The sequence below is a fragment of the Pluralibacter gergoviae ATCC 33028 = NBRC 105706 genome (assembly GCF_001598855.1).
Taxonomy (GTDB): domain Bacteria; phylum Pseudomonadota; class Gammaproteobacteria; order Enterobacterales; family Enterobacteriaceae; genus Pluralibacter; species Pluralibacter gergoviae.
On sequence record NZ_BCZS01000001.1, the window covers coordinates 112226 to 227568 of the forward strand.

Here is a 115343-nt window from a genome sequence, read left to right on the forward strand (position 1 = left end):
CGGGCTCGATTACTTCACCACCGTTCCGGCCAGCTTTGAGGCGCAGGACGGCCAGTGGCGGATCGCGCCGTACTACCACCTGTTCGGCTCGGACGAAATGTCGCAGCGCTCGCCGGTGTTCCAGAGCCGGATGCCGCAGCCTTACATCAAGCTCAACGCGGCCGATGCCGCGAAGCTTGGCGTTAACGCCGGGGCGAAAATCGCGTTCAGCTATGAAGGACAAACGATCAGTCTGCCGCTGATCATCTCCGACGCGCTGGCGGCGGGGCAGGTCGGTCTGCCGATGGGGATGCCGGGCATCGCTCCGGTGCTGGCGGGTGCGCGCATTGACAGTCTGCAGGAGGCGCAAGCATGAGTTGGTTAACTCCGGAGCTGATCGACATTCTGATTAGCATACTCAAAGCGGTGGTGATTCTGCTGGTGGTGGTCACCTGCGGCGCGTTCATGAGCTTCGGCGAACGCCGCCTGCTGGGCCTGTTCCAGAACCGCTATGGACCGAACCGCGTCGGCTGGGGCGGCTCGCTCCAGCTGGTGGCGGACATGATCAAGATGTTCTTTAAAGAGGACTGGGTGCCGCGCTTCTCCGATCGCGTGATCTTCACCCTGGCCCCGATGATCGCCTTCACCTCGCTGCTGCTGGCCTTTGCCATTGTGCCGGTCAGCCCGAGCTGGGTGGTGGCCGATCTGAACATCGGCATCCTGTTCTTCCTGATGCTGGCCGGTCTTGCGGTCTACGCCGTGCTGTTCGCCGGCTGGTCGAGCAATAACAAATACTCTCTGCTCGGCGCGATGCGCGCCTCGGCGCAGACCCTGAGCTACGAAGTGTTCCTCGGTCTTTCGCTGATGGGCGTGGTGGCGCAGGCCGGTTCATTCAATATGACCGATATCGTCAATAACCAGGCGCATCTGTGGAACGTTATCCCGCAGTTCTTCGGCTTTGTCACTTTCGCGATCGCGGGCGTGGCGGTATGTCACCGCCATCCGTTTGACCAGCCGGAAGCGGAGCAGGAGCTGGCGGACGGTTACCACATCGAATACTCCGGTATGAAGTTCGGCCTGTTCTTCGTCGGTGAGTACATCGGTATCGTTACCGTCTCGGCGCTGATCGTCACGCTGTTCTTCGGCGGCTGGCAGGGTCCGTTCTTACCGCCGTTCATCTGGTTCGCCATCAAAACGGCGTTCTTCATGATGATGTTCATTTTGATCCGCGCATCACTGCCGCGTCCGCGCTATGACCAGGTGATGTCCTTCGGCTGGAAAGTGTGCCTGCCGCTGACGCTGATCAATCTGCTGGTAACGGCGGCTGTCATTCTCTGGCAGCAGCCATAAGGGACGAGAGAGACCATGACCTTAAAAGAATTATTGGTAGGCTTCGGCACTCAGGTACGCAGTATCTGGATGATCGGCCTGCACGCGTTCGCCAAGCGCGAAACGCGTATGTATCCGGAAGAACCGGTTTACCTGCCGCCGCGCTACCGCGGCCGCATCGTGCTGACGCGCGATCCGGACGGCGAAGAGCGCTGCGTTGCCTGCAACCTGTGCGCCGTTGCCTGCCCGGTTGGCTGCATCTCGCTGCAGAAAGCCGAAACCAAAGACGGCCGCTGGTATCCGGAGTTTTTCCGCATCAACTTCTCGCGCTGCATCTTCTGCGGGCTGTGCGAGGAGGCGTGCCCGACCACGGCGATCCAGCTCACCCCGGACTTCGAGCTGGGCGAGTACAAGCGTCAGGATCTGGTGTACGAAAAACAGGATCTGCTGATCTCCGGTCCGGGCAAATACCCGGAATATAACTTCTACCGGATGGCGGGTATGGCAATCGACGGTAAAGAGAAGGGCGAAGCGGAGAACGAAGCCAAGCCTATCGACGTCAAGAGCCTGTTACCGTAAGGAGAGGGGCAATGGAATTCGCATTTTATATTTGTGGCCTCATCGCCATCCTCGCCACGCTGCGGGTGATCACGCACACCAACCCGGTGCACGCGCTGCTGTATCTGATCATTTCGCTGCTGGCTATCTCCGGCGTCTTCTTCTCGCTCGGAGCCTACTTCGCCGGTGCGCTGGAGATCATCGTCTACGCGGGCGCCATCATGGTGCTGTTCGTGTTTGTGGTGATGATGCTCAACCTCGGCGGTTCGGAAATCGAGCAGGAGCGCCAGTGGCTGAAGCCGCAGGTGTGGATTGGACCCGGCGTCCTGTCGCTTATCCTGCTGGCGGTTATCGTCTACGGCATCCTCGGCGTTAATGACCAGGGCATCGACGGCAACGCCATCGGCGCTAAAGAAGTCGGCATCGCGCTGTTCGGCCCGTACGTTCTGGCCGTTGAGCTGGCGTCCATGCTGCTGCTGGCCGGTCTGGTGGTCGCATTCCACCTCGGCCGTGAAGATCGTCAGGGCGACCTGCTGAGCAACCGCCCCGACGACAGCGCGAAAAGAAAAACGGAGGAACGCGCATGATCCCCTTAACACACGGACTGATCCTCGCCGCGATACTCTTTGTTCTCGGGCTGACCTGTCTGGTTATCCGCCGCAATCTGCTGTTTATGCTGATCGGTCTGGAAATCATGATTAACGCCGCCGCGCTGGCCTTTATTGTCGCCGGCAGCTACTGGGGCCAGGCCGACGGCCAGGTGATGTATATCCTCGCTATCAGCCTCGCGGCTGCGGAGGCGAGTATTGGCCTGGCGCTGCTGCTGCAGCTCCACCGCCGTCGCCAGAACCTGAACATCGATTCAGTAAGTGAGTTGCGTGGATGAACATGCTTGCCTTAACCATTATTTTGCCATTGATTGGCTATGTGCTGCTGGCCTTCTCCCGGGGCCGCTGGTCGGAGAATCTCTCCGCCACCATCGGTATGGGCTCCGTGGGCCTGGCCGCGCTGGTGACCGCTTACGTTGGCGTTGACTTCTTCGCCAACGGTAAGCAGGCGGTCAGCGTACCGCTGTGGACCTGGATGTCGGTCGGTGATTTCAACATCGGCTTCAACCTGGTGCTGGACGGCCTGTCGTTCACCATGCTCTCGGTGGTCACCGGCGTCGGCTTCCTGATCCACATGTTCGCCTCCTGGTACATGCGCGGGGAAGAGGGCTACTCCCGCTTCTTTGCCTACACCAACCTGTTTATCGCCAGCATGGTGGTTCTGGTGCTGGCGGATAACCTGCTGCTGATGTACCTGGGCTGGGAAGGCGTGGGCCTCTGCTCCTATCTGCTGATTGGCTTCTACTACACCGATCCGAAGAACGGCGCCGCGGCGATGAAGGCGTTCGTGGTGACCCGCGTCGGCGACGTGTTCCTCGCCTTCGCGCTGTTTATCCTCTATCAGGAGCTGGGTACGCTCAACTTCCGCGAGATGGTCGAGCTGGCGCCGCAGCACTTTGAAGCCGGCAACAACATGCTCACCTGGGCGACGCTGATGCTGCTGGGCGGTGCGGTCGGTAAGTCCGCGCAGCTGCCGCTGCAGACGTGGCTTGCGGACGCGATGGCCGGTCCGACGCCGGTCTCCGCGCTGATCCACGCCGCAACCATGGTGACCGCAGGCGTGTACCTGATCGCCCGCACCCACGGCCTGTTCCTGATGACCCCGGAAGTGCTGCACCTGGTCGGCATCGTTGGCGCGGTCACGCTGCTGATGGCGGGCTTCTGCGCCCTGGCGCAGACCGACATCAAGCGCGTGCTGGCCTACTCGACCATGAGCCAGATCGGCTATATGTTCCTGGCGCTCGGCGTTCAGGCCTGGGACGCGGCGATTTTCCACCTGATGACCCACGCCTTCTTCAAGGCGCTGCTGTTCCTCTCGTCCGGCTCGGTCATTCTGGCCTGCCACCACGAGCAGAACATCTTCAAAATGGGCGGCCTGCGTAAGTCGATTCCGCTGGTGTACGTCTGCTTCCTCGTCGGCGGCGCCGCGCTCTCCGCGCTGCCGCTGGTGACCGCAGGCTTCTTCAGTAAGGATGAGATCCTGGCGGGCGCCTGGGCCAACGGCCACATCAACCTGATGGTTGCCGGCCTGGTGGGCGCGTTCATGACGTCGCTGTATACCTTCCGCATGATCTTCATTGCCTTCCACGGCAAAGAGCAGATCCACGCGCACGCAGGGAAGGGCATCACCCATCACCTGCCATTGATCGTGCTGATGGTGCTGTCGACCTTCATCGGCGCGATGATTGTCCTGCCGCTGGACGGCGTGCTGCCGGCAATGCCTGAGCTTGATCACGGTCGCGTCCTGACCCTGGAGATCACCTCCGGCGTCGTGGCGATTGTCGGTATCCTGCTGGCCGCCTGGCTGTGGCTCGGCAAGCGCACGCTGGTGACCGCTGTCGCGACCAGCGGCCCGGGCCGTCTGCTGAATACGCTGTTTTTCAACGCGTTCGGCTTCGACTGGCTGTATGACAAGATCTTCATCAAGCCGTATCTGGGCATTGCCTGGCTGCTGAAGAGCGATCCGCTCAACGGCCTGATGAACATCCCGGCGCTGCTGTCGCGCGTGGCGGGTAAAGGTCTGCTGGTCAGCGAGAACGGTTATCTGCGCTGGTATGTGGCATCCATGAGCATCGGCGCGGTGGTTGTTCTCGCGCTGCTGATGGTTTTGCGTTGAGTTGACAGAAAAGGAATATAAATCGCCATGTTATTACCCTGGCTAATACTCATCCCGTTTATCGGCGGCTTCCTCTGCTGGCAGACTGAACGCTTCGGCGTGAAGGTGCCGCGCTGGATTGCGCTGATCACCATGGGACTGACCCTGGCGCTCTCCCTGCAGCTGTGGCTGCAGGGGGGCTACTCTCTGACGCAGGCTACCGGCGTTCCGCAGTGGCAGTCTGAATACCAGCACGACTGGATCCCGCGCTTCGGGATCTCTATCCACCTCGCCATCGACGGCCTGTCGCTGCTGATGGTGGTGCTGACCGGCCTGCTCGGCGTGCTGGCGGTGCTCTGCTCCTGGCGCGAAATCGAAAAATACCAGGGCTTCTTCCACCTCAACCTGATGTGGATCCTGGGCGGCGTTATCGGCGTCTTCCTCGCCATCGACATGTTCCTGTTCTTCTTCTTCTGGGAGATGATGCTGGTGCCGATGTACTTCCTGATCGCGCTGTGGGGCCACAAGGCCTCCGACGGTAAAACGCGCATCACGGCGGCCACCAAGTTCTTCATCTATACCCAGGCGAGCGGGCTGGTGATGCTGATTGCCATCCTGGCGCTGGCGTTTGTTCACTACAGCGCCACCGGCGTATGGAGCTTCGACTACGAGCAACTGCTGAAAACGCCGATGTCCCACAATGTGGAATATCTGCTGATGCTCGGCTTCTTCATCGCCTTCGCGGTGAAAATGCCGGTGGTGCCGCTGCACGGCTGGCTGCCAGATGCCCACTCCCAGGCGCCGACCGCCGGTTCCGTTGACCTGGCCGGTATTCTGCTGAAAACCGCCGCCTACGGTCTGCTGCGCTTCTCGCTGCCGCTGTTCCCCAACGCCTCGGCGGAGTTTGCGCCGATTGCCATGTGGCTTGGCGTGATCGGTATCTTCTACGGCGCGTGGATGGCCTTCACCCAGTACGACATCAAGCGCCTGATCGCCTACACCTCGGTGTCGCACATGGGCTTCGTGCTGATCGCCATCTACACCGGCAGCCAGCTGGCCTATCAGGGCGCTGTCATCCAGATGATTGCCCACGGTCTCTCTGCGGCCGGCCTGTTTATCCTCTGCGGCCAGCTCTACGAGCGCCTGCACACTCGCGATATGCGCCAGATGGGCGGCCTGTGGGGCAAGATCAAATGGCTGCCGGCGCTGTCGATGTTCTTCGCCGTGGCGACGCTTGGCATGCCGGGTACCGGTAACTTCGTCGGTGAATTCATGATCCTGTTCGGCAGCTTTAAAGTGGTGCCGACCATTACCGTGATCTCCACCTTCGGCCTGGTTTTTGCCTCGGTTTACTCGCTGGCGATGCTGCACCGCGCCTACTTCGGTAAGGCGAAAAGCGACGTTGCCGCGAAGGAACTGCCGGGGCTGTCGCTGCGCGAGCTGTTTATCATTCTGCTGCTGGTGGTGCTGCTGGTTCTGCTCGGGTTCTACCCGCAGCCGATTCTGGACACCTCCCACGCGTCGATGAGCAATATTCAGCAGTGGTTTATTAATTCCGTTTCTACTACAAGGCCGTAAATCGCCATGACAATAACTCCACAACAACTGATCGCACTGCTACCGCTGCTGATCGTCGGCTTGACGGTGGTGGTTGTGATGCTCTCCATTGCGTGGCGACGCAATCACTTTCTCAATGCCACGCTGTCGGTTATCGGGCTTAACGCCGCATTGGTATCGCTCTGGTTTGTTGGCCAGGCGGGCGCGATGGACATCACGCCGCTGGTGCGGGTCGACGGCTACGCCATGCTCTACAGCGGCCTGGTGCTGCTGGCGAGCCTCGCCACCTGTACCTTTGCCTACCCGTGGCTTGAGGGCTATCACGACAATAAAGATGAGTTCTACCTGCTGGTGCTGATTGCCGCCCTCGGCGGCATCCTGCTGGCGGATGCCAACCATATGGCTTCGCTGTTCCTCGGCATCGAACTTATCTCCCTGCCGCTGTTTGGCCTGGTTGGCTACGCCTTCCGTCAGAAGCGCTCTCTGGAAGCGAGCATCAAGTACACCATCCTGTCCGCCGCGGCCTCCTCGTTCCTGCTGTTCGGCATCGCGCTGCTGTATGCCAACACCGGCAGCCTGTCGTTCGGGGCGCTGGGTAAAGCGCTGTCGGACAACATGCTGCACGAACCGCTGCTGCTGGCGGGTCTGGGCCTGATGATCGTCGGCCTCGGCTTTAAGCTGTCGCTGGTGCCGTTCCACCTGTGGACGCCGGACGTATACCAGGGCGCGCCAGCCCCGGTATCGACCTTCCTGGCGACCGCCAGCAAGATCGCCATCTTCGGCGTGGTGATGCGCCTGTTCCTCTATGCGCCGATGGGCGACAGCGAGGCGGTGCGCACGGTGCTGGGCGTGATTGCCTTCGCCTCCATCATCTTTGGTAACCTGATGGCCCTGAGCCAGACCAACATCAAGCGTCTGCTCGGCTACTCCTCGGTATCGCACCTCGGCTACCTGCTGGTGGCGCTGATTGCCCTGCACAGCGGCGAGATGTCGATGGAAACGGTGGGCGTGTACCTGGCTGGCTATCTGTTCAGCAGCCTCGGCGCCTTCGGCGTGGTGAGCCTGATGTCCAGCCCGTACCGCGGCCCGGACGCCGACTCGCTGTTCTCCTACCGCGGCCTGTTCTGGCACCGGCCGATCCTCGCGGCGGTGATGACGGTGATGATGCTCTCCCTGGCGGGTATTCCGATGACGCTCGGCTTTATCGGCAAGTTCTACGTGCTGGCGGTGGGCGTCCACGCCAACCTGTGGTGGCTGACCGGCGCCGTGGTAGTGGGTTCGGCCATTGGTCTCTACTACTACCTGCGCGTCGCGGTAAGCCTTTACCTGAGCGCGCCGCAGCAGCTCAACCGCGATGCGCCGTCCGACTGGCAGTACAGCGCGGGCGGTATCGTGGTGCTGATTTCCGCCCTGCTGGTGCTGGTGCTCGGTATCTGGCCGCAGCCGCTTATCGATATCGTGCAGCGGGCGCTGCCGGTGATGTAAGGTAAGTTGCTGAAAGAAAAAACCGCCGATTCGTTCGTAATGCCGATCAGTTAAGGATCGGTTGAACGATCCAATGATTGTGCAAAAATCCGTAATCTCGCAAGGATTACGGATTTTTTTATGCTACTTAGCCAGGCTCTCGACACCGTCCATAAATTCACACCTAAAGAGTTTTCTGCTCTGTCTGATCTCTTGTCACCAGAACTCATCAATGAATGTCTTGTGGACACCGGAGTGGCCACTATACGTAAGCGCCGACTGCCGATGGAAATGATGGTATGGGCCGTCACCGGAATGACTCTGTTCCGCTCACTTTCCATGAATCAGCTGGTTTCACATCTTGATATTCTTCTCCCGGGTAAGCGTCCCTTTGTTGCTCCCAGTGCGGTTGTACAGGCCCGTCAGCGGCTGGGGGCCGATGTCATCAGGAGCGTATTCGAAAAAACAAGCCAGCTCTGGTTCGAAAAAACGCCGCTGTCGCACTGGAACGGGCTGACGCTCATGGCAGTAGATGGAACCCTGTGGCGAACGCCGGATACACCGGAAATGATGCTGCATTCGGAAGAACGGCTAACGGTCATAACCGCTCCGAATGGCCTCAACTGCGTATGGTTTGCCAGATGGAAGTGACAAGCCACCTGTTGACGGGAACGGCATTCGGCAGCGTATCAGCCATCAGTGAGGTTGACCTCGCAGCTCAGTTGGCCGAACAGACGCCGGAGCACTCGCTGACGCTCATGGATAAGGGTTTTTATGCCCTGGGGCTACTGCATCACTGGCAGACATCAGGCCAGGAGAAGCACTGGCTAATCCCGCTGAAAAAAGATGCACAGTATAAGGTGGTGCAAAAACTGGGTAAGGGAGATGAGTTGGTTGAACTGAAAGTCTCACCACAGGCCAGGCGTAAGTGGGATAGTGTGCCGGAAATACTGACAGCACGACTGGTCAGCAAAGAAGTTAACGAGAAAACAGTCTGTATACTGACCTCAATGAGCGACCCGCTCAGATATCCAAAAGCAGACATCGTTGACCTGTACAGCCATCGCTGGGAAATAGAGCATGGGTTCAGGGAAATGAAGCAGCACCTTCTGAACAATGAGCTGACGCTAAGGAGCCGAAAGCCGGAGCTGGTAGAGCAGGAACTATGGGGAGTGGTACTGGCTTATAACCTACTGCGCTTTATGATGACACAGATGGCCTACAGCCTGAAAGGCGTGGAGCCGTATCAGATAGGTTTTAAGCAGGCAAGCCTCTATCTGACGGCACAGTTAAGCATCCTGCCAGCAGTAGCTCCCGGTAAGCTCCCTAAAATACTCACTGAAATCATTCATATGGCAGAGAGTTTCGTTCTTCCTGGCCGAAGAAAGAGGCATTATCCTCGGGCAGTAAAAAAGAAGCCGCAACGTTACGCGTTACGGCTACCTTCAAAAGCTTAACTGACAAGCATTACCGATTCGTTCGGCGGTTTTTTTGTCCTGCGGAGGCGAAAGTGACGCTGGCGCGTGATCGCCATCACCTCCGGCGTCAATCGTTAGCCGGCGGTTGCAGGCGCGGGCTCAAGCTTCGCCTCCAGCTCCCTCACCAGCGGGATCACCTCCCGGCCGAAAAACTCCACCTCTTCCTGGAAGTGCAGGAACCCCAGCAGCAGCAGATCCACGCCCGCGCGCTTGATCTCAACGATCCGCCCGGCAATCTGCCGCGGGGTGCCGATAAGGCCGGTTTTAAAGCCGTCGTTGTACTGCACCAGATCCTCAAAAGTTGATTTCGCCCAGTTGCCTTCGCCCTCCGGCGAGGCGCTGCCGGCGTTTTTCACTTCATGCTGGAAGCCCTTCACCGCCTCGGGATTGGCGTTATCAATAATCTCCTGCAGCACCGCCTGCGCTTCTTCTTCGCTGTCGCGGGCGATGACGAAGCCGTTAACGCCAATCTTGACCTGATGCTGATTTTGCGCCGCCTTACGGCGGATATCGTCCACCTGGGCCCTGATGCCCTCCACGCCGTTGCCGTTAGTGAAGTACCAGTCGGAAACGCGGGAAGCCATGTCGCGCGCGGCGCGGGAGCTGCCGCCCTGGAAGATCTCCGGGCGCGGCGACAGCGGCTTGGGCTTGAGGACATAGTCGCGAAAGCGGTAGAAGTCGCCGGCGAAGGTGAAGCTCTCCTCCTGCCAGATGCCCTTCAGGCAGCGGATAAACTCCTCCGAGCGCAGGTAGCGCTCCTCGTGATCGAGCCACGGTTCGCCGATGGCCTTAAACTCGCCCCGGAACCAGCCGCTGACGATATTGACCGCAATGCGCGGGCCGTGCAGGTGGCTGATGGTGGCAATCTGCTTGGCCGCAAGCGTCGGGTTCCACGGGCCGGGAAGCAGGGCGGCAATGACCTTCAGTTTTTCCGTCGAGGCAAGCAGCGCCTGGGAGAAGGAGACCGACTCGTGCTGGTTGTCGGCGCCGTAGCCCGCGGTAAAGCGGATCTGCGTCAGGGCGTAGTCAAAGCCCGCGCGCTCGGCTATCTGCGCCAGCCGGCGGTTGTAATCGATGTCCCAGCCGGTGCGCTGGGGAATGTTGCTGATAACCAGCCCGCCCGAGACGTTGGGCACCCAGTAGGCAAACTGGATTGGCGCGTGCGCTGAATCTGAACTGGACATAGGGGCTCCCGTTTTTGGCTGAAGAGTGGCGGTTATCCCCTTTTCATATAACTAATTTCTAATTATAAATAACGGTGAATAACCAAAAGATATATGACTGTTAGCAGAATGCGTGCCAACGGGGCTTGGGCGGAGAGATAAGCAAAATGAAGAGGTTAGCGCCAGGATGAGGTGAGCAGTGTGCTGCATTTGCAACAGCCGGGTGGCCCGGCTGTGACAAATGACGCTGTCGGCGCGGGCTATTTTACCGCGTGCAGTCGGCAGACCAGCGGCCCGCGCTCGCCGCGGCTGGCGCGGGCGAGCACTTCCTCAATCACTGAGGAGAGCTCGTTAATCTCAAACTTGGCCACGTAGCCGTCGGCGTTAACCTTGCGGATATGATCGACATTGGCGCTGCCGGAGAGCGAGGAGTGGATCACCACCGGGATGCCGCTGAGGCGCGGATCGCTTTTAATTTTACGCGTCAGAGTGAAGCCGTCCATCTCCGGCATCTCAAGGTCGGTCAGCACCAGGGCTATCTTATCGCTCACCGGTACGCCCTCGTCCTGCGCCTCTTTGAGCAGTTTTTCGATGCTCTCCCACGCCTGCTGGCCGGTAACGTGCATACGGGCGGGGATCGCCATCGCCGCCATCGCCTTCTCCAGCATCACCCGCGCGACTCTGGAGTCCTCGGCAACGATGGCGGTCGCCCCGGCTTTGATCTGCTGCGCCTGTGCGCTGATTTTGCCGGCGTGAAGCTGGTGATCGGCGGGCGCAATGTCGTAGAGGATCTGCTCCACGTCGATGACCATCGCCAGCTCGCTGCTCTGCGCGTCGTCGTTCAGGCTGGCGATGCTGGTGATGTACTGGCCGTTAACCGCTTTCTCGGCGGTGTGGACCTGGCTCCAGTCAAGGCGAACGATATTGTCCACCGACTCAACGGCAAAGGCCTGCACGCTGCGGGCGTACTCGGTGATCAGCAGAATATTGAGGCCGCTTTCGGCCCGGCAGCCGAGCAGCGACGGCAGGTCGATAACCGGGATAATCTGATCGCGAATATTGACCACGCCCATCACCGGAGGCCGGATGCCCGCCGGTTTGGTGTAGGCGGGCATGGGTACAATTTCACGCAGCTTAAAAACGTTAATGCCGAACAGTTCCGCCTTACTCCCGTGCGCGGGAGTGCCGAGGCGGAAAAGCAGCAGCTCGAAGCGGTTAGACTGCGTTAAGTGAACCCTGTCGTCGATATCTTTCTGGAAACTGTCCATTTTGCCCTCAGAGTGAAAATGCCGGTGCATTTACTCCTTTATCGGCATTTACGGGCAAAAGTTAAATCAGGCTGAACGTACTGAAATCCTCCGCCAGTTCGCAGGCGGGAAAAACCGCCCGGCACTCGGCCAGCAGCCGCTGGCAGCCGTGCCAGTCGTAGCGCGAGCTGACGTGGGTAATAATCAGCCTGCCGACGCCCGCCTCCTGCGCCAGCCTTGCCGCCTGCACGGAGGTCGAGTGCCCCCGGCCGTTGGCTTTTTCGGCCATCGCATGTTCAAGCGTGGTTTCGTGCACCATCAGATCGACGCCGCGCGCCAGCGCCAGGGCGGCGGGGCAGGGGGCGGTATCGCCGAATATCGCCAGCTTAACGCCCGGCGTCGAGGGGCCGAGGTAATCCCGGCCGTTGACGACCTGGCCGTCGGGCATCGTCACCGTCAGCCCCTGCTTGAGCTGATTAAACAGCGGCCCGGCCTTTACGCCGTCGGCCCGCAGCCGGGCGGCATCCAGCGGCCCCGGTTTGTCGTGCTGCTCAATGCGGTAGCCGTAGCACTCGACCGGATGCTCAAGCGGCCAGGCGCTGACCCGGAACAGCCCGTCGTCAAACACCTCGCCGGCGCTAATCTCTTCAACGGTCAGCGGATAGTCGGTCCACGATCCGCTAAGGCGCAGAGACATCTCAACGAATTCGCGGATGCCCTTAGGGCCGTAGATCGTCAGCGGCGCCGGATTGCCCTGCATCGAGCGGCTGCACAGCAGGCCCGGCAGGCCAAAAAGATGATCGCCGTGCAGGTGGGTAATAAAGATTTTGTTCAGCTTGCCGGGGTGGTATGCGGTACGCAGAAACTGGTGCTGGGTGCCCTCTCCGCAGTCAAATAGCCACATCTGCGCGCTGTTTGGCTGTTGCAAATTGAGCACTATCGACGTCATATTACGGTGACGCGTCGGCACGCCCGCCGATGTTCCGAGAAAAATCAATTCCATAATCCATTAGCCTCGCCCTTGTAAAACAGACCCAGTATAACGGAGCCCAGCATGATCCAGTGGAACGATCTTCATCACAGCCAGCTCACCGTGGCGCAGCTTTACGCCCTGCTGCAGCTCAGAAGCGCGGTTTTTGTCGTTGAGCAGACCTGCATCTACCAGGATATCGACGGCGAAGACCTTATCGGCGACAACCGCCATCTTCTCGGCTGGCGCGACGGAGAGCTGGTGGCGTATGCGAGGATTCTGAAAAGTGCCAATCCGCTTGAGCCTGTGGTCATCGGCCGGGTGATCGTCAGCCCGGCGGCGCGGGGAGAAAAACTGGGCTATCTGCTGATGGAGCAGGCGCTCGCCAGCTGCCGCCAGCACTGGCCGGAGCAGGGCATCTACCTCGGCGCCCAGGCGCATCTTCAGCACTTCTATCGCCACTTCGGTTTTGCGCCGGTCACGGAGGTGTATGATGAAGACGGCATCCCTCACGTTGGCATGGCGCGCGAAGCAACATCGTGAAGGATTGTCTATAGTTAGCCAACAGGTTTAACCAAGGAGACATACTATGGCCTACCGCAACTTCGATCCGCATTTCGATGATGACCTGACCCTGCTGAGCGATACTCTTGAGGAGATCCTCGCTTCGTCCGGCGATCCGGCCGATCAAAAATACATCGAGCTGAAGATGCGCGCCGAGCAGGCGCTGGACGACGTAAGAGCGCGGGTTAGCCGCGCCTCGGACAACTATTACTACCGCGCTAAACAGGCGGTTTACCGCGCCGACGACTACGTGCACGAAAAACCGTGGCAGGGTATCGGCATTGGCGCTGCGGCGGGGCTGGTCATCGGCCTGCTGCTGCGCCGCTAATCACAGAATCGCACTCTCCCCCGTCGTGGGTACTGCCCTTTATTAACGCCACCCTTTATAATGTGTGGTTTTTGTCGGGGGAGCTTTGCGTGTATTCACTCTCTGCAGCGCTGGATAATCTGCGGGTCTTACTGAACGATGAACTACCCGATGCCCCCGGCCTGCGCGTCTTTGACCTGGCCGTCACCCTTAAGGACGCCTGCGATCCCCTGAGCTGGCTCTGCGTCCAGCCCCTCTATCCGCAGTTCTACTGGCAGCACCGCGACGATAACGAAGAGGTCGCCGCGATAGGCGCCGCGTGCCGCTTTACCGCGCTCGCCGAAGCCCGCGATTTTTTGCAGCGCCAGGCCCGCCCGGATTTACGCATCTGGGGCCTCAACGCCTTCGCGCAGGAGCAGGGGCAGCTCTTTCTGCCGCGCCTGGAATGGCGGCGAGACGCCGGCCGCACCGCGCTGCGCCTGACGCTGTACAGCGCGTCTTCTTTGCGCGACGACGCCCGCAGCGCCCTTGCACTGCTCGACGCTCTGCGCCCCGAACGTCCCCTGCCGGCGCTGGCGCTGGACCTGACCCGCGAAAGGCACTTGCCGGAGCGCGCGGGCTGGCAACGGCTGATAGAGCAGGCCACCGGCGCGATCGCCGACGGCGCGCTGCAGAAAGTGGTGCTGGCGAGGGCCAGCGATCTTTCCTTCACCGCGCCGCCCGGCGCCGGGCCGCTGATGGCCGCCAGCCGCCGCCGCAATCTGAACTGCTACCACTTTATGATGGCCTTCGGGCCGCAGCAGGCGTTTTTTGGCTCCTCGCCGGAGCGGCTGTGGCGCCGGGAGGAGAGCCTGCTGTGGACCGAAGCGCTGGCCGGCACGGCGGCCAGCCACCCGGATCCTCGCCGGGCGCAGGGGCTGGCCGACTGGCTGATGAGCGACGAAAAAAATCAGCGCGAGAACCTGCTGGTGGTGGAGGATATCTGCCAGCGGCTGGGGGATGAGGTCAGCGAGCTTGAAGTTGCGCCGCCGGAAGTGATCCGCCTGCGCAAGGTTCAGCACCTGCGCCGCAGGGTGCAGGGGCGGCTCAGGCGACCGGACGACCTGCTCTGCCTCCGCCAGCTCCAGCCTACCGCCGCCGTCGCCGGTCTGCCGCGCCGTGCCGCAAGGGAGTTTATCGCCCGCCACGAGCCCTTCGAGCGCGAGTGGTACGCCGGTTCCGCGGGCTATCTTAGCCTGCGGGGCAGCGAGTTCTGCGTCGCGCTGCGCTCGGCCAGGCTTTCCGATAATGTGCTGCGCCTGTACGCCGGGGCCGGAATTATCGCCGGCTCCGATCCGCAGCAGGAGTGGCAGGAGATAGAAAATAAGGCGGCGGGGCTGCGAACGCTGCTGTTTGAGCAGTAACTAAACGTTTCCCGATGTATATCAAAAATCCGCTCCTGGTCGTTGATTATACTCTTTGGCAAAATTGATTTCGGACCCACTCATGTCAGTAAGCGCATTCAACCGACGCTGGGCGGCGGTAATAGTTGAAGCTTTAACCCGTCACGGCGTGCAGCATATCTGTATTGCCCCCGGCTCGCGCTCGACGCCGCTCACCCTTGCGGCGGCGGAAAATCGCGCTTTTATTCACCATACCCATTTCGACGAGCGCGGCCTCGGCCATCTGGCCCTGGGGCTGGCGAAGGCCAGCGGGCAGCCGGTGGCGGTCATCGTCACCTCCGGTACCGCCGCCGCTAACCTCTATCCGGCCCTGATTGAGGCCGGACTCACCGGCGAGAGGATTATCCTGCTGACCGCCGACCGTCCGCCGGAGCTGATTGACTGCGGCGCTAATCAGGCGATACGCCAGACGGGGATGTTCGCCTCTCATCCGGCGCAGACGCTCTCCCTGCCGCGCCCGGGGGAAGAGATCCCGGCCCGCTGGCTGGTCTCCGCCGTCGATAACGCGATGGCCCAGGCCCGGACCGGCGGCGTGCACATCAACTGCCCCTTCGCCGAGCCGCTGTACGGCGATATGGACGATACCGGCCTTGCCTGGCAGCAGGCGCTGGGCGACTGGTGGCAGGACGACCAGCCCTGGCTTCGCGAAGCGCTGTGCGCGCAGAGCGAAAAGCAGCGGGACTGGTTCTTCTGGCGGCAGAAGCGCGGCGTGGTGGTGGCGGGACGCATGGGCGCGGCGGCGGGGAAAAAGGTCGCCGAATGGGCGCAGACCCTGGGCTGGCCGCTGATTGGCGATGTGTTGTCGCAAACCGGCCAGCCGCTGCCCTGCGCCGATCTGTGGCTCGGCAACGGTGATGCCGTCAGCGAGCTGGCGCAGGCGCAGATTGTGGTGCAGTTCGGCAGCAGCCTGACCGGCAAGCGGCTGCTGCAGTGGCAGGCGGCCTGCAATCCCGACGAATACTGGCTGGTGGACAGCCTGCCGGGGCGCCTGGATCCGGCCCACCACCGCGGCCGGCGGCTGATGAGCGATATTGAACACTGGCTGAATCTACATCCGGCGGAGACGCGCCAGCCGTGGGCGCAGGTCATTCCGGCGCTTTCCGCCCGGGCGTGGCGGGCCGTGGAGGCCCGGCGCGAGGCTTTCGGCGAGGCGCAGCTGGCGCACCGCATTAGCGACTACCTGCCGGACCAGGGGCAGCTGTTTGTCGGCAACAGCATGGTGGTGCGGCTAATTGATGCCCTCGGCCAGCTGCCGGCGGGCTATCCGGTTTACAGCAATCGCGGGGCCAGCGGTATTGACGGCCTGATCTCTACCGCAGCGGGCGTGCAGCGCGGCAGCGCCAGGCCGACGCTGGCCATTATCGGCGATCTCTCCGCGCTGTACGATCTCAACGGCCTGGCGCTGCTGCGCCAGGTCTCCGCTCCGCTGGTGCTGGTGGTGGTCAACAACAACGGCGGGCAGATTTTCTCCCTGCTGCCGACGCCCGCCGAGCGGCGCGAAGCCTTCTATACTCTGCCGCAGAACGTCAATTTTGCCCACGCGGCGCAGATGTTTGGTCTCGGCTACGCCCGCCCCGAAAGCTGGCAGCAGCTTGATGAGGTGATGAGCGCGGCGTGGCGCAGGCCGGCGACGACCGTCGTGGAGCTGGTGGTGAACGATACCGACGGCGCGCAGATGCTTCAGCAGCTGCTGGCGCAGGTGAGCCAGCTGTGAGTCTGCGGGCGGCGGTGCGCGCAGGCGATAGCGCCCGGCCGTGGCTGGTCTTCCTGCACGGCTTTTCCGGCGACTGCCGGGAGTGGCAGGCGGTCGGCGAGCGGCTGGTGGACTGGCCCCGGCTCTATATTGATTTGCCGGGCCACGGCGCGTCGGCGGCGATCCCCGGCGTGGATTTTGCCGCCGTCTCCGCCCGACTGCAGGATCTGCTTGTTAGTTACAACATACTCAACTACTGGCTGATCGGCTACTCCCTCGGCGGCCGCGTGGCGATGTATTTCGCCTGTCAGCAGGCGAGGGCGGGGCTGCGGGGGCTGATCGTTGAGGGCAGCCATCCCGGTCTGATAAGCGATGCCGAACGCCGCCAGCGCCGGGAGGGCGATCTGCACTGGGCACGGCGCTTCGCCCGCGAACCGCTCGGTGAGGTTTTTGCCGACTGGTATCGCCAGCCGGTATTCGCCTCCCTGAACGAGAGCCAGCGCGCGGCGCTGGCGGCGCAGAAGGTGCACAACAGCGGCGTTGCCCTGTCGGAGATGCTGATGGCTACCTCCCTCTCGGCGCAGCCTGATTTACGCCCGGCGCTGGCCGGACGCGACTATCCTTTCTACTACCTGTGCGGCGAGCGCGACGAGAAGTTCCGCGCGCTGGCCCGGGCGCTCGATGCGCCCTGCACCCTTATTCCCCTGGCCGGGCACAACGCGCACCGGGAAAACCCCGATGCCGTCGCGCTGCGCCTGGCTGAGATACTGCAACCCTGACCCCAGGAATCGTTATGATTTACCCAGATGAAGAGATGCTCTACGCCCCGGTTGAGTGGCAGGACTGCTCCGCAGGCTTTGAAGACATTCGCTACCAGAAGTCCGCCGACGGCATTGCTAAAATCACCATCAACCGCCCGCAGGTGCGCAATGCCTTCCGCCCGCTGACCGTCAAAGAGATGATCCAGGCCCTGGCCGACGCCCGCTACGACGATAGCGTCGGGGTGATTATCCTCACCGGCGAAGGCGAGAAGGCCTTCTGCTCCGGCGGCGACCAGAAGGTGCGCGGCGATTACGGCGGCTACCAGGACGATGCCGGGACTCACCACCTCAATGTGCTGGACTTCCAGCGCCAGATCCGCACCTGTCCGAAACCGGTGGTGGCGGCGGTAGCCGGATACTCCATCGGCGGCGGCCACGTGCTGCACATGATGTGCGATCTCACCATTGCGGCCGATAACGCCATTTTTGGTCAGACCGGGCCGAAAGTTGGCTCTTTCGACGGCGGCTGGGGCGCGTCCTACATGGCGCGCATCGTCGGCCAGAAGAAAGCCCGCGAAATCTGGTTCCTCTGCCGCCAGTACAACGCCCAGGAAGCGCTGGATATGGGGCTGGTGAACACCGTGGTGCCGCTGGCGGATCTGGAGAAAGAGACCGTGCGCTGGTGCCGCGAAATGCTGCAGAACAGCCCGATGGCGCTGCGCTGCCTGAAGGCAGCCCTCAACGCCGACTGCGACGGCCAGGCCGGTCTGCAGGAGCTGGCGGGCAATGCCACCATGCTGTTCTACATGACCGAAGAGGGCCAGGAGGGGCGCAACGCCTTCAACCAGAAGCGCCAGCCGGACTTCAGCAAATTTAAGCGGAATCCGTAATGCGATCGGCTCAGGTATACCGCTGGCAGGTGCCGATGGACGCGGGTGTCGTGCTGCGCGACCGGCGGCTCAAGGCCCGGGACGGCCTGCTGATCCGCCTCGGCGACGGAGTGGGCGAGGGCTGGGGCGAGATCTCGCCGCTGCCGGGCTTCAGCGCCGAGTCGCTTGACGATGCGCAGGACGCGGCGGTGGCCTGGGCGCAGGCGTGGCGGACCGGCGGCGAGCCGCCGCTGCCGCCTCAGCCTTCGTGCGCGTTCGGCATCAGCTGCGCGCTGGCGGAGCTGGCGGGCGAACTGCCCTCAGAGGCCGACTACCGCGCCGCGCCGCTGTGCACCGGCGATCCCGATGCGCTGCTGCCGCTGCTGCAAAGCATGGACGGCGAGAAGGTGGCGAAAGTGAAGGTCGGCCTGTGGGAAGCGGTGCGTGACGGCATGGTGGTGAACCTGCTGCTGGAGGCGATCCCCGATCTGCGCCTGCGCCTGGACGCCAACCGGGCGTGGACGCCGCTGAAGGCGCAGCAGTTTGCGAAGTACGTCAATCCGCACTACCGCTCGCGCATTGCCTTCATCGAGGAGCCGTGCAAAACCCGCGACGACTCCCGCGCCTTTGCCCGCGAGACCGGGATCGCTATCGCCTGGGACGAAAGCCTGCGCGAGGCTGACTTCCGCTTCAGCGCCGAGCCGGGCGTTACTGCGGTGGTGATCAAGCCGACCCTGACCGGCAGCCTGCAAAAGGTGCGCGCGCAGGTGGCGGAGGCCCACGCGCAGGGGCTGACGGCGGTGATCAGCTCCTCGATCGAGTCCAGCTTCGGCCTGACGCAGCTGGCGCGCATTGCCGCCTGGCTGACCCCCGGCACGCTGCCGGGACTCGATACCCTTGGCCTGATGCAGACCCAGCTGGTGCGCTGCTGGCCGGGCAGCGCGCTGCCGTGCATGACTCTCGATAATCTGGAGCCGCTGCTATGATTTTCGGCGACTGGCCGTGGCGGCACTGGCGCAGCCTGCGTCCCGATGCCCGGGCCCTGCGCCTCGGCGACGAGTGCCTGACCTGGCGGCAGCTCTGCCGCCGGATAGATGCCCTCGCCGCCGGGTTTATCGCCCAGGGCGTGCGCCCGGAGCAGGGCGTGATGCTGCGGGCTTATAACCATCCGCAAACCCTGCTGGCGTGGCTGGCCCTGCTGCAGTGCGGGGCACGTATTTTACCGGTCAATCCGCAGATCCCGCGGGCGCTTCTGGCGGCGCTGCTGCCGCATTTTTCCGTGAGCCACGCGCTGCTGCTTGCTGACGACGCCCCGTTTGACGCGCTGGCGACGCTCTGCCTGCGCGAGGCGCAGGGCGCCTGTGATGCCGGCTGGCAACCCGAACGGCTGGCGACCCTCACCCTGACCTCCGGTTCAAGCGGTCTGCCGAAAGCCGCGGCGCATACGCCGGCGGGCCATCTCGCCAGCGCCGCCGGCGTGCTGGCGCTGCTGCCCTTTAACGAGGGCGATGACTGGCAGCTGTCGCTGCCGCTGTATCACGTCTCCGGCCAGGGCATTCTCTGGCGCTGGCTGCTGAAGGGGGCGGGGCTGACGGTCCGCGAGCGGCTGCCGCTGGCGCAGGCGCTGGCGGGCTGCACCCACGCCTCGCTGGTGCCGACCCAGCTGTGGCGGCTGCTCAACGACGACGCCCCGCTGTCGCTGACCTGCGTCCTGCTCGGCGGCGCGGCGATCCCGGTGGCGCTGGCAGAGGCAAGCCGGGCGCGGGGCATTCAGACCTTCTGCGGCTACGGGCTGACCGAGTTTGCCTCCACGGTCTGCGCCAAGGAGACCGACGGCGAGGCGGACGTCGGCCGCCCGCTGCCGGGGCGCGAGGTGCGGATTGTTGATGGCGAGATCTGGCTGCGCGCCGCCAGCATGGCGGCGGGCTACTGGCGCGACGGCGCGCTGCTGCCGCTGGTAAACGCCGAGGGCTGGTTTGCCACCCGCGATCGCGGCGAGCTGCGCGACGGTCGCCTGACGGTGCTCGGGCGGATGGACAATCTCTTCTTCTGCGGCGGGGAAGGGATCCAGCCGGAGGAGGTCGAGCGGATCATCGGCCGCCATCCTCAGCTGGAGCAGGTCTTTATTGTGCCGCTGGATGACGCTGAATTCGGCCAGCGCCCGGTGGCGGTCGTGGAGGGCAGCGCGGAGCTGGATATCGAACAGCTGCCCGGCTGGGCAAAAGCGCGGCTGGCCTGCTTCCAGCAGCCGGTTTGCTGGCTGCGGTTGCCCGCGAGCCTGAAAACCGGCGGGATTAAGATCTCCCGCCGGGCGCTGCGCGAGTGGGTTAACGCTACGCTGCGGGGCTAGCTGGCTTCGAGCGGACGTTTGCTCCGGCGACGGATCAGGCGCAGCGCCAGCGGAATAACCAGAACGCCTACCGCCATCACCAGCAGGGTTTTCGCCACGCCGCTCTCCCACAGAATATTGATGCTGCCGTTGCTGATGGAGAGCGCCCGGCGCAGATTCTGCTCCAGCATCTCTCCCAGCACGAAACCGAGAATAAGCGGCGACATCGGGAAATTCATCTTGCGCAGCAGGTAGCCGAACACCCCGAGGCCGACCATCAGCATCAGGTCGAAGGTGGTGCTGTGTACCGCGTATACGCCTACCGCCGAGACTGCCGCAATTGCCGGGACCAGGAACCACAGCGGAATGGTCAGCATGCGGGTAAACAGCCCGATCAGCGGTATGTTCATGACCAGCAGCATGACGTTGGCGATAAGCAGGGCGGCGATCAGCCCCCAGACGATATCCGGCTGTTCGGTGAACATCGCCGGGCCGGGCGTAATGTTGTAAAGGGTCAGCGCCCCCATCATCACCGCCGTGGTGCCCGAGCCGGGCACGCCGAGGGTCAGCATCGGAATAAACGATCCGCAGGCGGAGGCGTTATTCGCCGCCTCCGGCGCCGCGACGCCGCGAATATCGCCCTTGCCGAAGCTGTCGCTGTTGCCGCTGATTTTCTTCTCGGTCATGTAGGTTATGGCGCTGGCAATCGTCGCCCCGGCCCCCGGCAGAATACCGACAAAAAAGCCGATAACCGACGAGCGCAGGGTGGCGCCGGCGCAAAGAGAGGCCTCTTTGGCGTTAAACAGCAGGCGTCCGGTTTTGCGCACCAGGGTCTGGCCGCTGCTGGTGCTCTCCAGCATCAGCAGGATCTCAGAAACCGAGAACAGGCCGATGACTACTACGATAAACTGCACGCCGTCTGAGAGGTGGACGCTGTCGAAGGTGAAGCGATATACCCCGGTGTTGGCATCGACGCCCACCGTCGCCAGCCCCAGCCCAATCAGCGCCGCCAGAAAAGACTTCAGCGGATTCTGCGCCATCATGCTGCCGAGGCAGGCGATGGCGAAAACCATCAGCGCAAAGTACTCCGCCGGCCCGAAGGCCAGCGACCACTCCGCCAGCGCCGGGGCGAAGAGGATAATGCCGAAGATGGCAACCATCGAACCGACGAACGAGCTGACCGCAGAGACAGAGAGCGCCACGCCGCCGCGTCCCTGCTGCGCCATCGGGTAGCCGTCAAGCGCCGTCATAATGGCCCCCGCATCGCCGGGAACGTTGAGCAGAATCGACGAGATGCGCCCGCCGTACTCACAGCCGATATAGACCGTCGCCAGCAGGATCAGCGCCGATTCCGCGGGCAGATGCAGGGCAAACGCCAGCGGCAGCAGTATCGCCACGCCGTTGATTGGCCCCAGCCCCGGCAGCAGACCGACGATGGTGCCGATAAAGCAGCCGATCAGGGCAATGCACAGATTGCCCGGCGTCATGGCCACGGCAAAACCCTGAGAAAGATAGATCCAGGTATCCATAGGTGCCTCCGTCAGTTAAGCCATGCGCCGAGGGGCAGGGTGACGTCCAGCAGGCGGTCGAAGGCAAACCACAGCAGAACGCCGAGGAGTCCGCCCGATACCGCCGCGGCGGGGAGGGTGGCGCCGAACAGGATGCCGATGATGGCAGTCAGCAGCGCGGTGGCCAGCGGGAAGCCGAGCCACTCAAAGCCCCAGGCGTACACCAGCAGAACGATAACCATCACCAGCAGGCGCTGCAGCACGCGGCGCGGCGGCCAGCTGATGGTATCCGGGCGGCGCAGCAGCATCGCCACCGCGCAGAGCAGCATCAGGCCCAGAATGCCGAGCGGAAACGGGCGCGGCCCCACCGGCTCGTAGCTGTACTCGCTGTGGATCTGCCAGCCGATGAGGAGTCCCCCAAGGCACAGCAGGATCCAGATGGCGGCAAAAATTCGATCGCTCATCGCGGCCTCCGCTGCTATTTCGCCAGGCCGAAGGCTTTCGCCTGCTCGCGGTATTCCGCCACCTGTTTTTTCACATAGGCGTCAAGCTCCGCGCCATTCTTGTTAAATTCAAACAGGCCGCGCATCTCGCGCTGCTTTTTAAACTCGTCCGTTTGCTGCAGCTTGCTGAAGACGTTGAGCCACCAGTTGTACTCCGCATCGCTGACCTTCGGGCCGACGTAGAAGCCGCGAATAATCGGCCATACCAGATCGTAGCCCTGCTCTTTGGCGGTAGGCACCTCCGCCAGCTGTCCCGGCAGGCGGTTGTCCGAGAAGACCGCCAGCACGCGGATTTTATCGCCCTGCAGATAGGGCACCATTTCGCTGAGATCGCCTGAGATCGCCTGCACGTGGTTGCCCAGCAGGGCGGTAACCGGCTCGCCGCCTCCTTCAAAGGCAACGTAGCGCATTTTGTGGGGATCGACGCCCGCTTTCTGCGCCAGGGTTGCCGCCTTCATCCAGTCCTGGCTGCCGATAGAGGCGCCCGCGCCGATCACTACCTGGGAAGGATTTTTTTCCATCGCCTTGAGCAGATCTTGCAAATTTTTATACGGCGAGTCCTTACGCACGGCGATCATGCCGTAGTCGGTGCCGATGCTGGCGAGCCAGCGCACGTCGTCAACGTTATAGCGGCCAAATTTTCCCTGCGACAGATTCAGCAGCGAGCCGCCGGAGAAGGCCACCAGCGTACCGGCTTCCGCAGGGCGCTGGGCAATAATGGCGTTATAGGCCACCGCGCCGACGCCGCCGGGCATATAGGTGACGCGCATCGGTTTTTCGATAGCGCCGGTTTCCAGCAGGCTGACCTGAATCAGCTTACAGGTGAGATCGAAGCCGCCGCCGGGCTTGGCCGGGGCGATGCATTCGGTGCGCGACGGCGCGTCAGCGGCAAACGCGCTGGCGCCGGCGAGCAGCAGGGCAGAGGCGGTAAGGGTACGTAAAAGCGCTGTTTTCATGTTTTCCTCACTCCGGAGCAACCGGGCCGGTGTTTTTTTCTGATTATGTGAACAGCGGCGTGGCTGTTCGGTTGCTTGATTGTTAAAACAATAACCTTTCATTTACCTTTCAATGGCCCGATAACCCTTCAGGATGTGATATGCGTCTTCTATTGGCGGAAGATAACCGTGAGCTGGCTCACTGGCTGGAAAAGGCGCTGGTGCAGGCGGGCTTTGCCGTCGACGCGGTGTTTGACGGGCGCGCCGCGGACCAGCTTCTGCAAAGCGAGCAGTACGCGCTGGCGGTGCTCGATATTGGTATGCCGGGTCTGGACGGGCTTGAGGTGGTGCAGCGGCTGCGCAAAAGGAAGCAGACCCTGCCGGTGCTGTTACTGACCGCGCGCAGCGCCGTGGCGGAGCGCGTCGCCGGACTCAACGCCGGCGCCGACGACTATCTGCCCAAGCCGTTTGAGCTGGAGGAGCTGGACGCGCGCCTGCGCGCCCTGCTGCGGCGCAGCGAAGGGCGGGTGCAGGAGGTGCAGCAGTTGGGGGAGCTTGCGTATCACGATGAAGGCTATTTCCTGCTGCGCGGGCAGCGGCTGGCGCTGACCCCCCGCGAGCACGCGCTGCTGACGGTGCTGATGTACCGCCGCCAGCGGCCGGTATCGCGCCAGCAGCTGTTCGAGCAGGTGTTCAGCCTCAGCGACGACGTCAGCCCGGAGAGCATCGAACTGTACGTGCACCGGCTGCGCAAAAAGCTGCACGACAGCGATGTGCGCATCGCCACCCTGCGCGGGCTGGGGTATGTGCTGGAGCATCGCGATGCGGTGGCGTAAGCCGCAGTCGCTCTACGCCCGGCTGCTGCTGTTTCTCGGTTTGCCGCTGCTGCTGCTGTGGGGCCTGTCGGCGTTTAACAGCTACGTCAGCGCCCTGCAGGCGGCAACCCAGGCCTACGACCGCACGCTGCTCTCGTCGGCCCGCACCATATCCGAACGGCTGGAGGTGCGCGACGGGAAGCTGGCGGTGGATGTCCCGTGGGTGGTGCTCGATAGCTTCGAGCTCAACATGAATGACCGCCTGTACTATAAGGTGCTCGATCCCGCCGGTCAGGTTATCTCAGGCTACGACGGGCTGCCCGCCATGCCGCCGTCGACCTCCCGCACCTCGCTCTATCCGGCGCTGGCGTGGTTCTATCACAGCAGTTTTCGCGGCGAAGCCATTCGCGTGGCCCGCCTGCTGCAGCCGGTGAACGAGGGCGGCGTCAGCGGCATGGCCGAGATTTACGTTGCCGAAACCCTGCAGTCCCGACGCTGGCTCGCCGGACAGCTGCTGTTCTCGTCGCTGGTGACCCAGGGCATGCTGGTGCTGCTGACGCTGTTGCTGGCCGGATGGCTGCTGCGGCGGGTGCTGCGCCCGATGCGCCAGCTCTCTGAGATCATGATTCGCCGCGAGCCTGAGCTGCTGACGCCGCTGCCCGAGCTGCTGCCCTGGTCGGAGACGCGGCTGCTGATCGTCGCCTTCAACCGCTATCTGGCGCGGCTGCGCGATCTTATCGCCCGCCAGGAGCGGTTCAGCGCCGATGCCTCCCACCAGTTGAAAACGCCGCTGGCTATTCTGAAAACGCAGGCGGCGGTGGCGCTGGCGAGCCCCGAGCCGCAGGCGTGGCGCGAGAGCCTGCGGGCGATGAGCGTCACCCTGGACACCACCAGCCAGCTCACCGAGCGGCTGCTGCAGCTTGCGGCGGTGAAGGGGCGGGAGCAGGGCGAACGAAACTTTACGCCGGTCAATCTGCTGGAGGTGGTGCAGCAGAGCTGCTTCTCGCGTCTGGCGCAGGCCAGAAGTAAGGCGATCGACCTCGGCTACGAGGGACTTCAGGCGCCGGTCAGCGTGATGGGCGATGCGGTCCTGCTCGGCGAGCTGTGCGCCAATCTGCTGGATAATGCGCTGAAATATACGCCGCGCGGCGGCGCGGTGACGGTCAGCCTGCGCCGCGACGGCGGGGTGATGGTGCTGGACGTTGAGGATAGCGGGCCCGGCATAGAGGACGCGCAGATAAGCCAGGCCCTGCAGCCGTTTCAGCGGCTCGATAACGCCGGCGACGTTGCCGGGGCGGGCATCGGCCTGGCGCTGGTTAACGATATCGCCCGGCTCCATCGCGCGCAGCCGCATTTTGGCCGCAGCGAGGCCCTTGGCGGGCTGCGGGTCAGAATGCGGCTGGCGGCGGTGGAGTAGCGTTTTCCCTTTCCCGTCGCCTCCGCTATAGTAAATCCTCCTCTTGGTGTGGAGATAATAATGATTAACGTGGAGATGCTGTCCACCGGTGATGAAGTCCTGCACGGACAGATTGTGGATACCAACGCGGCGTGGCTTGCCGATCTCTTTTTCAGCCAGGGCGTGCCGCTGAACCGCCGCAATACCGTCGGCGACAGCCTGGCGTCGCTGGTAGATGTCCTGCGCGAGCGCAGCCACCTGGCCGACGTGCTGATTGTTAACGGCGGCCTCGGGCCGACCAGCGATGATCTGAGCGCGCTGGCGGCGGCAACGGCGAAGGGCGAAGGGCTGGTGCTGCACGAGGCGTGGCTCAGCCAGATGGCGCGCTACTTTGCCGAGCGCGGCCGGGTGATGGCGCCCAGCAACCGCAAGCAGGCGGAGATCCCCGCCAGCGCCGAGCTGATTGATAACCCGGTCGGCACCGCCTGCGGCTTCGCTCTCCAGCTCAACCGCTGCCTGATGTTCTTCACGCCGGGCGTGCCGTCCGAATTTAAGGTGATGGTGGAGCAGCAGATCCTGCCGCGCATTCGCCAGCGCTTTACTCTGCCCGAACCGCCGCTCTGCCTGCGCCTGACCACCTTTGGCCGCTCGGAAAGCGATCTGGCCCAGAGCCTCGACGGGCTGACGCTGCCCGCCGGGGTGACTATGGGCTACCGCTCCTCCATGCCGATCATTGAGCTGAAGCTGACCGGTCCGGCCAGCGAGCGCGAGGCGATGCTCGCCCTGTGGCCGGAGGTGAAAAAGGTGGCCGGCGAAAACCTGATCTTCGAAGGCACCGAAGGCCTGCCGGCGCAGATCGCCGCCGCGCTGCAGGCGCGAAGCCTCAGCCTGACTCTCAGCGAGCAGTTCACCTCCGGGCTGATCGCCCTGCAGCTTGGCCGCGCAGGTGCGCCGCTGCTGGCGGGCGAAGTGGTGCCCTCGCAGGAGGAGACGCTGGCGCAGACCGCCCACTGGACGGCGGACAGACGGGTTAACCACTTTGCCGGGCTGTCGCTGGCGGTCAGCGGTCTGGAGCAGGATCATCTCAACTTTGCGCTGGCAACGGCGGAAGGGACCCACGCCCTGCGGGTCAAGTTCAACGCCACGCGCTACAGTCTCGCGGTGCGCCAGGAGATCTGCGCCATGATGGCGCTGAATATGCTGCGCCGCTGGCTTAACGGCTGGCCGGTTGCTGCCGGGCACGGCTGGATCGAGGTGGTTGAGGATCTGTTCATCCCCTGAGGGTAAATGTCGTTCTCCGGAACGATAGCCGGGACGTACCGCGCCTTTTTATAGTGCCTTCAGCAGACTAAAAAAGGAGCGCATTATGACCTATGCAGCCGACGCCTTCCGCGGCCGGGTGGTGCTGGTGACCGGCGGCGCCCAGGGCATTGGCCTGGCGATTGCCGCCGCCTTCGCCCGCCTCGGCGCCGCGGTGGTGATTGCCGACCAGCAGGAGCAAAAATCGCGGGACAGCGCCGCGCGGCTGCGCGGGGAGGGGCTGCGGGTTGACGCAGTTGCCTGCGATCTGGCCGAGCCGGAGAGCGCCGCGGCGCTGGTTGACGCGACGACTCAGCTTCACGGCAGACTGGACGTACTGGTCCATAACGCCGCTTACTTTCCCCTGACGCCCTTTTCAGAGATAGACGCCCCGCTGCTGCAGCGCACCCTCGGCGTCAATCTGATGGCGCCTTTTTTCCTTGCCCGGGCGGCGCGGCCGTGGATGCGCGGCGGCGGGCGCATTCTGGTCACCTCCTCGGTGACCGGCCCGCGGGTCGCTTATCCCGGACTGGCGCACTATGCCGCCTCAAAGGCGGGCGTCAACGGTTTTATTCGCGCCGCCGCCCTTGAGCTGGCCGCGGACGGGATCACCGTCAACGGCGTGGAGCCGGGGATGATCCGCACGCCCGCCATGAATAACCTGGGTGATAAAGAGGTGAGTCAAGCGATAGCCGCCGCCGTGCCGCTGGGGCGGCTCGGTGAGCCGGAAGAGATTGCCGGCGCAATGCTCTTTCTGGCTTCACCGGCGGCGGCCTATATTACCGGACAAACGCTGGTGGTGGACGGCGGCGCGCTGCTGCCGGAAGCTACTCTGCGCTGAGCGCCTGCGCCAGCAGCGAAATGGGATGCTCGCAGCGCTTGCTGGTGGACATCTCAATCTGCCACTTGCAGGTTTCGCAGTCGGTGATAACCAGGTCTGCGCCGCTCTCCTCAATCTGGCGGAACAGCGGGGCGCCGATGGCCTGCGAGGTCAGGTAGTTCTCTGCCTTAAAGCCATAAGTGCCTGCAATACCGCAGCACTGCGAGTCCAGCACCTGAACCTCCAGCTCGGGGATTTTCCGCAGCAGGTCGAGGGTGTAAATCGCCCAGCCCATCTTTTCCATGTGGCAGGCGGTGTGGTAGACCACCTTCAGCGGCAGGCGGCGCAGCGGCAGGGTTTTACCGCCGTCCAGTTGCTTCCAGATCCAGCGGGTCGCCAGCTCAATGTTGTCGCGCAGATCGGCATTCTCCACGTCCAGCAGGTGCGGATATTCGTCGCGCAGGGTAAAGGTGCAGGTGGACGATGTCGCCACGACCGGCAGGCGCTTGTCGACGATTGCCCGCCGCAGGGCGTCGGTATTGCTGCTGGCCTGCTTGCGCGCCTTTGCCATAAAGCCGTTGGCAATCAGCGGTACGCCGCAGCACTTCTCTTTATCCAGCAGCTGCACGCCGGTGCCGAGCGCGTTCAGCACCCGCACCAGATCTTTCCCCAGCTGCGGGTGGTTGTAGTTGACGTAGCAGCCGTGAAAAAAGGCGGCCTGCTCGGGATACTGCGCCTGCGCGTCGGCGACGCTGCGGTACCAGCGGCGAAAGGTGCTGTTGCCGTATTTCGGCAGCGTGCGGCGGTGATCGATTTTCAGCGTTTTATCCAGCAGCCTGCGTACCGGCTTCAGTCCGGTCGTGGCGTTGACCAGCGGCGAGAAGGGCACCGAAAGCGATCCCATTAGGTCGGTGTGGCTGAGAATAGCGTCGCGCAGGGTTGGCTTTTTCTGGCTGTACTGCGCCCGCGCCCGCTGGATAATATCGCCAATTTTGACATCGGACGGGCAGGCGACCTCACAGCGCTTGCAGTTGATGCAGTCCTTCAGCGCCTCGTCGTACAGCGCGCCGTTCTTCAGGCGCAGGCGCTCGCCGTCGGGGCCGGCCTGCTTGGGGCCCGGATAGTGTGGGTTGACGCGCACCACCGGACAGGCGGTGGTGCAGACCGTGCACTTGATGCAGTTTTCGAAGCGGGTATTGCTCATGCGTCACCTCCTGCGAGCGCACTGATTTGTCGGGCAGCGTGCAGCGCCGTAATGGCGCTGACGCCGCCGCCGCAGCCCTGGGCGATGGCGTCGAAGCCGCCGAGTACGCCGCCGATGGCGTACAGGTTGTCAATCTGCTGGCCTTCGCGCTGTCCGCGCAGCGAGGCATCGGTCCTGACGCCGCAGCGCTGCCACGGCTGCGAATCAAAAAAGTCATTGTTATACCACGCGTTACGCGACAGCAACGGCGTAATGTCCAGATTGAAGACCGGCTCGCAGATTTTATCCCGGCGGGCGACGAGGCCGCTGCTGAAGAAGCCGCCGCTGGCGAGCACCGCAAAGCGGGTCTGTAGCGGAACATCGCCGTGATTGCGGGTGGAGACAGAGGACACCCGCGCGCCGTCAAAGGCAACGGCCGCCACCTCATCGCCGGCAAGCCATGTCCCGCCCAGTCGGACAAAGTGGCGCTGGAGCGCGGTGTGCATGCGGATACCCGGCACCGAGGGCGGCAGCGTGGGCAGCAGCGCGAGCGGACAGGGAAGCTGTTCGCTGAGCCAGCGCCAGAGCTGGGAATTTTGCAGCCCGAAGCAGGCCGGAAACAGCAGGCGATCGTAGCGTTCGGCGATGGGACGCAGGGCACCCAGCAGCGCCGCCCACTGGCTCTTCTCATCCAGCAGGCGGGCGATATTGACGGAGCGGAACTCCGAGGCGTTTTCGCGCAGGTCGTCCAGCTGGGGCAGTTCGATATCAATCGCGTCGGCGAGGGCGCCGGCCTTGCACAGGGCCGGGGCGGCCAGGTGGGCCTGAAAGTCGGGAAAGCCGCTGATGCCCACCACGGCAATGCGTTCGCCGCTGACCGGCCCGATCGGCGCCTCTTCCGGGCTCAGCCAGGCGCGCTTCAGGCCGCCGAGCGGCGTGATGCGCTGGTGCTGGTTATTGAGCCCGCCCTGCAGGGCGACGCCGCAGCCGGCCAGCAGCTTCTCGGCCTGGCAGGCATAATCGATAACCTGCCCGGCACCGATCAGGCTGTAGGGGTGTTCCGGGTGACTCACCGCCAGCGCGGCGAGGCTTTGTTCAAGCGTCTCGCCCGCCGGCGCGTCGAGCAGATCGAGAGAGCCGGAGGAAAAATGCAGCCCGTTCTGGCCGCGGCTGATGATCGCGCAGCGCAGGCCCCGCTGGCTGAGAGTGATGCCGCACAGCAGGCCCGCCAGCCCGCCGCCGATGATAAGGGTGTCAAACTTCATCCCGGTTCTCCTTTTCAAGTCCGCAAAGCCCCAGCCATACCCAGCGGGTAAAGTCGCTCTCGCGCAGCGCGTCGCCCCAGGCGATAGGCTGCACGCCTTTCCATCGCTCGTTGAGGAAATCGGAGAGCTGGTTGAGGGACTGGGCGGGCGTGGTAACCTCAAAGCGGTTAAGCAGCGCGGCGGCGCGGCAGGCGCACAGCTCGCCCTGGCAGGTGCCCATCCCTACGCGGGTGCGGCGGCGCAGGTCGAGCAGGTTTTTCACCGCCAGATTGTCCACCGCGTACTGGACCTCGCCGGCGGTGACCGCCTCACATTCGCACACCAGGCTGCGGTGCAGGCGCGAATCGCCGAGCCACGCCGGGGTGCGGTCGCCGTGGCGGTAGACCGCGGAGCCGCGCAGCGGCGCCGGCAGCGAGATGATTTTTTGCAGCGTCTTTTCTGCCGGCTCCTGCGAGCCGGGCAGCGGTTCGTTAGCGGTGGTACAGCGGACCTCAATCCCCAGCTTGCGGCATACTGCATCGGTGGCCATTTCGGCCATCAGCCGGTAGGTCATCAGCTTGCCGCCGGTGATGGTAATAAACCCCTCCAGGCCGTCGCGGGCGGCGTGGTCGAGCAGGACAATGCCGCGGCTGACGCTGCGGCCGCTCGGGTCGTCATCGCTGGCGACCAGCGGGCGCACGCCGCTGTAGGCGCGCAGAATGCGGGTGCGGGCCATTACCGGCGAGAGTTTTTCACCTTCGCGCAGCAGGATATCCACCTCTTCGGCGGTAACGCGGTTGCTGTCGATATCGTTGTAGTCGATGTGCGTGGAGGTGGTGCCAATCAGCGAAATGGTGTCGCCGGGCACGAGGATGTCGGCATCCGCCGGCTTGCGGCAGCGGTTGATCACGTGCTGATTAATGCGGTGGTCAAAGATCAGCAGAGAGCCCTTCGCCGGGAACATGCGCACCGAGAGATCGGCATATTCAGCGATTCGCTGCCCCCAGATACCGCCCGCGTTAACCACTACCGGCGCATGGAGCGTTTCGCGCACGCCGTGGGTTTTGTCGTAAATCATGACGCCCGCGATCCTGTCGCCCTGGCGGAGCAGGCCGGTCACCTCGCAGCCGGTGCGCACCACGGCCCCGCGCTCGCGGGCGTCAAGCATATTGGCGGCGGTGAGGCGAAACGGATCGACCGTGCCGTCCGGCACCTTTACCGCCCCGATGAGCGCCGGATTCACCGACGGTTCCATCTGCAGCGCCTGCTCCGGGGTGAGCTGTAGGGTATCAATTCCGGCTGCGCGGCAGGCGTCGATAAATGTCTGCTGATAGTCCAGGCAGTCCTCCGGGAGCGTAATGAATAGGCCGCCGGTAGGCTCCACGCAGTGGCGGGCAACCCTTTTCAGGATAGCGTTCTCGGCGATGCACTCCCGGGCGGATTCCGGATCGGTAACGGCATAGCGCGCGCCGCTGTGCAGCAGGCCGTGATTGCGGCCGGTTGCGCCGGTGGCGATATCATCGCGCTCCACGAGGGTGACGCGCAGTCCGCGCCGGGCGCAGTCGCGCGCGATACCGGCGCCGGTCGCGCCGCCGCCAATAATAATGACATCGCTTTCGTTTGCAGATGGGATAATCATGCAACATCCTCTGTGTTCGTTTTAATCCATTTAGCCACAATTATGTTGTGGATTGTTTGATATCGAGCATATTCGAGCAATAAAAGAAAATACAACGTGACAATGTGCGCATATTGGAGCAAATTGTCATAAAAATGTAACAATCTGTGCGATGTTTCACAGTCCGGCTACGTCGCTTCTCTTACTATGCGGCCGCTCTGGCGACCTCACAGATGTTCGTTTTTGTTCGGTCGCGTTTATTTTGTTCTTAATGGCCACGGAGGCTGTTCATGTTAAGTATTTTTAAACCTGCGCCGCATAAGGCACGGGTAGCCGATGCGGAGGTCGATCCGCTCTATCGCCGCCTGCGCTGGCAAATATTCCTCGGGATCTTCTTTGGTTACGCCGCCTATTACCTGGTGCGAAAAAACTTTGCCCTGGCGATGCCCTACCTGGTCGAGCAGGGCTTCTCGCGCGGCGATCTGGGGTTTGCCCTGTCGGGTATCTCCATCGCCTACGGCTTTTCTAAGTTCATTATGGGCTCGGTGTCGGACCGCTCGAATCCGCGCGTCTTCCTGCCGGCAGGTCTGATTCTGGCCGCGGCGGTGATGCTGTTTATGGGCTTCGTGCCGTGGGCGACTTCCAGCATTATGGTGATGTTCGTACTGCTGTTCCTCTGCGGCTGGTTCCAGGGAATGGGTTGGCCGCCGTGCGGGCGCACCATGGTGCACTGGTGGTCGCAGAAGGAGCGCGGTGGGATTGTGTCGGTCTGGAACTGCGCCCACAACGTCGGCGGCGGTATTCCGCCGCTGCTGTTTCTGCTGGGGATGGCGTGGTTTAACGACTGGCACGCGGCGCTCTATATGCCCGCTTTCGGCGCAATCCTGGTGGCTATTTTCGCCTTTGCCATGATGCGCGATACGCCGCAGTCCTGCGGCCTGCCGCCGATCGAAGAGTACAAAAACGACTATCCGGACAACTATACCGAGAAAGACGAGCAGGAGCTGACGGCGAAACAGATCTTCATGCAGTACATCCTGCCTAACCGGCTGCTGTGGTATATCGCCGTCGCCAACGTGTTCGTTTATCTGCTGCGCTACGGCATTCTCGACTGGTCGCCGACCTATCTCAAAGAGGTGAAGCACTTCGCGCTGGATAAGTCCTCCTGGGCCTATTTCTTCTACGAGTACGCGGGCATTCCCGGTACGCTGCTGTGCGGCTGGATGTCGGATAAGGTGTTCCGCGGCAACCGCGGCGCGACCGGCGTCTTCTTTATGACCCTGGTGACCATTGCGACCATCGTTTACTGGCTTAACCCGCCGGGTAATCCGGGCGTGGATATGATCTGCATGATCGTCATCGGCTTCCTGATTTACGGTCCGGTAATGCTTATCGGCCTGCACGCTCTGGAGCTGGCGCCGAAGAAAGCGGCGGGTACCGCCGCGGGCTTTACCGGCCTGTTTGGCTACCTCGGCGGATCGGTGGCGGCGAGCGCGATTGTCGGCTACACCGTCGACTTCTTCGGCTGGGACGGCGGCTTTATGGTGATGATCGGCGGCAGCGTGCTGGCGGTGCTTCTGCTGGCCATCGTCATGGTCGGCGAGCGCAGGCAGCATCGTGAAAATCAGGCAAAACTGGGATAAGGAACGCTGAAGATGAAGCACGCATTAAGCGCGCTGATGGCAGGGATCGTGCTGGCGGGCTGTGCCGCCAGCGGGATTGCCGCAGCGAATGAGAAGATTGTTATCGCCCACCGGGGCGCCAGCGGCTACCTGCCGGAACATACGCTGCCTGCCAAGGCAATGGCCTACGCGCAGGGAGCGGACTATCTGGAGCAGGATCTGGTCATGACCAAAGATGACCAACTGGTAGTGCTGCACGACCACTACCTTGACCGGGTAACGGACGTTGCCGACCGCTTTCCGGACCGCGCCCGTAAGGATGGCCGCTTCTACGCCATCGACTTTACGCTGGCGGAAATCAAGTCCCTGAAGTTCAGCGAAGGCTTTGAGATCAAGGACGGCAAGAAGGTGCAGACCTTCCCGGGCCGCTTCCCGATGGGTAAATCTGACTTCCGGGTGCACACCTTCGAAGAGGAGATCGAGTTCATCCAGGGGCTGAATCACTCCACCGGTAAGAACATCGGTATCTACCCTGAGATCAAGTCGCCGTGGTTCCACCACCAGGAGGGCAAGGATATCGCCGCCCGCACCCTGGAGGTGCTGAAGAAGTACGGCTACACCAGCAAGCAGGACAAGGTCTACCTTCAGTGCTTTGACGCCGATGAGCTCAAGCGCATCAAGAACGCGCTTGAGCCGAAGATGGGGATGGATCTCAAGCTGGTGCAGCTTATCGCCGAGACCGACTGGAACGAGACGCAGCAGAAGCAGGCCGACGGCACCTGGGTTAACTACAGCTATGACTGGATGTTTAAGCCCGGCGCGATGCAGCAGATAGCGAAATACGCCGACGGCATCGGCCCTGACTATCATATGCTGATTGCCGACAGCTCAACGCCGGGGCACATCAGGGCGACGGCGATGGTCAAAGAGGCACACGCCAGCCATCTTCAGGTGCATCCGTATACGGTGCGAGCCGACCAGCTGCCGCCGTATGCCAGCAACGTGAACCAGCTGTATGATGCGCTGTACAAGCAGGTGGGCGTTGACGGGCTGTTTACCGATTTTCCGGATAAGGCCGTGAAGTATCTGGAGACGAATCAGTAATTCTGTTGTGGAAAGTACGATCCCATACCTTTTGGTATGGGATCGTAGCAAATCTGGAAAGCGTTACGCAGTTTACTTAACCTCCCTTTGTCTCCTCTTTAACCCTCTGATTGAATGACGTGAGTTACCATTTTCGCAGGAGCGAATGTGAATACGCATCTTCAATGGACGCCGTCATTTAACAATCAGTTCGGGGACAGGACAATCTACCGACTTTTTGTTCTCGGCGATAAAATCTTCGCGGTGGGTTTTGAATTTGTGGCAACGCTGGACGAGCTTTCAGGAAAAGGTATTAACATTCGTTCAGTGAACTCTACCTTTCATTATCCCGCAAGCGGCGTTTGGGGGGTTATCTTTGATGAAATTGATCCCGTTTTGTTGAGTTTTAAGGGATTCCAGCATATAGCTCATTCGGGGCTGGGAAGCGGGCGGGTCTTACTCAATGTTGCAAGTACAATTCTTGAGCACTACAATGCTTGCGGTGCCGGCGCCTATGTTTTCTCTGCTGCAGTAGACGCGGCCCATTTGCGCCGCTCAGATCTGGTCATACTCTACGACAGGCTGTTGGGGCTTAATGGCTATGTGAAAGGGAAGTTGTTTCGCGAGCAGTTTGCCGGCTGGAAAGCCAGTAGCGACACATTAACAGGAGGTAGAGGTTATGTCATCACAACAACAAGTTACTCATGACGATGTATCGGCGGCCGAACGCGCTAAATTTGAGATGGGGCAGCGGTTACATACAGCCGCTGGCATTATACTGCGCAGTAAGCTGGCCTCAGGTGAAATCAAGGTGGTTAACGGACGCTATGTCGGACGCTGCCTGCAGGTAACGCCCCTGCGTAAATTGCGCGCTAAATCGTCAGCAGAATAGAGTACTTATTCAGTAAAAAGGCCGCATTGCGCGGCCTTTTTCACATCTCAATCTCAATATCGCCCTTCGCCCGGCAGCAGCAGGGCAGGATCTCGCCCTGGCTGATAAAGGCCAGCGGCTCGGTCAGCCAGTCCACCTGGCCGGAGACCAGCCGGCAGCGGCAGGAGCCGCAGTAGCCGGAGCGGCACTGGTACTCAACCTGAACCTGATGCGACTCCAGCGCCGCCAGCAGGGAAGGGTGCTCTTCCCGGCACAGCACTTCGGTGCCGGAAAGGCGCAGGGTTACGCGGCTCATCAGAGCTGGAAGCTGCTTAAGTCGTCGGCGTCGATTTCAGAATCGATCTGGCCGACCAGATAGGAGCTGACTTCCACTTCCTGCGGCGCGACCTGGACGTTATCGGAGACCAGCCAGGTGTTGATCCACGGGATCGGATTGGAGCGGGTCTCAAACGGCAGATCCAGCCCCACCGCCTGCATACGGATGTTGGTGATGTACTCCACGTACTGGCAGAGAATGCCTTTATTAAGACCGATCATCGAGCCGTCGCGGAACAGGTAGTCTGCCCACTCTTTCTCCTGCTGGGCCGCCAGCACGAACAGGTCGTAGCACTCCTGTTTGCACTCTTCGGCAATCTCCGCCATCTCCGGATCGTCCTGGCCGCTGCGCAGCAGGTTGAGCATGTGCTGGGTGCCGGTCAGGTGCAGGGCCTCATCGCGGGCGATCAGGCGGATGATTTTGGCGTTACCCTCCATCAGCTTGCGCTCGGCAAAGGCAAAGGAGCAGGCGAAGCTAACGTAGAAGCGAATCGCCTCCAGCGCGTTAACGCTCATCAGGCAGAGATAGAGCTTCTTCTTCAGCTCGCGCAGGTTAACCGTGATGGTTTTACCGTTAACGCTGTGGGTGCCTTCACCCAGCAGGTGCCAGTAGCTGGTCAGCGCGATCAGGTCGTCATAGTAGTGGGAGATCCCCTCGGCGCGCTTCTGGATCTGCTCATTGGTGACGATATCGTCAAACACCGTCGCCGGATCGTTGACGATGTTGCGGATGATGTGGGTATAGGAGCGGGAGTGGATGGTCTCTGAGAAGGCCCAGGTCTCTACCCAGGTTTCCAGCTCCGGAATCGAGATCAGCGGCAGCAGGGCGACGTTCGGGCTGCGGCCCTGAATGGAGTCCAGCAGGGTCTGATACTTGAGGTTGCTGATAAAAATGTGCTTCTCGTGCTCCGGCAGGGCCTGATAGTCGATGCGATCGCGGGAAACGTCCACCTCTTCCGGGCGCCAGAAAAAGGAGAGCTGCTTTTCAATAAGCTTTTCAAAGATATCGTATTTCTGCTGGTCGAAGCGCGCCACGTTGACCGGCTGGCCGAAGAACATCGGCTCTTTCAGCTGATCGTTTTTCGTCTGTGAAAAAGTGGTGTATGCCATGGGTGTGTGTCCTGTGGTTATTTTCCCCGCACCCCGGCCCTCTCCCAGGGGGGGAGAGGGTTAGGGTGAGGGGGAATATCAAATCTTACATGCGCCGCTTTCGCAGCCGTCATCCTGGATGGACGGGGCCAGGTCGTCCTGCGCGTCCTCTGCGCCATCACGGGTGTTGTGATAGTACAGGGTTTTCACGCCAAACTTATAGGCGTTGAGCAGGTCTTTGAGCAGCTGCTGCATCGGCACTTTGCCCGACGGGAAGCGCGTCGGATCGTAGTTGGTATTCGCCGAAATCGCCTGATCGATAAATTTCTGCATGATGCCCACCAGCTGCAGATAGCCGTCGTTGTTCGGCATTTCCCACAGCAGCTCGTAGCTGCCCTGCAGATTTTCGTAGTCCGGCACCACCTGGCGCAGAATGCCATCTTTCGACGCCTTGATGCTCACGTGGCCGCGCGGCGGCTCAATGCCGTTGGTGGCATTGGAGATCTGCGACGAGGTTTCTGACGGCATCAGGGCTGAGAGCGTGGAGTTGCGTAGGCCGTGCGCCTTGACGGACTCGCGGAGCGCATCCCAGTCATAGTGCAGTTCTTCGCTGACGATGGCATCCAGATCTTTCTTGTAAGTGTCGATCGGCATAATGCCCTGAGCGTAGGTGGTTTCATTAAACCACGGGCAGGCTCCCTGCTCCTTCGCCAGTTCGTTAGACGCCTTCAGCAGGTAGTACTGAATCGCTTCGAAGGTTTTGTGCGTCAGGTTATTGGCGCTGCCGTCAGAGTAGCGCTTGCCGTGCTTCGCCAGGTAGTAGGCGAAGTTAATCACGCCGATACCCAGGGTGCGGCGGCCCATTGCGCCGCGCTTCGCCGCCGGGATTGGGTAATCCTGATAGTCGAGCAGGGCGTCAAGGGCGCGCACTGCCAGAATCGCCAGCTCTTCCAGGTCGTCGAGGCTGTCGATAGCGCCGAGGTTGAAGGCAGAGAGCGTGCAGAGCGCGATCTCGCCGTTTTCGTCGTTAACGTCTTCCAGCGGCTTGGTCGGCAGGGCGATTTCCAGGCACAGGTTAGACTGGCGCACCGGGGCAACCGCCGGATCGAACGGACTGTGGGTATTGCAGTGGTCGACGTGCTGGATGTAGATGCGGCCGGTGGAGGCGCGCTCCTGCATCATCAGCGAGAACAGGTCCGCGGCCTTGATGCGCTGCTTGCGGATGCTGTCGTCTTTCTCATATTTAGTGTACAGGCGCTCAAACTCATCCTGATCGACAAAGAAAGCGTCGTACAGGCCCGGCACGTCAGAGGGGCTGAAGAGGGTTATCTCTTCCCCCTTCAGCAGGCGGGTGTACATCAGCTTGTTGATCTGCACGCCGTAGTCCATGTGGCGCACGCGGTTGGCGTCGGTACCGCGGTTGTTTTTCAGCACCAGCAGGCTTTCCACTTCCAGATGCCACATCGGATAGAAGAGCGTGGCCGCACCGCCGCGCACGCCGCCCTGCGAGCAGGACTTCACTGCCGTCTGGAAGTGCTTGTAGAACGGAATACAGCCGGTGTGGAACGCCTCGCCGCCGCGGATCGGGCTGCCCAGCGCGCGAATGCGCCCGGCGTTGATGCCGATACCGGCGCGCTGGGAAACATACTTCACAATCGCGCTGGAGGTGGCGTTAATAGAGTCGAGGCTGTCGCCGCACTCGATCAGCACGCAGGAGCTGAACTGGCGCGTCGGGGTGCGCACGCCGGACATGATCGGCGTCGGCAGCGAAATCTTGAACGTGGATACCGCATCGTAGAAGCGCTTCACGTAGTCCAGCCGGGTTTCGCGCGGGTAGCCGGAGAACAGGCAGGCGGCAACCAGCATATAGAGGAACTGCGCGCTTTCGTAGATCTCGCCGGTGACGCGGTTCTGCACCAGGTATTTGCCTTCCAGCTGCTTGACGGCCGCATAGGAGAAGTTCATGTCGCGCCAGTGATCGATAAAGCCGTTCATCTGCTCGAACTCTTCTTCCGTGTAGTCTTCCAGCAGATGCCTGTCGTATTTACCCAGCTCGACCATCTTCACTACGTGGTCATACAGCGCCGGCGGCTCAAACTGGCCGTAGGCTTTTTTGCGCAGGTGGAAAATGGCCAGCCGCGCCGCCAGATACTGGTAGTCCGGCGCGTCGCGGGAGATCAGGTCCGCCGCCGCTTTGATGATAGTCTCATGGATATCGGCGGTTTTGATGCCGTCGTAGAACTGGATGTGAGAGCGCAGCTCAACCTGAGACACAGAAACGTTGTTCAGACCTTCTGCCGCCCAATCCAGCACCCGATGAATTTTGTCGAGATTAATGCGCTCGGTTCGGCCGTCTCGCTTCGTCACCAGCAGACTCTGATTCATTTGCTATACCTGTCCGTGAAATATCCGTGGAAAAAAATATCCCCCGCTTATCCACAAAGCGCCGCTGTGACTAACTCTGTGGATAAATACTATATATAGGGGTTATGTGATAAGTGGAACGCTATATGGTGAGTATTTTAGTAAGGATTCTTTTTAGTACAAGGGTTGATTTTGACGTTAATTTGAGGTTGCGCAGAGGTAATGATCGCTAAGTCCACGGTCCATAAGGCCTGCAGTTAAAGTCAATAATTGCAGAAAAAAAATGAAAATTTGATCGAGTGCTGATTTCTTCATCTTCGTGGTGAATTGCGCAGCTGATGCTGCGCAATTTGTCATAAGAAAAGTCGATATCGTTAGGCGATTTTTGCCGCTGTATGCAACATGTAGTTAACATCGACGCCCGGGCCGAGCTTAAAGCTGTTGGTCAGCGGATTGTAGTGCAGCCCGGTGATGTGCTTCTCCTGGAGCGCCGTCTCATCAATCCAGCCCAGCAGCTCCGACGGTTTGATAAATTTCTTCACGTCGTGGGTGCCCTTCGGCACCATTTTCATCACGTACTCGGCGCCGAACACCACCATCAGCCAGGCCTTAGGATTGCGGTTAATGGTGGAGAAAAAGACGTGGCCGCCGGGTTTGACCAGCCTGGCACAGGCTCTGACTACCGAGGCGGGGTCCGGCACGTGCTCAAGCATCTCCATGCAGGTGACGACATCGTACTCGCCAGCGTGCTGGTCGGCGTGGTCTTCAACCGTCTCCTGCACGTAGTCGACCTGAATTCCGCTCTCGAGGGCGTGCAGGCGCGCCACCTGCAGCGGCTCGGCGCCCATATCCAGTCCGGTTACCCGCGCGCCTTCCCGCGCCATGCTCTCGGCGAGGATCCCGCCGCCGCAGCCGACGTCCAGCACCTTTTTATCAAACAGGCCGCCGGAGCGCCCGGCAATATAGCCCAGTCGCAGCGGATTGATGCGGTGCAGGGGCTTAAACTCTCCTTCCAGATCCCACCAGCGGGAGGCGACGGCCTCAAATTTGGCGATTTCGGCGCTGTCGACGTTAGCCACCGGCGGTTTTTCGGCATTCATGGGCGCATTAACTCCTTTTTTCATTAAGCTGTTGAGTATATCAGCCCGGCTGTACGAATAAAGCGCCGGGCGGATGCTATAGGTTTACCTCAATCACGGCGGCTGTGTTATAATTTGCGACCTTTGAATCCGGGAAACAAGTAGAGGGATAGCGGTTAGATGAGCGACCTTGCGAGAGAAATTACACCGGTCAACATTGAGGAAGAGTTAAAGAACTCTTATCTGGACTATGCGATGTCGGTCATTGTTGGCCGTGCGCTGCCGGATGTCCGAGATGGCCTGAAACCGGTACACCGTCGCGTGCTTTACGCCATGAACGTTTTGGGCAATGACTGGAACAAAGCCTATAAAAAATCCGCCCGCGTGGTCGGTGACGTCATCGGTAAATACCACCCTCATGGTGATACTGCCGTTTACGACACCATCGTGCGCATGGCGCAGCCATTCTCCTTACGTTACATGCTGGTCGACGGGCAGGGTAACTTTGGTTCCGTTGACGGCGACTCCGCGGCGGCGATGCGTTATACGGAAATCCGTATGTCGAAGATCGCCCACGAGCTGATGGCCGACCTGGAAAAAGAGACGGTCGATTTCGTCGATAACTACGACGGCACCGAGCGCATTCCGGACGTCATGCCGACGAAAATCCCTAACCTGCTGGTCAACGGTGCTTCCGGTATCGCGGTCGGTATGGCGACCAACATTCCTCCGCATAACCTGACGGAAGTGATCAACGGCTGCCTCGCCTACATCGACGATGAGAACATCACCGTTGAAGGGCTGATGGAGCACATTCCGGGGCCAGACTTCCCGACGGCCGCCATCATCAACGGTCGCCGCGGTATCGAAGAAGCGTACCGCACCGGCCGCGGTAAAATCTATATTCGCGCTCGCGCGGAAGTTGAAGCCGATGCGAAAACCGGCCGCGAAACCATCATCGTCCACGAGATCCCTTATCAGGTGAACAAAGCCCGCCTGATTGAGAAAATCGCCGAGCTGGTGAAGGACAAGCGCGTTGAGGGCATCAGCGCCCTGCGCGATGAGTCTGACAAAGACGGTATGCGCATCGTTATCGAAGTGAAGCGCGATGCGGTCGGCGAAGTGGTACTCAATAATCTCTACTCCCAGACTCAGCTGCAGGTCTCCTTCGGCATCAACATGGTTGCGCTGCACCACGGTCAGCCGAAGATCATGACCCTGAAAGAGATTCTGGAAGCGTTCGTGCGCCACCGCCGCGAAGTGGTCACCCGCCGCACCATTTTCGAACTGCGCAAGGCCCGCGACCGCGCCCATATCCTCGAAGCGCTGGCCGTGGCGCTGGCCAATATCGATCCGATTATCGAGCTGATCCGCCGCGCGCCGACGCCGGCAGAAGCGAAGGCCGGCCTTATCGCCCGCGCCTGGGATCTTGGCAACGTCTCCGCGATGCTGGAGCGCGCCGGTGACGACGCCGCCCGTCCGGAGTGGCTGGAGCCGCAGTTCGGCATTCACGACGGCAAATACTGGCTTACCGAGCAGCAGGCCCAGGCGATCCTCGATCTGCGCCTGCAGAAGCTGACCGGCCTCGAGCATGAAAAGCTGCTCGACGAGTACAAAGAGCTGCTGGAGCAGATCGCCGAGCTGCTGCACATTCTCGGCAGTGCCGATCGTCTGATGGAAGTGATCCGCGAGGAGCTGGAGCTGGTCCGCGATCAGTTCGGCGACGAGCGCCGTACCGAAATCACCGCCAACAGCGCCGACATCAACATCGAAGATCTGATCAACCAGGAAGATGTTGTGGTCACCCTGTCTCACCAGGGCTACGTGAAGTATCAGCCGCTGAGCGACTACGAAGCCCAGCGCCGCGGCGGTAAAGGCAAATCTGCCGCCCGCATTAAAGAAGAAGACTTTATCGACCGCCTGCTGGTGGCCAACACCCACGATACCATCCTCTGCTTCTCCAGCCGGGGTCGTCTGTACTGGATGAAGGTCTACCAGCTGCCGGAAGCCAGCCGCGGCGCGCGCGGCCGTCCGATCGTCAACCTGCTGCCGCTTGAGCCAGACGAGCGCATTACCGCTATCCTGCCGGTACGCGAGTACGAAGAGGGCGTCAACGTCTTTATGGCCACCGCCAGCGGGACCGTCAAGAAAACCGCGCTCAAAGAGTTCAGCCGTCCGCGCTCTGCCGGCATCATTGCCGTCAACCTCAACGAGGGCGATGAGCTGATTGGCGTCGATCTGACCTCTGAGGCGGACGAGGTGATGCTGTTCTCCGCCGCCGGTAAAGTGGTTCGCTTCAAGCAGACCGCCGTCCGTGCGATGGGCCGTACCGCCACCGGCGTGCGCGGTATCCGCCTGGCGGGCGAAGACAAGGTTGTGTCGCTGATTGTGCCGCGTAACGACGGCGCTATCCTGACCGTCACGCAGAACGGCTACGGTAAGCGTACCGCCGAGGCGGAGTATCCGACCAAGTCCCGCGGGACGCAGGGCGTTATCTCCATCAAGGTGACCGAACGTAACGGCGCCGTGGTCGGTGCGGTGCAGGTTGAGGACAGCGATCAGATCATGATGATCACCGATGCCGGTACTCTGGTGCGCACCCGCGTCTCGGAAATCAGCGTAGTGGGCCGCAACACTCAGGGCGTTATTCTCATCCGTACCGCGGAAGACGAGAATGTGGTGGGCCTGCAGCGGGTCGCCGAGCCGGTGGATGACGAAGAGCTGGACTCCATCGACGGCAGCGTGGCCGAAGGCGACGATGAAATCGTCCCGGAAAGCGATGCCGAAGACGATGCTGCCGATGAGGCCGACGACGAATAATCGTCCGAAAAATCAGCGTGAGGGCCGGTCTGTACCGGCCCTTTTTCTTTCGACGTTGCGGGCCCGCCGTTTTACCGCTACTTTAACCGCATCTTATTTACGCTAACGGCTAAACGTTGAAATACCTTGTCTCTTTCCGCACAACTCTGAAAGTTTCCCGCTATCTGTTCCGGGCGCTGGCGCTGCTGGTCTGGCTGCTGATCGCGGTCATCTCGGCGTTCTATATCGTCAACGCCCTGCACAGCAAAGAGGAGCAGCTTCACCAGGAGTTAAACCTCAGCTACGATCAGGCCCAGCGCTATATTCAGCGTACCGCCGATGTGCTCAAAGAGCTGAAGTATATTGCCGAAAACCGGCTCAGCGTTGAAAGCGGCGTCGGTCAGGGTGAGGGGGCAACCGCGCCGGGATTTGAGCCGCTGTTTCCCGACGCCGACTGCAGCGCGCAGGAGGGCACCTGGCGGGATTCGCTGGCATCGCTGGCGTGGTTTATGCGCTACTGGCGGGACAGCTTCGCGCCCGCCTACGACCTGAATCGCGTATTTTTAACCGGCGCGGATAATCAGTGTCTGGCCAATTTCGGCCTGCGCGAAATGCCGATGGAGCGGGAGCAGACGCTCAAGGCGCTGCACGAGCGGATCGCCAGGTTCCGCAACTTGCCTCGCGACGAGCGCGGCAATAACCTCTACTGGATAAATCCCGGCCCGCGCCCGGGCGTCGGCTTCTTCTATGCCCTGACGCCGGTCTATTCGCCCAACCAGCGTCAGGCGATGCTGGGCATTGAGGCGAGCATCCGGATGGAGAACTTCTTCACTCCCGGCAGCCTGCCGATGGGCGTGACCCTTATCGACGAAAACGGCAGGCCGCTGATCACCCTGGCCGGACCGGAGAACGGCCTCAGCGTGGATCCGCGCTGGATGCAGGAGCGGTCGTGGTTTGGCTACAGCGGCGGTTTCCGCGAGCTGGTGCTTAAAAAGAGCCTGCCGCCTTCGTCCCTGAGCATTGTCTATTCGGTGCCGGTGGACCTGGTGCTTGACGGCATCCGCATGCTGATCCTCAACGCCGTGCTGATCAATATCCTGACCGGCGCCGCGCTGTTCATGCTGGCGCGCATTTACGAGCGAAAAATCTTTATTCCGGCAGAAACCGACGCCCAGCGCCTGGAGGAGCACGAGCAGTTCAACCGCAAAATCGTTGCCTCGGCGCCTGTCGGGATCTGTATCCTGCGCACTCAGGACGGGACCAATATCCTCAGCAACGAGCTGGCCCACAACTATCTCAATATGCTGACGCACGAAGACCGGCAGCGGCTGACGCAGATCATCTGCGGCCAGCAGGTCAACTTCGTCGATGTGCTGACCAGCAACAATACTAACCTGCAGATAAGCTTCGTCCACTCGCGCTATCGCAACGAGAACGTGGCCATTTGCGTACTGGTGGACGTCTCGGCCCGCGTCAAGATGGAGGAGTCGCTGCAGGAGATGGCCCAGGCCGCCGAGCAGGCCAGCCAGTCGAAGTCGATGTTCCTCGCCACCGTCAGCCACGAACTGCGCACGCCGCTGTACGGCATTATCGGTAACCTCGATCTGCTGCACACCAAAGAGCTGCCGAAAGGCGTTGACCGGCTGGTTACGGCAATGAACAACTCCTCCAGCCTGCTGCTGAAAATCATTAGCGACATTCTCGACTTCTCTAAAATTGAGTCCGAGCAGCTGAAGATCGAGCCGCGCGAGTTTTCTCCCCGCGAGGTGATGAGCCACATTACCGCCAACTATCTGCCGCTGGTGGTGCGCAAGCAGCTGGGGCTTTACTGCTTTATCGATCCCGACGTACCGCAGCAGCTGCGGGGCGATCCAATGCGCCTGCAGCAGGTGATTTCCAACCTGCTGAGCAACGCCATTAAATTTACCGATACCGGCTGTATCGTGCTGCACCTGCGGCGCAGCGAAGAGTATCTCAGCATCTGCGTGCGCGATACCGGGGTTGGTATTCCGGCAAAAGAGGTGGTGCGGCTGTTCGATCCCTTCTTCCAGGTCGGCACCGGCGTGCAGCGCAACTTCCAGGGCACCGGGCTGGGGCTCGCCATCTGCGAGAAGCTCATCACCATGATGGATGGTGATATTGCGATCGAAACCGAGCCGGGTATGGGCAGCCAGTTCACCATTCGCATTCCGCTCTACGGCGCTCAGGCCCCGCAGCCTGCGGCGGCGGAAGGGCTGGCGGGCAAGCGCTGCTGGCTGGCGGTGAACAATGCCTTCCTCGGCCTGTTCGTTGAGTCGCTGCTGACCCGGCACGGCATTGACGTCAGGCGCTACGAGGGCGAAGCGCCCGACGATGACGATGTGCTGATTGCCGACGACGACCTCGCGCAGCCCTGGTCCGGACGGGCGACCGTTATCTTCAGCCGTCGCCACATCGGGATCCCCCAGGAGCGCGCGCCCGGTGAATGGCTGCACAGCGTGGCCTCTCCGCACGAGCTGCTGCTGCTGCTCGGCAGGATCTACAGCGTGGAGGTGGACAGTATCGAGCAGAGCGGCGCGCTGCCCGCCGCCGAGAGCACGGCGGCGGCCAATGACGATATGATGATCCTCGTGGTTGACGATCATCCCATTAACCGCCGGCTGCTGGCCGACCAGTTGGGATCGCTGGGCTATCAGTGTAAAACGGCGAACGACGGTATTGACGCGCTCAACGTACTCAGCAAGAACCCTATCGATATCGTGCTCAGCGATGTCAACATGCCGAACATGGACGGCTATCGCCTGACGCAGCGGATCCGCCAGCTTGGCCTGACGCTGCCGGTGATTGGCGTGACGGCCAACGCGCTGGCGGAAGAGAAGCAGCGCTGCCTGGAGTCGGGCATGGATAGCTGCCTCTCCAAACCGGTTACGCTCGACGTCATCGGTAAGACGCTGACCGTCTACGCGGCCAGGGTGCGCAAGAGCCGGGGCTGAACGGGCAACAATAAAAAGCCTCCGTGATATCACGGAGGCTTTTTATCGGCAGAGTGCGCTACTCTTTGTCCGCCGAACTGAGCGTGACCGAAGAAAGGTAGTTGAGCAGGGCGATATCGTTTTCAACGCCGAGCTTCATCATCGCCGATTTTTTCTGGCTGCTGATGGTCTTGATGCTGCGGTTGAGCTTACGGGCAATTTCCGTCACCAGGAAACCTTCGGCGAACAGGCGCAGAACCTCGCTCTCTTTCGGCGAAAGGCGCTTGTCGCCATAGCCGCCGGAGCTGATCTTCTCCAGCAGGCGGGAAACGCTCTCCGGGGTGAACTTCTTGCCTTTCTGCAGCGCGGCCAGCGCCTTAGGCAGGTCGGTAGGCGCGCCCTGCTTGAGCACGATGCCTTCAATATCCAGATCCAGCACGGCGCTGAGGATGGCCGGGTTGTTGTTCATGGTCAGAACGATAATGGACAGCGCCGGGAAGTGGCGCTTGATGTACTTGATAAGTGTAATGCCATCGCCATACTTGTCTCCGGGCATGGAGAGGTCGGTGATCAGTACATGAGCATCCAGTTTTGGCAGGTTATTGATTAGCGCAGTGGAGTCTTCAAATTCGCCGACGACATTCACCCACTCGATCTGCTCGAGTGACTTGCGAATACCGAACAGTACAATCGGGTGATCGTCAGCAATAATAACGTTCATATTGTTCATGTATTAGGATACCTTGCTACATCAGGCTTTTGACATAAGCGTCAATATCGCCGATATATTTCTCTGTGCCGGGGGCATCTTTCTCACGAATGAGCTGCTCCAGCGTTTCACATAACTGCTTGCCGGGTAAAAGATTAAGCATGGCAAACACGCCTTTCAGGCGGTGAGCCGTCTGTGCCAGCGCGGCGAAGTCCCGCGTTGCTGACTCAGTATACAGCCTCTTAACATCTTCCGGAACTGTGTCGACAAACAGCGCGTAATAGCCGCTGGCATGGAGTTCTGCATTGGCGTTGGTGCCGGTTGGCGTTGCCACATTCTCTTCTTGCGCCAGCTGCTCTTCAATAAGCTGTAAGACAGCTTCCTGCATTGTATTACTGATATTAAAGTTGACCTGCAAAAGGCCCGGGCCCAGCTTACGGATCCCGGCCACATCATCGCTTAAAAGCAGCCCCGGCGCAGTAAGATTAGACGGATTATCTGTCAAAAAGAGATCGTAGTCTTGACTCACGACCCTCTCATCCGGCGTGATGCAGCTTGCGCCCCAGCCCTCCAGGTGACGCACCACGATATTGCGGATATCGTTAGAGGTGATATCGATCATCACCACGACGTCATCGAGCAGCTTCTCTTCCGGCGCCGCTTCCTGCGCCTGGGCCGCCATTTTGACGTGCAGTGAATAGCGGGTGCCGAGCGACTCTCTGGCCTTAATATTCAGATGCCCGCCGAGCTTGCGCGCCAGGCGGTCGCAGAGCCAGAAGGCGAGGGGGTTGGCCTTACCGTAGCGATCGCCCTGAGTTTCGTTGAGGAACGGGAAGTGAAGATTGTCGACTTCGCTGCTGCTGACGCCGTTGCCGGTATCAAGGATGCGGAAGGTCAGCCGGTCGTCGCCCGATTCGTCCTGGCTCACCTCCAGCGTTATCTTGCCTATCTGGGTGGTGGTGATGGCGTACTGGATAAGCAGCTGCAGGATGCGCTTGAGCGCTTCGCGATCGCCGTGGCGCTCTTCACCGGCGGCTATCTGATTATTAATCAGCAACTGCAGCCCCTTGCGCTTGATGGCTGGCAGCACTTCCGGTACGACCTCATCGATCAGTTCCTGAATCGAAAACAGGCTCTGAGAACTTTTCCAGCCGTCGTTTTCCAGCATATTTGCCAGCTGGATTTCGTCCACCAGCCGCACCAGGGTATCGGCCTCGCGGGCAAGTCTGATGCCCTCCGCGCCGTCGACAGCAGCCGCTTTCTCCGCCAGCTGCTGTATCGGCTGCCTTAGCGCGGCGCCGATATTTTGCATAAAGGCGGTCCGCCCCTGCTGGTTTTTCTCGTACAGGCGCTGGGCCTGCTTGAGTTTTTTATTCACCAGCACTTCTTTATCCTGATCGCGGATCACAAAAATCTGCGTGCGCGCCGAGACCTGGCTGCGAAACTGGCGGATCTCATAGAGTTCATTATTGACGGTAGCGTGGATCACCCCCTGGTGCTGGTCGGCCATATTGGTGATGTTCTGCAGGTTCAGGTGCGGCAGCAGGTGATCGGCAATTTTATTACTGATAATGGTGCGGTTTGACTCCTGGTCATGCACCAGCAGACCCAGCGGCAGCAAAGAGACGATCTCTTCATTAATGGCCTTAAGCGCGCGCAGCTCACCGTTCACCGGCGCAGCGGCGGCACCCGCCTCAGTCCGACGGCGGCCGCCGCCGGTGTAGTGGCGAAACGTCGTGTAGCCAAACAGCGCCAGCGCCAGCAGCCCGATATTGAGCAGCAGCGGCAGCAGTATATTTTGCAGCGTATCGAGCAGCAGCGCGCCGAGCGGCACCTGCCAGATCAGCCGCATTGAGGTGGAGTTAACCGCAGAGCTGACGTCAATCTGACCGCCGTTAAAACTGACGTTTACGCTGTCCGCCGTCTCTTTATCATTGCTGCGCACATTGAGCGGCGAGGCGTCGCTCTCAAAACGGAAGCTGTCTGGCGACATGCCCGGCGGGATGAGGTCGTTGATGGGCAGATCGAAGGCCACGACGGTGGCCAGGTGGCCCGGCTGGTTAAAGGTGGTGCGCAGGGTGAAGTAGTGACCGTTCTGCCACGCCAGCTGGCGCAGGAGAGAGAAGCTCTCGCGTTCGTCAAGCGTGTTGGCCTGCTGCAGCATCTCTGCCCGGCGGCTGTCCACAATGCTGCCGATAGTAGAGTCCTTAAAGCCGGCAGAGAGATCTTTGAGCGGTAGCGTGGAGATAAGGATCAGGCTGTTATCCTGGCCATTGAGATAGTACATCGACCAGGGGGCGGTCTCTGCGCCCCACAGCGTATCGAGATAGCCGGACATTTTCTGCGTCATTCCGAGGGTCGCGCTGTCGTGCGAACCGAAAATCAGCGCTTCCGTTTTGCGGCGCGGCTTATCCAGGTAGTAGACGTCCTGCTTAAGGCGGATCTCCTGAGCGCCGCTATCGACTTTCGCTTCCACGCCGGAGGCGGCAATATTGTCATATATCTGCCAGGTGGCGTAGCGCCAGGTATCGATACGCTTGTGGACCGCGTGGGTCATATCGACTATCTGATAGCTCTTATCCTTCAGCCACGCATTGACGGCGCTCTGGATCATAACGCCCATCGTCACCAGCAGAACGACGATCAGCAGGAGGAAGAAGCGGGTAATGCTGCCCGGCATGAGCGAAAATTTATTTGGGATCATTGTGTCAGAATGACTCATTAGCGTGTGGGATCCGTGGTGTAACAGCGCCGGTTGCGCGAGTGATATTCATCCGGCTATCCGTAACGTGTCCTGCAGGTTAACGTTCAGCAGGCAGTATATACATAAAATGGCGCAAGTTGCATCCGGGTAACCGCGCGGTGACAAATCTGTCAGCCTCCAGATGCGGCGCAGATCGCAGTGGGTAAAGAAAGCGAGCGTCGGGCGTTATCCGCGAAATGACGGGGGAGGGGCGTGAAAAGAATTTTGCAGGAATGGAAGCTGTAGCACAAATAAGGGAAACTACCAAGAATATCGAATATTTAATAATTGTTATAATTTACTTGCGGTAGCATATGATGCCGCCACGGAGTGTAAAGAAAGGTAAAAAAAACCGGATGCGAAGCATCCGGTTGGAATAAGGGTAAACTGGCATTCAGAGCTGAATGACGGTAATAAATAAAGTTAATGATGATAGCGTTGAATATGTTATAGAAACCAAGTAATTTTGTTTTACCATTCAGTGCGGTAAAAATGTCTTATAATATATTCTTAAAAATCAATTAACTATCTATTCTTCTTGTTTTTAAGTGCGTTATTTTTTAGCTTTTCGTGGCATCTAAAAGTTCCCTCTTTTTTACATTTTGAAATATTCTGATCGAAATATGAAACATTTTTATGATTCTGGTATCATTTTCAGGTTGGATATTTCTGCATTTTACCGCACAATGTGGTTGCCGACTGATTAGAGGGTTAATCAGTAAGCAGTGGCATATAAAAAAAGGCATATAACAAACAGAGGGTTAATAACATGAAAGTTAAAGTACTTTCTCTCCTGGTACCGGCCCTGCTGGTAGCGGGCGCGGCCAATGCGGCTGAAATCTATAATAAAGACGGTAACAAATTAGATCTGTACGGAAAGGTTGACGGCGAGCACTACTTCTCTGATGACAACGGCCTTGATGGCGACCAGTCCTACATCCGTATCGGCTTCAAAGGCGAAACTCAGGTAAACGACCAGGTAACCGGCTACGGCCAGTGGGAATATCAGGTCATGGCTAACCAGGACGAAAGCGGCAACGACACCTGGACCCGCGTTGGCTTCGCCGGTCTGCGCTTCGCCGACACCGGTTCTATCGACTACGGCCGTAACTACGGCGTGACCTACGACATCACTTCCTGGACCGACGTTCTGCCGGAATTCGGCGGCGACACCTACGGTGCGGACAACTTCATGATGCAGCGCGGCAACGGCATGCTGACCTACCGCAACACCGACTTCTTCGGCCTGGTAGACGGCCTGAACCTGGCGCTGCAGTGGCAGGGTAAAAACGGCAGCCCGGACGGCGAGAACGACGGTCATAACGCCACCAACAACGGTCGTAAAGGCCTGCGTCAGAACGGCGACGGCTTCGGCGGCTCTCTGACCTATGACTTCGGCGAAGGCTTCAGCATCGGTGGCGCGGTCACCAGCTCCAAGCGCACCTCCCGCCAGAACTCCGATGGCTATATGGGCAGCGGCGATCGCGCTACCGCCTACACCGGCGGCGTGAAGTATGACGCCAACAACATCTACCTGGCCGCTCAGTTTACCCAGGCCTACAACGCCAACCGCTTCGGCAGCGACGACGAAGGCGCTTACGGCTTCGCCAACAAATCGCAGAACTTTGAAGCCGTGGCCCAGTACCAGTTCGACTTCGGCCTGCGTCCGTCCATCGCCTACCTGCAGTCCCGCGGTAAGAAAATCAGCGGCGCTGGCCAGGACTACGGCAAAGAAGACCTGGTTAAATACGTTGATGTCGGTACCTACTACTACTTCAACAAAAACATCTCCACTTTTGTTGACTACAAAATCAACCTGATCGACAAGAGCGACTTTACCCGCGCTTCCGGAACCAGCACCGACAACATCGTTGCTGTGGGCGTGGTTTACCAGTTCTAATCGACGGCCTGCCGCTGGCAAGCTGTTCAAAGGGCCCTGCGGGGCCCTTTTTTTATCCGCCGTTTAGCCAGATTGGTGTACCCTTGCCGGCAGACAAGAGGACAGCCACTGAATATGCGTACGTTAATGATTTCCGCCCTCGCCGCCGTCGTTCTGACGATCGGCGGCTGCGACAGCAGCACTACCCCTACCGCCGTCACGCCGGCTACCGTACTGGAAGGCAAAACCATGGGCACCTTCTGGCGCGTTAGCGTCATCGGCGTCGACGGCGCCCGCGCCGACGCGCTGCGCCGCAAGGTCCAGGCCCAGCTGGATGCTGATGATATGCAGCTCTCAACCTGGAAAGCGAACTCTGCGCTGATGCGCTTCAACCGCTCAGACAGCACCGCGCCCTGGCCGGTGTCCGAGGCTATCGCCGATATCGTCACCGCGTCGCTGCGCATCGGCAGCAAAACCGGCGGCGCAATGGATATTACCGTGGGGCCGCTGGTCAACCTGTGGGGCTTTGGCCCGGACAAGCAGCCGGTAAAAACCCCCTCGGCTGAGCAGATTGCCGCCGCGAAGGCGCGCACCGGCCTGCAGCACCTGACGGTGATCAATCAGGCCGGCAGCCAGTACCTGCAAAAGGATCTGCCGGGATTGTATGTCGATCTCTCAACGGTGGGAGAGGGCTATGCGGCCGATCACCTGGCGCGCCTGATGGCGCAGGAGGGGATTTCGCGCTATCTGGTCTCCGTCGGCGGGGCGCTGGTCAGCCGGGGAATGAACGCCAGCGGCAGGCCGTGGCGGGTGGCGATTCAGAAGCCCACCGACCGCGAGAATGCGGTGCAGGCCATTGTGGATATTAACGGTCACGGGATCAGCACCTCGGGCAGCTACCGCAACTATTATGAACTGGACGGCCGGCGCATTTCCCACGTGATCGATCCGCAGACCGGCGAGCCTATTCAGCACAAGCTGGTGTCGGTGACGGTGATTGCGCCAACGGCCCTTGAGGCCGACGGCTGGGATACCGGCCTGATGGTGCTGGGCACGGAAAAGGCCAAAGAGGTGGTCCGCGAGCAGGGCCTTGCCGCGTATTTCATCTATAAACAGGGAGAGACGTTTCAAACCTGGATGTCGCCGCAGTTTAAACCCTTTCTCGTCGGCGACGCAAAGTAGCGCTGCGGAGGCATGGCTATGCTGGATCTGTTTGCTGATACACCGCCCTGGCAGGAGCCGCTGGCGCCGGGCGCCGTCATTCTTCGCCGCCGTGCGCTGGCGGATGCGCCGGGCCTGATGGCTGGCGTGGGCCAGGTGGTTACCGACTCGCCGCTGCGCCAGATGGTGACGCCGGGCGGCTATACGATGTCCGTTGCCATGAGCAACTGCGGCGAGCTGGGCTGGACCACGGACGCGCGCGGCTATCTCTACTCGCCGAGGGATCCGCAGACCGGCAGGCGCTGGCCGGCGATGCCTGACGCTTTCCTGGCGCTGGCCCGGGCCTGCGCCCGCGAGGCGGGCTATGACGGCTTTGCGCCGGACGCCTGCCTGATCAACCGCTACGCGGTGGGCGCCAAACTCTCCCTGCACCAGGATCGCGACGAAAAAGACCTCGGCGCGCCCATTGTTTCCGTCTCGCTGGGGCTGCCCGCCGTGTTTCAGTTCGGCGGCCTGCAGCGCAGCGATCCGCTGCGCCGCCTGCTGCTCGAGCACGGCGACGTGGTGGTGTGGGGCGGGCCGTCCCGGCTTTTCTATCACGGCATTCAGCCGCTAAAGGCGGGCGATCACCCGCTGACCGGCGCCTGCCGGATCAATCTCACTTTCCGCCAGACCGGCAGCGGCAATAAAAATAAGAATTATTCTTGATGTCGTCCGCCGCCCGTTTAAACTGCGGGCTGTTTTGTGTTTGTCCGGGAAACTGATATGCAACTCCTCCTTCTGGTCTGGCGGCAGTACCGCTGGCCGTTTCTTGCGGTGATGGCGCTGAGTATGCTGAGCGCCGCCCTCGGCATCGGGCTTATCGCCTTCATCAACCAGCGGCTGATCGCAAGCGTAGACGTCTCGCTGCGGGTGCTGCCGGAGTTTCTCGGTTTACTGCTGCTGCTGATGGCGGTGACCCTCGGCTCCCAGCTGGCGCTGACCGCGCTCGGCCACCATTTTGTCTACCGCCTGCGCGGAGAGTTTATCAAGCGCCTCCTCGACACCCATGTGGAGCAGGTCGACAGGATCGGCAGCGCCGCACTGCTGGCGGCCCTGACCAGCGACGTGCGCAATATCACCGTTGCCTTTGTCCGCCTGCCCGAACTGGTGCAGGGGATCGTTCTTACCCTCGGCTCTGCGGCCTGGCTTGCCTGGCTGTCGGGAAAAATGCTGCTGGTCACGGCGCTGTGGCTGGCGCTGACTATCTGGGGCGGCTTCGCGCTGGTCTCGCGCGTCTATAAGCATCTGGCAACCCTGCGCGAGACGGAGGATAAGCTGCACGGCGATTACCAGACGGTGCTGGAAGGACGCAAGGAGCTGGCCCTCAACCGCGAGCGGGCGGAGTACGTCTACCGCCAGCAATTCTTACCCGACGCCCGCGAGTATCGCCACCACATTATCCGCGCCGATACCTTCCACCTCAGCGCCGTGAACTGGTCCAATATTATGATGCTCGGCGCGATCGGCCTGGTATTCTGGATGGCCAACGGTCTGGGCTGGGCCAACACCGCGATCGCCGCCACCTACTCGCTGACGCTGCTGTTTCTGCGCACGCCGCTGCTCTCCGCCGTCGGTGCGCTGCCGACGCTGCTCAGCGCCGAGGTCGCCTTCAACAAGCTCGCGCAGTTTTCGCTGGCGCCCTATCGCGCCGACTTTCCCCGCCCCCGGGCCCGCCGCGGCTGGCAGACGCTGGAGCTGTGCGAGGTGACGTTCTGCTATCAGGACGGCGCCTTTGCCGTCGGGCCGATTAACCTGACCCTGCGGCGCGGAGAAAACGTGTTTCTGATCGGCGGCAACGGCAGCGGCAAGTCAACGCTCGCGATGCTGCTGACCGGGCTTTATCAGCCCGCCGCCGGGCAGATCCTGGTGGACGGCGAGCCGCTGGCCGCAGAGCATCCGGAGGCGTACCGCAGCCTCTTCTCGGCGGTGTTTACCGACGTCAGCCTGTTTGCACAGCTGCTCGGCCCCGGCGGCGGGCAGGCGGATCCGGCGCTGGTGGCGAAGTGGCTGGCGCATCTGCAGATGGAGGAAAAGCTTGAGCTGAAAGCGGGGCGGATCCTCAACCTGCAGCTGTCGAAGGGGCAAAAAAAGCGCGTGGCCCTGCTGCTGGCCCTGGCCGAAGAGCGGGATATTCTGCTGCTCGACGAGTGGGCGGCGGACCAGGACCCGCACTTTCGCCGCGAATTTTACCAGGTGCTGCTGCCGCTGATGCAAAAGATGGGCAAAACCCTGTTTGCCATCAGCCACGACGACAGCTACTTCAGGCACGCCGACAGGCTGCTGGAAATGCGCGGCGGCAGGCTGTACGAGCTTGAGGGCGACGCGCGCGAGGCCGCTACCCGCGACGCGGTAGCGCGCACCGCCTGATAAAAAAGCCGCGCCCGGCGCGGCTTTTGGCCTCTTTTTCGCCACTTGATCGGCGGCGTGTTATTTTTTATCACGGCCCGCGCTATTCTTAGTGGCTGGTCCCCCCGTAAAAGGATTTCCCTGCCGATGCCCGTGTTTCATAAAAACAGCGCCAGAGTTCGCGATGAAGAGCGCGCCCGTCTTATCTGGCTGCTGACCACCGATAAAGCCATTACCTCGGCGCTGACCGGCAAGCTGACCCTCGCCGAGCAGTATGATGAGGGGCGGCTGGCGGACGACATTGCCGAAGTCGGCGCCCTGGTGGCCCACCTTCCCGCGCCCGACCTGGCGGATACCCTGGAAGCGCTGCCCAGCGAGGAGCGCCACGCCCTGTGGGGGCTGGTGGACAACGACAAGCGGGGTAAAGTGCTGCACGAAGCGTCGGAAAGCGTCTGGGACGATCTGATTGAAGGGATGAGCGATAGGGCGCTGATTGACGCCCTGGAAGGGCTGGATATTGATGAAAAAATCTACCTCGTTCAGCACCTGCCGCGCAATCTGACCGGCCGCCTGCTGACCACGCTGCCGCCGGGCGAGCGCGCCAGGGTGCGCCAGGTGATGAACTATCAGCAGGACAGCGTCGGGGCGATCATGGAGTTCGAGGTGATCACCATCCGCCCGGCGGTGACCCTCGGCGCCGTGCAGCGCTATCTGCGGCGGCTTGGCAAAATGCCCGAGAACACCGACAAGCTGTTCGTCACCGACCGCAATCAGGTGCTGGTGGGCGAGCTCAGCCTGCAGACGATCCTTCTTCACCCGGCCAGCCGCCTGGTCAGCGATATGATGGACAGCGCCCCGGTGACCTTCCATCCGCAGGAGGATCCTGAGAAGGTGGCCCGCACCTTCGAACGTGACAACCTGTTAAGCGCCGGGGTGGTGGATGACGCGGGCAAGCTGCTGGGCCGCCTGACCATCGACGAGATCGTCGACGTGGTGTACGAGGAGACGGATAACGATATTCGCCAGATGAGCGGGCTGAGCAACGAAGAAGACGTCTTCGCGCCCATCGGTAAGGCGGTAAAAACCCGCTGGGCGTGGCTGGCGGTGAATCTCTGCACGGCCTTTATCGCCTCGCGGGTGATCGACGGCTTTGAAGACACCATCGCCAAGCTGGTGGCGCTGGCCTCGCTGATGCCGATCGTGGCCGGCATTGGCGGCAATACCGGCAACCAGACCATCACCATGATCGTCCGGGCGCTGGCGCTGCAGCATATTCAGCCGGGCAACTTCTCTTTTCTTATTCTGCGCGAAATGGGCGTGGCGCTGATCAACGGCCTGGTGTGGGGCGGCATTATGGGGCTGGTCACCTGGGGTCTGTACCATGACCCGGCGCTCGGCGCGGTGATGATGCTGGCAATGGTGCTTAACCTGCTGGTGGCCTCCCTGATGGGCGTACTGATCCCGATGGTGATGCTCAGGCTGGGGCGCGACCCGGCGGTCGGCTCCAGCGTGCTGATCACCGCCATCACCGACACCGGCGGTTTCTTTATTTTTCTTGGACTGGCGACGCTGTTTCTGATTTAAGCGCGTGGCGGCGGCGAATGCGCCCCGGCACCAGCGCCATGGCAATGAGCCCTGCCAGTACGCCGATGGCGAGGTTGCCGGTGCCGACGGTGGCGGCAACCGTCACCAGCATTACCAACGTTGCCGACCAAGGCGTCTGCTTCAGGACGCCAGGCTGAACGCTGTGCCAGCTGAAGGTTTTTACCGCCACAATCACCATGATCCCCGCCAGTACCGCCATCGGAATTTTGGCCATCACCTCGCTCAGCGCCGTCACCAGCAGCAGAAGCACCAGCCCGGCAACGGCGGTGGATACCCGCGAGCGCCCCTTACCCATTTCAACATTAACAATTGTCTGGCCGATCATCGCGCAGCCGGCGATGCCGCCAAAGAACCCGGCGAGGATGTTGGCCACGCCCAGCCCGGCGCTCTCCCGCGATTTGTTTGACGGCGTGGCGGTCAGGTCATCCACCAGCTTTGCGGTCAGCAGCGACTCCATCAGTCCGACAAAAGCAATGCTCAGCGCGCAGGGCCAGATAATTTGCAGCGTCTGCAGATTAAGCGGCACCAGCAGCGCGGTCAGGCCCGGCAGGCCGCCGCTCATCGACCCTTCGTCACCGACGGTGGGCAGCGGCTGTCCGCTGTAGAACGCTGCCACGGTCAGAAGCACCACCGCGATCAGCGGGGAGGGAATGCTCTTAACGACCCTGGGAGCAAAGAGGACGATCAGCAGGGTCGCGGCGAACAGCCCCAGAATCAGCGGGCTGCGGCTCCAGAAGTGCGGAACCTGGGCAAAAAAGATCAGGATCCCCAGCGCATTCACGAAACCGGTCATCACCGCCTGCGGGATGAAACGCATCAGCCTCGCCATTCCCAGCGCGCCAAAGGCAATCTGAATGATCCCGGCCAGCACCACCGCCGGCAGGATATAGCCGACGCCGTACTGGTGGACCATCGGCCCAATGACCAGCGCCACCGAACCCGCGGCGGCGGTGACCATCGCCGGGCGGCCGCCGAGCGCGGACATGGCGAGGCAGAGCACGACCGAGGCGATCAGGCTTACTTTCGGGTCAACGCCTGCGATGACTGAAAACGAAATCACTTCCGGGATCAGCGCCAGGGCGGTGATCACGCCGGCCAGCGATTCGCGGGTCAGCAGTGCGGGCGAGCGCAGAATATCGGCAACGGCGTGGCGCTGCGCGGTAGCGGGGGAAGCAGGGGTCATTGGCATAGTAACTATAAGGTTATGGATGGTGTGATTTCTATAAGCAATGGTGTGTGTCTGAAGTCACAAAACGGTCGATTTTAGCGCGTTGAGTCACACTTATCCAGTACCCTTTTTCATTTGAGAGATACATTTATTAAACATTTTTCTAACAGATCTCAAAATCAAACTTAAACTTTAAACAATATTTAAATTTATCATCACGAGTGATAACGTGGTGATCCCCGAATCGTTTCACCTGCGCTATAGAAAACGCGCGTACAGTAAGGCTCAATACGATGACTAAAAAAATGGCCGTACGACGCTCACTGGCGGCTGGTTCGCATGCCGAAAATCAGGCAGAGCAGGCCGGTCTGCGTACCGAGCACCAGACGGATGTATTGTTGATTGGCGGTGGCATCATGAGTGCCACTCTGGGCACCTGGCTTCAGGAACTGGAGCCGGAGTGGTCGCTTACCATGGTCGAACGCATGGATAGCGTAGCCTCAGAAAGCTCCAACGGCTGGAATAACGCCGGCACCGGCCACGCCGCGCTGATGGAGCTTAACTATACGCCGCAGAAAAGCGACGGGTCGGTCAGCGTTGATAAAGCCATTGCCATCAATGAGGCCTTCCAGGTCTCCCGCCAGTTCTGGGCCCATCAGGTCACCCGCGGGGTGCTGCGCCAGCCGAAAACGTTTATTAATACTGTTCCGCACATGAGCTTTGTCTGGGGCGAAGAGAACGTTAACTTCCTGCGCGCCCGCTACGCCGCGCTCCAGCAGTACCCCCAGTTTCAGGGGATGCGCTATTCCGAAGATCGCGAGCAGATCGGCCAGTGGGCGCCGCTGGTGATGGAGGGCCGCGACCCGCAGCAGAAAGTGGCCGCCACGCGCACCGAAATTGGTACCGACGTTAACTACGGGGAGATCACCCGCCAGCTGATTGACGGCCTGAGCCGGCACGATAACTTCTCGCTGCAGCTCAACACCGCGGTGCGCCGCTTTAAGCGCAACGCCGACAACAGCTGGACAGTCACCGTTTCTGATGCCAAAGATCGCCGCAAGTGGCGAAAAATCCGCGCAAAATTTATCTTTATCGGCGCCGGCGGCGCGGCGCTCAAGCTGCTGCAGCAGACCGGCATTCCGCAGGCCAAAGAGTACGCCGGCTTTCCGGTGGGCGGCCAGTTTATGGTGTGCGAAAACCCGGATATCGCCACCCACCATCTTGCGAAGGTGTACGGTAAGGCCTCCGTCGGCGCGCCGCCGATGTCGGTTCCGCACATCGACACCCGCATCATCGACGGCAAGCGGGTGGTGCTGTTCGGGCCTTTTGCCACCTTCTCGACCCGGTTTCTTAAAAACGGCTCGCTGTGGGACCTGATGGCCTCCACCAACGCCTCCAACATTATGCCGATGCTCAACGTCGGCCTCGATAACTTCGACCTGGTGAAGTACCTGGTCGGCCAGGTGCTGCAGACCGACAAAGAGCGGCTGGCGGCCCTGCAGGCCTACTACCCGCAGGCGAAAAAAGAGGACTGGCGGCTGTGGCAGGCCGGGCAGCGGGTGCAGATCATCAAGCGCGATCCTGTGAAGGGCGGCGTGCTGCGCCTGGGTACCGAAGTGGTCAGCGACGACGAAGGCACGGTCGCGGCCCTGCTGGGCGCTTCGCCCGGCGCGTCGACGGCGGCGCCGATTATGCTGCAGCTGATGGAGCAGGTCTTTAAGGATAAGGTCCGCACCCCGGCGTGGCAGGAGAAGCTGCGGGCGGTAGTGCCGGGCTACGGCAGCGGCGCGCGCGATCCGGATGCGGCGGCGAAATCGCTGGCGTGGACCAGCGAGGTGCTGGGCCTGAAGTATGACGCGCGGATGCAGGCGGACCCCGTGCCGCCGGTTGAGCGGGTGCCTGCGCCAGCGAAGGTACAGGAAAAAGAGATCGCCGATATCGCCCTGTGAGAACAGCCCCGCTTCACGGCGAAGCGGGGCGCTTCGTCAGCGGTTGCGCAGATCCAGCGCAACGTCGACGATCATATCCTCCTGACCGCCCACCATCTTACGCTTGCCAAGCTCGACCAGAATATCCACGGTATTGAGATGATACTTCTGCGCGGCGGTCTCCGCGTGGCGTAAAAAGCTTGAGTAGACGCCCGCGTAGCCGAGGGCCAGCGTATCGCGATCGAGACGCACCGGGCGCGTTTGCAGCGGCCGGACGATGTTTTCCGCCGCGTCCATCAGGCGGTAAAGATCGCAGCCGTGCCGCCAGCCGAGCTTATTGGCCACGGCAATGAACGCCTCCAGCGGCGCATTGCCCGCGCCGGCGCCCATCCCCGCAAGGCTTGCGTCGATGCGATCGCAGCCCTCTTCAACCGCCACCACGGAGTTGGCAACGCCCAGCGCCAGGTTGTGGTGCGCATGCATACCGGTCAGGGTTTCCGGCCTGAGCACCTCCTTCAGCGCGCGGAAGCGGGCGCGGACATCGTCCATGGTCATCGCCCCGGCGGAGTCCACCACGTAGATGCAGGTGGCGCCGTAGCTCTCCATCAGCTTGGCCTGTTTTGCCAGATTTTGCGGCGTGGTCATGTGGCTCATCATCAGAAAGCCGACCGTATCCATCCCCAGCAGGCGCGCCTGCTCGATATGCTGGCGCGAAACATCGGCCTCGGTGCAGTGGGTCGCCACGCGTACCAGGCGAACGCCTGCATCGTGGGCGTTGTGCAGATCGTGCACGGTACCGATGCCCGGGATCAGCAGCGTCGCCAGCATCGCCCGCGAGGTTGACTCGGCGGCGGCGGCGATCATCTCCAGATCGGAATGTTTGCTGAAGCCGTAGTTAAAGCTGGAGCCTGACAGGCCGTCGCCGTGGGCGATTTCAATGGAGTCCACGCCGGCCCGATCCAGCGCGCTGACCACGGCGCGGATCTGCTCCAGCGTATACTGATGGCGGACGGCGTGGCTGCCGTCGCGCAGCGTGACGTCGGAAATAAACAGTTTTTTCTCAATTGCGCTCATCGCCAGCTCCTTACAGTAAACGCGTTTGCGCCAGACGCTCTGCGCAGGCCTTAGCGGCAGAGGTCATGATATCCAGATTCCCGGCGTAGGCGGGGAGGTAGTCCGCGGCGCCTTCCACTTCAATGAAGATTGACGTTTTTAAGCCCGTCATACGCCCCAGGCCGGGGATGGTGAGCGGATTATTGTCGTCAAACAGATCGAACTGCACTTTCTGCTTCAGGCGATAGCCGGGCACGTATTTCTGAATAGCGGCGGCCATCTCCTCCACGCTCGCCTCAATCGCGGCGCGGTCGGCCGGATCGCTGAGGGTAAAGACGGTATCGCGCATCATCACCGGCGGTTCGGCAGGATTGAGCACGATGATGGCCTTACCGCGCGTGGCGCCGCCGACTTTCTCTATTGCGCTGGAGGTTGTTTCGGTGAACTCATCAATGTTGGCGCGGGTGCCGGGGCCCGCGGAGCGGCTGGATATTGACGCTACAATTTCGGCGTAGTGCACTTTCGTGACCCGGGAGACGGCGGCAACCATCGGAATGGTCGCCTGGCCGCCGCAGGTCACCATATTGATGTTGGGCGCATCCAACTGGTCATTGAGGTTGATCGCCGGCACCACGTAGGGGCCGATAGCCGCGGGCGTTAAGTCAATCACCCGCACGCCGTGCTGCTGAAGCAGCTGATTATTGTGCAGATGCGCCGAGGCCGACGTGGCGTCAAAAACGATTTTGATGTCGCTGAAGCCGGGCATGGCAATCAGCCCCTCCACGCCGCTGCTGATGGCGGTCACGCCCATGCGCGCGGCGCGCGCCAGGCCGTCTGATGCCGGGTCGATGCCGACCAGCGCGGCAACCTCCAGGCTGGCGCTGTTATGCAGAATTTTTATCATCAAATCGGTGCCGATATTGCCCGAACCGATAATGGCGACTTTTACCTTTCCCTGACTCATTTGCTATCGCCTCCCGCCGCTTTTCCTTTTGCCTTACCCGCGACGCCCCAGTGGCTCGCAGGCAGCTCGTAAATCAGCACCCGCACGCTTTCGCGCGGCGCGTCCAGCGCCTGTACGGCGCCGTCGGTGAGTGCGGCAATAAGTTTCTCTTTCTGGGCGTCGCTGCGCCCTTCGATAAGGTTGACCTGAATAATTGGCATTGTTTTTTTCCCCGGTGCTGGCAGGCGCCTCTGCGGCTGCAAAAGCGCCTGTAATCATGTAACTAGCGGGTAAACCGCACGGATAAACTGCCCAGATTCTGATAGCTGACGGTGATGCTGTCGCCCGCGCTGACCGGCACGGCCTCGGTCATGCCGCCGGTGAGAATAAGCGTCCCCGCCGGGATCTCCTGGCCGCGCGCGCCCAGCATATTCGCCAGCATCGCTACGCTGCTGGCCGGGTGTCCGAGCACCGCCGAACCGGCGGCGGTGGCAACCACTTCGCCATTTTTATGCATCACCACGCCGAGATTGCGCAGGTCGAGCCCCATCGGGCTGCGGCTATAGCCGCCGAGCACATAGCGGGCGGAAGAGGTGTTATCGGCAATCACGCTTTTCAGATCGAAGCGGAAATCCTTGTAGCGCGAGTCGATAACCTCCAGCGCGGGCAGCACGAAGTCGGTTGCCGCCAGCACGTCGCCGATGTGGCAGCCCGGGCCCTTAAGCGGGCGCCTGGTCACAAAGGCAATTTCCGCCTCGACCTTCGGATGAATCAGCTCAGAGCAGGCGATTTCGCCGCCGTCCGCCACCGAGCCATAGTCGGTAATGAAGCCGTGGATTGCTTCGGTTACGCCCATCTGCTTCATCTTGGCGTGGGACGTCAGGCCCATTTTGAGGCCGCTTATCTGCACGCCGCGCGCCACTTTGCGGGCGCGGATAATATCCTGAATGGCGTAGGCGTCCTCCCAGTCCATATCGGGATACTGGTCGGTAATTTTGATCACTTCTTTGCGCTGCAGCTCCGCCTCTTCCAGATAGGTTGCCAGCTGCTCGCGCGTTGTTTGGCTCAGATTCATAATGTGTCCCTTACTCAAATAAAACGCGCGCTGACGGTACCGAGACCGCCGAGGCTGATAGCGAGGCTGTCTCCGGCGCTGACGGGCACCATCGCCGCCAGCGAGCCGGAGAGGATTATCTCGCCGGCATTCAGCGGAATATCCAGCGCCCCCAGCGTATTTGCCAGCCACGCCACGGCATTGGCCGGATGTCCCAGCGCTGCGGCTCCGGCCCCGGTATCCACCACCTCGCCGTTTTTCTCAAGGGTCATACCCACCAGCGCCAGATCCAGGCCGTGCGGCGACAGGGCGCTGTCGCCGACCACGATAAGGCCGGAGGAGGCGTTATCGGCCACCGTATCCTGAATCGTGATTTTCCAGTCGCGGATGCGGGAGTCGACCACCTCAATGCAGGGCACCACCAGCTCGGTGGCGGCGAGCACGTCGGCGATGGTGACGCCGGGGCCGATCAAGTCGCGCTTGAGAATAAAGGCGATTTCGCCTTCCGCCTTCGGGGCAATCAGCGTGCGGGTATCAATGGCCGCGCCGTGGTTGCAGACCATGCCGGAGGTCAGCATGCCGAAATCGGGCTGATGGACGTCCAGCATCTTCATGACCACTTTGCTGGTGACGCCGATCTTTTTGCCCACGATCTGCTCACCGGTTGCCTCCAGGCGGCGGGCGATCATCTGCTGCTGGATCCGGTAGGCGTCCTCAATGGTCAGCGTCGGATCGTCGGCGATCAGCGGGCCTATCGGGCGGCGGTTTTTCCACGCCTCGTAGAGGAGGTTCCCGTAGCGAACTAATTTCTCTTCCATTGTGTACCTCACAGCTTGACGCAGATATTGCGGGTTTCGGTGTAGAACTCGTAGGTGTGCGAACCGCCTTCGCGGCCGATGCCCGACTGCTTCGCGCCGCCGAACGAGGTGCGCAGATCGCGCAGGAACCAGCTGTTGATCCAGAAAATGCCCACCTCAATGGCGCTGCCCAGGCGATGGGCGCGGCTGACGTCCGTGGTCCACGCAGTGCAGGCCAGGCCGTAGGGAGTATTGTTGGCCAGCGCGATAGCCTCCTCTTCGGTATCGAACGGCGCGAGGTGGACGCAGGGGCCAAAAATTTCCTCGCGGATCACCGCCGACGTCTCCGGCAGGCCGGTCCAGATAGTGGGCTTAACCCACGCGCCCTCGGCAAGCGCGCCGGGCAGCTGCCAGCGTTCGCCGCCGGTGACGACGGTGGCGCCGTCGGCTTTGGCCTTCTCGTAGTAGGAGAGCACTTTGCTGTAGTGCTCCTGGGAGACCAGCGGGCCGAAGTTAACGCCTTCGTCCCACGGATTGCCGGGCCTGAGGCTCTCGGCGCTCTTTTTCAGCGCGGCGACAAAGCGGTCAAAAATAGGCCGCTCCACGTAGACGCGCTCGGTGCCGAGGCACACCTGGCCGGTATTTTCGAAGGCGGAGCGGGTTATTCCGGCGACGGCCTTATCGAAATCGCAGTCGGCAAACACCAGTCCGGCGTTTTTGCCGCCCAGTTCAAAAGAGACGGGGCGCACGCCTTTCGCCGCCGCCTTCATAATGGCTTCGCCGGTGCGGGTTTCGCCGGTAAAGGTAATGCCGTCGACGTCGGGATGCTCGGTCAGATACGCGCCCGCCGAGTCGGGGCCGAAACCGTGGACCAGGTTAAAGACGCCGGGCGGCAGGCCGACGGTTTCCATGACTTCCGCCAGCAGCGTCGCGGTGGCAGGCGTCACTTCGGACGGCTTCACCACCACGGTGTTGCCGCAGGCCAGCGCCGGGCCCACTTTCCAGGTCATCAGCAGCAGCGGCAGGTTCCACGGGCTGATAACGGCGATGACGCCGCGCGGCGTGCGCACACCATAGTTGATGGCTTTGCCGCCGTCCGGCGTATCAAAGGTGTAGCTTTCGGTGGGAAAGCGCATGCTTAAATCCGCCAGATCGCGGAAGTTCTCACCGCCGCGCGGAATATCGACCCGGCTTGCCAGCCCCTTCGGCTTACCGGTATCGGCGATTTCTGCCGCCAGAAAGTCGTCGAAGCGGCGGTGGATTTCATCGGCGACGGCAACCAGCATGTTGCAGCGCTGCTGCTGGGTCATTTTACCCCACGGGCCGCCGAGCGCGGCGCGCGCGGCCTTCACGGCGGCATCCACTTCCGCTTTACCGGCTTCGTACACCATGCCCACCAGCGTGTTATCGACCGGATTGCGGTCTTCGAACTGCTTCGCCGTCGTGACCCACTGGCCGTTAATGTAGTTTCTGAACATTTTCATTCGCTAGAGCTCCTTAATTAAATGTCTATTCCTCAATCAGGTCACAACGGTCAGAAAGGCTTCATTGAGCTGGCGGGCGTGGTAGAAAATGCCTTTGCCCAGTTCGTTAAGATCCCAGTGAATAACCGGTTTATCGGGGTACTGAATGTAGCCGCCGCAGAAGACCTCGTTGCGGTTGCCTGATGGATCGAAAAAGTAAATGGTGGTGCCGCGGGTGATGCCGTGGCGGGTAGGGCCGATATCCAGCGAGACGTTGTTCATCGAGATAAGATCCGCCGCGCGCAGGACATCGCTCCAGGAGTCGAGGTAGAAGGAGATATGGTGCAGCTTGCCCTTTTCCGGATAGCGGATGAAGGCCACGTCGTGCGCCTTGTTGGCGCAGGCGAAAAAGGCCCCGGCCAGCTGGCCGTTCTCGTCGACGACCTTCTCGCTCATATCGAAGCCGAGCACTTCGGTGAACAGTTTTGTGGTGCCGTCCACGTCATCGCCGTACAGCAGGCAGTGGTCGAAGCGCGTCGGCGACATGCCGATCATACCGTGCTGCGGCCACGGCTCCGGGTTGGTGTAGCCCACTTCGCAGGGAATGATATCTTTGTGGGCGTACAGCTCCATCGTGTGGCCGGTCGGGATCACAAAGCTGAAGCGCTCGCCGGTGCCCGGATCGTCACCCGCCGGGATCCATTTGCAGTCGGTGCACAGCCCGGAGTCGAGAATATCCTGCGCAACCTGCTTCATGACCTCCGGCGACATGACCCGCCAGCCCATGTAATCGATTCCGGCCCGATCGGCTTCGCGCAGGATCACGCTGTGATGTTCCCACTCGTCCCACGCTTTGAGAAACACGCGGCCCCGGCTGTCGCGGGTGACCTCACGCAGGCCGACGACCGAGGTGTAGTGCCTGACGGCCTCATCCAGATCAAGCACCCGGATGGCGACATGGCCTGGTCGTAATACGCCTCTGATAGGCATAGCTCTTCTCCTTAATTATTTTGTAGGGTACGACGTTGAGCGGAATTAGCCGGCGCGCGCGGTGCCGTACTTTTCCATCTTGTATTTCATCTTTTCAGACACCCTGAGCACGAGGGGGCCGCGCGGATAGCAGCAGCAGGCGAGGACAATGCCTTTTTGCCGCTCCCCGGCGCTGAGCGCAGAGGCGCTCATCTTTTTGCAAACCCACTTACCGCGCAGGATCTCTATTTTGCAGATCCCGCAGCCGCCGCCCCGGCAGCCCACCGCGATCCCTTTCTTGCCCGCGCCCTCCATGCCGCGCAGCAGATCTTTGTCTGCCGGACACTGATATTCCTGCTGCAGGTTCTGGACCTCTATGCGAAACATGGCGCGCTCCGTTGCGGTTGTTGTTACGTGAATGTTGACTCGTTGTGTATTACTTATGCGCCGACAAATGTAGATAATCAATTTTAATATCGAGATTTTTATCTAATCTTGTATATTTTGTGAAGTAATACACAATTATCGTGTGGGTAATTAGGATGTTTGCCGATCGGCAGGCAGGTGTTTACTATGAACAGGCTTCAGACGAGTTGATTTCCTGCTAATAAGGTCAGGTACCGTGATCGAAACGAAAAGTAAAAAGAACCCTTCATTTACGCTGGCGGCGAGCGGGCCCGGTGCAGGAGGGCAGAAGAAGGCCGCGCCATTGTCGGGGAAGACCCTGGTACTTGCCACCTATGAACGATTGCGCAACGACATTATTGCGGGCGTGCTGGCGCCGGGAAGCCGCCTGCGGGTGGAGCATCTGAAAGAGGTGTATGAGGCGGGGGCGGGCACTCTGCGCGAAGCGCTGGCGCTGCTGGTCTCTGACGCGCTGGTGAACACCTACGGCCAGCGGGGCTTCTGGGTAAAACCCATCTCGCTGGAGGATTTTGCCGACCTGACGGAAAAGCGGATTTTACTGGAGACCGACGCGCTTCGTCTGTCGCTCAAAAACGGCGACGACGACTGGGAGGCGGAGCTGGTGAGCGCCTATTATCGCCTGAGTAAAGCCGAGGCCCGGCTTGACGGCAGCGCGGGGGCATTTGAGGAGTGGGAAGTCTGCAACCGGCTGTTCCACGAGGCGGCGCTGAGCGCCTGCGGCTCCCGCTGGAGCCACTATTTTTTATCCATTCTCTATCATCAGACCGAGCGCTATCGCCGTCTGATGATCACGGAGCATCCGGTGCCCCGCGATGTTCATCACGAACATGAGGCCATCTACAGCGCCTGTATCGCCCGCGATGCAGAAGCGGCCTGCGCCAGCCTCGCGGCGCATATCCAGGCAAACTACAGCGCCATCAGCCGGCTGCCGGAGAGCGTATTCAGGCCCTCTGAGGAGTAGACATAAAAAAGCCGCCTTTCATGAGGCGGCCCGCTGGTTAAGCGCAACGCGACAGGCGGTTAGCGCACTTCGGCTTTCTTAATGGCGTCTTGCGCCTTCCAGACCCGGTATTTTACGTCAAGATTATCCGGCGTATAGACCACCACCGGCAGCTTGCTGTTATAGCGCAGCAGGGCGCGGTCGCCGAGGTAGGCGGTGACGAACTTCTGCGTTTTCTTACCGTCCGGGCAGGCCATCATGGTAGAAGCCGGCTCGCTCACTTTATCAAAGACGTAATAGTCATAGCCCCAGCCTTCCAGCGTTTTGCTCTCCAGCTGACCGCCCAGGCGGTGCAGATTGCAGTCCACATCCATCATCTTGCCAATCAGCAGCTCCACGCGGTAACCGGCTTCATCCTTCTGCGCTGGCAGCGTAATGACCTGACGCTTCATGCCTTTCTCCGCCTGCGGGTAGGGCGCAATTTTTTCCAGCGGCTGGCTGGTAGCGGCAAAAGCGGAAAGGCTGGTAGCGGCCAGAAGTACGGCAGCGAGCGAAGTCATCTTTTTCACGGTTCATCCCTTAAGAAATTAATCACCGGGGGATCATAGCACTATAAAGACTATGGGTAAGCTGATTTACTGATATTTGCAGTTCTGCTGGTGGTATCTGCTGTCGGAACGGGCGTTATCAGCGGCCCATGCCATCAGGAGCCGGGCGTAGCGTAACCGCCGATTGTAAACCACGCCAGAAAGGCCACGGCGACAATAAAGACCAGGATAGGGAAAGCGATACCGATACGCATGGATAATGACCTCGTGCAGATGTGAAAAGTATGTTCTTAATTTGTGGTTATTATCCATCAGATGGCGCGGGAAGGGAACCCAGGGGGCCGGATGCGTCAACGGCCCGTTATCATTTAGTCCTCAGCCAGCCACATATCGGCCTCATCGAACATCTCGGCGACAATGGCGCTGATGCGCTCCTTCTCATGCTTGCTGGCGTCGGTATTAATGGCCGGCAGGGTCATCATTGGCTTAACCCGCACGTCGGCATCGGGAAACGCCCGGGTGATACGCTTGTCGAGCTCCGCCAGAATTTTCTCCCGCGCGCCCGGCAGACCCTCAAAATTCCTTTTGTCGTACACTAATTCTACAAACATCACTCACCTCGGATACTGTATTTATATACAGATATCATACTGTGGAATTTGCAGCTGTCAAAGGATTGCAGTGGCGGGAGATGAACGACGGGCATAAAAAAACCAGCCCGAAGGCTGGTTTTCTGAAAAGAGTTGGTCGGCACGAGAGGATTTGAACCTCCGACCCCCGACACCCCATGACGGTGCGCTACCAGGCTGCGCTACGTGCCGACGCAGGACGCTAATACTACCTTTTTCGCCGCTGAATGCAAGCGTGCGCTGACTGAGTGATTCATAAATAATCAACTAGTTAGCGATAAAGCGTTTTTCATCCGTCAGCACCTGCAGCAGAAGGCTCAGCTGCGTCCGCTGATTGTCGATTTTATCGCCGTCGAGGTCATAGGTGCGATAGCTGCCGTTGTGCTTGAGCACCACGGTCACCTGCGGCGTAGTGATCGCCAGGTTGTCGCTGCTGGCGGCGGTCACCCAGTTGTGGCGGCGGCGGGCGCTGAACAGATCGCGACCCTGGGAGTATTCATTAGCCGGCGTACTGACGTGCAGCAGGCGCTGCATCAGGGTGGTCATCACATCTTTATGATCGGTCAGCGTCGCAATTTCCTGCGCCGGCGTGCCCGGCCAGTGGATGACCAGCGGCACCTGCAGGCGCGAGCGGGACCAGTCGAAATCCCCGCCGTCGCCGTTGAGCGGCACGCCGTGGGCGCCGGTGATGATCACCACCGTATTCTCAAGCTTACCGGAATCCTTCAGCGCGTCGAGCACGCGGGCGATTTGCGCATCGACGCCGCCCGCAGCGCGGGCGTAGCGGCGGGCAAAGCTCTGCTGCTGGCCGTCATCAATGGTGGTGCCGTTAAAGGAGATCCACGAGAACCAGCGGTTCTCCTCTTGGGCGTAGCTGCCGAGCCAGTTGATCCACTGGCTGGCGGTCTGCGCGTCGCTCTGGGTTTTGGCCGGCGGCAGGGAGAAGTCGGAGAGCAGCGCCTGGCGGTAAATCGGGCTGCTGAAGCCGTCAGAGGAGAACAGGCCAAGCTGGTAACCCTGCTGGTTGAGCGCTGAGATTAGCGCCGCCGGCGTGCGCGTAGAGAGTATGCCGTCGGTATAGGCCGGCGAGATACCGTAGAACAGGCCAAAGATGCCGCTGTCGGTATCGTTGCCCGCGCTCATGTGCTGGGTGAAGTTGATGTTCTGCTGCGCGAAGTCGGCAAGCTTCGGCATCTGTTTTTCAAAGCGCGAATAGTTGAGGCCGTCGACGGTGATCAGCAGCACGTTCTGGCCGGTGCCGAGATCGCGAAAGCGCAGATCGCTCAGCGGATACTGAACGGAGACCGCCTCGGGGTCGCCCTGTTCAACCAGCCGACGCTGGTACTCTTCCGCATTCAGCAGGCCGTGTTTCTCCAGGAAGCGGCGGGCGGTCATCGGATAGGAGAGCGGCAGATTAGCGCGCTGCATGGTGATTGGGCGATAGAAGTTGGCGTCCGCCCAGATATACATTAAATGGGTGGCGATAAAGGCCGCAAACAGGAAACACGCCACCGGGCGGGCGTAGTGGCGGCGGCGCGCCAGGCTGCGCAGCTTTTGCCAGCTCCAGGTCGCCATCAGCATCTCGATCAGAAATATCACCGGCACGCTGATAAACATCAGCTGCCAGTCGCGGGCCATCTCATTCTGATCGGGGTTTATCACCAGCTCCCACACGACCGGATTGAGGTGCAGGTGAAAGCGGGTAAAGACCTCGCTGTCTACCAGCAGCAGGGTCATGCCCGCGGTGGCGAGAATAACCGACAAAAACCGCATCAGCCGCTGGGAGAGGGCGATAAAGGTGAGCGGAAACAGGATCAGCAGGTAGACGGCAAAGACCAGAAAGCTGAAGTGGCCCAGCAGGCTGATATAGGAGTATATCCGGCCCGCCAGAGTGGTCGGCCAGTCGGCGACAAACAGATAGCGGCTACCGAGAAGCGAGGCCAGTAAAATGTTGAACAGGGCAAACCAGTGCCCCCAACTGACCATCTGGGACACTTTTTCGCGATAGGGCTGACGATGAGTCACCATAACCTGTGTTTCGTTTTCCTTAGTGGGCCGGATCGTCGCTGATAGAGGACTGCAGCGCCTGCGAGAACGAGCGGGCGATAGCCTCGCGCTGCGCGGGCGCGACGCTTGTGTTAATCAGATTTGTCACCATATTACCCAGCACCATCAGTGAAAGGTCGGTGGGCGCTTTGTGTTTCTCCAGCACGTTGGCCAGTTCACTCAGCAGTTGTTCTACGTGTTCGTCACTATAGCGGGAAATTTGCGGCATAAATCCAAAATCAGTCTGTTCGTGGAAGGGCAACATATTACCGTAGCGGCAGCTTTTTTTCCCCTTTTTTTCGACTTTACACCGTCCTGCCCGCAGTGGTTGAATACCGCCACGTCTAAGAGGAGAGTTTATCATGAGTCTGGATATCAACCAGATTGCCCTGCATCAGCTTATTAAGCGCGACGAGCAGAATCTTGAGCTGGTGCTGCGCGATAGCCTGCTGGAGCCGGGCGCGGCCGCCGAAGAGATGATGGCGGAGCTGCACCGGGTCTACAGCGCCAAGAATAAGGCCTATGGCCTGTTTACCGAAGAGAGCGAGCTGGCCGAGGCGCTGCGCGCGCACCGCCGCGGCGACGACGACTTCCTCGCCTTCAGCCGGGCCGCCACCGGCCGCCTGCGCGACGAGCTGGCAAAGTACCCGTTCGCCGATGGCGGCATCGTGCTGTTCTGCCACTACCGCTATCTGGCGGTTGAATATCTGCTGGTGGCAGTGCTCAACAACCTGAGCAGCATGCGGGTGAACGAGCAGCTGGACATCAGCGCCACTCACTATCTGGACATCAACCACGCCGATATCGTGGCCCGCATTGACCTGACCGAGTGGGAAACCAACCCTGAATCCAGCCGTTATCTGACGTTCCTGAAAGGGCGGGTAGGGCGCAAAGTTGCCGACTTCTTTATGGACTTCCTCGGCGCCAGCGAAGGCCTGAACGCTAAGGCCCAGAACCGCGGCCTGCTGCAGGCGGTGGACGACTTTACCGCGGAAGCGGAGCTTGATAAGTCCGAGCGGCAGAACGTGCGCCAGCAGGTGTACACCTACTGCAACGAACAGCTGCAGGCGGGGGAAGAGATTGAGCTGGCGTCGCTGTCAAACGAGCTCGCCGGCGTCAGCGACGTGAGCTTCCAGGCGTTTACCGCCGATAAGGGCTACGAGCTGGAAGAGAGCTTCCCGGCGGACCGCAGCACCCTGCGCCAGCTTACCAAGTACGCCGGCAGCGGCGGCGGGCTGACTATCAATTTCGACGCCCTGCTGCTGGGCGAGCGCATCTTCTGGGATCCGGCCACCGATACTCTGACCATCAAGGGGACGCCGCCGAACCTGCGCGACCAGCTCAGCCGCCGCAGCGGCGGAAAATAGGCAACAAAAAACCCCGCCGCGGCGGGGTTTTTCTCAACTCGCTGACGCTTACGCGCGAACGAAGTCGATGTGAGACAGTTTCGGCTTGAACGCGTGACGCTGAACGGCCTGAACCTTCACTTTCTCTTCTTTACCATCAACAACGATGGTCAGAACTTCGCTGTAGAACTCAGGTTTGGTCTGCATGTTCCAGACTTTGTCCTGGTCCAGCTCGATAGCAACCGGCTCACCTTTGCCACCGTAAACGATAGCCGGGAACTTGTTAGCTGCGCGCAGGCGGCGGCTCGCACCCTTACCCTGCTCTTTACGTGCTTGTGCTTCAATAGTAAACATTGAGTTTCTCTCTGTATGATAAATCCTGCTACAGGCGACCCAGCAGCAGGCAGTTGTTCTGCTTTGCGTATGCAAAAGCGGGCGGCATTATAGCTTTCAACGGCGCGCAGGGCAATGGAAAAGGCGGCGCTACTTTTTAGCCTCAAGGTGGCCCAGCGTTTTTTCCGGGAAGCAGACATCGCGCACGCGCCGCTTAAGTTCCGCGGCATCGGGGAAACCGCCGTCCCGCTTGCGCTCCCAGATGACCTCGCCGTCGGCCTCAATGCGAAAAATTCCCCCGGTGCCGGGCACCAAAGTCACCGCCGCAATATCGTCGCTAAAGCTGTGCAATAGCTCCTGGGCCATCCAGGTCGCCCGCAGCATCCAGTTGCACTGGGTGCAGTAGCGGATCGTCACTGTCGGTTTATTGCTCATGATTTCTTACTTCCATAGAGAGTTGATAACGGCGTAGTTACTAACTGATTGCAAATGATAATTCATATCATTATTATTCTCATCATAATAACACCATGACGTCCTCGTTTTCACTTTTTTACATCGCAGCACGGACGCGTCCGGAAGACCAGTGTGGGCCAATACTAATAATTATACAGGCTTGAATAAATGCGTAAGACAACACTCCCCCGCGACGGCTGGCAGAAAAGCCTGCTCGCCGCTTCTCTGTTCGCAGCAATCTACCACCTTCCCGCCGGCGCCGCCGACGCGACACCGCAAAAGCAGGGGGCGTCCGACGGTGCCGCCGAAGAGCTGGTGGTGACCGCCCGCGCGCCGGCGCTTAAAGCCGGCAGCGACCGCACCCTCACCGCCGACGATCTGCAGAAAAAGGGCGCCAACGACTTCGGCTCCATCATGCGCTACGAGCCGCTGATTAGCGCTACCGGTGCCAGCGGCGGCTCCGGCAACGGCAAAAGCGGCTTCGATCGCGGCGGCTATACCGGCTACAACATTCGCGGCCTGGAGAGCAACCGGGTCGGCATCGACATTGACGGTATTCCGACGCCGAACGCAACGGGGCGCAGCTACGTCAGCCGCAGCGGCAACAACACGTTTGGCATTGGCCGCGACTACATTGACCCGTACATGTACGGCAATATCAATATCCAGTCCGGGGCCACCTCGGTGGATAACACCAACACCTCCATCGGCGGCAGCGTCTCCTTCCTGCCGAAATCGCCGGACAGCTACCTGCGTCCGGATAAGCAGACCTACTTCGGCTATCAGACCGATTACGATTCCGAAGACCGCAGCTGGCACAACGGCATTACCGGCGCCGCCGGAGACGACACCCTGCGCGGCATTTTCGTCTACAGCCGCCGGGACGGGCAGGAGTCGCGCATCAACGGCAGCCGCGACGCCTATCCGGCCAACTGGCACTCCGACGCGATGATGGCCTCCGGCATCTGGCAGCCCAACGACCAGCACAAGATAACCGGCACCGTGGACTACTACCACAAGGCCAACCATACCCATTACGACAGCTGGGACAGCAGCGGCAGCGCCATTACCGGCACCGCGCAGCAGACCAGCCAGAGCCGCCGCTGGGGCACCAGCCTGAAGGACGACTGGACGCCGATGAACGACTGGCTCGACAGCGCATCGACCAAAATCTACTACCAGCACACCGAGGCCCACGACCGGACCTTCATGCCGGACAGCTTTACGCCGCAGGTCATGCAGACCGTCTATTCCGATTACGATACCGATACCTGGGGACTCACTAACGCCCTGAACAAGACGCTCGGCCGCCACGAACTGAGCGCGGGCTTTAACGCCAGTACTACCAAGACCAGGCGGCCGTTCAGGCAGTCGCCCATCGTCAGCCCGTTCAGCGAAATCATGCAGCCGGAGGCCAACAGCCGCAGCTATACGCTGGGCGGCTTTGCTCAGGACAAGATTGGCTTTGACCTCGGCGGTCACGACGCGGCGATCGTTCCCGGCGTCCGCGTCGCATATCAGTCGGTCAAGCCGCGCGACGTCGGCAGCCTGACCACCAACAGCAGCGTGCTGACTTCCGACCAGGTTTCCGACCTGTACGAGAAGAACTCGGACACCAAAGTGCTGCCCTCCCTGACGCTGCAGTACAACCTGACGCCGCGCCTGCTGACCTACATTGAGTACAGGCGCGGGGCGCAGTTCCCTAACGCCAGCCAGTTGTTCGGTTCCTGGAACATGGGCTCGACCTACGCCGGACGCGCGCAGTATGCGCTGATCGGCAACAGCGACCTGAAGACCGAGACCAGCAACAACCTGGAGTGGGGCCTGAAAGGGGAGGTGGTCGACGGCGTCACCGTCAACACCTCGCTGTTCTATAACACCTACAAAGACTTTATCGCCTACACCCGCTACACCCGCGCCGGAAATCCGGCGATGTTCACCCGGGTACCGCCGAATATCTACACCACCTACCAGGCGGAAAACCGCGACAAGGCCTATATCTGGGGCGGGGAAATCACCACCCGCATCAACTACGGGACCTGGTTTAAAGAAGTGGACGGTCTGAGCACTATCCTCAGCTACGGCTACAGCGAAGGCAAGTCGAAGTCCAGCTACGCCGGGGATAAGTACATTGACCTCGACAGCGTGCCGCCGATGAAGGCGATAGTGGGCATGGCGTGGGACGACCCGAACAAGCAGTACGGCACGGCGCTGACCGCCACTTTCGTCAAGGGCAAGCGCGCCGATGTGACGACGCGCGAATCCTACAGCAACAGCGGCACGCCGCTGGCGAAATCGACCGACCGCTACATGCGGGTGCCGGGCTACGGCCTGCTGGACTGGACCGCCTACTGGCAGGTGGCGAAGAACGTCAAGCTTAACGGCGGTATCTACAACATTACCGACCGCAAGTACTGGGACTATCTCAACAGCCGCAACCAGGAGCTGAACACCGCGCAGGACGCCAACGATAAGGCGCTCTCGGTGATGCCGGGCCGCACCTGGCAGCTCGGGGTCAACGTCGACTTCTGATCGTCAACCTCCGGCGGGTTAGCGCAGCTCGTTCGCCCGCCGGAAGCGTCCTTCATAATCAAACACCTTCTCCCGCACCTGCCAGAACTGACCCTTCATGCGGGCCACTACGAAATCCGGATGGCGCAGCAGCGCTTCCTGCGCGCAGATGTCCGCCGCCGTGATCCAGCGCAGCGGCACGCCGGGCGTGCGGGTATGCGGGCGAATAAACAGCAGCTCAAACACCGTACGCTGGGCGGGGGTATGCAGGCGGAAGCGCTCGCTCACCTCGGCGCCGTCCTCATCAAAATAGGTGATTTTCAGCCACGCGCCTTTCTCGTCCGCACCGTGCTGCAGCTGCATCCCGCTGCAGCGCAGCACCAGCGCGTCCTTGAGCTTCAGCGCCGCCTTCAGCATATCGTCGGGATCGACCAGCACCGCATCGCACGCCCGGCAGCGGCGGGCGGCGATATCATTTTCCGCGTTGCACTGCGGGCAGTTTTTAAAGCGAAAGCGGAAATCGCACTGCTCCCGGTGGCCGTCGTCGTCCTCAAGCCAGCCCTGGCAGCGGCGGCCGAAGTGTTCGATCAGCGTGCCGTCGGCGGTGGTTTTGCCCCAGAAGGTGTTGGCGAAGCCGCAGGCGGGGCAGAACACCTGCACCGGTACGTTATCGCTTTTGCCCTTCGGCGCGCCCACCTCCGGCGTGTAGATGTCGTGCGGATTACCGGCATAGTCGAGGATCAGACAGTCGGTTTTCCCCGGCGACAGCCGCAGGCCGCGGCCGACGATCTGCTGATAGAGGCTGACCGACTCGGTGGGGCGCAGGATGGCGATCAGATCGACGTGCGGGGCGTCAAAGCCGGTGGTCAGCACCGAGACGTTGACCAGATAGCGGAAGCGGCGCGCTTTAAAGTCGGCGATGAGCCTGTCGCGTTCGGGGGCCGGCGTTTCGCCGACGATCAGCGCCGCCTCGCCGGCGGGCAGCAGGCCGGTAATCTCCCGGGCGTGCTCGACGGTGGCGGCGAAAATCATCGCCCCCTGGCGGTCCTGCGCCAGCTCGACGATCTGGCTGACGATGTGCGGCGTCACCCGCTGCTGCTTTTTAAGCTCGCGGTTGAGGTCCGCCTCGCTGAACAGGCCGCTGCGCTGGGCCTGCAGGCGGCTGAAGTCGTACTGCACCACCGGCATATCGAGCCGCTCGGGCGGCGTCAGGTAGCCGTGCTTAATCATATAGCGCAGCGGCAGCTCGTAGATGCAGTCGCGAAACAGCGCCTTCTCGCCGCCGCGCACCATGCCGTGATAGTGATACTGGTAGATCCAGCCCTTGCCGAGACGAAAAGGCGTGGCGGTCAGCCCGAGCAGGCGTAAGTGAGGGTTCACCTGCCGCAGGTGGGCGAGGATTTGCTGATACTGGCTGCCGTCATCGTCGCCGATGCGGTGGCACTCATCGACGATCAGCAGCGAAAACTCGCCCTGAAACTCATCGAGCCGGCGGGCCACCGACTGCACGCTGCCGAACACCACCTTGCCGCGGCTCTCTTTACGCTTCAGTCCGGCGGCGTAGATATCCGCCTCCAGCCCGAGGGCCAGATACTTGGCGTGGTTCTGCGCCACCAGCTCTTTGACGTGGGCCAGCACCAACACCCGTCCGCGCGCCAGCCGCGCCAGCTCGGCGATCACCAGGCTTTTTCCGGCGCCGGTGGGCAGGACGATAACCGCAGGCTGGTGGTGCCGGCGGAAGTGGGCGAGGGTGGCGTTGACGGCATCCTGCTGATAGGGGCGAAGCGTAAAAGTCATGAATTCCCGGGTCTGAAAAAGTCTCCGGACAGTATGCCACGATTTTTTTCACTTGAGTGGCATACCGTGGCCGCTATACTTAGCGACCTTACGGCTTTTTTTTCGGGCCAGTCCCGAAACCCGCACTTTTTACAGGCTAAACATATTTCATGCGACTCGATAAGTTTATCGCCCAGCAGCTCGGCGTCAGCCGGGCCATCGCCGGACGCGAGATCCGCGCCACCCGCGTTACCGTGGACGGCGAGGTTATCAAAAGTACCTCTTTTAAACTCCTGCCCGAGCACGAGGTCGCCTATGACGGCAACCCGCTGGCGCAGCAGACCGGGCCGCGCTACTTCATGCTCAACAAGCCGCAGGGCTACGTCTGCTCCACCGACGACCCGGACCATCCGACGGTGCTCTACTTCCTCGATGAACCCGTAGCCCACAAGCTGCACGCGGCGGGCAGACTCGATATCGACACCACCGGGCTGGTGCTGATGACCGACGACGGCCAGTGGTCGCACCGCATTACGTCGCCGCGCCACCACTGCGAAAAAACCTATCTGGTCACCCTGGAGTCGCCGGTCGCAGAGGATACTGCGGATCAGTTCGCCCGCGGCGTACAGCTGCATAACGAAAAAGATCTGACGAAACCTGCGCGGCTTGAGGTCATCACGCCGACCGAAGTGCGCCTGACCATCAGCGAGGGCCGCTACCATCAGGTGAAGCGCATGTTTGCCGCCGTCGGCAACCACGTTGTCGCTCTGCACCGGGAGCGCATCGGCGAAATCGCCCTGGATACCGACCTTGCGCCCGGCGAGTACCGTCCGCTGACCGAAGCCGAGATCGCCAGCGTCGGCCTGCCGCCGCGCTAACCCCAGGAGTTTATTTTGAGCACCCGACAGCGTTCCTCCCTGGCTATCGTCATTATCCTTGGCCTGCTGGCCATGCTGATGCCGCTCTCCATCGACATGTATCTGCCCGCGCTGCCGGTGATCGCCGCCGAGTTTGGCGTGCCGGCGGGCAGCGCGCAGATGACCCTCAGCACCTATATTCTCGGTTTTGCTCTCGGCCAGCTGCTGTACGGCCCGATGGCGGACAGCCTCGGCCGCAAGCCGGTGATTCTTGGCGGAACGCTGGTGTTTGCGGCGGCGGCGATAGCCTGCGCCCTGTCGCAGACGATTGACCACCTGATCGTTATGCGATTTTTCCACGGTCTGGCCGCCGCTGCCGCCAGCGTGGTGATTAACGCCCTGATGCGCGACATCTATCCGAAAGAGGAGTTCTCGCGGATGATGTCCTTCGTGATGCTGGTGACTACCATCGCGCCGCTGGTGGCGCCGATGGCGGGCGGGGCGGTGCTGGTCTGGTTCAGCTGGCACGCCATCTTCTGGATCCTGGCGGGCGCGGCGCTGCTGGTCTCGCTGATGATCCTGTTTCTGATTGATGAAACCCTGCCGGCCGAGCGGCGGCAGAAGTTTCACGTGCTCACCACGCTTGGCAACTTCGCCGCCCTGTTTCGCCACAAGCGGGTGCTCAGCTATATGCTGGCCAGCGGCTTCAGCTTTGCGGGGATGTTCTCGTTTCTCAGCGCCGGGCCGTTTGTTTATATTGATCTCAACCACGTCTCGCCGCAGCATTTTGGCTACTATTTTGCGCTGAATATCGCCTTTCTGTTCGTGATGACTATCATTAACAGCCGCTTCGTGCGGCGGATCGGCGCGCTGAATATGTTCCGCTTCGGGCTGTGGGTGCAGTTTGCCATGGCGCTGTGGATGGTGGTCTGCGCGCTGCTTGACGTCGGCTTCTGGTCGCTGGTGGTCGGGGTAGCGGCGTTCGTTGGCTGCGTCTCACTGGTCTCCTCCAATGCGATGGCGGTGATCCTCGACGAGTTCCCGCACATGGCGGGCACGGCCTCTTCGCTGGCGGGCACCTTCCGCTTTGGCATCGGGGCCATCATCGGCGCGCTGCTTTCGCTTGCGACCTTCAACAGCGCCTGGCCGATGATCCTGTCGATTGCCTTCTGCGCGGCCTGCTCCATCCTCTTCTGCCTCTACGCCAGCCGTCCGCGTAAAGCGCGTGCTTAATCACAAAATCAGGGGCCGCAAGGCCCCTGACTTGATGCATATCAACGACTCATCCATTCCTATTACCGCTCTTTGTTTCTTTTATGTAAAATCGTTGAATCTTAAAGGTCACATTGTTGTAGACAAAAAGGTTGTTTTCGATCACAGAAACGGGTACATATAGCGCGCCGTCCTGATTGCAGGGCAGCTGCAAAATGCTAAAAACGCTTAAATAGCAGCTCAACGCGGTACGGGTTTCTTTCTGGAAGCAGGATGATTTGTCAACAATGTGTTAATCTTGATGTAAAATAATTGTGAAGTCATTTGCTTCTGGGGAAAAGAACGTGAATACAATACAGCTCTCCGTCGTACATCGACTGCCGCAGAGCTATCGCTGGCTGGCAGGTTTCGCAGGTTCGCGCGTTGAACCGATTCCGCAAAACGGGACCGCCTGCGATAACTGCCTTGTGGCGCTTAAGCTGCTGAGTCCGGACGGCGACAGCGCATGGCCGGTGATGGAAACCCTCAGCCAGGCATTAACCGATATTGAAGTCAGCAGCTCGGTGCTGGAGTGCGAGGGCGAACCCTGCCTGTTCGTGAACATGCAGGACGAGTTTGCCGCCACCTGCCGCCTGAAAAACTGCGGCGTCGCCATCGCGGAGCCGTTTTCCGCCAATACGCCTTTCTGATCGTCAGCTCAGAGCAATGAGCTGGCGGGTATACGCCTGCGCGGGCGCGGCAAATATCTGACGACATCCGCCCTGTTCGACGACCTCTCCCTGCCTCAGTACAATCACCTGGTGACACAGCGAGCGCACGACCTGCAGGTCGTGGCTGATAAAGATATAGGATAGCCGGTACCTTTCCTGCAGCGACTTGAGCAGCTGCAGCACCTGCGCCTGCACGGTGCGGTCCAGCGATGACGTCGGCTCATCCAGCACGATCAGCTGCGGCTTAAGGATCAGCGCCCTGGCGATGGCGATGCGCTGGCGCTGGCCGCCGGAAAATTCCGCCGGATAGCGCCAGCGGCTCTGCGGATCGAGCCCCACCTCCTCCATGACCCGCACCACCTCCGCTTCGCGCCCGGCGCTTTTCATCGCGGGCTGATGGACGCGCAGGCCCTCTTCAATGATCTGCAGCACGTTGAGGCGCGGATTCAGCGACGAGTTCGGGTCCTGGAACACCACCTGAATGCGGTGGCGCAGCGGCATCATCTCCCGGCGGCTGCGGTCCTGAATCGCCTCTCCGTCAAAGGTAATGCGGCCCCGGGAGGCGATAAGCCGCAGCAGCGCCAGGCCGGTAGTGCTCTTGCCGGAGCCGGACTCGCCCACCAGGCCCAGCGTCTCGCCCTGCCGGAGGGTAAAGCTGATATTGTTCACCACTCTGTTCTCATCCACCTGCCGGCGCAGAATGCCTTTGCGGACGGGGAAAGCGACCTGCAATTGCTCGACCGCCAGCAGCACCGGGCTGTCCGGCGGCAGCGGCACCGGATCGCCGTCCGGCTCGCTGTTGAGCAGTTTACGGGTATAGGGATGCTGCGGCGCGGCAAACAGCCCCGCGGCGCTATTCTGCTCCACGCAGCGGCCGTCCTGCATCACCGCCACATTATCGGCCAGCCGGCGCACGATGCTCAGGTTGTGGGTGATAAACAGCAGGCCCATATTCAGCTCCCGGCGCAGCTCTCCCAGCAGCGCCAGGATCTGCGCCTGTACCGAGACGTCCAGCGCGGTGGTCGGCTCATCGGCGATCAGCAGCTCCGGGCGGGTCAGCAGGGCCATGGCAATCATCACCCGCTGGCGCTCGCCGCCGGAGAGCTGGTGCGGGTAATCGTTGAGCCGCCGGGCGGCATTGCGGATGCCGACCCGATCGAGGCAGGTGAGGATCTCGCCCCTGGCCGCTTCCCGGCGCATACCGCGGTGCAGGGAGAGCACTTCATACAGCTGCTTTTCGACGCTGTGCAGCGGATTGAGGGAGACCATCGGTTCCTGGAAAATCATTGCGATGCGGTTGCCGCGAATGCCGCGCAGCGTCCGCTCGTCGGCGTGCAGCAGCGGCTGGCCGTGAAAGCGGATATCGCCGGTGGGGTAGCTGACCGGCGGCGCGGGCAGCAGGCGCAGCACCGACAGGGCGGTGACGCTCTTGCCGGAGCCGGATTCGCCCACCAGCGCCAGCGTCTCCCCGGCGGCCACCTGCAGGGAGAGTTCGCTCACCACGGTGCGGCGCTCGCCGCCGGAGCCGAAGGCCACGGAGAGGTTATCTATCGCTAATAACGGATCGCCCATGCTATACCGCCTTGCCCGGATCGAAGGCGTCGCGCACCGCTTCGCCGATAAAAATAAGGAGAGAGAGCAGCACCGCCACCGACAGAAACGCGGCGATACCGAGCCACGGCGCCTGCAGGTTATTCTTCGCCTGCAGCAGCAGTTCCCCCAGCGACGGCGAGCCCAGCGGCAGGCCAAAGCCGAGAAAATCGAGCGAGGTTAGGGTAGTGACCGCGCCGCAGAGAATAAACGGCAGGAAGGTGAGGGTGGCGACCATGGCGTTGGGCAGCATATGGCGGAAAATAATCGCCCGGTCGCTGACCCCCAGCGCCTGTGCGGCGCGGATATAGTCGAAGTTGCGGGTGCGCAGAAACTCCGCGCGCACCACGCCCACCAGCGTCATCCAGCCAAACGCCACGGTGATGGCCAGCAGCCACCAGAAGTCCGGCTGCACCACGCTCGAGAGCATGATAATCAGGAACAGGGTGGGCATCCCGGACCACACTTCGATAATGCGCTGCCCCCACAGGTCTATTTTGCCGCCGTAGTACCCCTGCACCGCCCCGGCCAGCACGCCTATCGCGCTGGAGCAGACCGTCAGCAGCAGGCCGAACAGCAGCGAGATCCGCGTGCCGTAAAGAATGCGCGCCAGCACGTCGCCGCCGTTGGCGTCGGTGCCGAGCCAGTTCTGCGCCGACGGCGGTGACGGGAAGGGGCGGCTGGTGGCGTAGTTAATCGAGCCGGAGCCGAAGCGCACCGGCGCCCACAGCACCCAGCCGTTCTCCTCCAGCCGCTGCTGCAGCCACGGATCCTGATAGTCCGCCGCAGTAGCGAACGGTCCGCCGAAGGTGCGCTCGCTGTAGGTTTTTACCAGCGGGAAGTAGAGCGTGCCGCGATACTCCAGCATCAGCGGCTTCTCGTTAGCGATAAGCTCCGAGCCGAGGCTGGCGAAAAAAATCAGCAGGAACAGCACCAGCGACCAGAAGCCGCGGCGGTTGTGGCGAAAGCGCGCCCAGCGGGCGCGGTTAACGGCGTTGAGGCGAAACATCAGCGGCCCTCAAAATCAATGCGCGGATCGACCAGCGTATAGCTGAGATCGCTGATGATATTCAGCAGCAGCCCCACGAGAGTAAAGATATAGAGCGTGCCGAACATCACCGGATAGTCGCGGGAAACGGTAGCCTCGTAGCCCAGCAGGCCGAGGCCGTTAAGGGAGAACATCACTTCGATCAGCAGCGATCCGGTAAAAAACATGCTGATAAAGGTGGCCGGAAAGCCGGCGATCACCAGCAGCATCGCGTTGCGGAAGATGTGTTTGCGCAGGATATTGCGCTCGCTGACGCCTTTCGCCCGGGCGGTGACCACGTACTGTTTGCGAATTTCATCGAGAAACGAATTCTTGGTCAGCATGGTCAGCGCGGCAAAGCCGCCGATCACCGTCGCCAGCACCGGCAGGGTGATGTGCCACAGGTAGTCGGTGATTTTCTGATACCACGGCAGAGTGTCGAAATTGGCGGAGACCAGCCCGCGCAGCGGGAACAAGTCGTAGTAGCTGCCGCCGGCGAACAGCACGATCAGTACGATGGCGAACAGAAACGCCGGGATAGCGTAGCCGATGATAATCAGGGCGCTGCTCCAGATATCGAAGCGGCTGCCGTTGCGCACCGCCTTGCGGATGCCGAGCGGGATCGACACCAGGTAGATAATCAGCGTGCTCCACAGCCCCAGGGTTATCGACACCGGCAGGCTGTCCTTAATCAGCTGCAGCACCGAGGCGCTGCGGAACAGGCTGTCGCCGAAGTCGAAGCGCAGATAGTTCCACAGCAGGCTGAAGTAGCGCTCGTGCAGCGGCTTGTCGAAACCGTAGCGCCGGGTTATCTCGGCGATCACTTCCGGATCGAGCCCGCGGCCGCCGCGATAGTGTCCTTCGCTGATGTTGTTCGCACCGGGGCGGGCGTGGGAGGCGCCCATCCCGGCATCGCCGCCGCCGGGCAGCGTGCCGCCGGGGCCAAATTCGATGGCGGCAATCGCCTGATCGACCGGACCGCCCGGGGCGACCTGCACCACGAAAAAGTTAATGGTGATGATCGCCCACAGCGTCGGGATCACCAGCAGCAGTCGGCGGATCAGATACGCGCCCATTTCAGCTCCTTATCGCCTGTCCGCCGGCAGCTTCGCCGCTTTGTTGACGTCGTACCACCAGTTGTCGAAGCCCAGGGTATACACCGGGCGCACCGCCGGACGGGAGAACTTGTCCCAGTACGCCACCCGGTCGGTGGCCATATACCACATCGGCAATTGATAGTAGTTCCAGGTCAGGACCCGATCCAGCGCCCGGGCCAGCGGCAGCAGCTTCGGCTTATTGCCCTCATTGCGGATCATCTGCGCCAGCAGGCTATCGATAACCGGGCTCTGCACGCCCGGCCCGTTATACGAGGAGTTGATATACTGCGAGCCCCAGGCAATCTGCAGATCGCCGCCGCTCGGCCACAGCACGGCGCGCCAGGGCCGGGGCATCATGTCGTAATCCCGGCTGCGCAGGCGGCTGGTGGCCTGCGAGTTATCCACCTGGCGAATGTCCATCCTGACGCCGATACGCTGCAGATTGTGCTGGAACGGGATCACCCACTGGCTGTTGGCGGAAGAGGGCAGCAGCAGCTCGAAGCGCAGCGGCAGGCCGGTTCTGGCGTTGACCCGCTGCTGGCCCTTCAGCACCCAGCCGGCGGCGGTCAGCAGGCGGTCGGCCTTCAGCAGATTTTCGCGGTCAAAACCGCCGCCGTCAGACGCGGGCGGCCGCCAGGCAGCGGTAAACACCTCCGGCGGCAGCGCCTTTTTCATCGGCGTCAGCAGCGCCAGCTCGTCGGCGTCGGGAAGCCCGCGGGCCGCGTATTCGCTATTCTGAAAATAGCTGTTGGCCCGGCTGTAGGCGCCGTAAAACAGGGCCTTGTTCATCCACTCAAAATCGAAGGCGAGGGTGACCGCTTCGCGCACCGCGCGATCGGCAAAGACCGGGCGCTGGATATTAAAGGCCAGCCACTGGGTATCCTGGGCTGAGCTGTTCTTCTCTTCCTCCTTCACGATATAGCCGCTGGTGAAGTTGCGCCCGAGGTAGCGGGTGGCCCAGTTTTTGGTGCTGGTTTCGCTGCGGAAGTCGACGGCCCCGGCCTTGAAGGCCTCGAAGGCGACGTTATCGTCGAGGTAGTAGTCGTAGCGGATGGTGTCGAAGTTCCAGCGCCCGCGGTTCACCGGCAGATTTGCCGCCCAGTAGTCCTTCACCCGGGAGTAGACCACGTACTGCCCCATGCGCCAGGCGCTGATTTTATAGGGACCGCCGGCCAGCGGCGGCGCCGAGAGCGGCTCGTCGAAGCGGCGGTGGAGCCAGAATTTTTTCGGCATCACCGGCAGCGAGAAGAGGCTTAGCATATCCTCTTTGCCCGGCTTGGCCAGGTCGATGCGCACCATCAGCGGCGCCACGGCCTTCATGGTGGTGCCTTTATAGATCAGGCGAAACTGGGGGACGCCTTCGGTCATAAACTTGTGGAAGCTCCAGGCAACGTCCTCGGCGGTCACCGGGCTGCCGTCGTGAAAGCGCGCCCGGGGATTAATCGTGACCTCTGCCCAGGAAAAGTCGCTGGCGTAGCGCACGCCTTCGGCGATCAGCGGGTAGTAGCTGCCGGGCTCGTCGTCGGAGGTAGTAAACAGTGAATCGTAGAGCTGGTCGGTGCGCACCGCCGCATTGCCGCGCATTGCATAGCGGTTGAAGTTATCGAAGGTACCGATGGCCGCCAGCGTGACCCTGCCGCCCTTGGGAGCGTCGGGATTGACGTAGTCAAAGTGGTCGAAGCCCGGGGCGTATTTCGGCTCGCCGATGGCGGCAAAGGCGCTGCTCTCTTTTATGGTTTGCGCCCGAACGCCCGCGCTGCCGAGCGCCAGGCACAGAAGCGCAATCAGTACTGCTCTCACCCGTATCAATCCTTCTGCGTCCCGCTGCGGGTTACTGTCATCAGGGCATAATAGGGGAGTCGCGGGCAGTTGTGAATCGCAGATGCGTAAGAGAAGGGCGGCAGTGTGTAAATAAAAAAAGCACCGCTGGCGGTGCTTTATGACACGGGCTGCTAATCAAGGGCGGTCAGCAGGCTGTAGTATCAGAAGGTATTACGAACGACCCAGTACACGGCGCGCTTCGTTATAGCGCTTGTTCCAGTAGGGTTCGCTCAGGTTCGAGATGGTCACACCGCTGCTGGTGGACGCATGAACAAACTGATTGTTGCCGATGTAAATGCCGACGTGACGGCCCGTGGAGCCGGCGCGGAACAGCACCAGATCGCCGGTGCGCAGCTTGCTTCGCGAAATGGACTTGCCCATTTCCTGCTGTTCATACGTCGAGCGCGGGAGTTCCATTCCAAACTGTTCGCGGAAGGTGCGCTGTACGAACGCGGAGCAGTCAATACCGCGCTTCGTTTCGCCGCCAAGGCGGTAACGCACGCCTTTCCAGCTAGCGTATTGCTCCATCAGACGTGATTTAACATCGAGGTTACGCACCATGGATTCGAATTCATCCTGAGAGGCTTGCAGTGAGGAAGGGTCTTCCATACCCACACCATGCGTCTCAGAATGCATATTTCTTGCGTTATTGGTTGTGCTACATGCAGAAAGCAGAACCGCGACTGCTACAGCGGGGACAGCCCGCAGGATATATCTCAAAAGTGGTTGAGATTTGACCATTATGTTTATTTTCCCTTGAAGTCCTTAACGAAAAAATCGTTACGAAAATGCCGAACGTGACGAGACTAAATACCTGCCCAAAATGAGACAATTCCTGACTTTCAAATCTGTGGCGTAACGCACAAATTTAATCACGATTCAGGCCAGTTATCCCTGACTGAGCAAAACGAGATTGAGATTACCCTATCAGTACCGCGCTAGCCAGCGGTTTTCGGCTTTTTTTTATAAGAAATAGTGATAGGAAAAGTTACAGCCTGAAAATGCCTTTTTGAGCCGACATGCGCGCTGATAAAGTCGCCAATTTGCTCATTTTACAGTGGATTTTACAAACAGCTTTAAACGTAGCGTTGTGCAGAATAATTGCAGGGAGCATGAACGCTCCCTGAGAAGGGCAAAAATACTTCGCGAAAGCTTATTTTTTGTTAACTGAATGGGGTAAATAGCGGTCGAAAAGGGCCACTATCCTATCGCTGAGCGGGGTCATTAACACCCACGGAATGCCTATCAGAATGGCGCTTACTGAGCCGACGGCAATATCGGTAAACCAGTGGGCGCCGATCATCACCCGCGGAAAGGCAAAGACCACAAAGATTATCAGCGCCAGCGCGAATGCCCGGCGGTCAAAATAGCGCCACATGAAGCTGGCAAATATCAGCAGCATCATCCCGTGATCGCCGGGAAAACTGTCCCGTGAGGCGTCTTTTGTTGAAAAATTAATCAGGTCGCTGACCCGATAAATATCGCTAAAAAAGAGCGTCGGACTGGCGCGCTTGACCGGCATCAGGTGCTGAGCAAGCTGATTAATGACCACTGCCGCCAGCAGCATCACCAGGCCGATGATCAGGATGCGGCGGCGTCCGTCGCTGTCCTCCTTCAGCCAGTAGCCCAGCATCAGGCAGCCCATCGCCAGCAGCGAGCAGCCGTCGAAGGCGCGGTTATTGGTGATGGCCAGAAACCAAGCCCAGGCGCGGCTGTCCGCCAGATGGTGATTGAAAAAGTGGAAAATAGCGGAATCAAGCGTAAACCAGGCGCCGTGGTTTGCCGGCAGATACCAGCTGAGAAACAGGCACAGGCCGGCGGCGTTGAGCAGTAAAATGCGCGGAAGACGAGTTTTCATAGAACCATCACGTTAAAAATATCCTTGTGAACATAGTGCCGTCAGGGTAAACGGAGCTTCAACAGAGTTGACTGTAGCGCATTCCAGTCAACTTCGCCGTCGTTAATCAGCTCAATGCGGCTATCCGGCGGCGGCGCGGGCTGGGTTTCAATATGCAGATCCAGGCCCTGGCGGTTGATGCGCACCAACCCTTCGGCAATACGCATCACGCCTTTAACCCTCGATACCGGCGCCAGCCGCGCCCACTCCAGCAGGCCGACGGTATCAAACTGCGTATCGGCGTCGAAAATCCAGCCGCAGGCCTGATAGCCCTGGCCGCTGTTGACGCTGCGCCGCCAGCGCTGGTGGCCGGGAAGGTTCAGCGCCGCCAGTCCGCGCGCTGGCGCATGGCTGTGGCTGTGGGCCGCGCTGGCGGAAAGCTGCGCGGTATTGCGGCGCGGGGCGTCCAGCAGGGAGGCATCGATGTTGCCCTGGGTGGTCTCCAGGCGTCGGCGATCGCCGCCGTTCGCCTGCCACCAGGCGGCGAACGCCCGCCGGCTTTCGGGCGTCGCCCGGTCGGTTTTATTGGCGATGATAATATCGGCGGCCGCCAGCTGGTCGCGGAAATTCTCGTCCTCAACGATTTTCTCATCCAGCAGCTGGCGCGGATCGAGCAGACAGAAGGTGGCCCGCAGATCGAGCCACGGTTCGTACACCGGCGCGGTCAGCATATCGAGGATCTGCTTCGGATGGCCGAGCCCGGTAGGTTCAATCAGCAGACGATCGGGCTTGCCCTGGCGCAGCAGCGTATTCAGCCCGACCTGCATCGGCAGGCCGTTAACGCAGCACATGCAGCCGCCGGGGATCTCTTTCAGCAGTGCGCCGCTGTCCGCCAGCAGGGCGCCGTCAATCCCCACTTCGCCAAACTCATTGACCAGCACCGCCCACTTCTCATGGGCGGGTTTATTGGCCAGCAGATGCAGAATGGAGGTGGTTTTACCGCTACCGAGAAAGCCGGTGATCAAATTGGTGAGTGTCACGTTCGCTCCAAATCAGGAAAAGAGAGACAGCGGGTATCCTGACGAAAAAAACGCGAAAAGAGAAGGGCGGACGCGAACGGCCGCGGAGGCCGCCCGCTTAAACGCAATAATGGTTAATCCTCGAGGGTCAGACGCAGCGCCTCGCGGGCGCCGTGGCGGGAGAGGCGATCCCACGCCTGCTGTACAGCGGCGACAAACGGCGCACTGGCGGGCAGAGAGCGGCCGAAGATTTCGCTCAGCGCTAGCAGCGCGCGCGGGCGGTCGTTTTCGCTGCTGGTGGCGACGATAGCGCTGAACTTATCGCTGAGGGGATCTTTCACCTCAATGGGCGCGCCGGCGTCGTCAACGCCGCTGACGTAGCGCATCCAGCCGGCGACGCCGAGCGCCAGCAGCGGCCAGCGGCTTTCGCGCTCAAGGTGCGTGCGGATGCTATCGAGCATGCGCTGGGGCAGCTTCTGGCTGCCGTCCATGGCGATTTGCCAGGTGCGGTGCTTCAGCGCCGGATTGCTGAAGCGCGCAATCAGGCTGTCGGCATAGGCCCGCAGGTCAACGCCGGTGATGCGCAGCGTCGGGGCCTGCTCCTGCATCATCAGCCGCTCTGCCGCGCGGCGGAACAGCGGGTCAGCCATGCAGTCGCTGATGTACTGATATCCCGCCAGATAGCCGAGGTAGGCCAGGAATGAGTGGCTGCCGTTAAGCATCCGCAGCTTCATCTGCTCCCAGGGCAGCACGTCGTCCACCATCTGCACGCCCGCCGCCTCCCACGCCGGGCGGCCAGCGACAAAGTTATCTTCGATAACCCACTGAATAAACGGCTCGCAGCTGATGGCGCACGGATCGGCGACGCCGCCCAGCGCGTCGGCAATCTCCGCCAGCGAGGCTTCCGTCGCTGCCGGCACTATCCTGTCCACCATCGTTGCGGGGAAGCTGACGCTTTCGGCGATCCACGCCGCCAGCGCCGGGGAGCGCTTCTCCGCCAGGCCGAGAACGGCATTCTTCACCACGTGGCCGTTGTCCGGAATATTGTCGCAGGAGAGCACGGTAAACGGCGGCAGACCGCGCTGACGGCGGCGGTGCAGGGCCTCGACCAGGATCCCCGGCGCCGAGGTCGGCTCATCAGGATGCTGCAGATCGTGGGCGATCCCCGGATGATTCAGATCCAGCCTGCCGCTCGCCGGATCGATGCAGTAGCCTTTTTCGGTAATGGTCAGCGAGGCGATCGCCACCTGCGGCTCGCAGAACTTCTCAATAATTGCCGCCAGCGAGTCGAGCCGGGCATTCAGGCACTCGCGCACCGCGCCAATCACGATCGGCCGGTTGCCGTCGGCGCCCTTCTCCAGCACGGTATATAAATGATCCTGGGCGCGGAGCTGCTGCATCAGCACGTCGCCGCTGAACAGGCTGATTTCGCAGATGCCCCAGTCGCCGCCCCGGTCATTAAGTACCCGATCCGTCAGCAGCGCCTGGTGCGCCCGGTGAAAGGCGCCAAAGCCGAGGTGGACAATGCGCGACCGCAGCCGGCTGCGATCGTAGCGGGGCAATTCAACGAGATCCGGTAGCACGCTGGTAGCGATATTCTTCATCTATTTAAACACCTGTTTAACCATCAATTAACAGAATGCAGTGTAAAGTTATATGACAGCAATTTAAATTGGTAAGCCGTATTTATAGCGGGACTGTGAGCTGGATCAATCAATGAAGGGGCCATTGTTGACCGCCAGGGGGAAGCCTGTATGGTAGTCCTCATTATCTCGACCTATATTGGTATAACAAGTTAAGAAGGTGAAGCAATGGAACAAACATGGCGTTGGTATGGTCCTAACGATCCGGTTTCCCTGGATGATGTCCGTCAGGCTGGCGCAACGGGTGTGGTCACCGCGCTGCACCACATCCCTAACGGCCAGGTGTGGCCGGTAGAAGAGATTGAGGCCCGCAAAGCGCTGCTGGCGGAGAAGGGCCTGACCTGGTCCGTAGTAGAGAGCATCCCGGTTCACGAAGAGATCAAAACCCATTCGGGCAACTGGCAGACCTGGATTGCCAACTACCAGCAGAGCATTCGCAACCTGGCGGCCTGCGGTATTGATACCGTCTGCTACAACTTTATGCCGATCCTCGACTGGACCCGCACCGACCTGGGCTACACGCTGCCGGACGGTTCAAAAGCGCTGCGCTTCGATCAGATTGCCTTTGCCGCCTTCGAAGTACACATCCTCAAGCGCGCCGGCGCCGAGGCCGACTACAGCGACGAAGAGCTGAGCCAGGCGCAGGCCTATTTCAATGCGATGACCGGGGACGATATTGAGAAACTGACCCGCACCATTATCGCCGGCCTGCCGGGCGCGGAAGAGGGCTATACCCTCGACCAGTTCCGCCAGCGCCTGGCCGAATATGACCACATCAGCAAAGAGCAGCTGCGCGAAAATATGGCGGTATTCCTGCGCGCAATCGTACCGGTGGCCGAAGAAGTCGGCGTGCGCCTGGCGATTCACCCGGACGATCCGCCGCGCCCGATCCTCGGCCTGCCGCGCATCGTCTCCACCATTGAAGACATGCAGTGGATGAAGGAGACCGTAGACAGCATCTACAACGGCTTCACCATGTGCACCGGCTCCTACGGCGTGCGCGCCGACAACGACCTGGTGAAAATGATCCACACCTTCGGCGACCGCATTCACTTTACCCACCTGCGCGCCACCTGCCGGGAAGAGAACCCGAAGACCTTCCACGAAGGTTCTCACCTTAGCGGCGACGTCAACATGGTGGCGGTAGTGGACGCGGTGCTGGCGGAGGAGCTGCGCCGCAAGAGCGCCGGCGACCTGCGTCCGATCCCGTTCCGTCCGGATCACGGCCACCAGATGCTCGACGATCTGAAGAAAAAGACCAACCCCGGCTACTCGGCCATCGGCCGCCTGAAGGGGATGGCGGAAGTGCGCGGCGTTGAGCTGGCGCTGAAGATGACGAAATATCCGGAACTGCTGTAGCGTTTAGCGAAGCCTGACGCTTTGTCCGCAGTCTGAGGCCAGCCCGGGAGGGCTGGCCTTTTTACTTATAACACTACCGATAAAAGCGCGACATCTCTTCCATCGCCTGGCGCAGCGCCTCTTTGTTCGCCGGACGTCCCAGCGGCTGCAGGGTCGGCGTCAGGTTGGTCTGCATGCCGTCCGGGGTGACGACATCCAGCTCATTGGGCGACACGATGGCGTAGTTATAGTAGCTGCCGACGATCAGGTGACGCGGCTGGCTGTCCGGGGTCAGCAGATCGCGGCCAACGCTGTAGTCGCGCATCGGCGTAGTGACGCCCAGCGCCCGGGTCATCAGCGTTGGAATCACGTCCAGATGCGAGGTGCGGTAGTCAATATCGCGCGCTGCCATGCCCGGCCAGCGGATAAACAGCGGGACATGTACCTGCGTCTGGCTGAAGTTGCTGCCGTGCCCCCAGTAGTTCTGGTGGTTATCGTTAAACTCCTCGCCGTGATCGGTGGTCACCACCACGATAGTGTTATCGTCCAGCCCCTGCTGCTTCAGCTTCGCCAGCACTTCGCCGATCAGCGCATCGTCGTACAGCAGCACGTTGCGGTAGCGGTTGTGGTACGGCGTCGGGTCGAAAGCGTTATCCAGCATGATGTGGTCCACGCGCTCCCAGTAGGGGCGGAACGGCGTCTGCATCGTGTCCGGATGCAGATCGTAGCCGTGTACCGCGTCGTAAAACAGGAAGCCAAAGAACGGGCGCCCGGCGTCGCGGCTGTCGAGGAACTGCTTGAAGTCGTCGGTAATGCGTCGGTCGCGGGTGGCCTGATCTTTGCCGGGGGTGGTGACCCGCAGATTCTCAATGCCGGAAAAGACCGTGCGGTCAAACGGCGGATGATCCAGCGCCGCCGAGCCAAGGATGGCGAACTGATAGCGGTTATCCGCCAGCAGCTGCATCATCGCCGGACGGCGGCCGCTGCTTTTCGCCGACGTAAAGTAGGTGGCCGGGATGCTGTAGAACAGGCTGAAAATGCCCGCCTGCGTGGAATTGCCGCCGCTCTCGTGCTGCATGAAGCGCAGCGACTGGCGGGCAAAGTCGCTGATGTGCGGCGTGGCGGCGCCGATGGCATCGTCAAAGCGCCAGGCGTCAATCATCACAAACAGAATGTTCATCGGCTTCGCGGGCGGCGCTGCCGCAATCGCTGACAGCGGGTAGTGAAAATGGCCGTCCGGAATATGATTCAGCTTGCTCGCCCGGCGGCGCTCCGCGTCGACTTTCGCCGCATCAACCAGCCCCCAGCGGATCAGCGTATCTTTCGCCGTCAGCGGGTAGTAGAGCGGGAAGGTATCGCTGTAGTTGGGGATAACCCGGTGATAGTTGGCGTCCTCCCAGGCGTGGATGCTCTGGCTGCCGATAAGCGCCAGCAGAATAATCGCGTAGCCGCCGCCGGTGATGCGGCGGCTGAACTGCGGCCGGGCGGCAAGCCAGCCGAAGATGCCCAGCGCAGCGGCCAGCAGAACCGCAACCGTGATGGCAATAAGCCAGGTAAGCCAGGAGAACTCGATGGTATCGCCGCCGCTAAAGAACAGGGTAAAGACGAAGCCGTTAAGGTGAAAGCGGAACTGTTCAAAGACCTGGGTATCTACCGCCAGCAGCACGGCAATGGCCAGCCCCAGCACCGTACACAGCAGGCGAAACAGCAGCCGGGGCAATACCAGCAGAGGCAGCGTTATCAACATGCTGGCGATCGCAAATAGCCCGAACCAGCCGATTTGCGTCAGCACCAGGTAGAGCGCCGCCAGATGGTTGCCGGGCGGTATTTTCAGCCACGGCCAGTAGATCAGTCCAATAAGCATAAACAGCGCGGCGGACAGGAGCCAGAAACGCAGTGTCCAGCGCTGATTGGCCCGCACGCGGACCATAAAAGGGGAATTCCACATAGTCGTTATAGTATCAAGAGTGAGAAACGAATGACGTCGCAGGCGATAGCATCCGGCTAGTTTACCCGGGCAGGGGCGAATTGAGTGTAGTCAACGGTGCTCAATAGTTTCAGAAAAAAGCGGTGAACGAAATGCGTTTCGCTGTGGATGAGAGGAAAAAGCGTGTCCGGATGTGAATGTCGGTAAGTGAGATTAACGGGGACGGCGGAAACCGTCCCCGGGCGCTGATTAATCAGCACGTCCCATGTAGCGCTTCTCTTCGATATGGATGCGGATCTTCTCGCCGGCGCTCAGGTATTCCGGCACCTGCACCACCAGGCCGGTGGTCAGGGTCGCCGGCTTGTTGCGGGCGGACGCCGAGGCGCCCTTGATGCCCGGCGCCGTTTCGACGATCTCCAGATCGACAGTCTGCGGCAGTTCGAGCGCCAGCAGCTGGCCGTCCCACAGCAGTACCTGCATATCCGGCATGCCGCCTTCCGGAATAAACTGCAGCTCTTCTTCGATCTGCTCTTTATTAAAGGTGTACGGGGTGTAGTCCTCTTTATCCATAAAGACGTACTCGTTGCCGTCAATATAGGAGAAATCAACGAAGCGGCGGTTCAGGGTCACGGTATCGACAATGTCGTCGCCTTTAAAGCGCTCTTCCACCTTCAGGCCGGTGCGCACGTCGGAAAAGCGCATCTTGTACAGCGTCGCCGCACCGCGGGCGCTCGGTGACTGAATATCAATATCTTTTACAATCAGCAGTTTGCCGTTGTAATTCAGCACCATACCTTTCTTAATTTCATTCGCTCTTGGCATTGCGGTAATCCTGTTATATCGCAGTCAAAAAATATGGCGTCAAACTACCCGCGCCGGGGCATTCAGGCAAGCGGTTTTGCCAAAAGATGACAGGCCTCGCACGTTAAGGCTGCGTATGCGCTGAGGGGCAGAGAACAGCATTGAGGCCAGCCGGACTTCTCTCGCCGGCGGCAGGCCTTATCATAATAACCACATAATAACGGCGTTTTTCTTTTCCCCTGCCACTATTAGACGAGCGTAACAATGAATACCATCGCAATATTGTTAATGGCTGTCGCCGTTCTACTGCTGGGCATCTCCCTTTACTGCTTATTTAGCTACATCAAAGAGCGGCGCGTCAGGCGCTTCCATTCGTTCCGACGACGCTAGGCGAACCACCCAGCTGGTGATAATTGTCGCGCCAGACTTTTGGCGCGACGCGATATTTCTCGCGAAAGTGCTTGCTGAATAGCGGATGGCTGACGTAGCCGCACAGCCACGAGATCTGCTCCAGCCGCAGCCGGGCATTGCCTTCCAGCATTTCGCGCGCCGCTTCCAGGCGTACGCTTTTGATCTGCGCCATGACCGAGGTCCGCTGCTCGCTAAAGGCTCTGTCGAGGTTGGCTCTGGAGCAGCCCAGCAGCCGGGTAATCGCATCCGGGCACAGGTCGTGCTGACGGTAGTGCTGGCGGATCAGCGCCCCGGCGGCATTGTACAGATGGCTGAGTTTACCGCTGGCGCTAAGGCCGCGTTCGCGGGCGAGATCCGCGAGCACCATCGCTGCCATGGCGTGCAGCCCGTCGACGACGATAGCCATCTCCTTTTTGGCAAGCGCCGCCGACTGCGCGTCCAGTAACAGCATGTGGGCCTTCATGAAGGCGGCGAGCGGATGCTTTTCCAGCGACACGACAGGCGCCGGGAGCTTGCCATCAAAGACCGACGTCATTTTGTTACTGACCGGCAGGATATAGAGCTGCTTCACATCATTGCAGCGGTAGTGATAATAATCGCTGCGCTGGTGAACAATCAGCATACCCGGATTCACTTCGGCCACCGCGCTCTTTTTGCGCCCGGCGATGTGCTGATTGCCCGCGACCAGCAGTGAGATATACATTGAGGATTCCGGCGCTTTGTGCGGATCGTAGATGGTCTCGTTTTGCGAGCCCAGCGCGCTGCAGAAGTCGCCGTGAACGCCCGAGATTGTCGTATGGCGGGCGATTATCTGCTCCGGGCGGCGATTGTTGACAACCTCGATGCCGTAACAGCTGAGGTTTTGCGCAATCTTCTGATAGCGCGCCTCCGGGGCGATATCCGCAGCGTCCAGGGTATGCGAAACATAGAGCTCACGGGGTCTGGGCATGGCTGTCTCCTGCGATGATGCGGGCTGTTGTGTTGTCTATTTATTCGGCGATTATAAGATTATTCCTAATAAAAAATAGTCAGGCGAGCAGTTTTTTTATTCAGCCGGCGGTTAGCGCCGGCGGCGGGCGCTGCTACAATGCGGACTGTTATTTCCCGGGCAATCCCAGAAGAGGTCCTGATGGAGTGTCGTGCCGACTGCGGGGCCTGCTGTGTTGCCCCTTCAATTTCCAGCCCCATACCCGGTATGCCGCAGGGCAAGCCCGCCAACGTTCGCTGCGTGCAGCTTTCGGACGATAATCTGTGCAAGATTTTTGGCTCCAGCCTGCGCCCGGCGGTCTGCGGCGGGCTGAAGCCGTCTGCGGAGATGTGCCAGGGCAGCCGCCGTGAGGCGATGGACTACCTGATCCACCTGGAGCGGCTGACGTCAGCATAAGGAGCAAATATGGGGATCTACCTTACCGATCGCGCCACCGGCGCGCTTGTCGGCCTGGCGCTGGGCGATGCCCTCGGCACCACCCTGGAGTTTCAGCCCCGTCCGGCGCAGCCGGTGATTAGCGATATGGTCGGCGGCGGTCCGTTTCAGCTGCAGCCGGGACAGTGGACCGACGACACCTCAATGATGCTCTGCCTGGCCGACAGCCTGATTGAGAAAGGCAAAAGCGATCCTGCCGACCAGATGCGCCGCTATATTAACTGGCGCGACTGGGGGCACAACTCCTGCACCGGCACCTGCTTTGATATCGGCAACACCGTGGCCGGGGCGCTGCGCAGCTTTGAGCGCAGCGGCGAGGCGCTGGCCGGCAGCCGCGACCCAAACAGCGCCGGCAACGGCAGCCTGATGCGCATCGCGCCGGTGGCCCTGCTGATGCACGATGCCGATTTATCGCAGGCGATGGCCCTGGCCGCTGAAAGCAGCGCCACCACCCACGGCGAGCGGCGCTGTATTGACGCCTGCCGGTACATGACCTACCTCATCCACGCGCTGCTCAACAGCGACGCGCGGCCGGATAAAGCGCAGCTGCTCTCGGACAGCGCGCCGACGCTGGCGCCGTATCTCGCCGACATGCATCCGGATACCCGGCAGATCATCGCCGGCAGCTACCGCCATAAGTCCCGGGAGCAGATCAGCAGCTCGGGCTACGTACTCAGCTCGCTGGAAGCCGCCCTGTGGTGCTTCTGGCACAGCGAAACGTTTGCAGAGGGCGCGCTGCTCGCCGCCAACCTCGGCGATGACGCCGATACCGTGGCCGCCATCTACGGCCAGCTCGCCGGGGCGTGGTACGGCTACGGCGCGCTGCCGGAGCGCTGGCTGGCGAAGCTCGCCTGGCGGGAGGAGATCCAGCGCCGGGCGCTGCTGCTGCTGGAGCGGAGGCGCTGACAACGATGCACAACAGACCTCTGGTCTTTATCGGCGATATTCACGGCCAGCACCGCAAGCTGGCCCGGCTGCTGACGGTGCTGAAGGCGAGGGTGCCGGAGGCGTCATACCTGTTTATCGGCGACCTGATCGATAACAAAGCCTCCCCGGACCTCAGCCAGCTGGCGGTGCTGGAGCAGGTCAAAGCGCTGGTTGATGAGGGCCGGGCGCGCTGCCTGATGGGCAACCACGAGCTGAATGCCATCGGCTGGACGCTGCGCGACCCTGAAAGCGGCGCGGCGCTCAGGCCGCACACCGCGAACAACGCCAAACAGCACGGCGCCTTTCTGGCGGAAGTGGGGGAGGGTTCGGCGGAGCACCTGAAGTGGGTGGCCTGGTTCAGGACCCTGCCGCTGTTTGCCGACTTCGGCGACGTGCGCGCCGTTCACGCCTGCTGGGACGCGCGGGCGATAGCTGCCCTGCGCCCGTACCTGACTCAGGATAACGTACTGCAGTCCAGCTACTGGCCGCAGGCCTTTGACCCGACAAGCGTCCCCGGCGGCGCGCTGGAAACGCTGCTCAAGGGGCCGGAGCTGCGCCTGCCGGACGGCTTTTCGTTTACCGATAAGACCGGCCACCGCCGGCGGCACATCCGCGTGCGCTGGTGGCGGGACGATGCGGTCAGCTACCGTCAGCTGGCGCAGGTGCCGCCCGCCGCCGAAGAGAGTGTTCCCGATCTTCCCCTCGCGGCAGAACTTCGCTTTCCCGCGCCGCCGGGGCCGGTGGTTATCGGCCACTACACGCTGCACGGAACGCCGCAGCGGCTGGCGGAAAACGTCATCTGCGTCGACTATAACGCCGCCAAAGGCGACTTCCCGCTGATCGCCTGGTGCTGGCGGGCGGGCGACGGCTATTTTATTCGCTCAGACGAATGACCGTCCGGGCTACACGTCCTTAATGCGCAGCAGCGCCAGCGCCGTCACGAAGCACATCCCCAGCGCAATCCAGAAGACCGCGTGGTAGCTCCAGATCTCCGCCACCACGCCCGCAAGCGACCCGGCGATGATCCAGCCTACGCGGGTGGTGTTGCTGTACAGCGTGGTCGCCGCTCCCGCCTGGCCCGGCATCAGATCCTGAAAATAGAGCATGCCGATCCCGGCGAGGATGCCGATATAAATGGCGTTAAGCAGCTGCATGGCCAGCAGCAGCGCCGGGGAGTGCACGGTCAGCATGCCGATATAGAACAGCAGCCCGGCCGCCACCGCCACCCGCATCAGGAAGCGCTTGCCAAAGCGCTTCGCGTAGTAGCCCGCAATCAGCATCGTCGGGATCTCCAGCCCGGCGGCGGTGCCCATCATCAGCCCGGCAAGCTTCTCCGGCAGGTGCAATTCTTCAATAATAAACAGCGGCATATTGATGATGTAGAGGCTGTTGGTCCCCCACATTAGCGTGCAAATGCTGAACAGCAGCAGGGCGTCCCGGCGGTTGGTGCGCGGCGCCTCAATGCGGCTGCCCGCGGCGGGCTTAATTTTGCGCATGCTCGGCAGCATCAGCCAGACGATGATCCCGCAGACGATATAGGCCACGGCGGCGGACAGATACATGGTCGGAAAGCCGAAGCCCATCGCCAGGGCGTAGGCCAGCGGCGGGCCGACGACCCACGCCAGCGATACCTGGGCGCGCAGAATCGAGCTGAACATGACCGCCTCGCGGCCGGTCTTATCGGCGTACTCGCGGGCGAGGGCGAACATCTGCGGGTTAGCGGTGGAGCCGAAGCTGCTGAGGAACACGCCGACGAACAGCAGGATAAAGTAGTCGCGGTTCCACGCGAACAGCACGCTGGCGGCGGCGCCCAGCAGGCAGCAGAACACGATCAGCCGCTTGCGGTCCCCCTGGCGGTCGGAGCGCCCGGCAAGAAACTGGCTGACCAGGATGCCGATCACCGCGCTGCCGGTAAAAAAGAAGCCGACCATCGCCGGGCGGACGTGCACTTCGTTGGTCAGAAACAGGCTCAGGGTCGGGGTCTGCAGCGCCCCGGCAATGCCGGTCAGAAAGGCCACGATCAGAAACGCCGAGGACGTAAGGTCAAAACCGCGGCGGGGAGCGGCAAGGGTCGAGTTAGACATAGCGGATATCAACAGAAGCAAAAGACGCGGCAGTTTACGCGCGGCGGCGAAAAATAAAAAGCGCCGGCGTCAGGTTCTGCGAAAAAAATAAACCACCATTTCATTCTTCACGATTCTGGCTGAAGTTTGCTGAACACCGTTACATGCGACGATTTTCCGCCGCTGAAATGTAGCGCTCATGATAACAAAATGTGCTGCACCTCTAACTTCTGTCATCAAAAAAGCGACTTTGCTTGCGCATTGTACAAGGTTATCTCAGACTCCTTGAAACGTTTCAGCGTCATCTGTTCATCCTTCCTGAAACCGGATGGCGCATCTTTTTCCATAAAAGCTGAAACGATTCAATTCAGCGAGCGAGGAGAACTATGTTCCAGTTAACCGTTCAGGATATTCATCCCGGCCAGCGGGCCGCGAACAAAGAAGAGGCGATTCGCCAGATAGCGGCGGCGCTGGTGGAGGCCGGCAACGTGGCCGAAGGCTACGTCGAAGGTATGCTGGCGCGCGAAGGCCAGACCTCGACGTTCCTCGGCAACGGCATCGCCATCCCCCACGGCACCACCGACACCCGCGATCGGGTGCTGAAAACCGGCGTTCAGGTTTACCAGTTCCCGCAGGGCGTGACCTGGGGCGAAGGGCAGACCGCCTACGTTGCCATCGGCATCGCCGCCAGCTCTGACGAGCACCTCGGCCTGCTGCGCCAGCTGACCCATGTCCTGAGCGACGACAGCGTGGCTGAACAGCTGAAAACCGCGACGACCGCTGAGGAGCTGCGGGCGCTGCTGATGGGCGAAAAGCAGAGCGAGGCGCTGAAACTCGACAACGACACCCTGAGCCTCGACGTCAAGGCCGCAGACCTCGTTACCCTGCAGGCGCTGAACGCCGGTCGCCTGAAAGAGGCCGGCGCGGTTGACGCCGCCTTTGTCGCCGCGGCGGTCAGCGAGAGGCCGCTGAATCTCGGTCAGGGTATCTGGCTGAACGACTGTGCTGAAGGCAATCTCAAAAGCGCCGTGGCCGTCAGCCGCGCCGCCGCGCCGTTCAGCGTTGACGACCAGCCCGCGGCGCTGCTGGTGACCGTCGCCATGGCCGACGCGCAGCCGGTGGCGGTGCTGAACCGCCTGAGCGCGCTGCTGCTGGACAATAAAGCTGAACGTCTGCTGAAGGCCGATGCCCCGACGCTGCTGGCGCTGCTGACCAGCGACGATGCGCCGGCGGACGATGTGCTGAACGCGGAATTTGTTATTCGCAACGAACACGGCCTGCACGCCCGTCCGGGCACCATGCTGGTCAATACCATTAAACAATTTAACAGCGATGTGACGGTGACTAATCTCGACGGCAGCGGCAAGCCCGCTAACGGCCGCAGCCTGATGAAGGTGGTGGCGCTCGGCGTTAAGAAGGGGCACCGCCTGCGCTTCACCGCCCAGGGCGACGACGCGCAGCAGGCGCTGAACGCCATTGGCGAAGCGATCGCATCCGGCCTCGGGGAGGGCGCATAAATGAGCAGACGTGTAGCAACAATTACCTTAAATCCGGCCTACGATCTGGTTGGAGCTACCCCGGAAATTGAACGTGGCGAAGTGAACCTGGTGCGCACCACCGGCCTGCACGCGGCGGGCAAGGGCATCAACGTGGCAAAAGTGCTGAAAGACCTCGGCATCGACGTCACCGTCGGCGGCTTCCTCGGCAAAGATAACCAGGACGGTTTTCAGCAGCTGTTCAGCGAGCTGGGTATCGCCAACCGCTTTCAGGTGGTGCAGGGCCGTACCCGCATTAACGTCAAGCTGACCGAAAAAGACGGCGAAGTCACCGACTTCAACTTCTCCGGTTTTGACGTGACCGGCGCCGACTGGGAGCGCTTCGTGACCGACTCCCTGAGCTGGCTCGGCCAGTTTGATATGGTCTGCGTCAGCGGCAGCCTGCCGGAAGGCGTCAGCCCGGAATCGTTTACCGACTGGATGACCCGCCTGCGCAGCCAGTGCCCGTGCATCATCTTCGACAGCAGCCGCGAGGCGCTGGTCGCCGGCCTGAAGGCCGCACCGTGGCTGGTGAAGCCGAACCGCCGCGAACTGGAGATCTGGGCGGGCCGCAAGCTGCCGGAAATGAAAGACGTGATTGACGCCGCGCACCAGCTGCGCGAACAGGGCATCGCCCACGTGGTTATCTCCCTGGGCGCCGAGGGCGCGCTGTGGGTTAACGCCTCCGGCGAATGGATTGCAAAACCGCCTTCGGTCGAGGTAGTCAGCACCGTCGGCGCCGGCGACTCGATGGTCGGCGGCCTGATTTACGGCCTGCTGATGCGCGAGTCCAGCGAACACACGCTGCGCCTGGCGACGGCGGTCGCCGCCCTGGCGGTCAGTCAGAGCAATGTAGGTATTACCGATCGTACCCAGTTGGCCGCGATGATGGCGCGCGTTGACTTAAAACCCTTTAATTAACAGCAGGAGAGGCATAATGAAAACGCTGCTGATTATCGACGCCGGGCTCGGACAGGCCCGCGCGTACATGGCGAAAACGCTGCTCACCGCGGCGGCCGGTAATGCTCATCTGGAGATTATCGACAACCCTAACGACGCGGAGCTGGCGATTGTACTCGGCGCCGCGCTGCCCGCGGACAGCGCCCTCAACGGCAAACAGGTCTACCTCGGCGATATCAATCGCGCCGTGGCTCACCCGGCGCTGTTTCTGAGCGAAGCCAAATCCCACGCCGCGCCGTATCAGGCCCCGGCTGCGGCGCAGCCCGCGGCGGCCCCGCAAGGCGCGAAGCGCGTGGTGGCGGTCACCGCCTGCCCGACCGGCGTGGCGCACACCTTTATGGCGGCGGAAGCGATTGAAACCGAAGCCAAAAAGCGCGGCTGGTGGGTGAAGGTGGAAACCCGCGGTTCCGTCGGCGCCGGTAACGCCATTACCCCTGAAGAGGTGGCTGGGGCCGATCTGGTGATCGTGGCGGCCGATATTGAAGTGGATCTGGCGAAGTTTGCCGGTAAGCCGATGTACCGCACTTCGACCGGCCTGGCGCTGAAGAAGACCGCCCAGGAGTTCGATAAGGCGCTGGCGGAAGCGCAGCCGTACCAGCCCTCCGGCAACGCGCCGTCTGCGGCCAAAGAGGGCAAGAAAGAGGGGGCGGGCGCCTACCGCCACCTGCTGACCGGCGTCTCCTACATGCTGCCGATGGTGGTGGCGGGCGGCCTGTGTATCGCCCTGTCGTTCGCCTTTGGCATCACCGCCTTTAAAGAGCCGGGCACCCTGGCGGCGGCGCTGATGCAGATCGGCGGCGGTTCGGCTTTCGCCCTGATGGTGCCGGTACTGGCGGGCTATATCGCCTTCTCCATCGCCGACCGTCCGGGTCTGACGCCGGGCCTTATCGGCGGTATGCTGGCGGTGAGCACCGGCTCCGGCTTTATCGGCGGCATCATCGCCGGTTTCCTCGCCGGCTATGTGGCGAAGATGATTAGCACGAAGCTGAAGCTGCCGCCGAGCATGGAGGCCCTGAAGCCGATTCTGATCATCCCGCTTATCTCAAGCCTGGTGGTTGGCCTGGCGATGATCTACCTGATCGGTAAACCGGTCGCCGGGATCCTCGAAGGCCTGACCCACTGGCTGCAGACCATGGGCACCGCCAATGCGGTCCTGCTGGGCGCCATCCTCGGCGGCATGATGTGCACCGACATGGGCGGGCCGGTCAACAAAGCGGCGTACGCCTTCGGCGTTGGCCTGCTGAGTACCCAGACCTACGCGCCGATGGCCGCCATTATGGCTGCCGGTATGGTGCCGCCGCTGGCCCTTGGCCTGGCGACCCTCGTTGCCCGCCGCAAGTTTGACAAGGCGCAGCAGGAGGGCGGTAAAGCGGCCCTGGTGCTTGGCCTGTGCTTCATCACCGAAGGCGCCATTCCGTTTGCCGCCCGCGATCCGATGCGCGTTCTGCCCTGCTGCATCGTCGGCGGCGCGGTGACCGGCGCCATCTCGATGGCGGTCGGCGCGAAGCTGATGGCGCCCCACGGCGGCCTGTTCGTCCTGCTGATCCCGGGCGCAATCACGCCGGTCCTCGGCTATCTGCTGGCGATTGTCGCCGGTACGCTGGTGGCGGGTCTCTCTTACGCGGTGCTCAAGCGCCCGGAAGAGGCCGCGGCGGTGAAGGCGACGGCCTGATTCTCCCCGCCTGACGGCGCTTAATGACGGCGCTTAATAAGGAAGGGCAGCAGCGGCTGCCCTTCCTTTGTTTCATACTTTCCCTACTTTAGTAATTAAAGAAAAGTTAATAACTTTCAAATAATCTGTTAAATTTCTGCCGTTTTTTTGACGTTAACTGACATAACAAAGAGATCGGAACAGAAATGATCCAGACTAAAAAAATAGCGTCGGCGCTCTCGCTGGCGGCACTCCTTATCTCCTCTGCGGTCCGCGCTAACGACGCGCCGGAAAAAACGGACGTCCTGCTGATCGGCGGCGGCATCATGAGCGCCTCCCTCGGCACCTGGCTGCAGGAGCTGCAGCCGCAGTGGAAAATGCTGATGGTGGAAAAGCTCGATGGCGTCGCGCTGGAATCCTCCAACGGCTGGAACAACGCCGGGACCGGGCACTCTGCTAACATGGAGCTGAACTACACGCCGGAGCGTGATGACGGTTCAATCGATATTAGCAAGGCGCTGGCGATCAACGAGTCCTTTATGATTTCCCGCCAGTTCTGGACCACCCAGGTTCAGCGCGGCGTGCTGCACGATCCGCACTCCTTTATCAATTCGACGCCGCACATGAGCTTTGTCTGGGGCGACAAAAACGTCGAATACCTGACGAAGCGCTACGCGGCGCTGCAGAAAAGCACCCTGTTCCAGGGAATGAAGTTCTCCACCGATCATCAGCAGATCCAGCAGTGGGCGCCGCTGGTGATGGAAGGGCGCGATCCCAGCCAGAAAGTGGCCGCCACCTGGACGCCGGTGGGCACCGACGTCAACTACGGCGAGATCACCCGCCAGCTGGTTGGCAGCCTGAAAAAAGATCCCGACTTCCGGCTGGAAACCTCCACCGAAGTGACCGGCTTTAAGCGCAACAGCGACAACTCCTGGCACGTCACCATTAAGGACGTGAAGAGCGGCGCGGAGCGCGACGTGGACGCCAGATACGTCTTTATCGGCGCCGGCGGAGCGGCCATTAAGCTGCTGCAGGAGACCGGCATTCCGGAGGCGGAAAACTACGCCGGCTTCCCGGTGGGCGGCTCCTTCCTGATGACCGAAAATCCGGCCATCGCCGAACGCCATCTGGAAAAAGTGTACGGTCAGGCTTCCGTCGGCGCGCCGCCGATGTCGGTTCCGCACCTCGATTCCCGCTACCTCGACGGCAAGCGCGTGGTGCTGTTCGGGCCGTTCGCCACCTTCTCCACCAAGTTCCTCAAGCAGGGCTCGCTGTTCGATCTGCTGAGCGCGACCACGATGCACAACGTTATCCCGATGATGGACGTTGGCCTGGATAACTTCGATCTGGTGAAATACCTGATTGGTCAGGTGATGCTCAGCGATGACGACCGCTTTGCGGCGCTGAAGGAGTACTACCCGAACGCGCGTAAAGAGGACTGGAAGCTGATCCAGGCCGGTCAGCGGGTGCAGATCATTAAGAAAGATCCCGAGAAGGGCGGGGTGCTGAAGCTGGGTACCGAAATTGTTACCGACCAGCAGAAAACCCTGGCCGCGCTGCTCGGCGCCTCGCCGGGCGCCTCAACCGCAGCGCCTATCACCCTTAACGTGATGAAAGAACTGTTCCCGCAGCAGTTCGCCTCCGCCGAGTGGCAGCAGAAGATCAGGGCCATCATCCCGAGCTACGGCCAGACGCTGAACGGCAACGCGGCGCTGACCCAGCAGGTGTGGGACACCACCGCCGCGGCGCTGCAGTTGACTAAACCGCCGGTCATCAACATGGGCGAGCAGTCCGCCCCGGCGCAGGACGCGCCGCGCAAGGAGAGCGCGAAGCAGGACCTGGCGCTGTAACATCCGGCATAAAAAAAGCACCGCTCCGGCGGTGCTTTTTACATTCAGGCTCAGGCGACGCTCTCTGCCGTCTGCTGGGCCTTCAGCCAGGCGATCTCTTCCGCCCAGATATCGGGATTGATGGTCTCCAGAATCAGCGGAATACCGTCGAAGCGGTCGTCCTGCATGATCCAGCGAAACGCATCGTGGCCGATATTGCCCTCACCGAGGCTGTTGTGCCGGTCAACCCGGCTGCCGAAGGCGCTTTTGGCGTCGTTGAGGTGCATGCCGCGCAGATACTTAAAGCCGACGATGCGCTCAAATTCGGCGAAGGTTTTCTCGCACGCCTCTTCGCTGCGCAGATCGTAGCCGGCGGCAAAGGCGTGGCAGGTGTCGATACAGACGCCGACCCGGGACTTATCCTCCACGCCGTCGATGATCGCCGCCAGGTGCTCAAACGCAAAGCCGAGGTTGCTGCCCTGTCCGGCGGTGTTTTCAATCACCGCCGTGACGCCTTCGGTCTGCGCGAGAGCGATATTGATCGATTCGGCGATGCGGGCGAGGCAGTCGTCAACGGGGATCTGCATCAGGTGGCTGCCGGGATGGAAGTTGAGCAGAGTCAGCCCCAGCTGCTGGCAGCGGCTCAGCTCGTCGATAAACGCCTCGCGGGATTTTTCCAGCGCCTCCTCAACCGGGTGGCCGAGGTTAATCAGATAGCTGTCGTGGGGCAGGATCTGGCCCGGCCCGTAGCCGTATTTTTCACAGGCGGCCTTAAACTCGGTGATAACCTCGTCGGTGAGCGGCGCCGCGCGCCACTGGCGCTGGTTTTTGGTGAACAGGGCGAAGGCGGTGGCGCCTATCTCTGAGGCGCGGATGGCGGCGTTTGCCACGCCGCCGGAGGCGCTGACGTGCGCTCCAATGTATTTCATAAAAACTCCTGTTAAACCCGCCGGGGGAAAGCAAAGGCTAATGATAGCGGGTTAACGGCGCCGGGATGTAGTGCTTTATGCCATCAGGGCGCGCACCGCGAGGTTAATCGCGCCGCCGCCGATAATCAGCCAGCCGAACAGCATCAGCGCCATCAGCAGCGGCTTTGCCCCGGCCTTTTTCAGGGCGCTGACGTGGGTGGTGAGCCCCAGGGCCGCCATCGCCATCGCCAGCAGGACGGTATCCAGGGTCACCAGCGCTCTGACCAGCGTATCCGGAAGCAGGTGAAAGGAGTTCACCACGGCGACGGCGATAAACAGAATGGCAAACCACGGCACGGTGATTTTGCGCTTCTCTCCGGCGGCGGCGGGCGCCAGCTGCCTGACCCGCGCCGCCAGCAGCAGCAGGAACGGCGCCAGCATCATCACCCGAAGCATTTTAGCGATCACGGCGGCGTTTTCGGCCTGCGGACCCACCGCGTGTCCGGCGGCCACCACCTGAGCCACCTCGTGCATGGTCGAGCCCATATAGATGCCGTAGGTTTCCGGACTGAAGAAGCGGGCAAGCAGCGGATAGAGCGCCGGGTAAAGGAATATCGCCACGGTGCCGAAAATCACCACCGTCGCCACCGCGACGGTGACCTTTTCCGGCTCGGCTTTAATCACCGGTTCGGTAGCCAGCACCGCCGCAGCCCCGCAGATACTGCTGCCTGCGCCGATAAGCCAGCTGGTCTGCCTGTCGAGGCCAAACAGTTTCTGGCCGAGCAGGCAGGCAAGCAGAAAAGTGCTGCACAGCGTCAGGGCGTCGATGGCGATACCGCTGGCGCCGACGTCGGCAATTTGCGAAAAGGTCAGGCGAAAGCCATAAAGAATAATGCCCAGGCGCAGCAGGTGCTGCTTGGCAAGCAGCACGCCGCTGGCGCAGCGGCCGCTGACGCGGGGATAGAGCGTATTGCCGACGACCATCCCCAGCAGGATGGCCAGCGTCAGGGCGCTGAAGCCCGCTCCGGCAATCGCCGGGATGCTGCCGGCCCACAGGGCGGCGGCGGTGAGCAGCGCGCAGAGGGCAAGGCCGGGGACAAAATGTCCGATGGCGGGTCGGCGTGCGCCGGGAGTAAATGCTGTCATAACCTTCTCCTTTATCCGGATTCAAGGTTACGCGGCGCTGGTTTAAAGGTAAAATTGATTATATATTTATAATCTATCTATATAAACGGTAAGTCACTCTCTGGAGCGCCCCATGCACATAACGCTGCGCCAGCTGGAAGTTTTTGCTGAAGTGCTGAAGTGTGGTTCCACCACCCAGGCATCGCAGAGGCTTTCCCTCTCCCAATCGGCGGTCAGCGCCGCGCTGACCGACCTTGAGGGGCAGCTCGGCGTCCAGCTTTTCGATCGCGTCGGCAAGCGGCTGGTGATCAACGAGCACGGACGCCTGCTCTATCCGCGCGCGCTGGCGACCCTCGAACAGGCCAGCGAAATTGAACAGCTGTTCCACGAAGACAACGGCGCCCTGCGGGTCTACGCCAGCAGCACCGTCGGCAACTATATCCTGCCGGAAATTATCGCCCGCTACCGGCGCGACTTCCCGACGCTGCCGCTGGAGCTAAGCGTCGGCAACAGCCAGGACGTGATCAACGCGGTTTCCGATTTCCGCGTCGATATCGGCCTTATTGAAGGGCCGTGCCACACGGCGGAGATCGTCGCCGAGCCCTGGCTTGAGGATGAGCTGGTGGTCTTTGCCGCGCCCGGCTCGCCGCTGCTGGAAGGCGCCGTAACGCTGCGGCAGCTGGCGGCGGCGCCGTGGATCCTGCGCGAGCGCGGGTCCGGCACCCGCGAGATCGTCGACTACCTGCTGCTGGCCCACCTGCCGGAGTTTCACCTGGTAATGGAGCTTGGCAACTCTGAGGCCATCAAGCACGCGGTGCGCCACGGCATGGGCATCAGCTGTCTGTCGCGGCGGGTCATTGCCGAACAGCTCGACAGCGGGACGCTGGTAGAGGTTTCGGTGCCTCTGCCGCCGCTGACCCGCACCCTGTGGCGCATTCACCACCGGCAAAAGCATATCTCCAACGCCCTGCAGCGCTTCCTGCGCTACTGCGACATTTAAGGGCACCGTGAGCAGGCGTCTGCACCGCGATGGCGGGCGGACGTCGCGCTATCTTCCTCTAAACCCCCGCGTTTGCCGCATCCTCAGGCTCTCTTTTCTGGCACAGGAGTTGCAACGTTAGTTGCAGCATTGGTGTTTTAGAATTTTTTGTTTCAATGAAGGAGTGTGCAATGAAGAGAGTGATGTTGTTGGCTGCCGCCGCAGTGATGCTGGCACAAATGGGGCCGGCGCAGGCCGACCAGCTGCAGGATATTCACCAGCGCGGCGTGCTGCGGGTGGCCGTACCCCAGGACTTCCCGCCCTTTGGCTCGGTGGGCACCGACCTCCAGCCGCGGGGCTACGACATCGACATGGCTAACTACCTGGCAAAAAGCATGAAGCTTAAGCTGCAGCTGGTGCCGGTCACCAGCGCTAACCGGGTGCCCTACCTGCAGACCAATAAAGTCGATGTGGTTATCTCAAGCCTCGGCAAGAACGCCGCCCGCGAGCGGGTGATTGACTTCAGCGAGGCCTACGCGCCGTTCTTCCTCGGCGTATTCGGGGCCAAATCAAGTCCGCTCAAGGAAGCCGCGCAGCTGTCGGGACAGTCCATCGGCGTCACCCGCGGCGCGGTAGAGGATATGGTGCTCAGCGACGTGGCGCCAAAAGCGGCGCAGATCAAGCGCTATGAAGACAATAACACCACTATTTCGGCCTATCTCTCCGGGCAGGTGACCTACCTTGCCACTGGTAACGTGGTCGCGGCGGCTATCGCGGAGAAAGATCCCAGTCAGGCGCCGGTCAGCAAGTTCATGCTCAAAGACTCTCCCTGCTATATCGGCCTGAAGAAGAACGAACCCGCTCTGAAGGCGGAGATCGACAGCGTGATTAAGCAGGCGAAGGCGGACGGCACCCTCAACCGCTTCTCGGAAAAATGGATGAAGGCGCCGCTGCCGGCAAACCTGGGCGCTTGAGGATCCTGCCATGACGACAACGCTGGATTTTACGGCGCTGTGGCCCTTCTGGCCGATGCTGCTGGCGGGACTGTGGACCACCGTCACCCTGACGGCGGCGGCAACGGTCGGCGGCGTCTCGCTGGGCATTCTGGGCGCCGCGCTGCGCAGCGGCAGGCCCGGTATCGCCAGCCGGCTGTGGGGCGGCTACGTGGAGCTCATTCGCAATACGCCCTTCGTGGTGCAGCTGTTTTTTATCGTCTTCGGCCTGCCGTCTATCGGCGTCAAAATGACCGCCGGCGAGGCGGCGCTGCTGGCGATGCTGATTAACCTCGGGGCCTACAGCACCGAGATTATCCGCGCGGGCATTCAGGTGGCGCCGAAAGGGCAGTGGGAGGCGGCGCGGGTGCTGGGCCTGAGCAAAGTGCAGACCTTCTGCCGGGTGATCCTGCCCCCGGCGCTGCGGCGGGTCTATCCGGCGCTGGTCAGCCAGTGCATTATCGTGATGCTCGGCTCCTCGGTGGTGTCGCAGGTCTCTTACGAGGAGCTAACCTTTGCCGCTAACCTCATTCAGTCCCGCACTTTCCTGAGCTTTGAGGTTTATCTGGTGACGACATTACTCTATCTCGCGCTCTCCCTGCTGATGCGCCAGCTGCTGCTGGCGGCCGGGCGCAGGTGGCTTGCCGGGGAGGGCGCATGAGCAGCTTTACCGACTGGGATATTGTGCGCAATCTGCTGCTGGCGGCGCGCTGGACGCTGCTGCTGTCGCTGATTGCCTTCACCTGCGGCACGCTGGTGACGCTGCCGCTGCTGGCCCTGCGCATTGCCCGCTGGCGCTGGCCGAAGCGGCTGATTGCGGTGTATATCGCGCTGTTTCAGGGCACGCCGCTGCTGATGCAGCTGTTTCTGGCCTTCTTCGGCGTCGCGCTGTTCGGCATCGACGTCAGCCCGTGGACCGCCGCGACGCTTGCCCTGACCCTGTTCACCAGCGCCTTTCTGCTCGATATCTGGTACGGCAGCATCCGGGCGCTGCCGAAAGGGCAGTGGGAGGCCTGCCGCTGCCTCGGGCTGAGCTTCGGCCAGACGCTGCTGCGGGTCATTGCCCCGCAGGCTATCCGCATCGCCATCGCCCCGACGGTCGGCTTCTCCGTCCAGGTGGTGAAGGGCACGGCGCTGGCCTCAATTATCGGCTTTGTCGAACTGACCAAGGCCGGCACCATGCTCAATAACGTCACCTTTGCGCCGTTTAAAGTCTTTGGCCTGGTGGCGCTGGGCTACTTCCTTATCTGCTTTCCGCTGTCGTGGTACAGCCGCTATCTGGAGAAGAAATTCCATGCCGCTCATCACCATTAACGATGTGCAGAAGTTTTACGGCGACAACCATGTCCTCAAGGGCGTCAGCCTCGATATTGATATGGGGCAGGTGGTGTCGATCATTGGCCGCAGCGGCTCGGGGAAAAGTACGCTGCTGCGCTGCATGAACGGTCTGGAGGGCTACCAGGAGGGCAGCATTAAGCTCGGGGGAATGACCATCACCAGCCGCGATTCACAGGCGCGCGAAATCAGCCGCTCGGTGGGGATGGTTTTTCAGAGCTTTAACCTGTTTCCGCACATGACTGCGCTGGAGAACGTGATGCTGGCCCCGCGCCGGGTGCTGAAGAAGTCTGCCGCAGAGTGCCGCGCGCTGGCTATTGAGATGCTGGAGAAAGTGGGCCTCGGCGAGCGGGTGGATTACTATCCCGCCAGCCTCTCCGGCGGCCAGCAGCAGCGGGTGGCGATTGCCCGGGCGCTGGCGATGAAGCCGAAAGTGCTGCTGTGCGATGAGATAACCTCGGCGCTGGATCCGGAGCTGGTGGGCGAAGTACTGAAAGTCCTAGAGCAGCTGGCGAAGGAGGGCATGACCCTGATCCTCGTGACCCACGAAATGAACTTCGCCCGCGAGGTCGGCGACCGGGTGGTGTTTATGCATCAGGGAAGAGTTTGGGAGCAGGGCGAGAGCAGCCGCTTTTTCAGCGATCCTAAGACCCCGGAACTAAAGCAGTTTATCGCCTCCGTACGCGGTCTTCACTAACCTCCTCATCCCCCGGCGCGCTGCCCCATTACGGGGCAAGCGCGCCGCATCCTGCCGCGCAAAATTTCCTTTCTCTGCTTTACTAATAATCATAGAACCTTCATGAAGGTCTCTAATAACCGCGAATTTCAATCAGATAGAATCCTCTTCCTCTGATACAATCGCGCCTTATTTTTTTGGATGGACAGCATTTTCTCATGGTTTCTGAAACTAAAACCACAGAAGCGCCCGCGCTCCGTCGCGAACTTAAGGCGCGCCACCTGACGATGATCGCCATTGGCGGCTCAATCGGTACGGGTCTTTTCGTCGCCTCCGGCGCAACTATCTCTCAGGCGGGACCCGGCGGTGCGCTGCTCTCCTACATTCTGATCGGTCTGATGGTCTACTTTCTGATGACCAGTCTCGGCGAGCTGGCTGCGTTTATGCCGGTTTCCGGCTCGTTCGCCACCTACGGGCAGAACTATGTGGAAGAGGGTTTTGGTTTCGCGCTCGGCTGGAACTACTGGTACAACTGGGCGGTCACTATCGCCGTTGACCTCGTGGCGTCGCAGCTGGTGATGAGCTACTGGTTCCCCGATACCCCGGGCTGGATCTGGAGCGCGCTGTTCCTCGGCATCATGTTCCTGCTTAACTGGATCTCGGTGAAGGGTTTCGGCGAGGCCGAGTACTGGTTCTCGCTGATTAAAGTCACGACCGTCATTATCTTTATCATCGTCGGTATCATGATGATCGTCGGCATCTTTAAGGGCGCCCAGCCGGTGAGCTGGAGCAACTGGACCACCGGCGATGCGCCGTTTGCCGGCGGCGTCGCGGCGATGATTGGCGTGGCGATGATCGTCGGCTTCTCCTTCCAGGGCACCGAGCTTATCGGTATTGCCGCCGGCGAGTCGGAAGATCCGGAGAAGAACATTCCCCGCGCGGTGCGGCAGGTGTTCTGGCGTATTCTGCTGTTTTACGTACTGGCTATCCTGATAATCAGCCTGATCATTCCCTATACCGACCCGAGCCTGCTGCGCAACGACGTGAAGGATATCTCCGTCAGCCCGTTCACCCTGGTGTTCCAGCACGCGGGCCTGCTGTCGGCGGCGGCGGTGATGAACGCGGTGATTCTGACGGCGGTGCTGTCGGCGGGTAACTCCGGAATGTACGCGTCGACCCGTATGCTCTATACCCTGGCCTGCGACGGTAAAGCGCCGCGCATCTTCGCGAAGCTCTCCCGCGGCGGCGTGCCGCGCAACGCGCTGTATGCCACTACCGTAGTAGCCGCGCTGTGCTTCCTGACTTCGATGTTCGGCAACCAGACCGTCTACCTGTGGCTGCTCAACACCTCCGGCATGACCGGCTTTATCGCCTGGCTGGGAATTGCCATCAGCCACTACCGCTTCCGCCGCGGCTACGTGCTGCAGGGCTACGATATCAACGATCTGCCGTACCGCTCGGGCTTCTTCCCGCTGGGGCCTATTTTTGCCTTCGTGCTGTGCCTGATTATCACCCTCGGCCAGAACTATGAGGCCTTCCTCAAGGACACCATCGACTGGGGCGGCGTGGCGGCGACCTACATCGGTATTCCGCTGTTCCTGGTTATCTGGTTTGGCTACAAGCTGGCGAAGGGCACCCACTTCGTACGCTATTCGGAGATGGAATTTCCGGGGCGCTTTAAGAAGCAGTAACTGACCTGTGTTAAACACAAAGGCCGACCGCATCTGCGGTCGGCTTTTTGCGTTGCGGCAGGGCAATCAGAAGCTGTAGCTCATGCCCACCGTATAGCGACGGCCGTCCAGGGTGGTGTCGTAGACGTCGTAGTCGATGCTCTTATCAAACAGGTTGTACACGCCCGCCGTCAGCAGCAGGTTTTTCATCGCCGTATAGCGCACGCCGAGATCCACTTCTGAATAGGAAGGGCTGCCCTCGGACATGGAGGTGCGGCTCAGGTATTCAGAGCTTTTACCGCGGAAGTTGAGGCGGCTCCAGGCGCCGAAGTCCGGGGTGGCCTGCCAGTCGAGGGTGGTATTGAACATGTGCTTAGGCATCTTGTTCAGCGGCTTGCCGGAGAACTCGCCGCTCTTCTGCTCCGAGCGGGTGTAGGTGTAGTTTGCCGTCCAGTTGATATCACGGGTTATCTTCCAGCCGAAGGTGGATTCGACGCCGCGCATATCCGCCTTGTCGACGTTCACCCGGTCGCTGACGAAATCGTAGTGGGTGTTGCCGATGGTGCAGGCCGGATCGCTGCTGCTGTTGCAGCGGCGGACTTCGGTGATCTTATCCTTAAAGCGGGTGTGGAACAGCGTCACCCCGGCGTTGAGGTCATCGCCGTTGTTCCACAGCAGGGCAATCTCTTCGCTCAGGCTCTTCTCCGGCTTCAGGTCCGGGTTACCGACAATAATGCCGTTGGAGCGCCCGCCGCCGGTGATCTGCCCCCAGCTCGCCGAGGACTGGCGCAGGTCCGGCGCGCGGAAACCGGCGGAGACGCCGCCTTTCAGCGTCCACTGGTCGTCGATGTGCCAGACGCCGTAGCCGCGCGGCGTCCAGTGATCGCCGTAGTTTTCGTCTTTATCCATGCGGATGCCGCCGAGCAGGGAGAAGTTGTCCAGAATAGCCCACTCGTCCTCGGCGAACAGCGCCCAGTTCCAGCGGGTCAGCTTGCTGAGGCCGTCCGCCGCCTCCAGCTGGTTGCCGTTATCGCGCAGCTTCTCGTAGCGGTACTGGCCGCCGACGGTCAGCGTATGGTCGCCGAGGAAGATCTGGTTCTGGGTGTTGAAGATAGTGTTGTAGCTCTTCATCTCCCGGCCGGGGTTGTTGGTCTCCTCCTGCTGCACGTAGCTGGTGGAGTTAACGTGCTCGTAGTAGCCGCTGTGGGTCAGGGCATAGGTGGTGTGTTCGTAGCGGCTGCGGCTGCGGGTGTTTGGTTCGCAGGCCCTGCCGGTGCGGCAAATTTCTGCGGCGCTGGATTTCCCCGGCGTGCTGTTGCGGTCCTGCAGTTCGCGGGCGAACTCCAGATCGAAATCGTTCTTATCGTCGGGCGTCAGGTTAAAGGCGACGCCGCCGCTGCGCATTCGCTGCTCGTTGTAGCCGTTGAGGATTTTATCCTCCGGGCGGCGGGAGTAGAGGCCGGAGACCTTCATGCCCAGCAGCCCCTCAACCAGCGGGCCGGAGGCGTAGACGTTAGTCTGATACAGATCGCCGGAGTCGCGGTTCTCCTGGAAGGTCATATCGCCGTGCACCGCACCGTTCCACGCCCGGGTGTTGGAAACCTTTTTGGTGATGATGTTAATGACGCCGCCCATCGCATCCGAGCCGTAGAGGGAAGACATCGGGCCGCGGATCACTTCGATGCGCTCGATGGTTTCCAGCGGCGGCAGCCAGCCCTGCTCGATCCCGGCGTTGTCGCTGTTCGGGCGGGTTGAGCGGGTGCTGATGCGCTTGCCGTTCACCAGGAAAAGGGTGTACTGAGAGCCCATGCCGCGAATGCTGATGTCGCTGCTGCTGGCGCCGCCGGTGACCACCACGCCGGGCACGTCCTTCAGGGCGTCGGTCACGTCGCGGTAGGCTTTATCCTCCAGCTGGCTTTTGCTGATCACCGAGATTGACGCGGGGGCATTCTCGATTTTCTGCTCGAAGCCGGTGGCGGTGACCACCATGGTTTCGCGGTCGTCCGCCTGTACGCCAGGGGCGACCGCCGCCGCGCATACCGCGGCGGAGAGGAGTTTAAAACGAGGTATTGTCATGAGATCATCCATATCAACGAATTGAAAACGAATCGAAAAAGGCGTCTTCGCGCCTGAAATATTTCCCGAAAACAGCTCACCGCGCGTCGGATGACGTGTGTGAGGAGTTGTACAAAAGCATGAAAATTTGTAAATATAAATGATAATTGAAATCATTTACGTTACTTGTTGATATCGTAAAGATACGTAAATGAAAGGGGGAGGCGAAGGCCGCCTCCCGGAGGGTTATTTCAGCAGGTATCTGGCGTGGAAGCGCAGGTGATCTTCGATAAAGGAGGCGATAAACCAGTAGCTGTGATCGTAGCCGGACTGGATGCGCAGGGTCAGCGGCCAGCTTTTCTGCCGCGCGGCTTCGGCCAGTACGGCGGGCTGCAGCTGATCGGCGAGGAACTGATCGTTGTCGCCCTGGTCGATAAGCGTCGGGATTGCGTCGCCGTCGCCGCTGGCCTGCATCAGGGCGCAGCTGTCCCAGGCCTGCCAGGCGCTGCGGTCTTCGCCCAGATAGGCGGTAAACGCCTTCTGGCCCCAGGGCACCCGGCAGGGGTTCACGATGGGCGCAAAGGCCGACACGCTCTGGTATTTGCCCGGATTTTTCAGCGCCAGCACCAGCGCGCCGTGGCCGCCCATCGAATGGCCGGAGATGGCGCAGCGCGCCGAGACGTTAAATTTTTCCTGAATAAGGGCGGGAAGCTCGTCGCGCAGGTAGTCATACATCCGGTAGTGTTCCCGCCACGGCGCTTCGCTGGCGTTGAGATAAAAACTGGCGCCCTGGCCCAGATCGTAACCCGCGTCGTCCGCCACGCCGTCGCCGCGCGGGCTGGTATCCGGCATCACCAGCACAATACCCAGCTCGGCGGCGACCCGCTGGGCGCCCGCCTTGGTGGCAAAGTTTTCATCGGTGCAGGTAAGGCCAGACAGCCAGTAAAGTACCGGCGGCGGGTTGTTTTCCCGCGGCGGCGGTAAAAAGATGCTGAACACCATCGAACAGTTCAGCGATGTGGAGTCGTGCCGCCAGCGTTGCTGCCAGCCGTCAAAGCAGCGGTGCTCTTCGAGCAGTTCCATGCAGGCTCCTTGTTGAGTAAATGATAACAGTCCGTTTCATCAT

General features: G+C 61.0%; 101 protein-coding genes, 1 tRNA gene and 1 pseudogene (1 of these 103 cut by a window edge). 54 read left to right on the plus strand and 49 right to left on the minus strand.

What is annotated here, in order from left to right; genetic code table 11:
- The 9 genes and pseudogenes from nuoG to ENGE1_RS00605 all read left to right on the plus strand — a co-directional run.
- Positions 1-355: the end of an NADH-quinone oxidoreductase subunit NuoG gene (gene nuoG, locus ENGE1_RS00565; protein WP_048254196.1), read on the plus strand. Its footprint begins 2372 nt before the window's first position; only the last 355 of its 2727 coding nucleotides appear in the window; the start codon falls outside the window, past its left edge; it ends in the stop codon at positions 353-355.
- The gene (gene nuoH / locus ENGE1_RS00570) at positions 352-1329 is read left to right on the plus strand and encodes an NADH-quinone oxidoreductase subunit NuoH (protein WP_043082726.1); all 978 of its coding nucleotides are present in this window, start codon (positions 352-354) and stop codon (positions 1327-1329) included. The genes nuoG and nuoH overlap by 4 nt, the downstream gene beginning before the upstream one ends.
- 15 nt (positions 1330-1344) lie before the next feature.
- Positions 1345-1887 (plus strand): NADH-quinone oxidoreductase subunit NuoI, encoded by a 543-nt coding sequence (gene nuoI, locus ENGE1_RS00575; protein WP_043082727.1) that lies wholly within the window; start codon positions 1345-1347, stop codon positions 1885-1887.
- A gap of 11 nt (positions 1888-1898) precedes the next feature.
- Positions 1899-2453, plus strand: a complete 555-nt coding sequence (gene nuoJ, locus ENGE1_RS00580; RefSeq protein ID WP_043082729.1) for an NADH-quinone oxidoreductase subunit J — start codon at positions 1899-1901, stop codon at positions 2451-2453.
- Positions 2450-2752: an NADH-quinone oxidoreductase subunit NuoK gene (gene nuoK / locus ENGE1_RS00585; RefSeq protein WP_043082730.1), complete on the plus strand. Its 303-nt coding sequence runs from the start codon at positions 2450-2452 to the stop codon at positions 2750-2752. The genes nuoJ and nuoK overlap by 4 nt, the downstream gene beginning before the upstream one ends.
- On the plus strand, positions 2749-4590 hold the full coding sequence (gene nuoL / locus ENGE1_RS00590; protein WP_043082732.1) for an NADH-quinone oxidoreductase subunit L: 1842 nt from the start codon (positions 2749-2751) through the stop codon (positions 4588-4590). The genes nuoK and nuoL overlap by 4 nt, the downstream gene beginning before the upstream one ends.
- Positions 4591-4617: 27 nt before the next feature.
- Positions 4618-6147 (plus strand): NADH-quinone oxidoreductase subunit M, encoded by a 1530-nt coding sequence (nuoM, locus tag ENGE1_RS00595; protein ID WP_048254198.1) that lies wholly within the window; start codon positions 4618-4620, stop codon positions 6145-6147.
- Between the two features lie 6 nt (positions 6148-6153).
- On the plus strand, positions 6154-7611 hold the full coding sequence (gene nuoN, locus ENGE1_RS00600) for an NADH-quinone oxidoreductase subunit NuoN (RefSeq protein ID WP_043082735.1): 1458 nt from the start codon (positions 6154-6156) through the stop codon (positions 7609-7611).
- A gap of 120 nt (positions 7612-7731) precedes the next feature.
- Positions 7732-9047, plus strand: a pseudogene (locus ENGE1_RS00605) (IS4 family transposase).
- A 95-nt stretch (positions 9048-9142) separates the two neighbouring features.
- Here the strand turns inward: ENGE1_RS00605 and sfnG are convergent.
- The 3 genes from sfnG to rnz all read right to left on the minus strand — a co-directional run bounded on the left by sfnG (position 9143) and on the right by rnz (position 12481).
- Positions 9143-10252: a dimethylsulfone monooxygenase SfnG gene (sfnG, locus tag ENGE1_RS00610; RefSeq protein ID WP_048253864.1), complete on the minus strand. Its 1110-nt coding sequence runs from the start codon at positions 10250-10252 to the stop codon at positions 9143-9145.
- Positions 10253-10491: 239 nt separating this feature from the next.
- Positions 10492-11499, minus strand: coding sequence for a chemotaxis protein (locus ENGE1_RS00615; RefSeq protein ID WP_045288628.1), 1008 nt, complete (start codon positions 11497-11499; stop codon positions 10492-10494).
- Positions 11500-11560: 61 nt separating this feature from the next.
- Complete coding sequence (gene rnz, locus ENGE1_RS00620) at positions 11561-12481, minus strand: ribonuclease Z (protein WP_048253865.1); 921 nt, start codon at positions 12479-12481, stop codon at positions 11561-11563.
- Between the two features lie 51 nt (positions 12482-12532).
- Here rnz and ENGE1_RS00625 point away from each other — a divergent pair, with 51 nt between their 5' ends.
- The 8 genes from ENGE1_RS00625 (at position 12533) to menE (ending at position 20434) form a co-directional block, all read left to right on the plus strand.
- Positions 12533-12991: a GNAT family N-acetyltransferase gene (locus ENGE1_RS00625; RefSeq protein ID WP_048253866.1), complete on the plus strand. Its 459-nt coding sequence runs from the start codon at positions 12533-12535 to the stop codon at positions 12989-12991.
- 46 nt (positions 12992-13037) lie between these two features.
- Positions 13038-13340, plus strand: coding sequence for a stress response protein ElaB (elaB, locus tag ENGE1_RS00630; RefSeq protein ID WP_043082739.1), 303 nt, complete (start codon positions 13038-13040; stop codon positions 13338-13340).
- Between the two features lie 89 nt (positions 13341-13429).
- Positions 13430-14722 carry an isochorismate synthase MenF gene (gene menF / locus ENGE1_RS00635; RefSeq protein WP_048253867.1) on the plus strand — a complete coding sequence of 431 codons (1293 nt, stop codon included), beginning with the start codon at positions 13430-13432 and terminating at the stop codon, positions 14720-14722.
- A gap of 82 nt (positions 14723-14804) precedes the next feature.
- Positions 14805-16475: a 2-succinyl-5-enolpyruvyl-6-hydroxy-3-cyclohexene-1-carboxylic-acid synthase gene (gene menD / locus ENGE1_RS00640; protein WP_048253868.1), complete on the plus strand. Its 1671-nt coding sequence runs from the start codon at positions 14805-14807 to the stop codon at positions 16473-16475.
- Positions 16472-17233, plus strand: a complete 762-nt coding sequence (menH, locus tag ENGE1_RS00645; RefSeq protein ID WP_048253869.1) for a 2-succinyl-6-hydroxy-2,4-cyclohexadiene-1-carboxylate synthase — start codon at positions 16472-16474, stop codon at positions 17231-17233. The genes menD and menH overlap by 4 nt, the downstream gene beginning before the upstream one ends.
- Before the next feature lie 14 nt (positions 17234-17247).
- Positions 17248-18105 carry a 1,4-dihydroxy-2-naphthoyl-CoA synthase gene (gene menB / locus ENGE1_RS00650; protein ID WP_043082745.1) on the plus strand — a complete coding sequence of 286 codons (858 nt, stop codon included), beginning with the start codon at positions 17248-17250 and terminating at the stop codon, positions 18103-18105.
- Positions 18105-19070: an o-succinylbenzoate synthase gene (menC, locus tag ENGE1_RS00655; RefSeq protein ID WP_048253870.1), complete on the plus strand. Its 966-nt coding sequence runs from the start codon at positions 18105-18107 to the stop codon at positions 19068-19070. The genes menB and menC overlap by 1 nt, the downstream gene beginning before the upstream one ends.
- Positions 19067-20434, plus strand: a complete 1368-nt coding sequence (gene menE, locus ENGE1_RS00660) for an o-succinylbenzoate--CoA ligase (RefSeq protein WP_048253871.1) — start codon at positions 19067-19069, stop codon at positions 20432-20434. Before menC ends, menE begins: the two co-directional genes overlap by 4 nt.
- Here the strand turns inward: menE and ENGE1_RS00665 are convergent.
- Genes ENGE1_RS00665 through ENGE1_RS00675 form a run of 3 tightly spaced genes read right to left on the minus strand, consistent with a single transcriptional unit; the run spans position 20431 to position 23380 of the window.
- Entirely contained in the window at positions 20431-21942 is a 1512-nt protein-coding gene (locus ENGE1_RS00665; protein WP_048253872.1) for a tripartite tricarboxylate transporter permease, read from the minus strand. The genes menE and ENGE1_RS00665 overlap by 4 nt on opposite strands.
- An 11-nt stretch (positions 21943-21953) precedes the next feature.
- Positions 21954-22385 (minus strand): tripartite tricarboxylate transporter TctB family protein, encoded by a 432-nt coding sequence (locus ENGE1_RS00670; RefSeq protein ID WP_043082750.1) that lies wholly within the window; start codon positions 22383-22385, stop codon positions 21954-21956.
- A 14-nt stretch (positions 22386-22399) separates the two neighbouring features.
- The gene (locus tag ENGE1_RS00675) at positions 22400-23380 is read right to left on the minus strand and encodes a Bug family tripartite tricarboxylate transporter substrate binding protein (protein ID WP_043082751.1); all 981 of its coding nucleotides are present in this window, start codon (positions 23378-23380) and stop codon (positions 22400-22402) included.
- A 140-nt stretch (positions 23381-23520) separates the two neighbouring features.
- Here ENGE1_RS00675 and tctD point away from each other — a divergent pair, with 140 nt between their 5' ends.
- The 4 genes from tctD to ENGE1_RS00695 all read left to right on the plus strand — a co-directional run bounded on the left by tctD (position 23521) and on the right by ENGE1_RS00695 (position 27710).
- Positions 23521-24195: a transcriptional regulator TctD gene (gene tctD / locus ENGE1_RS00680; RefSeq protein ID WP_043082753.1), complete on the plus strand. Its 675-nt coding sequence runs from the start codon at positions 23521-23523 to the stop codon at positions 24193-24195.
- A complete protein-coding gene (locus ENGE1_RS00685) occupies positions 24182-25591 on the plus strand; it encodes a sensor histidine kinase (protein ID WP_064360428.1) in 1410 nt (469 codons plus the stop codon). Before tctD ends, ENGE1_RS00685 begins: the two co-directional genes overlap by 14 nt.
- A gap of 60 nt (positions 25592-25651) precedes the next feature.
- Positions 25652-26851 (plus strand): nicotinamide mononucleotide deamidase-related protein YfaY, encoded by a 1200-nt coding sequence (locus tag ENGE1_RS00690; RefSeq protein ID WP_043082756.1) that lies wholly within the window; start codon positions 25652-25654, stop codon positions 26849-26851.
- Between the two features lie 85 nt (positions 26852-26936).
- Positions 26937-27710 (plus strand): SDR family oxidoreductase, encoded by a 774-nt coding sequence (locus ENGE1_RS00695; protein ID WP_048253874.1) that lies wholly within the window; start codon positions 26937-26939, stop codon positions 27708-27710.
- Here the strand turns inward: ENGE1_RS00695 and glpC are convergent.
- From glpC to glpA, 3 genes are read right to left on the minus strand one after another with little or no spacing between them, the layout of a single operon-like run.
- Positions 27697-28893, minus strand: a complete 1197-nt coding sequence (glpC, locus tag ENGE1_RS00700; RefSeq protein WP_048253875.1) for an anaerobic glycerol-3-phosphate dehydrogenase subunit GlpC — start codon at positions 28891-28893, stop codon at positions 27697-27699. The genes ENGE1_RS00695 and glpC overlap by 14 nt on opposite strands.
- Positions 28890-30137 (minus strand): glycerol-3-phosphate dehydrogenase subunit GlpB, encoded by a 1248-nt coding sequence (gene glpB, locus ENGE1_RS00705; protein ID WP_048253876.1) that lies wholly within the window; start codon positions 30135-30137, stop codon positions 28890-28892. The genes glpC and glpB overlap by 4 nt, the downstream gene beginning before the upstream one ends.
- Complete coding sequence (gene glpA / locus ENGE1_RS00710) at positions 30127-31755, minus strand: anaerobic glycerol-3-phosphate dehydrogenase subunit A (RefSeq protein WP_048253877.1); 1629 nt, start codon at positions 31753-31755, stop codon at positions 30127-30129. The genes glpB and glpA overlap by 11 nt, the downstream gene beginning before the upstream one ends.
- Before the next feature lie 269 nt (positions 31756-32024).
- Here glpA and glpT point away from each other — a divergent pair, with 269 nt between their 5' ends.
- The 4 genes from glpT (at position 32025) to ENGE1_RS28210 (ending at position 35331) form a co-directional block, all read left to right on the plus strand.
- On the plus strand, positions 32025-33377 hold the full coding sequence (gene glpT / locus ENGE1_RS00715; protein WP_043082764.1) for a glycerol-3-phosphate transporter: 1353 nt from the start codon (positions 32025-32027) through the stop codon (positions 33375-33377).
- Positions 33378-33389: 12 nt separating this feature from the next.
- Positions 33390-34460: a glycerophosphodiester phosphodiesterase gene (gene glpQ, locus ENGE1_RS00720; RefSeq protein ID WP_048253878.1), complete on the plus strand. Its 1071-nt coding sequence runs from the start codon at positions 33390-33392 to the stop codon at positions 34458-34460.
- Positions 34461-34607: 147 nt separating this feature from the next.
- Entirely contained in the window at positions 34608-35147 is a 540-nt protein-coding gene (locus ENGE1_RS00725; protein ID WP_048253879.1) for a hypothetical protein, read from the plus strand.
- A complete protein-coding gene (locus ENGE1_RS28210) occupies positions 35119-35331 on the plus strand; it encodes a hypothetical protein (protein WP_072062223.1) in 213 nt (70 codons plus the stop codon). The genes ENGE1_RS00725 and ENGE1_RS28210 overlap by 29 nt, the downstream gene beginning before the upstream one ends.
- 40 nt (positions 35332-35371) lie before the next feature.
- Here ENGE1_RS28210 and yfaE read toward each other — a convergent pair whose 3' ends face one another.
- The 4 genes from yfaE to ubiG all read right to left on the minus strand — a co-directional run bounded on the left by yfaE (position 35372) and on the right by ubiG (position 40199).
- Positions 35372-35626 (minus strand): class I ribonucleotide reductase maintenance protein YfaE, encoded by a 255-nt coding sequence (gene yfaE, locus ENGE1_RS00730; RefSeq protein ID WP_043082767.1) that lies wholly within the window; start codon positions 35624-35626, stop codon positions 35372-35374.
- On the minus strand, positions 35626-36756 hold the full coding sequence (gene nrdB, locus ENGE1_RS00735; RefSeq protein ID WP_043082769.1) for a class Ia ribonucleoside-diphosphate reductase subunit beta: 1131 nt from the start codon (positions 36754-36756) through the stop codon (positions 35626-35628). The genes yfaE and nrdB overlap by 1 nt, the downstream gene beginning before the upstream one ends.
- Positions 36757-36834: 78 nt before the next feature.
- Entirely contained in the window at positions 36835-39120 is a 2286-nt protein-coding gene (gene nrdA / locus ENGE1_RS00740) for a class 1a ribonucleoside-diphosphate reductase subunit alpha (RefSeq protein WP_043082772.1), read from the minus strand.
- 353 nt (positions 39121-39473) lie between these two features.
- Positions 39474-40199 (minus strand): bifunctional 2-polyprenyl-6-hydroxyphenol methylase/3-demethylubiquinol 3-O-methyltransferase UbiG, encoded by a 726-nt coding sequence (gene ubiG, locus ENGE1_RS00745; RefSeq protein ID WP_043082773.1) that lies wholly within the window; start codon positions 40197-40199, stop codon positions 39474-39476.
- 159 nt (positions 40200-40358) lie between these two features.
- On the opposite strand from ubiG, the gene gyrA reads away from it, so the two are divergent.
- Together gyrA and rcsC are read left to right on the plus strand one after the other, a co-directional pair.
- Entirely contained in the window at positions 40359-42998 is a 2640-nt protein-coding gene (gene gyrA, locus ENGE1_RS00750) for a DNA topoisomerase (ATP-hydrolyzing) subunit A (protein WP_048253880.1), read from the plus strand.
- A 116-nt stretch (positions 42999-43114) separates the two neighbouring features.
- Entirely contained in the window at positions 43115-45949 is a 2835-nt protein-coding gene (gene rcsC, locus ENGE1_RS00755) for a two-component system sensor histidine kinase RcsC (RefSeq protein ID WP_048253881.1), read from the plus strand.
- Positions 45950-46007: 58 nt separating this feature from the next.
- Here rcsC and rcsB read toward each other — a convergent pair whose 3' ends face one another.
- Both rcsB and rcsD read right to left on the minus strand, forming a co-directional pair.
- Positions 46008-46658, minus strand: coding sequence for a response regulator transcription factor RcsB (gene rcsB, locus ENGE1_RS00760; RefSeq protein WP_043082778.1), 651 nt, complete (start codon positions 46656-46658; stop codon positions 46008-46010).
- Between the two features lie 16 nt (positions 46659-46674).
- Positions 46675-49359 (minus strand): phosphotransferase RcsD, encoded by a 2685-nt coding sequence (rcsD, locus tag ENGE1_RS00765; RefSeq protein ID WP_081214685.1) that lies wholly within the window; start codon positions 49357-49359, stop codon positions 46675-46677.
- Between the two features lie 790 nt (positions 49360-50149).
- Here rcsD and ompC point away from each other — a divergent pair.
- The 5 genes from ompC (at position 50150) to mgtE (ending at position 56392) form a co-directional block, all read left to right on the plus strand.
- Positions 50150-51280 (plus strand): porin OmpC, encoded by a 1131-nt coding sequence (ompC, locus tag ENGE1_RS00770; protein ID WP_043082781.1) that lies wholly within the window; start codon positions 50150-50152, stop codon positions 51278-51280.
- A gap of 114 nt (positions 51281-51394) precedes the next feature.
- On the plus strand, positions 51395-52441 hold the full coding sequence (gene apbE / locus ENGE1_RS00775) for an FAD:protein FMN transferase ApbE (RefSeq protein WP_048253883.1): 1047 nt from the start codon (positions 51395-51397) through the stop codon (positions 52439-52441).
- Between the two features lie 18 nt (positions 52442-52459).
- Positions 52460-53128, plus strand: coding sequence for a DNA oxidative demethylase AlkB (gene alkB / locus ENGE1_RS00780; RefSeq protein WP_048253884.1), 669 nt, complete (start codon positions 52460-52462; stop codon positions 53126-53128).
- 57 nt (positions 53129-53185) lie between these two features.
- Positions 53186-54829 carry a multidrug ABC transporter permease/ATP-binding protein gene (locus tag ENGE1_RS00785; RefSeq protein WP_048253885.1) on the plus strand — a complete coding sequence of 548 codons (1644 nt, stop codon included), beginning with the start codon at positions 53186-53188 and terminating at the stop codon, positions 54827-54829.
- Positions 54830-54955: 126 nt separating this feature from the next.
- Complete coding sequence (gene mgtE, locus ENGE1_RS00790) at positions 54956-56392, plus strand: magnesium transporter (protein ID WP_043082786.1); 1437 nt, start codon at positions 54956-54958, stop codon at positions 56390-56392.
- Here mgtE and ENGE1_RS00795 read toward each other — a convergent pair.
- The gene (locus tag ENGE1_RS00795; protein WP_086498729.1) at positions 56355-57602 is read right to left on the minus strand and encodes a SulP family inorganic anion transporter; all 1248 of its coding nucleotides are present in this window, start codon (positions 57600-57602) and stop codon (positions 56355-56357) included. The genes mgtE and ENGE1_RS00795 overlap by 38 nt on opposite strands.
- Positions 57603-57874: 272 nt before the next feature.
- Between ENGE1_RS00795 and mqo (ENGE1_RS00800) the strand changes: the two genes are divergently transcribed.
- Positions 57875-59530: a malate dehydrogenase (quinone) gene (mqo, locus tag ENGE1_RS00800; protein ID WP_048253887.1), complete on the plus strand. Its 1656-nt coding sequence runs from the start codon at positions 57875-57877 to the stop codon at positions 59528-59530.
- 36 nt (positions 59531-59566) lie between these two features.
- Here mqo (ENGE1_RS00800) and dmpG read toward each other — a convergent pair whose 3' ends face one another.
- The 8 genes from dmpG to ENGE1_RS00840 form a co-directional block, all read right to left on the minus strand.
- Positions 59567-60583: a 4-hydroxy-2-oxovalerate aldolase gene (gene dmpG / locus ENGE1_RS00805; protein WP_043082794.1), complete on the minus strand. Its 1017-nt coding sequence runs from the start codon at positions 60581-60583 to the stop codon at positions 59567-59569.
- A gap of 10 nt (positions 60584-60593) precedes the next feature.
- Positions 60594-61526: an acetaldehyde dehydrogenase (acetylating) gene (locus ENGE1_RS00810; protein ID WP_043082795.1), complete on the minus strand. Its 933-nt coding sequence runs from the start codon at positions 61524-61526 to the stop codon at positions 60594-60596.
- Positions 61523-61726 (minus strand): 4-oxalocrotonate tautomerase, encoded by a 204-nt coding sequence (locus tag ENGE1_RS00815; protein WP_043082797.1) that lies wholly within the window; start codon positions 61724-61726, stop codon positions 61523-61525. Before ENGE1_RS00815 ends, ENGE1_RS00810 begins: the two co-directional genes overlap by 4 nt.
- Positions 61727-61788: 62 nt before the next feature.
- Positions 61789-62580: a 2-oxo-3-hexenedioate decarboxylase gene (gene dmpH / locus ENGE1_RS00820; protein WP_048253888.1), complete on the minus strand. Its 792-nt coding sequence runs from the start codon at positions 62578-62580 to the stop codon at positions 61789-61791.
- A 14-nt stretch (positions 62581-62594) separates the two neighbouring features.
- Positions 62595-63377, minus strand: a complete 783-nt coding sequence (gene dmpE, locus ENGE1_RS00825) for a 2-oxopent-4-enoate hydratase (RefSeq protein ID WP_048253889.1) — start codon at positions 63375-63377, stop codon at positions 62595-62597.
- Between the two features lie 8 nt (positions 63378-63385).
- A complete protein-coding gene (locus ENGE1_RS00830) occupies positions 63386-64840 on the minus strand; it encodes a 2-hydroxymuconic semialdehyde dehydrogenase (RefSeq protein ID WP_048253890.1) in 1455 nt (484 codons plus the stop codon).
- Between the two features lie 36 nt (positions 64841-64876).
- Positions 64877-65809 (minus strand): catechol 2,3-dioxygenase, encoded by a 933-nt coding sequence (locus tag ENGE1_RS00835; RefSeq protein ID WP_043082801.1) that lies wholly within the window; start codon positions 65807-65809, stop codon positions 64877-64879.
- 45 nt (positions 65810-65854) lie between these two features.
- Positions 65855-66175, minus strand: a complete 321-nt coding sequence (locus ENGE1_RS00840; RefSeq protein WP_043082802.1) for a 2Fe-2S iron-sulfur cluster-binding protein — start codon at positions 66173-66175, stop codon at positions 65855-65857.
- 235 nt (positions 66176-66410) lie between these two features.
- On the opposite strand from ENGE1_RS00840, the gene ENGE1_RS00845 reads away from it, so the two are divergent.
- Positions 66411-67175 (plus strand): GntR family transcriptional regulator, encoded by a 765-nt coding sequence (locus tag ENGE1_RS00845; protein WP_197737248.1) that lies wholly within the window; start codon positions 66411-66413, stop codon positions 67173-67175.
- A gap of 59 nt (positions 67176-67234) precedes the next feature.
- On the opposite strand, the gene eco is transcribed toward ENGE1_RS00845, so the two are convergent.
- The 6 genes from eco to ENGE1_RS00870 all read right to left on the minus strand — a co-directional run bounded on the left by eco (position 67235) and on the right by ENGE1_RS00870 (position 70606).
- Entirely contained in the window at positions 67235-67714 is a 480-nt protein-coding gene (eco, locus tag ENGE1_RS00850) for a serine protease inhibitor ecotin (protein ID WP_043086465.1), read from the minus strand.
- Positions 67715-67857: 143 nt separating this feature from the next.
- The gene (locus ENGE1_RS28215) at positions 67858-67956 is read right to left on the minus strand and encodes a YoaK family small membrane protein (protein ID WP_043082803.1); all 99 of its coding nucleotides are present in this window, start codon (positions 67954-67956) and stop codon (positions 67858-67860) included.
- Positions 67957-68070: 114 nt separating this feature from the next.
- A complete protein-coding gene (locus tag ENGE1_RS00855) occupies positions 68071-68313 on the minus strand; it encodes a DinI-like family protein (RefSeq protein WP_045290047.1) in 243 nt (80 codons plus the stop codon).
- Between the two features lie 133 nt (positions 68314-68446).
- Positions 68447-68523, minus strand: a tRNA-Pro gene (locus ENGE1_RS00860).
- A gap of 75 nt (positions 68524-68598) precedes the next feature.
- A complete protein-coding gene (yejM, locus tag ENGE1_RS00865) occupies positions 68599-70359 on the minus strand; it encodes an LPS biosynthesis-modulating metalloenzyme YejM (RefSeq protein WP_043082805.1) in 1761 nt (586 codons plus the stop codon).
- A 19-nt stretch (positions 70360-70378) separates the two neighbouring features.
- Complete coding sequence (locus ENGE1_RS00870) at positions 70379-70606, minus strand: YejL family protein (protein ID WP_043086466.1); 228 nt, start codon at positions 70604-70606, stop codon at positions 70379-70381.
- A gap of 133 nt (positions 70607-70739) precedes the next feature.
- On the opposite strand from ENGE1_RS00870, the gene yejK reads away from it, so the two are divergent.
- Positions 70740-71744 carry a nucleoid-associated protein YejK gene (gene yejK / locus ENGE1_RS00875; protein WP_043082807.1) on the plus strand — a complete coding sequence of 335 codons (1005 nt, stop codon included), beginning with the start codon at positions 70740-70742 and terminating at the stop codon, positions 71742-71744.
- A 48-nt stretch (positions 71745-71792) separates the two neighbouring features.
- Here the strand turns inward: yejK and rplY are convergent, their stop codons facing one another.
- Positions 71793-72077 carry a 50S ribosomal protein L25 gene (gene rplY, locus ENGE1_RS00880; RefSeq protein ID WP_043082808.1) on the minus strand — a complete coding sequence of 95 codons (285 nt, stop codon included), beginning with the start codon at positions 72075-72077 and terminating at the stop codon, positions 71793-71795.
- A 129-nt stretch (positions 72078-72206) separates the two neighbouring features.
- Entirely contained in the window at positions 72207-72491 is a 285-nt protein-coding gene (locus ENGE1_RS00885; protein WP_043082809.1) for an Rdx family protein, read from the minus strand.
- Positions 72492-72680: 189 nt separating this feature from the next.
- Between ENGE1_RS00885 and ENGE1_RS00890 the strand changes: the two genes are divergently transcribed.
- A complete protein-coding gene (locus ENGE1_RS00890; RefSeq protein ID WP_048253891.1) occupies positions 72681-75044 on the plus strand; it encodes a TonB-dependent receptor domain-containing protein in 2364 nt (787 codons plus the stop codon).
- Positions 75045-75062: 18 nt separating this feature from the next.
- Here ENGE1_RS00890 and ENGE1_RS00895 read toward each other — a convergent pair whose 3' ends face one another.
- A complete protein-coding gene (locus ENGE1_RS00895; protein ID WP_048253892.1) occupies positions 75063-76820 on the minus strand; it encodes a DEAD/DEAH box helicase in 1758 nt (585 codons plus the stop codon).
- A 149-nt stretch (positions 76821-76969) separates the two neighbouring features.
- On the opposite strand from ENGE1_RS00895, the gene rsuA reads away from it, so the two are divergent.
- From rsuA to ENGE1_RS00910, 3 genes are all read left to right on the plus strand, one after another.
- The gene (gene rsuA / locus ENGE1_RS00900; RefSeq protein ID WP_048253893.1) at positions 76970-77677 is read left to right on the plus strand and encodes a 16S rRNA pseudouridine(516) synthase RsuA; all 708 of its coding nucleotides are present in this window, start codon (positions 76970-76972) and stop codon (positions 77675-77677) included.
- 15 nt (positions 77678-77692) lie between these two features.
- The gene (locus tag ENGE1_RS00905) at positions 77693-78889 is read left to right on the plus strand and encodes a Bcr/CflA family multidrug efflux MFS transporter (RefSeq protein ID WP_048273211.1); all 1197 of its coding nucleotides are present in this window, start codon (positions 77693-77695) and stop codon (positions 78887-78889) included.
- Positions 78890-79212: 323 nt separating this feature from the next.
- Complete coding sequence (locus ENGE1_RS00910; RefSeq protein WP_043082814.1) at positions 79213-79557, plus strand: YejG family protein; 345 nt, start codon at positions 79213-79215, stop codon at positions 79555-79557.
- Between the two features lie 3 nt (positions 79558-79560).
- On the opposite strand, the gene yejF is transcribed toward ENGE1_RS00910, so the two are convergent.
- The 8 genes from yejF to ENGE1_RS00950 form a co-directional block, all read right to left on the minus strand.
- The gene (yejF, locus tag ENGE1_RS00915; protein ID WP_048253895.1) at positions 79561-81150 is read right to left on the minus strand and encodes a microcin C ABC transporter ATP-binding protein YejF; all 1590 of its coding nucleotides are present in this window, start codon (positions 81148-81150) and stop codon (positions 79561-79563) included.
- 1 nt (position 81151) lies between these two features.
- Complete coding sequence (locus tag ENGE1_RS00920; protein WP_048253896.1) at positions 81152-82177, minus strand: microcin C ABC transporter permease; 1026 nt, start codon at positions 82175-82177, stop codon at positions 81152-81154.
- Entirely contained in the window at positions 82177-83271 is a 1095-nt protein-coding gene (locus ENGE1_RS00925) for a microcin C ABC transporter permease YejB (protein ID WP_048253897.1), read from the minus strand. Before ENGE1_RS00925 ends, ENGE1_RS00920 begins: the two co-directional genes overlap by 1 nt.
- 9 nt (positions 83272-83280) lie before the next feature.
- Entirely contained in the window at positions 83281-85092 is a 1812-nt protein-coding gene (locus tag ENGE1_RS00930) for an extracellular solute-binding protein (RefSeq protein ID WP_048253898.1), read from the minus strand.
- A 192-nt stretch (positions 85093-85284) separates the two neighbouring features.
- A complete protein-coding gene (gene mepS, locus ENGE1_RS00935) occupies positions 85285-85854 on the minus strand; it encodes a bifunctional murein DD-endopeptidase/murein LD-carboxypeptidase (RefSeq protein ID WP_048253899.1) in 570 nt (189 codons plus the stop codon).
- A gap of 412 nt (positions 85855-86266) precedes the next feature.
- Positions 86267-86971, minus strand: a complete 705-nt coding sequence (locus ENGE1_RS00940; RefSeq protein ID WP_048253900.1) for a phosphatase PAP2 family protein — start codon at positions 86969-86971, stop codon at positions 86267-86269.
- A gap of 41 nt (positions 86972-87012) precedes the next feature.
- On the minus strand, positions 87013-87990 hold the full coding sequence (locus ENGE1_RS00945) for a CobW family GTP-binding protein (RefSeq protein ID WP_045290075.1): 978 nt from the start codon (positions 87988-87990) through the stop codon (positions 87013-87015).
- Between the two features lie 113 nt (positions 87991-88103).
- Positions 88104-89573: a mannitol dehydrogenase family protein gene (locus tag ENGE1_RS00950; RefSeq protein WP_048253901.1), complete on the minus strand. Its 1470-nt coding sequence runs from the start codon at positions 89571-89573 to the stop codon at positions 88104-88106.
- A 207-nt stretch (positions 89574-89780) separates the two neighbouring features.
- Between ENGE1_RS00950 and uxuA the strand changes: the two genes are divergently transcribed.
- Positions 89781-90971, plus strand: a complete 1191-nt coding sequence (gene uxuA / locus ENGE1_RS00955) for a mannonate dehydratase (protein WP_045290077.1) — start codon at positions 89781-89783, stop codon at positions 90969-90971.
- Between the two features lie 73 nt (positions 90972-91044).
- On the opposite strand, the gene ENGE1_RS00960 is transcribed toward uxuA, so the two are convergent.
- Both ENGE1_RS00960 and yeiP read right to left on the minus strand, forming a co-directional pair.
- A complete protein-coding gene (locus tag ENGE1_RS00960) occupies positions 91045-92880 on the minus strand; it encodes a DUF3413 domain-containing protein (RefSeq protein ID WP_225823421.1) in 1836 nt (611 codons plus the stop codon).
- A gap of 246 nt (positions 92881-93126) precedes the next feature.
- Entirely contained in the window at positions 93127-93699 is a 573-nt protein-coding gene (yeiP, locus tag ENGE1_RS00965; RefSeq protein WP_043082827.1) for an elongation factor P-like protein YeiP, read from the minus strand.
- A 267-nt stretch (positions 93700-93966) separates the two neighbouring features.
- Here yeiP and ENGE1_RS28220 point away from each other — a divergent pair, with 267 nt between their 5' ends.
- Positions 93967-94068: a small membrane protein gene (locus tag ENGE1_RS28220; RefSeq protein WP_227741776.1), complete on the plus strand. Its 102-nt coding sequence runs from the start codon at positions 93967-93969 to the stop codon at positions 94066-94068.
- Here ENGE1_RS28220 and ENGE1_RS00970 read toward each other — a convergent pair.
- On the minus strand, positions 94037-95038 hold the full coding sequence (locus ENGE1_RS00970) for a helix-turn-helix domain-containing protein (protein ID WP_048253903.1): 1002 nt from the start codon (positions 95036-95038) through the stop codon (positions 94037-94039). The two genes, ENGE1_RS28220 and ENGE1_RS00970, sit on opposite strands and share 32 nt — an antisense overlap.
- A gap of 180 nt (positions 95039-95218) precedes the next feature.
- Here ENGE1_RS00970 and ENGE1_RS00975 point away from each other — a divergent pair, with 180 nt between their 5' ends.
- Genes ENGE1_RS00975 through ENGE1_RS00985 form a run of 3 tightly spaced genes read left to right on the plus strand, consistent with a single transcriptional unit; the run spans position 95219 to position 97332 of the window.
- Complete coding sequence (locus tag ENGE1_RS00975; RefSeq protein ID WP_043082828.1) at positions 95219-95473, plus strand: YkgJ family cysteine cluster protein; 255 nt, start codon at positions 95219-95221, stop codon at positions 95471-95473.
- Between the two features lie 9 nt (positions 95474-95482).
- Positions 95483-96418: an ADP-ribosylglycohydrolase family protein gene (locus ENGE1_RS00980; RefSeq protein WP_048253904.1), complete on the plus strand. Its 936-nt coding sequence runs from the start codon at positions 95483-95485 to the stop codon at positions 96416-96418.
- A 5-nt stretch (positions 96419-96423) separates the two neighbouring features.
- The gene (locus ENGE1_RS00985; protein WP_048273212.1) at positions 96424-97332 is read left to right on the plus strand and encodes a metallophosphoesterase; all 909 of its coding nucleotides are present in this window, start codon (positions 96424-96426) and stop codon (positions 97330-97332) included.
- A 9-nt stretch (positions 97333-97341) separates the two neighbouring features.
- Here ENGE1_RS00985 and setB read toward each other — a convergent pair whose 3' ends face one another.
- Entirely contained in the window at positions 97342-98523 is a 1182-nt protein-coding gene (gene setB, locus ENGE1_RS00990; RefSeq protein WP_048273213.1) for a sugar efflux transporter SetB, read from the minus strand.
- Positions 98524-98888: 365 nt separating this feature from the next.
- Between setB and fruB the strand changes: the two genes are divergently transcribed.
- The 4 genes from fruB to mqo (ENGE1_RS01010) all read left to right on the plus strand — a co-directional run bounded on the left by fruB (position 98889) and on the right by mqo (ENGE1_RS01010) (position 104498).
- Entirely contained in the window at positions 98889-100019 is a 1131-nt protein-coding gene (gene fruB, locus ENGE1_RS00995) for a fused PTS fructose transporter subunit IIA/HPr protein (RefSeq protein ID WP_048253906.1), read from the plus strand.
- Positions 100020-100958, plus strand: coding sequence for a 1-phosphofructokinase (fruK, locus tag ENGE1_RS01000; protein WP_043082834.1), 939 nt, complete (start codon positions 100020-100022; stop codon positions 100956-100958).
- Positions 100959-100974: 16 nt separating this feature from the next.
- The gene (gene fruA / locus ENGE1_RS01005; protein WP_043082835.1) at positions 100975-102669 is read left to right on the plus strand and encodes a PTS fructose transporter subunit IIBC; all 1695 of its coding nucleotides are present in this window, start codon (positions 100975-100977) and stop codon (positions 102667-102669) included.
- Between the two features lie 185 nt (positions 102670-102854).
- Positions 102855-104498 (plus strand): malate dehydrogenase (quinone), encoded by a 1644-nt coding sequence (gene mqo / locus ENGE1_RS01010; protein ID WP_048253907.1) that lies wholly within the window; start codon positions 102855-102857, stop codon positions 104496-104498.
- A 50-nt stretch (positions 104499-104548) separates the two neighbouring features.
- Here mqo (ENGE1_RS01010) and nfo read toward each other — a convergent pair whose 3' ends face one another.
- Both nfo and ENGE1_RS01020 read right to left on the minus strand, forming a co-directional pair.
- Positions 104549-105406, minus strand: a complete 858-nt coding sequence (gene nfo, locus ENGE1_RS01015) for a deoxyribonuclease IV (protein WP_048253908.1) — start codon at positions 105404-105406, stop codon at positions 104549-104551.
- A gap of 75 nt (positions 105407-105481) precedes the next feature.
- On the minus strand, positions 105482-106531 hold the full coding sequence (locus tag ENGE1_RS01020; protein WP_048253909.1) for a YeiH family putative sulfate export transporter: 1050 nt from the start codon (positions 106529-106531) through the stop codon (positions 105482-105484).
- A 112-nt stretch (positions 106532-106643) separates the two neighbouring features.
- Here ENGE1_RS01020 and yieE point away from each other — a divergent pair, with 112 nt between their 5' ends.
- The 6 genes from yieE to ENGE1_RS01050 all read left to right on the plus strand — a co-directional run bounded on the left by yieE (position 106644) and on the right by ENGE1_RS01050 (position 112183).
- Positions 106644-107510 carry a DNA-binding transcriptional regulator YeiE gene (gene yieE / locus ENGE1_RS01025; RefSeq protein WP_043082840.1) on the plus strand — a complete coding sequence of 289 codons (867 nt, stop codon included), beginning with the start codon at positions 106644-106646 and terminating at the stop codon, positions 107508-107510.
- Positions 107511-107680: 170 nt separating this feature from the next.
- Entirely contained in the window at positions 107681-108463 is a 783-nt protein-coding gene (locus tag ENGE1_RS01030) for a transporter substrate-binding domain-containing protein (RefSeq protein ID WP_045289921.1), read from the plus strand.
- A gap of 10 nt (positions 108464-108473) precedes the next feature.
- Positions 108474-109142 (plus strand): amino acid ABC transporter permease, encoded by a 669-nt coding sequence (locus ENGE1_RS01035; protein ID WP_048253910.1) that lies wholly within the window; start codon positions 108474-108476, stop codon positions 109140-109142.
- Positions 109139-109795, plus strand: a complete 657-nt coding sequence (locus ENGE1_RS01040) for an amino acid ABC transporter permease (RefSeq protein ID WP_043082843.1) — start codon at positions 109139-109141, stop codon at positions 109793-109795. The genes ENGE1_RS01035 and ENGE1_RS01040 overlap by 4 nt, the downstream gene beginning before the upstream one ends.
- Positions 109776-110513: an amino acid ABC transporter ATP-binding protein gene (locus ENGE1_RS01045; protein WP_043082844.1), complete on the plus strand. Its 738-nt coding sequence runs from the start codon at positions 109776-109778 to the stop codon at positions 110511-110513. Before ENGE1_RS01040 ends, ENGE1_RS01045 begins: the two co-directional genes overlap by 20 nt.
- Before the next feature lie 197 nt (positions 110514-110710).
- Positions 110711-112183, plus strand: a complete 1473-nt coding sequence (locus ENGE1_RS01050; RefSeq protein ID WP_043082845.1) for an amino acid permease — start codon at positions 110711-110713, stop codon at positions 112181-112183.
- Between the two features lie 66 nt (positions 112184-112249).
- Here the strand turns inward: ENGE1_RS01050 and ENGE1_RS01055 are convergent, their stop codons facing one another.
- Both ENGE1_RS01055 and fghA read right to left on the minus strand, forming a co-directional pair.
- The gene (locus tag ENGE1_RS01055) at positions 112250-114238 is read right to left on the minus strand and encodes a ligand-gated channel protein (protein ID WP_048253912.1); all 1989 of its coding nucleotides are present in this window, start codon (positions 114236-114238) and stop codon (positions 112250-112252) included.
- 225 nt (positions 114239-114463) lie between these two features.
- Complete coding sequence (gene fghA / locus ENGE1_RS01060; protein ID WP_048253913.1) at positions 114464-115300, minus strand: S-formylglutathione hydrolase; 837 nt, start codon at positions 115298-115300, stop codon at positions 114464-114466.
- Between the last annotated feature and the right edge of the window lie 43 nt (positions 115301-115343).

Bases quoted from the DNA above. Each gene is read 5' to 3' on its own strand.
- nuoH (WP_043082726.1), top strand. From the start codon at position 352: ATGAGTTGGTTAACTCCGGAGCTGATCGACATTCTGATTAGCATACTC.
- nuoI (WP_043082727.1), top strand. From the start codon at position 1,345: ATGACCTTAAAAGAATTATTGGTAGGCTTCGGCACTCAGGTACGCAGT.
- nuoJ (WP_043082729.1), top strand. From the start codon at position 1,899: ATGGAATTCGCATTTTATATTTGTGGCCTCATCGCCATCCTCGCCACG.
- nuoK (WP_043082730.1), top strand. From the start codon at position 2,450: ATGATCCCCTTAACACACGGACTGATCCTCGCCGCGATACTCTTTGTT.
- nuoL (WP_043082732.1), top strand. From the start codon at position 2,749: ATGAACATGCTTGCCTTAACCATTATTTTGCCATTGATTGGCTATGTG.
- nuoM (WP_048254198.1), top strand. From the start codon at position 4,618: ATGTTATTACCCTGGCTAATACTCATCCCGTTTATCGGCGGCTTCCTC.
- nuoN (WP_043082735.1), top strand. From the start codon at position 6,154: ATGACAATAACTCCACAACAACTGATCGCACTGCTACCGCTGCTGATC.
- sfnG (WP_048253864.1), bottom strand. From the start codon at position 10,252: ATGTCCAGTTCAGATTCAGCGCACGCGCCAATCCAGTTTGCCTACTGG.
- ENGE1_RS00615 (WP_045288628.1), bottom strand. From the start codon at position 11,499: ATGGACAGTTTCCAGAAAGATATCGACGACAGGGTTCACTTAACGCAG.
- rnz (WP_048253865.1), bottom strand. From the start codon at position 12,481: ATGGAATTGATTTTTCTCGGAACATCGGCGGGCGTGCCGACGCGTCAC.
- ENGE1_RS00625 (WP_048253866.1), top strand. From the start codon at position 12,533: ATGATCCAGTGGAACGATCTTCATCACAGCCAGCTCACCGTGGCGCAG.
- elaB (WP_043082739.1), top strand. From the start codon at position 13,038: ATGGCCTACCGCAACTTCGATCCGCATTTCGATGATGACCTGACCCTG.
- menD (WP_048253868.1), top strand. From the start codon at position 14,805: ATGTCAGTAAGCGCATTCAACCGACGCTGGGCGGCGGTAATAGTTGAA.
- menB (WP_043082745.1), top strand. From the start codon at position 17,248: ATGATTTACCCAGATGAAGAGATGCTCTACGCCCCGGTTGAGTGGCAG.
- menC (WP_048253870.1), top strand. From the start codon at position 18,105: ATGCGATCGGCTCAGGTATACCGCTGGCAGGTGCCGATGGACGCGGGT.
- menE (WP_048253871.1), top strand. From the start codon at position 19,067: ATGATTTTCGGCGACTGGCCGTGGCGGCACTGGCGCAGCCTGCGTCCC.
- ENGE1_RS00665 (WP_048253872.1), bottom strand. From the start codon at position 21,942: ATGGATACCTGGATCTATCTTTCTCAGGGTTTTGCCGTGGCCATGACG.
- ENGE1_RS00670 (WP_043082750.1), bottom strand. From the start codon at position 22,385: ATGAGCGATCGAATTTTTGCCGCCATCTGGATCCTGCTGTGCCTTGGG.
- ENGE1_RS00675 (WP_043082751.1), bottom strand. From the start codon at position 23,380: ATGAAAACAGCGCTTTTACGTACCCTTACCGCCTCTGCCCTGCTGCTC.
- tctD (WP_043082753.1), top strand. From the start codon at position 23,521: ATGCGTCTTCTATTGGCGGAAGATAACCGTGAGCTGGCTCACTGGCTG.
- ENGE1_RS00685 (WP_064360428.1), top strand. From the start codon at position 24,182: ATGCGGTGGCGTAAGCCGCAGTCGCTCTACGCCCGGCTGCTGCTGTTT.
- ENGE1_RS00690 (WP_043082756.1), top strand. From the start codon at position 25,652: ATGATTAACGTGGAGATGCTGTCCACCGGTGATGAAGTCCTGCACGGA.
- ENGE1_RS00695 (WP_048253874.1), top strand. From the start codon at position 26,937: ATGACCTATGCAGCCGACGCCTTCCGCGGCCGGGTGGTGCTGGTGACC.
- glpC (WP_048253875.1), bottom strand. From the start codon at position 28,893: ATGAGCAATACCCGCTTCGAAAACTGCATCAAGTGCACGGTCTGCACC.
- glpB (WP_048253876.1), bottom strand. From the start codon at position 30,137: ATGAAGTTTGACACCCTTATCATCGGCGGCGGGCTGGCGGGCCTGCTG.
- glpA (WP_048253877.1), bottom strand. From the start codon at position 31,755: ATGATTATCCCATCTGCAAACGAAAGCGATGTCATTATTATTGGCGGC.
- glpT (WP_043082764.1), top strand. From the start codon at position 32,025: ATGTTAAGTATTTTTAAACCTGCGCCGCATAAGGCACGGGTAGCCGAT.
- glpQ (WP_048253878.1), top strand. From the start codon at position 33,390: ATGAAGCACGCATTAAGCGCGCTGATGGCAGGGATCGTGCTGGCGGGC.
- ENGE1_RS28210 (WP_072062223.1), top strand. From the start codon at position 35,119: ATGTCATCACAACAACAAGTTACTCATGACGATGTATCGGCGGCCGAA.
- yfaE (WP_043082767.1), bottom strand. From the start codon at position 35,626: ATGAGCCGCGTAACCCTGCGCCTTTCCGGCACCGAAGTGCTGTGCCGG.
- nrdB (WP_043082769.1), bottom strand. From the start codon at position 36,756: ATGGCATACACCACTTTTTCACAGACGAAAAACGATCAGCTGAAAGAG.
- nrdA (WP_043082772.1), bottom strand. From the start codon at position 39,120: ATGAATCAGAGTCTGCTGGTGACGAAGCGAGACGGCCGAACCGAGCGC.
- ubiG (WP_043082773.1), bottom strand. From the start codon at position 40,199: ATGAATGCCGAAAAACCGCCGGTGGCTAACGTCGACAGCGCCGAAATC.
- gyrA (WP_048253880.1), top strand. From the start codon at position 40,359: ATGAGCGACCTTGCGAGAGAAATTACACCGGTCAACATTGAGGAAGAG.
- rcsB (WP_043082778.1), bottom strand. From the start codon at position 46,658: ATGAACAATATGAACGTTATTATTGCTGACGATCACCCGATTGTACTG.
- rcsD (WP_081214685.1), bottom strand. From the start codon at position 49,359: ATGAGTCATTCTGACACAATGATCCCAAATAAATTTTCGCTCATGCCG.
- ompC (WP_043082781.1), top strand. From the start codon at position 50,150: ATGAAAGTTAAAGTACTTTCTCTCCTGGTACCGGCCCTGCTGGTAGCG.
- apbE (WP_048253883.1), top strand. From the start codon at position 51,395: ATGCGTACGTTAATGATTTCCGCCCTCGCCGCCGTCGTTCTGACGATC.
- alkB (WP_048253884.1), top strand. From the start codon at position 52,460: ATGCTGGATCTGTTTGCTGATACACCGCCCTGGCAGGAGCCGCTGGCG.
- ENGE1_RS00785 (WP_048253885.1), top strand. From the start codon at position 53,186: ATGCAACTCCTCCTTCTGGTCTGGCGGCAGTACCGCTGGCCGTTTCTT.
- mgtE (WP_043082786.1), top strand. From the start codon at position 54,956: ATGCCCGTGTTTCATAAAAACAGCGCCAGAGTTCGCGATGAAGAGCGC.
- ENGE1_RS00795 (WP_086498729.1), bottom strand. From the start codon at position 57,602: ATGCCAATGACCCCTGCTTCCCCCGCTACCGCGCAGCGCCACGCCGTT.
- mqo (WP_048253887.1), top strand. From the start codon at position 57,875: ATGACTAAAAAAATGGCCGTACGACGCTCACTGGCGGCTGGTTCGCAT.
- dmpG (WP_043082794.1), bottom strand. From the start codon at position 60,583: ATGAGCGCAATTGAGAAAAAACTGTTTATTTCCGACGTCACGCTGCGC.
- ENGE1_RS00810 (WP_043082795.1), bottom strand. From the start codon at position 61,526: ATGAGTCAGGGAAAGGTAAAAGTCGCCATTATCGGTTCGGGCAATATC.
- ENGE1_RS00815 (WP_043082797.1), bottom strand. From the start codon at position 61,726: ATGCCAATTATTCAGGTCAACCTTATCGAAGGGCGCAGCGACGCCCAG.
- dmpH (WP_048253888.1), bottom strand. From the start codon at position 62,580: ATGAATCTGAGCCAAACAACGCGCGAGCAGCTGGCAACCTATCTGGAA.
- dmpE (WP_048253889.1), bottom strand. From the start codon at position 63,377: ATGGAAGAGAAATTAGTTCGCTACGGGAACCTCCTCTACGAGGCGTGG.
- ENGE1_RS00830 (WP_048253890.1), bottom strand. From the start codon at position 64,840: ATGAAAATGTTCAGAAACTACATTAACGGCCAGTGGGTCACGACGGCG.
- ENGE1_RS00835 (WP_043082801.1), bottom strand. From the start codon at position 65,809: ATGCCTATCAGAGGCGTATTACGACCAGGCCATGTCGCCATCCGGGTG.
- ENGE1_RS00840 (WP_043082802.1), bottom strand. From the start codon at position 66,175: ATGTTTCGCATAGAGGTCCAGAACCTGCAGCAGGAATATCAGTGTCCG.
- eco (WP_043086465.1), bottom strand. From the start codon at position 67,714: ATGACTTCGCTCGCTGCCGTACTTCTGGCCGCTACCAGCCTTTCCGCT.
- ENGE1_RS28215 (WP_043082803.1), bottom strand. From the start codon at position 67,956: ATGCGTATCGGTATCGCTTTCCCTATCCTGGTCTTTATTGTCGCCGTG.
- ENGE1_RS00855 (WP_045290047.1), bottom strand. From the start codon at position 68,313: ATGTTTGTAGAATTAGTGTACGACAAAAGGAATTTTGAGGGTCTGCCG.
- yejM (WP_043082805.1), bottom strand. From the start codon at position 70,359: ATGGTGACTCATCGTCAGCCCTATCGCGAAAAAGTGTCCCAGATGGTC.
- ENGE1_RS00870 (WP_043086466.1), bottom strand. From the start codon at position 70,606: ATGCCGCAAATTTCCCGCTATAGTGACGAACACGTAGAACAACTGCTG.
- yejK (WP_043082807.1), top strand. From the start codon at position 70,740: ATGAGTCTGGATATCAACCAGATTGCCCTGCATCAGCTTATTAAGCGC.
- rplY (WP_043082808.1), bottom strand. From the start codon at position 72,077: ATGTTTACTATTGAAGCACAAGCACGTAAAGAGCAGGGTAAGGGTGCG.
- ENGE1_RS00885 (WP_043082809.1), bottom strand. From the start codon at position 72,491: ATGAGCAATAAACCGACAGTGACGATCCGCTACTGCACCCAGTGCAAC.
- ENGE1_RS00890 (WP_048253891.1), top strand. From the start codon at position 72,681: ATGCGTAAGACAACACTCCCCCGCGACGGCTGGCAGAAAAGCCTGCTC.
- ENGE1_RS00895 (WP_048253892.1), bottom strand. From the start codon at position 76,820: ATGACTTTTACGCTTCGCCCCTATCAGCAGGATGCCGTCAACGCCACC.
- rsuA (WP_048253893.1), top strand. From the start codon at position 76,970: ATGCGACTCGATAAGTTTATCGCCCAGCAGCTCGGCGTCAGCCGGGCC.
- yejF (WP_048253895.1), bottom strand. From the start codon at position 81,150: ATGGGCGATCCGTTATTAGCGATAGATAACCTCTCCGTGGCCTTCGGC.
- ENGE1_RS00920 (WP_048253896.1), bottom strand. From the start codon at position 82,177: ATGTTTCGCCTCAACGCCGTTAACCGCGCCCGCTGGGCGCGCTTTCGC.
- ENGE1_RS00925 (WP_048253897.1), bottom strand. From the start codon at position 83,271: ATGGGCGCGTATCTGATCCGCCGACTGCTGCTGGTGATCCCGACGCTG.
- mepS (WP_048253899.1), bottom strand. From the start codon at position 85,854: ATGGTCAAATCTCAACCACTTTTGAGATATATCCTGCGGGCTGTCCCC.
- ENGE1_RS00940 (WP_048253900.1), bottom strand. From the start codon at position 86,971: ATGAAAACTCGTCTTCCGCGCATTTTACTGCTCAACGCCGCCGGCCTG.
- ENGE1_RS00950 (WP_048253901.1), bottom strand. From the start codon at position 89,573: ATGAAGAATATCGCTACCAGCGTGCTACCGGATCTCGTTGAATTGCCC.
- uxuA (WP_045290077.1), top strand. From the start codon at position 89,781: ATGGAACAAACATGGCGTTGGTATGGTCCTAACGATCCGGTTTCCCTG.
- ENGE1_RS00960 (WP_225823421.1), bottom strand. From the start codon at position 92,880: ATGGTCCGCGTGCGGGCCAATCAGCGCTGGACACTGCGTTTCTGGCTC.
- yeiP (WP_043082827.1), bottom strand. From the start codon at position 93,699: ATGCCAAGAGCGAATGAAATTAAGAAAGGTATGGTGCTGAATTACAAC.
- ENGE1_RS28220 (WP_227741776.1), top strand. From the start codon at position 93,967: ATGGCTGTCGCCGTTCTACTGCTGGGCATCTCCCTTTACTGCTTATTT.
- ENGE1_RS00970 (WP_048253903.1), bottom strand. From the start codon at position 95,038: ATGCCCAGACCCCGTGAGCTCTATGTTTCGCATACCCTGGACGCTGCG.
- ENGE1_RS00975 (WP_043082828.1), top strand. From the start codon at position 95,219: ATGGAGTGTCGTGCCGACTGCGGGGCCTGCTGTGTTGCCCCTTCAATT.
- ENGE1_RS00980 (WP_048253904.1), top strand. From the start codon at position 95,483: ATGGGGATCTACCTTACCGATCGCGCCACCGGCGCGCTTGTCGGCCTG.
- ENGE1_RS00985 (WP_048273212.1), top strand. From the start codon at position 96,424: ATGCACAACAGACCTCTGGTCTTTATCGGCGATATTCACGGCCAGCAC.
- setB (WP_048273213.1), bottom strand. From the start codon at position 98,523: ATGTCTAACTCGACCCTTGCCGCTCCCCGCCGCGGTTTTGACCTTACG.
- fruB (WP_048253906.1), top strand. From the start codon at position 98,889: ATGTTCCAGTTAACCGTTCAGGATATTCATCCCGGCCAGCGGGCCGCG.
- fruK (WP_043082834.1), top strand. From the start codon at position 100,020: ATGAGCAGACGTGTAGCAACAATTACCTTAAATCCGGCCTACGATCTG.
- fruA (WP_043082835.1), top strand. From the start codon at position 100,975: ATGAAAACGCTGCTGATTATCGACGCCGGGCTCGGACAGGCCCGCGCG.
- mqo (WP_048253907.1), top strand. From the start codon at position 102,855: ATGATCCAGACTAAAAAAATAGCGTCGGCGCTCTCGCTGGCGGCACTC.
- nfo (WP_048253908.1), bottom strand. From the start codon at position 105,406: ATGAAATACATTGGAGCGCACGTCAGCGCCTCCGGCGGCGTGGCAAAC.
- ENGE1_RS01020 (WP_048253909.1), bottom strand. From the start codon at position 106,531: ATGACAGCATTTACTCCCGGCGCACGCCGACCCGCCATCGGACATTTT.
- yieE (WP_043082840.1), top strand. From the start codon at position 106,644: ATGCACATAACGCTGCGCCAGCTGGAAGTTTTTGCTGAAGTGCTGAAG.
- ENGE1_RS01030 (WP_045289921.1), top strand. From the start codon at position 107,681: ATGAAGAGAGTGATGTTGTTGGCTGCCGCCGCAGTGATGCTGGCACAA.
- ENGE1_RS01035 (WP_048253910.1), top strand. From the start codon at position 108,474: ATGACGACAACGCTGGATTTTACGGCGCTGTGGCCCTTCTGGCCGATG.
- ENGE1_RS01040 (WP_043082843.1), top strand. From the start codon at position 109,139: ATGAGCAGCTTTACCGACTGGGATATTGTGCGCAATCTGCTGCTGGCG.
- ENGE1_RS01045 (WP_043082844.1), top strand. From the start codon at position 109,776: ATGCCGCTCATCACCATTAACGATGTGCAGAAGTTTTACGGCGACAAC.
- ENGE1_RS01050 (WP_043082845.1), top strand. From the start codon at position 110,711: ATGGTTTCTGAAACTAAAACCACAGAAGCGCCCGCGCTCCGTCGCGAA.
- ENGE1_RS01055 (WP_048253912.1), bottom strand. From the start codon at position 114,238: ATGACAATACCTCGTTTTAAACTCCTCTCCGCCGCGGTATGCGCGGCG.
- fghA (WP_048253913.1), bottom strand. From the start codon at position 115,300: ATGGAACTGCTCGAAGAGCACCGCTGCTTTGACGGCTGGCAGCAACGC.